The 113,690-nt window shown below is 68.1% G+C and carries 105 protein-coding genes and 1 pseudogene (1 of these 106 only partly in view); 50 read left to right on the top strand and 56 right to left on the bottom strand.

Annotated features, from left to right (window positions below; all coding sequences use genetic code 11):
• A protein-coding gene (locus ACRWNM_RS10515; protein WP_431966016.1) for a PucR family transcriptional regulator crosses the window boundary here: on the top strand, positions 1–963 show its 3' portion. Its footprint begins 537 nt before the window's first position; the window shows 963 of its 1,500 coding nt (coding positions 538–1,500); its start codon lies off the left edge, out of view; the stop codon is at positions 961–963.
• Positions 964–1,124: 161 nt separating this feature from the next.
• Here ACRWNM_RS10515 and ACRWNM_RS10510 read toward each other — a convergent pair whose 3' ends face one another.
• A complete protein-coding gene (locus ACRWNM_RS10510; RefSeq protein ID WP_431966014.1) occupies positions 1,125–1,814 on the bottom strand; it encodes a GntR family transcriptional regulator in 690 nt (229 codons plus the stop codon).
• Positions 1,815–1,856: 42 nt separating this feature from the next.
• Positions 1,857–2,984, bottom strand: coding sequence for a CaiB/BaiF CoA transferase family protein (locus ACRWNM_RS10505; protein WP_431966012.1), 1,128 nt, complete (start codon positions 2,982–2,984; stop codon positions 1,857–1,859).
• Between the two features lie 83 nt (positions 2,985–3,067).
• On the opposite strand from ACRWNM_RS10505, the gene ACRWNM_RS10500 reads away from it, so the two are divergent.
• From ACRWNM_RS10500 to ACRWNM_RS10485, 4 genes are all read left to right on the top strand, one after another.
• Positions 3,068–4,237: an acyl-CoA dehydrogenase family protein gene (locus ACRWNM_RS10500; protein ID WP_431966010.1), complete on the top strand. Its 1,170-nt coding sequence runs from the start codon at positions 3,068–3,070 to the stop codon at positions 4,235–4,237.
• 177 nt (positions 4,238–4,414) lie between these two features.
• Positions 4,415–5,479: a magnesium and cobalt transport protein CorA gene (locus tag ACRWNM_RS10495; RefSeq protein WP_431966177.1), complete on the top strand. Its 1,065-nt coding sequence runs from the start codon at positions 4,415–4,417 to the stop codon at positions 5,477–5,479.
• A 307-nt stretch (positions 5,480–5,786) separates the two neighbouring features.
• Positions 5,787–6,683, top strand: coding sequence for an SGNH/GDSL hydrolase family protein (locus ACRWNM_RS10490; RefSeq protein ID WP_431966008.1), 897 nt, complete (start codon positions 5,787–5,789; stop codon positions 6,681–6,683).
• A 206-nt stretch (positions 6,684–6,889) separates the two neighbouring features.
• On the top strand, positions 6,890–7,492 hold the full coding sequence (locus tag ACRWNM_RS10485) for a hypothetical protein (RefSeq protein ID WP_431966006.1): 603 nt from the start codon (positions 6,890–6,892) through the stop codon (positions 7,490–7,492).
• A 463-nt stretch (positions 7,493–7,955) separates the two neighbouring features.
• On the opposite strand, the gene ACRWNM_RS10480 is transcribed toward ACRWNM_RS10485, so the two are convergent.
• Positions 7,956–8,333, bottom strand: coding sequence for a nuclear transport factor 2 family protein (locus ACRWNM_RS10480; protein ID WP_431966004.1), 378 nt, complete (start codon positions 8,331–8,333; stop codon positions 7,956–7,958).
• Positions 8,334–8,520: 187 nt separating this feature from the next.
• Between ACRWNM_RS10480 and ACRWNM_RS10475 the strand changes: the two genes are divergently transcribed.
• The 3 genes from ACRWNM_RS10475 to ACRWNM_RS10465 all read left to right on the top strand — a co-directional run bounded on the left by ACRWNM_RS10475 (position 8,521) and on the right by ACRWNM_RS10465 (position 11,971).
• Positions 8,521–9,642 carry a PucR family transcriptional regulator gene (locus tag ACRWNM_RS10475; RefSeq protein ID WP_431966002.1) on the top strand — a complete coding sequence of 374 codons (1,122 nt, stop codon included), beginning with the start codon at positions 8,521–8,523 and terminating at the stop codon, positions 9,640–9,642.
• 324 nt (positions 9,643–9,966) lie between these two features.
• The gene (locus ACRWNM_RS10470) at positions 9,967–10,428 is read left to right on the top strand and encodes a DoxX family protein (protein ID WP_431966175.1); all 462 of its coding nucleotides are present in this window, start codon (positions 9,967–9,969) and stop codon (positions 10,426–10,428) included.
• A 397-nt stretch (positions 10,429–10,825) separates the two neighbouring features.
• A complete protein-coding gene (locus ACRWNM_RS10465) occupies positions 10,826–11,971 on the top strand; it encodes a PIN domain-containing protein (protein ID WP_431966000.1) in 1,146 nt (381 codons plus the stop codon).
• A gap of 179 nt (positions 11,972–12,150) precedes the next feature.
• Here ACRWNM_RS10465 and ACRWNM_RS10460 read toward each other — a convergent pair whose 3' ends face one another.
• Positions 12,151–13,122, bottom strand: a complete 972-nt coding sequence (locus ACRWNM_RS10460; RefSeq protein WP_431966189.1) for a hypothetical protein — start codon at positions 13,120–13,122, stop codon at positions 12,151–12,153.
• Between ACRWNM_RS10460 and ACRWNM_RS10455 the strand changes: the two genes are divergently transcribed.
• Together ACRWNM_RS10455 and ACRWNM_RS10450 are read left to right on the top strand one after the other, a co-directional pair.
• On the top strand, positions 13,038–13,355 hold the full coding sequence (locus ACRWNM_RS10455) for a pentapeptide repeat-containing protein (RefSeq protein WP_431965998.1): 318 nt from the start codon (positions 13,038–13,040) through the stop codon (positions 13,353–13,355). The two genes, ACRWNM_RS10460 and ACRWNM_RS10455, sit on opposite strands and share 85 nt — an antisense overlap.
• Positions 13,356–13,461: 106 nt before the next feature.
• The gene (locus ACRWNM_RS10450) at positions 13,462–15,039 is read left to right on the top strand and encodes a serine/threonine-protein kinase (protein ID WP_431965996.1); all 1,578 of its coding nucleotides are present in this window, start codon (positions 13,462–13,464) and stop codon (positions 15,037–15,039) included.
• Here ACRWNM_RS10450 and ACRWNM_RS10445 read toward each other — a convergent pair.
• Positions 15,036–15,920 (bottom strand): SDR family NAD(P)-dependent oxidoreductase, encoded by an 885-nt coding sequence (locus ACRWNM_RS10445; protein WP_431965994.1) that lies wholly within the window; start codon positions 15,918–15,920, stop codon positions 15,036–15,038. The genes ACRWNM_RS10450 and ACRWNM_RS10445 overlap by 4 nt on opposite strands.
• Positions 15,921–15,982: 62 nt before the next feature.
• On the opposite strand from ACRWNM_RS10445, the gene ACRWNM_RS10440 reads away from it, so the two are divergent.
• The 4 genes from ACRWNM_RS10440 (at position 15,983) to ACRWNM_RS10425 (ending at position 26,492) form a co-directional block, all read left to right on the top strand.
• Positions 15,983–16,600, top strand: coding sequence for a TetR/AcrR family transcriptional regulator (locus tag ACRWNM_RS10440; protein WP_431965992.1), 618 nt, complete (start codon positions 15,983–15,985; stop codon positions 16,598–16,600).
• A 1,068-nt stretch (positions 16,601–17,668) separates the two neighbouring features.
• A complete protein-coding gene (locus ACRWNM_RS10435) occupies positions 17,669–20,908 on the top strand; it encodes a hypothetical protein (protein ID WP_431965990.1) in 3,240 nt (1,079 codons plus the stop codon).
• A gap of 3 nt (positions 20,909–20,911) precedes the next feature.
• Positions 20,912–25,411, top strand: coding sequence for a hypothetical protein (locus ACRWNM_RS10430; protein ID WP_431965988.1), 4,500 nt, complete (start codon positions 20,912–20,914; stop codon positions 25,409–25,411).
• Positions 25,412–25,421: 10 nt separating this feature from the next.
• Positions 25,422–26,492, top strand: a complete 1,071-nt coding sequence (locus ACRWNM_RS10425) for a hypothetical protein (protein WP_431965986.1) — start codon at positions 25,422–25,424, stop codon at positions 26,490–26,492.
• Between the two features lie 262 nt (positions 26,493–26,754).
• On the opposite strand, the gene ACRWNM_RS10420 is transcribed toward ACRWNM_RS10425, so the two are convergent.
• The 12 genes from ACRWNM_RS10420 to ACRWNM_RS10365 all read right to left on the bottom strand — a co-directional run bounded on the left by ACRWNM_RS10420 (position 26,755) and on the right by ACRWNM_RS10365 (position 33,961).
• Positions 26,755–27,267, bottom strand: a complete 513-nt coding sequence (locus ACRWNM_RS10420) for a methyltransferase (protein ID WP_431965984.1) — start codon at positions 27,265–27,267, stop codon at positions 26,755–26,757.
• Positions 27,268–27,561, bottom strand: a complete 294-nt coding sequence (locus tag ACRWNM_RS10415; RefSeq protein WP_431965982.1) for a gas vesicle protein K — start codon at positions 27,559–27,561, stop codon at positions 27,268–27,270.
• Positions 27,554–27,769: a gas vesicle protein gene (locus tag ACRWNM_RS10410; protein WP_431965980.1), complete on the bottom strand. Its 216-nt coding sequence runs from the start codon at positions 27,767–27,769 to the stop codon at positions 27,554–27,556. The genes ACRWNM_RS10415 and ACRWNM_RS10410 overlap by 8 nt, the downstream gene beginning before the upstream one ends.
• Positions 27,766–28,557 carry a GvpL/GvpF family gas vesicle protein gene (locus ACRWNM_RS10405; RefSeq protein WP_431965978.1) on the bottom strand — a complete coding sequence of 264 codons (792 nt, stop codon included), beginning with the start codon at positions 28,555–28,557 and terminating at the stop codon, positions 27,766–27,768. Before ACRWNM_RS10405 ends, ACRWNM_RS10410 begins: the two co-directional genes overlap by 4 nt.
• On the bottom strand, positions 28,550–28,942 hold the full coding sequence (gene gvpJ / locus ACRWNM_RS10400; protein WP_431965976.1) for a gas vesicle protein GvpJ: 393 nt from the start codon (positions 28,940–28,942) through the stop codon (positions 28,550–28,552). Before gvpJ (ACRWNM_RS10400) ends, ACRWNM_RS10405 begins: the two co-directional genes overlap by 8 nt.
• Positions 28,939–29,274, bottom strand: a complete 336-nt coding sequence (gene gvpO, locus ACRWNM_RS10395; RefSeq protein WP_431965974.1) for a gas vesicle protein GvpO — start codon at positions 29,272–29,274, stop codon at positions 28,939–28,941. The genes gvpJ (ACRWNM_RS10400) and gvpO overlap by 4 nt, the downstream gene beginning before the upstream one ends.
• 5 nt (positions 29,275–29,279) lie before the next feature.
• Positions 29,280–29,537 carry a gas vesicle protein GvpG gene (locus ACRWNM_RS10390; protein ID WP_431965972.1) on the bottom strand — a complete coding sequence of 86 codons (258 nt, stop codon included), beginning with the start codon at positions 29,535–29,537 and terminating at the stop codon, positions 29,280–29,282.
• A 3-nt stretch (positions 29,538–29,540) separates the two neighbouring features.
• A complete protein-coding gene (locus tag ACRWNM_RS10385; protein WP_431965970.1) occupies positions 29,541–30,332 on the bottom strand; it encodes a GvpL/GvpF family gas vesicle protein in 792 nt (263 codons plus the stop codon).
• On the bottom strand, positions 30,332–30,730 hold the full coding sequence (gene gvpJ / locus ACRWNM_RS10380) for a gas vesicle protein GvpJ (RefSeq protein ID WP_431965968.1): 399 nt from the start codon (positions 30,728–30,730) through the stop codon (positions 30,332–30,334). Before gvpJ (ACRWNM_RS10380) ends, ACRWNM_RS10385 begins: the two co-directional genes overlap by 1 nt.
• Positions 30,727–31,929: an SRPBCC family protein gene (locus ACRWNM_RS10375; RefSeq protein WP_431965966.1), complete on the bottom strand. Its 1,203-nt coding sequence runs from the start codon at positions 31,927–31,929 to the stop codon at positions 30,727–30,729. The genes gvpJ (ACRWNM_RS10380) and ACRWNM_RS10375 overlap by 4 nt, the downstream gene beginning before the upstream one ends.
• Positions 31,930–31,934: 5 nt before the next feature.
• Entirely contained in the window at positions 31,935–32,438 is a 504-nt protein-coding gene (locus ACRWNM_RS10370; RefSeq protein ID WP_431965964.1) for a hypothetical protein, read from the bottom strand.
• Positions 32,439–32,992: 554 nt separating this feature from the next.
• Positions 32,993–33,961 carry an NADP-dependent oxidoreductase gene (locus ACRWNM_RS10365; protein ID WP_431965962.1) on the bottom strand — a complete coding sequence of 323 codons (969 nt, stop codon included), beginning with the start codon at positions 33,959–33,961 and terminating at the stop codon, positions 32,993–32,995.
• Positions 33,962–34,038: 77 nt separating this feature from the next.
• Here ACRWNM_RS10365 and ACRWNM_RS10360 point away from each other — a divergent pair, with 77 nt between their 5' ends.
• Entirely contained in the window at positions 34,039–34,428 is a 390-nt protein-coding gene (locus ACRWNM_RS10360; protein ID WP_431965960.1) for a winged helix-turn-helix transcriptional regulator, read from the top strand.
• Between the two features lie 619 nt (positions 34,429–35,047).
• Here ACRWNM_RS10360 and ACRWNM_RS10355 read toward each other — a convergent pair.
• A complete protein-coding gene (locus ACRWNM_RS10355) occupies positions 35,048–36,610 on the bottom strand; it encodes an FAD-dependent monooxygenase (protein WP_431965958.1) in 1,563 nt (520 codons plus the stop codon).
• 40 nt (positions 36,611–36,650) lie between these two features.
• Positions 36,651–37,274 (bottom strand): TetR/AcrR family transcriptional regulator, encoded by a 624-nt coding sequence (locus ACRWNM_RS10350; protein ID WP_431965956.1) that lies wholly within the window; start codon positions 37,272–37,274, stop codon positions 36,651–36,653.
• A 125-nt stretch (positions 37,275–37,399) separates the two neighbouring features.
• Between ACRWNM_RS10350 and ACRWNM_RS10345 the strand changes: the two genes are divergently transcribed.
• The 3 genes from ACRWNM_RS10345 to ACRWNM_RS10335 all read left to right on the top strand — a co-directional run bounded on the left by ACRWNM_RS10345 (position 37,400) and on the right by ACRWNM_RS10335 (position 39,254).
• Positions 37,400–37,831, top strand: a complete 432-nt coding sequence (locus ACRWNM_RS10345) for a T6SS immunity protein Tdi1 domain-containing protein (RefSeq protein WP_431965954.1) — start codon at positions 37,400–37,402, stop codon at positions 37,829–37,831.
• A gap of 206 nt (positions 37,832–38,037) precedes the next feature.
• A complete protein-coding gene (locus ACRWNM_RS10340; protein ID WP_431965952.1) occupies positions 38,038–38,349 on the top strand; it encodes a DUF3303 domain-containing protein in 312 nt (103 codons plus the stop codon).
• Between the two features lie 572 nt (positions 38,350–38,921).
• The gene (locus tag ACRWNM_RS10335; RefSeq protein WP_431965950.1) at positions 38,922–39,254 is read left to right on the top strand and encodes a hypothetical protein; all 333 of its coding nucleotides are present in this window, start codon (positions 38,922–38,924) and stop codon (positions 39,252–39,254) included.
• A 3-nt stretch (positions 39,255–39,257) separates the two neighbouring features.
• On the opposite strand, the gene ACRWNM_RS10330 is transcribed toward ACRWNM_RS10335, so the two are convergent.
• Positions 39,258–39,584: a helix-turn-helix domain-containing protein gene (locus ACRWNM_RS10330; protein WP_431965948.1), complete on the bottom strand. Its 327-nt coding sequence runs from the start codon at positions 39,582–39,584 to the stop codon at positions 39,258–39,260.
• Between ACRWNM_RS10330 and ACRWNM_RS10325 the strand changes: the two genes are divergently transcribed.
• On the top strand, positions 39,507–39,887 hold the full coding sequence (locus ACRWNM_RS10325; protein ID WP_431966187.1) for a hypothetical protein: 381 nt from the start codon (positions 39,507–39,509) through the stop codon (positions 39,885–39,887). The genes ACRWNM_RS10330 and ACRWNM_RS10325 overlap by 78 nt on opposite strands.
• Before the next feature lie 2 nt (positions 39,888–39,889).
• Here the strand turns inward: ACRWNM_RS10325 and ACRWNM_RS10320 are convergent, their stop codons facing one another.
• From ACRWNM_RS10320 to ACRWNM_RS10310, 3 genes are read right to left on the bottom strand one after another with little or no spacing between them, the layout of a single operon-like run.
• Complete coding sequence (locus tag ACRWNM_RS10320; protein ID WP_431965946.1) at positions 39,890–41,308, bottom strand: aminotransferase class I/II-fold pyridoxal phosphate-dependent enzyme; 1,419 nt, start codon at positions 41,306–41,308, stop codon at positions 39,890–39,892.
• On the bottom strand, positions 41,305–48,051 hold the full coding sequence (locus ACRWNM_RS10315) for an SDR family NAD(P)-dependent oxidoreductase (RefSeq protein WP_431965944.1): 6,747 nt from the start codon (positions 48,049–48,051) through the stop codon (positions 41,305–41,307). Before ACRWNM_RS10315 ends, ACRWNM_RS10320 begins: the two co-directional genes overlap by 4 nt.
• A gap of 13 nt (positions 48,052–48,064) precedes the next feature.
• Positions 48,065–48,694: an N-acetyltransferase family protein gene (locus ACRWNM_RS10310; protein WP_431965942.1), complete on the bottom strand. Its 630-nt coding sequence runs from the start codon at positions 48,692–48,694 to the stop codon at positions 48,065–48,067.
• A 265-nt stretch (positions 48,695–48,959) separates the two neighbouring features.
• Between ACRWNM_RS10310 and ACRWNM_RS10305 the strand changes: the two genes are divergently transcribed.
• Positions 48,960–50,486 (top strand): cytochrome P450, encoded by a 1,527-nt coding sequence (locus ACRWNM_RS10305; RefSeq protein ID WP_431965940.1) that lies wholly within the window; start codon positions 48,960–48,962, stop codon positions 50,484–50,486.
• A 2-nt stretch (positions 50,487–50,488) separates the two neighbouring features.
• Here ACRWNM_RS10305 and ACRWNM_RS10300 read toward each other — a convergent pair whose 3' ends face one another.
• A complete protein-coding gene (locus ACRWNM_RS10300) occupies positions 50,489–50,911 on the bottom strand; it encodes a DUF2752 domain-containing protein (RefSeq protein WP_431965938.1) in 423 nt (140 codons plus the stop codon).
• A complete protein-coding gene (locus tag ACRWNM_RS10295) occupies positions 50,908–51,417 on the bottom strand; it encodes a CD225/dispanin family protein (protein ID WP_431965936.1) in 510 nt (169 codons plus the stop codon). Before ACRWNM_RS10295 ends, ACRWNM_RS10300 begins: the two co-directional genes overlap by 4 nt.
• Before the next feature lie 322 nt (positions 51,418–51,739).
• On the opposite strand from ACRWNM_RS10295, the gene ACRWNM_RS10290 reads away from it, so the two are divergent.
• The gene (locus ACRWNM_RS10290; protein WP_431965934.1) at positions 51,740–53,101 is read left to right on the top strand and encodes a M20/M25/M40 family metallo-hydrolase; all 1,362 of its coding nucleotides are present in this window, start codon (positions 51,740–51,742) and stop codon (positions 53,099–53,101) included.
• Between the two features lie 46 nt (positions 53,102–53,147).
• Positions 53,148–53,672, top strand: a complete 525-nt coding sequence (locus ACRWNM_RS10285; RefSeq protein WP_431965932.1) for a YbhB/YbcL family Raf kinase inhibitor-like protein — start codon at positions 53,148–53,150, stop codon at positions 53,670–53,672.
• Positions 53,673–53,738: 66 nt separating this feature from the next.
• Here the strand turns inward: ACRWNM_RS10285 and ACRWNM_RS10280 are convergent, their stop codons facing one another.
• From ACRWNM_RS10280 to ACRWNM_RS10265, 4 genes are all read right to left on the bottom strand, one after another.
• Positions 53,739–55,571: an AMP-dependent synthetase/ligase gene (locus tag ACRWNM_RS10280; RefSeq protein WP_431965930.1), complete on the bottom strand. Its 1,833-nt coding sequence runs from the start codon at positions 55,569–55,571 to the stop codon at positions 53,739–53,741.
• Between the two features lie 162 nt (positions 55,572–55,733).
• Positions 55,734–56,351, bottom strand: coding sequence for a GTP cyclohydrolase II (locus tag ACRWNM_RS10275; protein WP_431965928.1), 618 nt, complete (start codon positions 56,349–56,351; stop codon positions 55,734–55,736).
• Between the two features lie 174 nt (positions 56,352–56,525).
• On the bottom strand, positions 56,526–57,161 hold the full coding sequence (locus tag ACRWNM_RS10270) for a GTP cyclohydrolase II (RefSeq protein WP_431965926.1): 636 nt from the start codon (positions 57,159–57,161) through the stop codon (positions 56,526–56,528).
• A 209-nt stretch (positions 57,162–57,370) separates the two neighbouring features.
• Positions 57,371–58,855 carry a PfkB family carbohydrate kinase gene (locus ACRWNM_RS10265; RefSeq protein ID WP_431965924.1) on the bottom strand — a complete coding sequence of 495 codons (1,485 nt, stop codon included), beginning with the start codon at positions 58,853–58,855 and terminating at the stop codon, positions 57,371–57,373.
• Positions 58,856–59,314: 459 nt separating this feature from the next.
• Between ACRWNM_RS10265 and ACRWNM_RS10260 the strand changes: the two genes are divergently transcribed.
• Together ACRWNM_RS10260 and ACRWNM_RS10255 are read left to right on the top strand one after the other, a co-directional pair.
• Positions 59,315–59,581: a hypothetical protein gene (locus tag ACRWNM_RS10260; protein ID WP_357457543.1), complete on the top strand. Its 267-nt coding sequence runs from the start codon at positions 59,315–59,317 to the stop codon at positions 59,579–59,581.
• A 14-nt stretch (positions 59,582–59,595) separates the two neighbouring features.
• On the top strand, positions 59,596–59,994 hold the full coding sequence (locus ACRWNM_RS10255; protein ID WP_431965921.1) for a hypothetical protein: 399 nt from the start codon (positions 59,596–59,598) through the stop codon (positions 59,992–59,994).
• Between the two features lie 13 nt (positions 59,995–60,007).
• Here ACRWNM_RS10255 and ACRWNM_RS10250 read toward each other — a convergent pair whose 3' ends face one another.
• From ACRWNM_RS10250 to ACRWNM_RS10240, 3 genes are read right to left on the bottom strand one after another with little or no spacing between them, the layout of a single operon-like run.
• Positions 60,008–61,084, bottom strand: a complete 1,077-nt coding sequence (locus tag ACRWNM_RS10250) for a quinone-dependent dihydroorotate dehydrogenase (RefSeq protein ID WP_431965919.1) — start codon at positions 61,082–61,084, stop codon at positions 60,008–60,010.
• A 5-nt stretch (positions 61,085–61,089) separates the two neighbouring features.
• Positions 61,090–61,338, bottom strand: coding sequence for a DUF5703 family protein (locus ACRWNM_RS10245; RefSeq protein WP_067783446.1), 249 nt, complete (start codon positions 61,336–61,338; stop codon positions 61,090–61,092).
• Positions 61,338–62,375 (bottom strand): YncE family protein, encoded by a 1,038-nt coding sequence (locus ACRWNM_RS10240; protein WP_431965917.1) that lies wholly within the window; start codon positions 62,373–62,375, stop codon positions 61,338–61,340. The genes ACRWNM_RS10245 and ACRWNM_RS10240 overlap by 1 nt, the downstream gene beginning before the upstream one ends.
• 148 nt (positions 62,376–62,523) lie before the next feature.
• Between ACRWNM_RS10240 and ACRWNM_RS10235 the strand changes: the two genes are divergently transcribed.
• From ACRWNM_RS10235 to ACRWNM_RS10225, 3 genes are read left to right on the top strand one after another with little or no spacing between them, the layout of a single operon-like run.
• On the top strand, positions 62,524–62,880 hold the full coding sequence (locus tag ACRWNM_RS10235; RefSeq protein ID WP_431965915.1) for a hypothetical protein: 357 nt from the start codon (positions 62,524–62,526) through the stop codon (positions 62,878–62,880).
• A 6-nt stretch (positions 62,881–62,886) separates the two neighbouring features.
• Entirely contained in the window at positions 62,887–63,423 is a 537-nt protein-coding gene (locus ACRWNM_RS10230; protein WP_431965913.1) for a hypothetical protein, read from the top strand.
• 16 nt (positions 63,424–63,439) lie between these two features.
• Positions 63,440–65,533, top strand: coding sequence for an MMPL family transporter (locus ACRWNM_RS10225; protein ID WP_431965911.1), 2,094 nt, complete (start codon positions 63,440–63,442; stop codon positions 65,531–65,533).
• 28 nt (positions 65,534–65,561) lie between these two features.
• Here the strand turns inward: ACRWNM_RS10225 and ACRWNM_RS10220 are convergent, their stop codons facing one another.
• The 4 genes from ACRWNM_RS10220 to ACRWNM_RS10205 form a co-directional block, all read right to left on the bottom strand.
• Positions 65,562–66,425, bottom strand: coding sequence for a heme ABC transporter ATP-binding protein (locus ACRWNM_RS10220; RefSeq protein ID WP_431965909.1), 864 nt, complete (start codon positions 66,423–66,425; stop codon positions 65,562–65,564).
• A gap of 289 nt (positions 66,426–66,714) precedes the next feature.
• Positions 66,715–67,878, bottom strand: coding sequence for a FecCD family ABC transporter permease (locus ACRWNM_RS10215; protein ID WP_431965907.1), 1,164 nt, complete (start codon positions 67,876–67,878; stop codon positions 66,715–66,717).
• Between the two features lie 150 nt (positions 67,879–68,028).
• The gene (locus ACRWNM_RS10210; RefSeq protein ID WP_431965905.1) at positions 68,029–69,069 is read right to left on the bottom strand and encodes a heme/hemin ABC transporter substrate-binding protein; all 1,041 of its coding nucleotides are present in this window, start codon (positions 69,067–69,069) and stop codon (positions 68,029–68,031) included.
• Positions 69,070–69,155: 86 nt separating this feature from the next.
• Positions 69,156–70,121 carry an aldo/keto reductase gene (locus tag ACRWNM_RS10205; protein WP_431965903.1) on the bottom strand — a complete coding sequence of 322 codons (966 nt, stop codon included), beginning with the start codon at positions 70,119–70,121 and terminating at the stop codon, positions 69,156–69,158.
• 128 nt (positions 70,122–70,249) lie between these two features.
• On the opposite strand from ACRWNM_RS10205, the gene ACRWNM_RS10200 reads away from it, so the two are divergent.
• The 4 genes from ACRWNM_RS10200 (at position 70,250) to ACRWNM_RS10185 (ending at position 73,633) form a co-directional block, all read left to right on the top strand.
• Positions 70,250–71,305: an undecaprenyl-diphosphate phosphatase gene (locus ACRWNM_RS10200; RefSeq protein WP_431965901.1), complete on the top strand. Its 1,056-nt coding sequence runs from the start codon at positions 70,250–70,252 to the stop codon at positions 71,303–71,305.
• 103 nt (positions 71,306–71,408) lie between these two features.
• Positions 71,409–72,155, top strand: a complete 747-nt coding sequence (locus ACRWNM_RS10195; RefSeq protein ID WP_431965899.1) for a histidine phosphatase family protein — start codon at positions 71,409–71,411, stop codon at positions 72,153–72,155.
• An 83-nt stretch (positions 72,156–72,238) separates the two neighbouring features.
• On the top strand, positions 72,239–72,823 hold the full coding sequence (locus ACRWNM_RS10190) for a DUF3090 domain-containing protein (RefSeq protein ID WP_067783416.1): 585 nt from the start codon (positions 72,239–72,241) through the stop codon (positions 72,821–72,823).
• A gap of 3 nt (positions 72,824–72,826) precedes the next feature.
• Entirely contained in the window at positions 72,827–73,633 is an 807-nt protein-coding gene (locus ACRWNM_RS10185) for an SCO1664 family protein (protein WP_431965896.1), read from the top strand.
• A 144-nt stretch (positions 73,634–73,777) separates the two neighbouring features.
• On the opposite strand, the gene ACRWNM_RS10180 is transcribed toward ACRWNM_RS10185, so the two are convergent.
• Positions 73,778–74,644, bottom strand: coding sequence for an LLM class flavin-dependent oxidoreductase (locus ACRWNM_RS10180; RefSeq protein ID WP_431965894.1), 867 nt, complete (start codon positions 74,642–74,644; stop codon positions 73,778–73,780).
• A gap of 69 nt (positions 74,645–74,713) precedes the next feature.
• Between ACRWNM_RS10180 and ACRWNM_RS10175 the strand changes: the two genes are divergently transcribed.
• From ACRWNM_RS10175 to ACRWNM_RS10160, 4 genes and pseudogenes are all read left to right on the top strand, one after another.
• Positions 74,714–75,733 (top strand): aldo/keto reductase, encoded by a 1,020-nt coding sequence (locus ACRWNM_RS10175; protein ID WP_431965892.1) that lies wholly within the window; start codon positions 74,714–74,716, stop codon positions 75,731–75,733.
• 250 nt (positions 75,734–75,983) lie between these two features.
• On the top strand, positions 75,984–77,222 hold the full coding sequence (gene mshC, locus ACRWNM_RS10170; RefSeq protein ID WP_431965889.1) for a cysteine--1-D-myo-inosityl 2-amino-2-deoxy-alpha-D-glucopyranoside ligase: 1,239 nt from the start codon (positions 75,984–75,986) through the stop codon (positions 77,220–77,222).
• Between the two features lie 96 nt (positions 77,223–77,318).
• Positions 77,319–77,414 (top strand): annotated as a pseudogene (locus ACRWNM_RS10165) (hypothetical protein); the annotation flags it as partial.
• A gap of 134 nt (positions 77,415–77,548) precedes the next feature.
• A complete protein-coding gene (locus ACRWNM_RS10160; protein WP_431965887.1) occupies positions 77,549–78,622 on the top strand; it encodes an MBL fold metallo-hydrolase in 1,074 nt (357 codons plus the stop codon).
• Positions 78,623–78,750: 128 nt separating this feature from the next.
• Here ACRWNM_RS10160 and ACRWNM_RS10155 read toward each other — a convergent pair whose 3' ends face one another.
• From ACRWNM_RS10155 to fadD11, 3 genes are all read right to left on the bottom strand, one after another.
• On the bottom strand, positions 78,751–80,022 hold the full coding sequence (locus tag ACRWNM_RS10155; protein ID WP_431965885.1) for a ZIP family metal transporter: 1,272 nt from the start codon (positions 80,020–80,022) through the stop codon (positions 78,751–78,753).
• Positions 80,023–80,095: 73 nt separating this feature from the next.
• Positions 80,096–81,151 (bottom strand): multicopper oxidase domain-containing protein, encoded by a 1,056-nt coding sequence (locus ACRWNM_RS10150; protein ID WP_431965883.1) that lies wholly within the window; start codon positions 81,149–81,151, stop codon positions 80,096–80,098.
• 130 nt (positions 81,152–81,281) lie between these two features.
• Entirely contained in the window at positions 81,282–83,099 is a 1,818-nt protein-coding gene (gene fadD11 / locus ACRWNM_RS10145) for a fatty acid--CoA ligase FadD11 (protein ID WP_431966173.1), read from the bottom strand.
• A gap of 146 nt (positions 83,100–83,245) precedes the next feature.
• On the opposite strand from fadD11, the gene ACRWNM_RS10140 reads away from it, so the two are divergent.
• Complete coding sequence (locus ACRWNM_RS10140; protein WP_431965881.1) at positions 83,246–83,743, top strand: DUF1992 domain-containing protein; 498 nt, start codon at positions 83,246–83,248, stop codon at positions 83,741–83,743.
• Between the two features lie 271 nt (positions 83,744–84,014).
• Here the strand turns inward: ACRWNM_RS10140 and ACRWNM_RS10135 are convergent, their stop codons facing one another.
• On the bottom strand, positions 84,015–84,866 hold the full coding sequence (locus ACRWNM_RS10135; RefSeq protein ID WP_431965879.1) for an SDR family NAD(P)-dependent oxidoreductase: 852 nt from the start codon (positions 84,864–84,866) through the stop codon (positions 84,015–84,017).
• Positions 84,867–84,925: 59 nt separating this feature from the next.
• Positions 84,926–85,894, bottom strand: a complete 969-nt coding sequence (ligD, locus tag ACRWNM_RS10130) for a non-homologous end-joining DNA ligase (RefSeq protein WP_431965877.1) — start codon at positions 85,892–85,894, stop codon at positions 84,926–84,928.
• 148 nt (positions 85,895–86,042) lie between these two features.
• Here ligD and ACRWNM_RS10125 point away from each other — a divergent pair, with 148 nt between their 5' ends.
• Entirely contained in the window at positions 86,043–87,767 is a 1,725-nt protein-coding gene (locus ACRWNM_RS10125; protein ID WP_431965875.1) for an aminotransferase class V-fold PLP-dependent enzyme, read from the top strand.
• A gap of 23 nt (positions 87,768–87,790) precedes the next feature.
• Here ACRWNM_RS10125 and ACRWNM_RS10120 read toward each other — a convergent pair whose 3' ends face one another.
• Positions 87,791–88,630, bottom strand: coding sequence for an SDR family NAD(P)-dependent oxidoreductase (locus ACRWNM_RS10120; RefSeq protein ID WP_431965873.1), 840 nt, complete (start codon positions 88,628–88,630; stop codon positions 87,791–87,793).
• A 202-nt stretch (positions 88,631–88,832) separates the two neighbouring features.
• Here ACRWNM_RS10120 and ACRWNM_RS10115 point away from each other — a divergent pair, with 202 nt between their 5' ends.
• Both ACRWNM_RS10115 and ACRWNM_RS10110 read left to right on the top strand, forming a co-directional pair.
• Complete coding sequence (locus ACRWNM_RS10115) at positions 88,833–89,507, top strand: histidine phosphatase family protein (protein WP_431965871.1); 675 nt, start codon at positions 88,833–88,835, stop codon at positions 89,505–89,507.
• A gap of 151 nt (positions 89,508–89,658) precedes the next feature.
• Positions 89,659–90,387, top strand: a complete 729-nt coding sequence (locus tag ACRWNM_RS10110) for a dienelactone hydrolase family protein (RefSeq protein WP_431965869.1) — start codon at positions 89,659–89,661, stop codon at positions 90,385–90,387.
• Positions 90,388–90,539: 152 nt separating this feature from the next.
• On the opposite strand, the gene ACRWNM_RS10105 is transcribed toward ACRWNM_RS10110, so the two are convergent.
• The 4 genes from ACRWNM_RS10105 to ACRWNM_RS10090 all read right to left on the bottom strand — a co-directional run bounded on the left by ACRWNM_RS10105 (position 90,540) and on the right by ACRWNM_RS10090 (position 93,740).
• Positions 90,540–91,391, bottom strand: a complete 852-nt coding sequence (locus ACRWNM_RS10105) for an MBL fold metallo-hydrolase (protein WP_431965867.1) — start codon at positions 91,389–91,391, stop codon at positions 90,540–90,542.
• 48 nt (positions 91,392–91,439) lie between these two features.
• On the bottom strand, positions 91,440–92,168 hold the full coding sequence (locus tag ACRWNM_RS10100) for an alpha/beta fold hydrolase (RefSeq protein WP_431965865.1): 729 nt from the start codon (positions 92,166–92,168) through the stop codon (positions 91,440–91,442).
• Positions 92,169–92,272: 104 nt separating this feature from the next.
• Positions 92,273–93,178, bottom strand: coding sequence for an alpha/beta hydrolase (locus tag ACRWNM_RS10095; protein ID WP_431965863.1), 906 nt, complete (start codon positions 93,176–93,178; stop codon positions 92,273–92,275).
• Positions 93,171–93,740, bottom strand: coding sequence for a DUF6841 family protein (locus ACRWNM_RS10090; RefSeq protein WP_431965861.1), 570 nt, complete (start codon positions 93,738–93,740; stop codon positions 93,171–93,173). The genes ACRWNM_RS10095 and ACRWNM_RS10090 overlap by 8 nt, the downstream gene beginning before the upstream one ends.
• 156 nt (positions 93,741–93,896) lie before the next feature.
• Between ACRWNM_RS10090 and ACRWNM_RS10085 the strand changes: the two genes are divergently transcribed.
• Entirely contained in the window at positions 93,897–94,583 is a 687-nt protein-coding gene (locus tag ACRWNM_RS10085) for a TetR/AcrR family transcriptional regulator (protein ID WP_431965859.1), read from the top strand.
• Between the two features lie 260 nt (positions 94,584–94,843).
• On the opposite strand, the gene ACRWNM_RS10080 is transcribed toward ACRWNM_RS10085, so the two are convergent.
• Both ACRWNM_RS10080 and ACRWNM_RS10075 read right to left on the bottom strand, forming a co-directional pair.
• Entirely contained in the window at positions 94,844–95,497 is a 654-nt protein-coding gene (locus ACRWNM_RS10080; RefSeq protein WP_431965857.1) for an enoyl-CoA hydratase-related protein, read from the bottom strand.
• A 31-nt stretch (positions 95,498–95,528) separates the two neighbouring features.
• Positions 95,529–96,167: a helix-turn-helix domain-containing protein gene (locus ACRWNM_RS10075; protein ID WP_431965855.1), complete on the bottom strand. Its 639-nt coding sequence runs from the start codon at positions 96,165–96,167 to the stop codon at positions 95,529–95,531.
• A 202-nt stretch (positions 96,168–96,369) separates the two neighbouring features.
• Here ACRWNM_RS10075 and ACRWNM_RS10070 point away from each other — a divergent pair, with 202 nt between their 5' ends.
• A complete protein-coding gene (locus ACRWNM_RS10070; RefSeq protein ID WP_431965853.1) occupies positions 96,370–96,957 on the top strand; it encodes a TetR/AcrR family transcriptional regulator in 588 nt (195 codons plus the stop codon).
• Here ACRWNM_RS10070 and ACRWNM_RS10065 read toward each other — a convergent pair.
• Entirely contained in the window at positions 96,933–98,786 is a 1,854-nt protein-coding gene (locus ACRWNM_RS10065; protein WP_431965851.1) for a Na+/H+ antiporter, read from the bottom strand. The genes ACRWNM_RS10070 and ACRWNM_RS10065 overlap by 25 nt on opposite strands.
• A gap of 117 nt (positions 98,787–98,903) precedes the next feature.
• Here ACRWNM_RS10065 and ACRWNM_RS10060 point away from each other — a divergent pair, with 117 nt between their 5' ends.
• The 3 genes from ACRWNM_RS10060 to ACRWNM_RS10050 all read left to right on the top strand — a co-directional run bounded on the left by ACRWNM_RS10060 (position 98,904) and on the right by ACRWNM_RS10050 (position 101,385).
• Positions 98,904–99,794, top strand: a complete 891-nt coding sequence (locus ACRWNM_RS10060) for an alpha/beta fold hydrolase (RefSeq protein ID WP_431965849.1) — start codon at positions 98,904–98,906, stop codon at positions 99,792–99,794.
• 56 nt (positions 99,795–99,850) lie between these two features.
• Positions 99,851–100,456, top strand: coding sequence for a TetR/AcrR family transcriptional regulator (locus tag ACRWNM_RS10055; protein WP_431965847.1), 606 nt, complete (start codon positions 99,851–99,853; stop codon positions 100,454–100,456).
• A gap of 137 nt (positions 100,457–100,593) precedes the next feature.
• Complete coding sequence (locus ACRWNM_RS10050) at positions 100,594–101,385, top strand: SDR family NAD(P)-dependent oxidoreductase (RefSeq protein WP_431965845.1); 792 nt, start codon at positions 100,594–100,596, stop codon at positions 101,383–101,385.
• A gap of 129 nt (positions 101,386–101,514) precedes the next feature.
• Here ACRWNM_RS10050 and ACRWNM_RS10045 read toward each other — a convergent pair whose 3' ends face one another.
• Positions 101,515–102,018 (bottom strand): N-acetyltransferase family protein, encoded by a 504-nt coding sequence (locus ACRWNM_RS10045; protein WP_431965843.1) that lies wholly within the window; start codon positions 102,016–102,018, stop codon positions 101,515–101,517.
• Between the two features lie 200 nt (positions 102,019–102,218).
• Between ACRWNM_RS10045 and ACRWNM_RS10040 the strand changes: the two genes are divergently transcribed.
• Positions 102,219–103,193 (top strand): enoyl-CoA hydratase/isomerase family protein, encoded by a 975-nt coding sequence (locus ACRWNM_RS10040; protein ID WP_431965841.1) that lies wholly within the window; start codon positions 102,219–102,221, stop codon positions 103,191–103,193.
• A gap of 35 nt (positions 103,194–103,228) precedes the next feature.
• The gene (locus ACRWNM_RS10035) at positions 103,229–105,463 is read left to right on the top strand and encodes a molybdopterin-dependent oxidoreductase (protein WP_431966171.1); all 2,235 of its coding nucleotides are present in this window, start codon (positions 103,229–103,231) and stop codon (positions 105,461–105,463) included.
• A 49-nt stretch (positions 105,464–105,512) separates the two neighbouring features.
• Here ACRWNM_RS10035 and ACRWNM_RS10030 read toward each other — a convergent pair whose 3' ends face one another.
• A complete protein-coding gene (locus ACRWNM_RS10030) occupies positions 105,513–106,307 on the bottom strand; it encodes a GTP-binding protein (protein ID WP_431965839.1) in 795 nt (264 codons plus the stop codon).
• Between the two features lie 130 nt (positions 106,308–106,437).
• Between ACRWNM_RS10030 and ACRWNM_RS10025 the strand changes: the two genes are divergently transcribed.
• Both ACRWNM_RS10025 and ACRWNM_RS10020 read left to right on the top strand, forming a co-directional pair.
• Positions 106,438–106,884, top strand: a complete 447-nt coding sequence (locus ACRWNM_RS10025; RefSeq protein ID WP_431965837.1) for a Zn-ribbon domain-containing OB-fold protein — start codon at positions 106,438–106,440, stop codon at positions 106,882–106,884.
• Positions 106,877–108,079, top strand: a complete 1,203-nt coding sequence (locus ACRWNM_RS10020; RefSeq protein ID WP_431965835.1) for a lipid-transfer protein — start codon at positions 106,877–106,879, stop codon at positions 108,077–108,079. Before ACRWNM_RS10025 ends, ACRWNM_RS10020 begins: the two co-directional genes overlap by 8 nt.
• Positions 108,080–108,202: 123 nt before the next feature.
• Here the strand turns inward: ACRWNM_RS10020 and ACRWNM_RS10015 are convergent, their stop codons facing one another.
• From ACRWNM_RS10015 to ACRWNM_RS10005, 3 genes are all read right to left on the bottom strand, one after another.
• A complete protein-coding gene (locus ACRWNM_RS10015; RefSeq protein WP_431965833.1) occupies positions 108,203–110,419 on the bottom strand; it encodes a molybdopterin oxidoreductase family protein in 2,217 nt (738 codons plus the stop codon).
• Positions 110,420–110,640: 221 nt separating this feature from the next.
• On the bottom strand, positions 110,641–110,820 hold the full coding sequence (locus ACRWNM_RS10010; RefSeq protein ID WP_431965831.1) for a hypothetical protein: 180 nt from the start codon (positions 110,818–110,820) through the stop codon (positions 110,641–110,643).
• A gap of 131 nt (positions 110,821–110,951) precedes the next feature.
• Entirely contained in the window at positions 110,952–111,425 is a 474-nt protein-coding gene (locus ACRWNM_RS10005; protein ID WP_431965829.1) for a nuclear transport factor 2 family protein, read from the bottom strand.
• A gap of 256 nt (positions 111,426–111,681) precedes the next feature.
• On the opposite strand from ACRWNM_RS10005, the gene ACRWNM_RS10000 reads away from it, so the two are divergent.
• Together ACRWNM_RS10000 and ACRWNM_RS09995 are read left to right on the top strand one after the other, a co-directional pair.
• Positions 111,682–112,128, top strand: coding sequence for a sigma 54 modulation/S30EA ribosomal C-terminal domain-containing protein (locus ACRWNM_RS10000; protein WP_431965827.1), 447 nt, complete (start codon positions 111,682–111,684; stop codon positions 112,126–112,128).
• Positions 112,129–112,137: 9 nt separating this feature from the next.
• The gene (locus tag ACRWNM_RS09995) at positions 112,138–113,097 is read left to right on the top strand and encodes an acyl-ACP desaturase (protein WP_431965825.1); all 960 of its coding nucleotides are present in this window, start codon (positions 112,138–112,140) and stop codon (positions 113,095–113,097) included.
• Positions 113,098–113,161: 64 nt separating this feature from the next.
• On the opposite strand, the gene ACRWNM_RS09990 is transcribed toward ACRWNM_RS09995, so the two are convergent.
• Positions 113,162–113,590: a pyridoxamine 5'-phosphate oxidase family protein gene (locus ACRWNM_RS09990; RefSeq protein ID WP_431965823.1), complete on the bottom strand. Its 429-nt coding sequence runs from the start codon at positions 113,588–113,590 to the stop codon at positions 113,162–113,164.
• Between the last annotated feature and the right edge of the window lie 100 nt (positions 113,591–113,690).

Below are 113,690 nucleotides of genomic sequence, written 5' to 3'. Positions count from 1 at the left end.
AGCACCCATCGCGGTGCGCGACGGGCGGTCGAACAGACCGCACGGGCTCGACGGTCCCGACCTGGTGAGATCGTGTTCTCGACCGAAGGTGGCGAGGATGTCATCTCGCATCCACTCACCGCCGCGGACGGCCGCGTGCTTGGCTATTTGCTGGCCGGACGCGAGGGTGTCGTCGGTTCTCTCGACCACGGTGTCGTCACCATCGCCGCGTCGCTGTTGACCCTGTTCGTCCGTCGAACCGAGCAGTCACGAGATGCGCTCGCTCGTGCGCGAGAGGCAGCGATGAAGATGCTGATCGCCGGACAGATCTCCACGGTGGAGGCGATGGCCGACGAGTTGTGGGGAGGTCTGCCAACCGAACCGATCGTGGTGTTCACCGCGCAAGGAGATCCGCGACGCCTCTCGGCAGCATGCGAGCTGTTCGAGGTGCACCCGCACGGAGCGATCGCCTTCGCTCTCATCGACGATCACCTGTCGGTGATCGCTTCGCACGCCTCGGCGAACTCCGCACTCGCGCGCCTGACATCGGTTTCGGGCCTCTTCCCGGGCATTTCCGGCGAGGCGAGTTGGGGCGAGCTCGCGCGCGCGATCCGGGAAAGTCGCCAGGCGGCCGACGATGCCGCGCGACGCCAGGAGACAACGAAGTTCACGGCAGTGATCAGTGAGGGGCTCAGTGCCTGCTTCGATCGTGATCGTGCACGCGCCTACGCCGAAGCTCATCTGGCGCCGCTGCTCGACAGCGATCGCGGTGGTTCGGAAGCACTCCGCTCCACACTCGAGGTGTGGCTTGCTCACAATGGGCAGATCGATCCGGCGGCAAAGACATTGGGCATACACCGGCATACGCTGCGTCGCCGACTGGACCGCATCGAACGCTTGCTCGGGATCAGTCTCGAGTCGCCGACGAGTCGGTCGGAGCTGTGGCTCGAGCTCCAGCTGATCGACTCCGACGTGGACCGTTAACGGCTGTGGCTGAATTCCTATGCGGCCCAGTCGCATTCATGTAGCGGATGGAGTTATGGTCCTGCGATTCGAAACAGCCTGTGAGGTAGTCGATCACCCGGGCGCGGCGATCGGCGAGACCATGCGCGCACCGGCATCGGCGTTCGCGCGCCGCGCTGCGATCACCGTCCGTCCGCAGCCGGGTCGTCGAGGATCGTCGTCAGCACGCGCAACGCCCGGTCCCGGTGCTCGTCGAGTGCGACGATCACCTCGCCGACCGCGTGGCGGCGTGCCAGCTCGAGAATCGCCTCATGGTCTGCGACGGTCCGCGAACGTTCGACGGGCGAGTTGTAATACATTGCGCGATAGGCCTCGGTGGAGTCCCACAGCAGCCGGATGACCCGCATGGTGTGCACCATTTCGGGCGATTCCAGCAGGCCGAAATGGAACCGGCGATTCGCCTCCAGCTCGGCCGCCACATCACCGCGCTCGGCCGCTTCGGCGCAGTCGCGGGCAGCCAGCGCGACACGGTCGAGGGAGTCGGCGTCGAGGAGCGGCACCGTGTGCAGTGCGGCCCGCGTCTCGAGCAACGTCCGCAGTTCGTAGATCTCACGCAGATCCGCGACCCGGAGCTCGGTGAGGAAGTAACCACGCCGAGGCCGATAGACGACCTGGCCTTCCTGTTCGAGCGCGCGAAGAGCCTCGCGTACCGGCGCGAGGCTGACGCCGAGATCGGCGGCGATCCGCTCCTGCCGCACCTGCTGACCCGGGCGGTACCGACCCGACACGATCGCCCGCCGGAGCTCTTCGAGCGCATGTTCGCCCGCAGTACCAGGACCCTTACGACCTGCGGAGGCGGCTGGGAGACTCACCTGGCGAGCTTACCCATAGTCACCCACCCGATCGGTAATCCTCTACCGCTCAGAAGTGGTGGTGGGCAGGTCCGGTGGCGCTGACCGATAGACCGGCGGCGTCACCGAGAGGTTGAGGGGGCTTCGGCAGAGCGAGACGGTGCTGCCGTCGGCGCGCGGCACTTCGACGGTCGGCTGGAGGCCAAGTTTCTCGGCGAGGGCGAAGGCTGCGGCGATGTCGTTGACGACTCCGGCCGGGACACGGGCTTCGGCCAGTTGGTCGGTCCATTCGGCGGCGGTCCGGGCGGCGAGCAGCCGCTCGAGGTCGGCACGCAATTCCACCCGGTTCCGAACGCGAGAGGTGTTGGTCGAGAACCTTTGGGAGGTCGCGAGTTCAGGTTCGCCGAGCACCTCGCACAGCGAGGAGAACTGGCGGTCGTTTCCGACGGCCAGGACGAGTTCACCGTCGGCGCACGTGAGCAGTTCATAGGGCGCGATGCTGGGGTGCTGGTTTCCCATCCGAGTCGGTACGACACCCGCCGAGGTGTAGGCACTGGCTTGATTGACCAGTCCGGCGAGCAGGCAGGACAGCAGGTCGATGTCGAGGCGCTGCCCCTCGCCCGTCGCTGTGCGGTGGTGCAGCGCGGCCAAGATGCCGGTCGTGGCGAAGAGTCCTGCAAGCACGTCGACGAGGGCGACACCGACCTTCTGCGGCTCTGCGTCGGGGGCCCCGGTGACGCTCATCAGGCCGCCGAGGGCTTGGATCAACAGGTCGTAACCGGGCAGTCCGGCGCCGGGGCCGCGTCCGAAACCGGTGATGGAGCAATAGATCAGGCCCGGATTCTCCGGTTGGAGCTGGTCGTAGTCGAGCCCGAAGTCCGCCATCAGTCCCGGGCGGAAATTCTCGACGACGACGTCGGCGGTCACCGCCATCTCCCGGGCTCGAGCGCGATCGGCCGGGTCGGACAGGTCCAGGACGATCGTGCTCTTGTTGCGGTTGACGGCCTGGAAGTAGGTCGCCTGTCCTCGGTCGTCGTGCGGCGGTTTCCAGGTGCGCGTGTCGTCCCCGGTGCCCGGTCGTTCGACCTTGGTGACGGTGGCGCCCAGGTCGGCCAGCTGCATCGTCGCGAAGGGGCCGGCGAGGATGCGGGAGAAGTCCAGGACGCGGAGGTTGGCAAGCGCGGGGACCATATGTGAGGATCCAATCATCGATTTTCGAAAATCGAAGATTAGGCTAGGTATCGCGGCCTGTCAGGTCAAGGAGATCCGCAAGCATGTCCACCGCAGTGGCCCCACTCGACTTTCTCGCCATCGACTCTGTCCTCACCGACGAGGAACGAGACATACGCAATACCGTTCGCGCGTTCGTGCGCGAGCGCATCCTGCCGTGGGTGGGGGATTGGTTCGACGAGGGCCGCGTCCCTCGCGAACTGTTCACCGAACTGGGCAAACTCGGGGTGCTCGGGATGCACCTCGAGGGCTATGGCTGCGCCGGAACCAGCGCCACGGCATACGGGCTCGCCTGTCTCGAACTGGAGGCAGGCGACAGCGGCATCCGCAGTCTGGTGTCCGTGCAGGGCTCGCTGGCCATGTTCGCCATCCACCACTGGGGGTCCGAGGATCAGAAGCAAGAGTGGCTGCCGCGCATGGCCGCGGGTGACGCCGTCGGATGCTTCGGCCTGACCGAGCCGGACTCGGGTTCCGATCCCGGCTCGATGCGGACCTACGCTCGCCGCGACGGTGACGATTGGGTGCTCCGCGGTGCGAAGATGTGGATCACCAATGGCTCGCTCGCGGATGTGGCCGTGGTGTGGGCGCGGACCGACGAGGGCATTCGAGGCTTCTTGGTTCCCAAGGGCGCCAAGGGATTCACCACCCGCGACATTCGGAAGAAGGTGTCGCTACGCGCGTCGACCACCTCCGAATTGATCTTCGACGAGGTTCGGCTGCCCGCCTCGGCGATGCTGCCGGGCGCGACATCCTTGCGTGGTCCGCTGACCTGCCTGAGCGAAGCCCGTTTCGGCATCGTGTGGGGCGCGGCAGGCGCTGCCCGCGCCTGTCTGGAATCCGCGATCGACTACAGCACCACGCGCGTCCAGTTCGGCAAGCCGATCGCGTCGTTCCAGATCCAGCAGCACAAGCTCGCCACGATGGCCCTCGAGGTCAACCGCGCCACCTTGCTGGCGCTGCACCTCGGTCGATTGAAGGATGCCGGGACGCTGCGGCCCGAACAGGTGAGCATGGGCAAGCTGGGCAACGTCAACGCCGCACTGGATGTGGCTCGAACCGCGCGACAGGTGCTCGGTGCGAATGGGATCACCCTCGAATACCCCGTCATGCGGCACCTGACCAATCTCGAAACCGTCGTCACCTACGAAGGCACCGCCGATGTGCACGCACTCGTCCTCGGTGGGGCGTTGACCGGGATTGACGCCTTCCGCTGATCCGCACAAGCCGCTTTCCGGCGGTGACGCCTCCGATGCGCCCTGCCTCGCGTCCGAATCTGTCACCGTCGGCAAGTGGTCGGCAATCGCTCTGATCGCGCTCAACTCGCTGGTAGATGCTGCGACTGAGAGAGCGCGGAAGAATGTGCAACCGACTAGCATCGTTAGGTGTCGCATATTCCGCATCTCCCGTCGTTCCGCCGGTCCGACCGGCAGGTTCCGGTGGTGCCGAAGGTCCCGATCCCCACCGCGCGGGCGATCGTCGATTGTGCGGTGTACGTCGACGGGCAGCGGCTCCCCGGCAAATTCACCCACGCCGCCGCGCTGGCCGAGGTCCGCGCCCGCGGTACCGGGTTCGTATGGGTAGGGCTGCACGAACCCGATGAGACGCAGATGGGCGACATCGCGCGGACCTTCGGGCTGCATTCACTGGCGGTCGAAGACGCGGTGAAAGCACATCAACGGCCGAAACTGGAACGCTACGACGACATTCTCGTGACGGTGATGCGCACCGTCGCCTACGTCGAGCACGAACTCCACAGCGTCAGCGAAATCGTGCAGACCGGCGAAATCCTCATTTTCACCGCACCCGACTTCGTCGTCGCGGTCCGCCACGGCGAGCACTCCGGCCTCGCCGGAGTACGGCGCGACCTCGAGGCCGACCCGCAGCGACTCCAGCTGGGCCCCGGCGCCGTGCTGCACGCGATCGCCGATTTCGTCGTCGACTCGTACATCGAGGTCACCCGAGCGGTCGAGCTCGACGTCGACGCCATGGAAGAGGAGATTTTCACCCCGCGCCGCCGGATCGCCATCGAACCCATCTATCAGCTCAAACGCGAAATCGTCGAACTGCGGCGCGCGGTCAAGCCACTCGCCGCCCCGCTCCACCAGCTCAGCGAACCGGAAACACCGCTGCCCAAGGAAGTTCGCCGCTATCTGCGCGACGTCGCCGATCACCACACCACCGTCGCCGAACGCATCAACGACTTCGACGACTCCCTCAGCGCCCTCATCGGCGCCGCGTTGGCGAAAACCGCGATGCAGCAGAACACCGACGTGCGCAAGATCTCGGCCTGGGTCGCGATCCTCGCCGTCCCGACCATGATCGCCGGGATCTACGGCATGAACTTCGAGCACATGGCCGAGCTGCGGCAAGTCTGGGGATACCCGGCCGTGCTCGCGCTCATGGCGACGCTCTGCGGCACGCTGTATGTCGTCTTCCGCCGCATCGAATGGCTCTGAAGCCGGCGGCGTACGTTCCTACCCGGCGCCCGCTGGGGGTACCTGGCGGGAATCCGCGTACGCAAAGACTTTTCAGTGATAACCGGACGTCAACTCGAAGGCTTCGCGATCAGCACCGGGCCCCGAGGCGCTCGAGCGTGGTTGCGGCTGGCGGGGGGAGAGGGAGAGAGACCGGCAGATTTCGCGGGCTCGGGCCGTCGGGATGGCTGGTTGCGATTCCGGTCGGTCGATGCCCGACGGCCGTGTTAGATTTCCGCTGGACGTTAGTCCAATTCGCACCGGGTCGGGCAGTTCGAGCGGAGAAACAGTGCTTGGGACCACGCGTACATTGCTGGCGGCCGCCGCGGTGGCGATACTGCCACTGACGGCAGTGACGGGACTGGCCACGGAGTCGGCGGCCGCCGATCGCACCTATTCGGAGTATGTGGCGCTGGGGGATTCGTGGGCAGCCGATGTCACCGGCAGCCAGATCACGACGCAGTTCACGCCGGTGCATTGCCTGCAAAGCGCGCGCAACTACCCGAAGCAAGTGGCGGCCGCGCTGTCGACACCGGTCTTTCGTGACGCCACCTGCGGCGGTGCGGAGACCAAACATATGACGAGCCCGGAGACCACGGCGCTGGGCAGCAATCCGCCGCAGTTCGACAGCCTCACCTCTACCACGGATTTGGTGACCCTGGGCATCGGCGGCAACGACGCCGCCCTGGCCAAGTCCGTATTTACCTGCCTGACAACCGATCCCGCCGCCACGCCCTGCCTGGACACCATGATCACCGGTGACACCGACGTCATGACCGAAGCCATCGATGTCACCGCCACCCGGGTGACCGCGACCATCGTGGGCATCCGGGCACGCGCCCCGCACGCCCGCATCCTGCTGCTGGACTACTTCGAAGCCGTCGGCACCACCGGCGGCTGTTTCCCGGAGATCCCCATCTCCGACGCCGACGCGATCTGGCTGGGCAACAAGCTCATCGAGCTCAATGACATGCTCACCCGCATCGCCGCGGCCACCGGCGTGGAATTCGTCGACACCTACACCGGCAGCACCGGCCACGACGCCTGCCAACCCCCAGGCGTGCGCTGGGTGGAAGGGCTGGTCCCGTTCTCCAGCACCCCGGTCGGCCCCGCCGCGCCGTTCCATCCCAATCAGCTCGGGGCGGACTACCAGGCGCGGCGGGTTCTGGAGACGCTCGGCGCGTAGCGTTCCCGAGGACGCTACGCGCCGGGTTCAGGGCGCTCAGGGGACATGCGGTCGGCTCTGTCACCAAGGGTACGCGCGTCCCGCGGCATCATCGGACGGTCTGCGCCGCAGTCGATCTCACTGCTCAGATCACCCGCGCAGTGGCATGTCAGTGCGTTTCGGTCAGCTGGTACTTTCGACATGGATTGCGCCGACGGGGAGGGACGATGACCGGCGAACTTGTGACAACGCTGTATGACTTCCAATTGTCGATGCTTCACGCGATGTGCACGAGTGCTCCTGCTCAGGCGGCGGATCTGCTCGATCGGATCGGTGCGACCCGCGCCGACGCTGCGGTCGCCGAGCATCGGTGGTGGTTCGCTGATGCGACGAACGACTTCAGGTCAATCGCTGAGTACATAACAGCTTGGGGTGCACCGGCTTCGGAGCGGATCGAACACCACGGCGACCGCGAGGGTCGGTATGCGGTGTGGGATTTGCCGTTCTGGCCCGGTCTGCAGATTGAATGGATGGAGATTCCGCCTCACCCCCGGCTGTTCAGGCAGCTTCTTCGGCACCCCGACTGCCCACGGCCGCGGTTGGAATCTGTTGCCGACTTGACCCCCTGGTCGTGCACGCGGAACGAGTTCCACGATGGAACCTTGGGACCGACTGACGTCGTCGACGGATTCGGCGGGGTCGGAGACGTGGCAGCCTTCAGAGCAATCGACCCCGACTCCGGGCGTAATCGTGTCTACTGGGCACATTTCGATTGGGGTCTGTTGCAGTATGTCGAACCAGCTCCCAACACCTACGTGTGGAAGCTCTGAGGCACTGCGAAAGCTGCCCGATGGCCGATGGCCGATGGCCGATCGAACTGAACACCCTCGACTCGCCATGTGCGGATGGTTGAGATGTCATGTGGCTGAGGCCATGTAGGCGGACAGGATCTAGTTCAGGTGGCCCACCGAGCCGATCCAGAGATGCGATTCTGTCGTCCACGCGACCTCATGCGCCGGACGCGGTGCGACCTACCGGAACGCCGAGACGTTTTGGGCGACCCACCCCTCGAACGTCCGAGCTGGAGAACCGGTCACCACGTGTTCGAGTTGCCCCCACCCTTGCGGGCGGGGGCAACTCTCACCTACGCGAATCTGTCGAGGGGCAGAGCATCCGAACGCGCGCACACGAGCCGGCCGATCCGCTCGCCAAACGCGACGAGAGGACCGTCAGCGGCCGGGCTTCGTTATTCGATGACATGGTCAACGGGGTTGCGATGTGACCGAGGCGCTTTCACTTCAGCGCGGCCTGCATCGCGACTCCGTCGACGTAGGAATGCTTCTCCTTGACTGCGCCGTCCTCGACCAGAACGTAGTCCGCGAGGTCGACGCACACGCGATTGCCGGTCGCCGAGGTCCCGGTCAGCTGCCATTGGACCACCCAGAAATCGTCTCCGACACGCAACGAGATCAGGTGGAAGGTCAGGTCGGGAACCAGGGCGAATGTCCCCGCCGCGGCCTCGCGGATGGCGGCGCGACCTCGGGCAGGTTCTTGGCCCGAGTGCAGGTGGAACACCGAGTCGGTGGTGTGGAGTTCGATGATTCGGTCTGGGTCGCGGTCCGCCCAGTAAGCGTGGTAGCGCTCGAACAGTTCGCGGGTGGCAGTGGACATGATGGGCGACTCCGATCGTAGTTGTGTCGATGTGACCTGAGAGGCGTTCTGCGAGAAGCACTCTGGATGCTGTGACTCATCAGGGAATTCAGTGTCGCCGGGAGCGGTCCGTCGTGGCGACGGGCGCACGCCTCCACTTCGAACACTTCCGTTGTGCGCACGCACAATGCACGCTAGGTTGGCGGCAGTGACCCAGGACACACACGCCGAGCGCCCGCGCCTCGTTCGCGAGCTGCGCGCGGACCTGGCTGCGATCTCCGAAATGGTGACTGCCAGAATCGAACAGGACGACGGCGACTACGACGACGCCGCACTCGATCACCACGAATTGGCCACCCTGGTGGCCGACAGCCTCGCGGCATTGCTGGATTCCCTTGCCGGGGATCCATATTCGCTCGAGCCTGCTCGCCGAGCCGGACGCCTCAAGGCCGAGCGCGGGATCCCGCTGGACAGTTTGCTGCACGCCTTCCGCCTCGCGGGCATGGCGTTCTGGGCGGTGATCGTCGAACGCGCTGATCATGACGACCGTTCCGCTCTGCCTCAGCTGTCCACGCTGATGTGGGCCACCGTCGACGAGTACTCCGTCGCGGCGGCCGACGCCTACCGGCGCGTAGTCGTCGTCGGGACCGAACAACCCGATCAACGATTGCTGCGGGCGCTGCTCGATCCCGCCTTCCCGCCGACGCAGCGCGAGGATTTGGGCAGAAGGATGCGCCTGCCAGCCCGAGCCATCTTTGTCGTCCTGGTCGGCGACGTTCGCCTTGCCGCGACCGGAGTCACCACCGTCCGCACCCTTCTCTCCGACGATCGAGTGACCCTTGCCGCCGCAGTCTCGCCCGCCACGCTCGACCGCGCGCTAGGTACCGTGCAGGCGCGAGCCGGTGCGAGCAAACCGTTCACCGACCTCGTATCGACGCCTGCCGCGCTGGACCAAGCACGGCTCGCATTCCGGTGCCTGGGCCCGGCGGACACCGGAATCCACACCTATTCTTCGTCACCGGCCCGCGCTTTGATCGCGGCTAACCCCGGACTCGCCGCGGACGTCCTCTCGGACACGCTCGCCGCATTCGATCGACTCCATCCCGACGACGCCGACGCTCTCGTCCAAACCGCCCTGGCCTGGTACGAACTCGGCGGCTCCACGTCGGCGGTAGGAGAGCGCCTTCACCTGCACCGCAACACGGTCCTACACCGTCTCAAGCGAATAGAAGGGCTCACCGGTGCAGCGTTCGCAGTGCCTGCCGACGCGGTGCGACTGTATCTGGCGCTGCAGACACGGCTGCTTCGAACACCCGGCGACAAGTCCTGACCGCTCTGCGGCACGTGAATCTCTGTGTTCAAGGCGTGTACCGACGCCAGTGCAAATCTGCCCCGGCAACGCCGCGGTCGTATATCGAGGTGGAGGTCTGCTTTGTCGGACCGCGTACCCGCGGCGAGGACGGCTGGAATGTCTTGGGCGCTGTTCATCGTGGTGACGAGGGCATTGCCGAGGTCTGTCGTGCGGCCCGCCGGTCCGAGCGAGGAGACCCTACGTGCGTAGTGCTCGTCTGTAGGCTCTCGTGCCGTATCGGGTGACGACAACGGGAGGCGAGTGCCGATGGCGGGAACGGATCGGTGGTCGTGGACGCACATCCTGCGCGCGGACGGTCCGGCTGCGGTGATCTGCATCCGTGTGGCGGTGGGGCTGGTGTTCCTCAGCGAGGGGATCCAGAAGTTCCTTTACCCGGACAAGCTGGGGCCGGGTCGGTTCGACAGGATCGGGATACCGGCGCCGACGTTCTTCGCCAATCTCGACGGTGTCGTCGAAATCGCCTGCGGCGCCTTGATAGTCATAGGTCTGCTGACCCGTCTGGCGGCGGTGCCGCTGCTGATCGATATCAGCTTGGCGATCGTGCTGACCAAGCTGCGTGAGCTACAGCCCGGTGGATTCCAAGGTGTGGAAGGCTTCTGGGGGATGGCGCACGACGCCCGAACGGATTTCGCGATGTTGCTCGGGCTGATCTTCCTGTTGTGGGCCGGGCCCGGCCGCTGGTCGCTGGATGCCTGGCTCACTCACCGCGTTGAGGTGGTGCGGAGTAGCGCCATGAATCCGTAGTCCATGTGTGGTTGCCGGTGGTAGCGGCAGTGATAGGCCCGGCAGGTCTCGGCAGACGGGCCGCGTATCTTCACCGACCCGCTCGCCGGGCGCATCCTCGGCGTCACCGACGGTGAGCTGGCCGAATTGGATACGGCCGAAATGGATCATCCCGGCCATGCCGGTGCGAGCAACCGCCCGCGCCGGCTGTTCCTCGCCGCGCGCCCGCTTCGCCGAGGATGCCGTGCAGCGAGCCGACCCGACCTCGCCGACCGGCCAAGGCTCAGAATGGCATTGGCGGTCGGTGGCTAGGAGGGCGGCTGTAGATCGGTCGATGATCGTCAGCGCCGAGCCGATCGGAAGGCGCCGGATCGAGAGGGCATGAGGGGATATGACAACTGAATTCGATGATGTCGACATGCCGAGACCGCTGCTGGTCATCGACACCAACATCATCAGGTCGGACCCGAACTTCGGCAGCGCGCAATGGCAGGGGCTCGTAGCGGCGGTGGAGGCCGAAGAGGTCGACGTCGCGGTGCCGGAGGTGGTCGTGCGTGAATCGGCACGCCATATGGAGCAGAGGATCAAGAGTGCCCGCCGGGAGCTCAATACCGCGGTACGCGCCATCCACGATCAGCTGCGCAGCTCGCGCCTCGACGCGCCTGCGTTGACCTATCTGCCGTCGGTCGCTGAACTCCGCAAACTGCCGGAGATCACGACCGAGGAACTGCGGTCCGAGCTCCGTAACCGGTTCAAGGAGCTCGGGTTCACGGTTGCTCCGATCCCCGAGGCGGCTCACGATCAGCTCGTGGACTGGTCGCTGGCGTCGCATCGGCCGTTCGACGCCACCGACAAGGGATATCGAGATGCCCTGATCTGGCACACCTTCTGCGATCTGGCAGCCGCCGACAGCGCCGGGTTCGTGGTGCTGGTCTCCGACGACAACGATTACTGTGCGCGTGGAAAGACCACGCCGCACGAGGATCTCGCCGGCCACCTGGCGAGTATCGGCCGAACGGAATCCGTCGGCTTCGCTCGCACCGTCCTCGAAGGGCTGGAAGTGGCCCGGGCCGCGATGACGAACACCTCCTGGTGGCCGAGGGTGCCTTCGCCACGTGTCACAGACCTGCTGATGGCGGCGATCCGGGACGCCTATACGGACATGATCGGCGCCCCGCTGACGCGCGACGTCTACGACGATTCGACCGAATCCCTGCTGCCCGGCGTGGAACTGCCGGAAGAGCTCGAAGCCGCATCCATCTCCACGGCGAGGTTCGAGGGGGAATCCGCAGTGGTGTCGGTCGTCGAAACGTATCGCGGCCGTACCTCGGTCGGGACCGTCGAGGTCAGGACGTCGTTCGGCTACGAGGCCCTCATGGACAAGGGCGAGTTCTACAGCACGCTGGACAACGATGCGGTCTGGACGCTGGTCGACCCGGACTACAACAGGAATTACGTCGCCATCGAGGGGGAGTTCGGGGCGGTCGTCGAGTTCGCGTTCGTCATCGACCATCAGCACGAGAATGTGATGGCTCTCGATATCGAGCACGTTCAGTTGCTTTAGCAGCCCAGTGGGCACCGAGCCGAACGCCTTGATCGGCCATCACTGTCTGGATGAAAACCCTTACGACGAGGACGGTGAACCCGCATGACCCTCAGCGGGACGGCGCTCGCCGATCGTCATCGAGCCGGGACGCTGGAGTTCCTGCGTTCTGCTCCCTTGCGCGCCGCACGGAGGGGAGATCAGTTGAGGCTGCGCAGGTGGCGGACGAACGCCGCCGCCTCGGTGGCGTATTTCGAGCGTCGGCGGGCGATGTCGTCGTGGTCGAGGATGTCGCCGGTACAGGTGGCGAGCGCCGCGATCAGGTCGGTCTCCGTGGTCGCGGCGCGAAATGTCAGCACGCGGTCGGCGATTTCGCGGGCGCGCAGGATGTCCAGCCGCAATGTCTTGTAGAGCAGGGCGTCCGACGAGAAGTGTAGGGCGTGCGGAAAGGTTTTCGTCTGCGAGTCCGGCCCCCGGTACCAAGCGATGAAGACGCCGTTGTCGCAGATCTCGTGGCGGGTCACCGCGCTCTCTTCGGCGAACACGACGTCGATCGGACAGATGTCGCGGCAGTCGAACAGTGCGACCAGAGCGGTCAGCAGCGAATCGCGATAGTCGCGGATCATCTCTTCCATCGGTACGCCGCGCAGGCGGGGTAGCAGCCGCCGGTCGGCGACTCGTCGCCGAACCGCCTTGTCGAAGGCCGGTGAGATCATCCGCACCACAACCTGATCGGGCGGATTGTCGCTCTCCCGCAGCCTGGCTGGGACGTACCACGGGTTCGGGCCACTGCACGCGTAGAAGGTGGAACCCGCCATGGCTTGCTGCATATCACGGTTGAAGACCGGATCGAATCCTGTTGTGGCCGGGTAGGTGCGCTGTGGTAGGTAGGTCGAGTTGGCCTGAAAGGCGCGATCGATGACCTGATCGGACATCGCCGCGAACGATTCCCGCAGCGTCGCCTGCACGGTTTGGTCCTGGGAGCGTGTCGCGATGAGCGCGAAGAAGGTCGCGAAGATCGCCGAGGCAACCAGGTTCAAGCCGATAGCGGAAGCGATCTCGCGACCGGTGAGACTCTCGTCCAGCAGTGCCAGGAAGATGCCCACCGCGAACGTCACCACGTAGGCCAGGGCGATCGCGTAGAGCATCACTTTCTTCTGGAGTGCACTCACCCCTCGATCCTGCACGAGAACACGACGCGCTGCCGACAGTTCGGTCGCGGAATGGGGCGGCGTTGCTGCGCGCGGTGCTCGATGTCCCTGGCGGGGTAGTGATCGGACCGGGTGCCGATCCCGCGCGCGCGAGGTTGGCCGGGGTCGAGCTCGCGGGGGCGGATCTCACCTCAGTCGATCTGATGTCGGCCGACATGGTCGGAAGCGACGCGCTGGGGCTGGTACCTCGATGACGTCCGCGCCCGCTCACGCCCCATCGGCGGCGGCCGGTATCGGCTCAACCCTCGGGCGCTCTGTCACGGTCGTGCGTCGGTGTGTTCCGGACGATATGGTCGGGGTATGTCCGGGCAGCGCGGCGGCGGCTCGTTCGGGAACTACCACCTCGAACGGTTGCTGGGGCGTGGCGGTATGGGCGAGGTGTGGTTGGCGCGCGACCGCAGCGGTGCCAACGTCGCACTGAAGGTGTTGTCCACGACGTATTCGGCGGATCCGGCCTATCAGCGTCGCTTCGAGCGAGAGGCACGGCTGGGAGTGCAGTTGCGCAATCCGCACATCGTGCCCATTCGCAACTTCGGTGCGGTCGAGGGGCACCTGTTCCTGGAGATGGCCTATATCGAGGGCGTCGATCTGGCCACGCGGCTGCGGTCGGGCGCGCTCGCACCGGACCGGGCTGTAGAGGTCATCGCCCAGGCCGCTGAGGCACTGGATGCCGCGCACGCTGCCGGGCTCGTTCATCGGGATGTGAAGCCGGCCAACATTCTCGAGCACACCAGCGGTTTCGTCTATTTGATCGACTTCGGCATCGCCCGGGGCGCCGATGGCACCGCGATCACCGGCACCGGCCAGGTCGTCGGCACGTTGCAGTACATGGCGCCGGAACGGTTCGACGGCACGCTCGACGCCCGCTCCGATATCTATTCGCTGGCCTGCGTGCTCTACGAAACCCTCACCGGACGCCTGCCCTACGGCGACGGAAATCCGGCACAGCAGATGCGCGCGCACCTGGTCTCCACACCACCGCAGGCCTCGCGTGCCGCCGCTGGCGTCCCCGCCGCACTCGACGCCGTGATCGCCCGCGGCATGGCCAAGGATCCGCGCGACCGCTACGCCACTGCGGGGGAATTCGCCGCCGCGGCACGCGAGGCCCTCGGCCTGCCTGCGCCGGCCCGACCACCCCCACCGGTGCTGCACCAGGCCGCGTCGAATACGCGCCCCGCGACTCTCGTCATGACCGCCGTGGGCCCGACAGCGACCGAGAAAGTGGCGACCGAGAAACGCGAGTCCCCGCCATTCCCGCCCGCGCCACAGCCCGATCATCGGCGAAGCCCTTCGAGGTGGATTGCCTTCGCCGCCGGGGCAGCCGCCGTCGTCGTGGTGGCACTGTGGCTGCTGGCCGGCGGCATCGACATCGGGTCCGCCCCGGGTCCGAACACGACGACCCCCGAAGCCGCCGCTCCGGCGACGACCGCTCCGCTGCCCTCTCCGGCCGAGGCACCGCCCCTCGACACAGCAGGCACCGTGCGAGACGGAAATTTCGCGTTCACCGTGACCGACACGGTTTCCGGCGTGCCCATCAGCGGCTCGGCTGCCGCGGGCGGTTCGTACACCATCGTGACGTTGACGGTCACCAATGTGTCCGATCACCAGCAGGCTTTCACCGTCGCTGATCAGCGCCTGGTCACCGCCGGTGGCCGCTCGGTCGCACCCGAGGTCGCCGCGACCGCCGAACTCAACCCTTCCGGCACCGACCCGATCGCGCTCGATCCCGGCCGCACCGCCACGATCCGGCTGGCCTTCGACCTTCCGGGCAAAGACAAAAAGAACGACAAGAAGAACGACAAGAAACAGGACGCTCCGAGCCACCTGGAGCTGCACGGCGGCCCGACGACCTCGGGCGTGATCGTGCCCATCCGCTAGCCGCCCAGGAAGCGCTGGGTGGCGTCGTAGACGTCGCGTTGGTAGGCACGATCGCGGGAGCGGGCCGAGGACAGCTCGACACGTCCGGTGTCCACGGCGCGGACCGCACGGATATAGCTGCCGCTGGGGTGTGCGGCGGGGCGGGTGGCCGTGGCGACCACCGTGCGCGCGGGCCGCTCGGGGGAGGACATCAACGGTGCGCCGACGAGGCCGATCAGGTGCAGCGGACCGCCCGCACTGCGCTGGAATCCGGTGCGCACGACCCCCGGATCCACCGCGTACACCGCGATCCGGTCACGCCACCGTTCGGCCAGCGCGTAGGTGTAGGCGAGGTTGGCGAGTTTGCTCGACGCGTACGCGCGCATCTGCGTCCACTCTCCCGGAAGCGCCCAGTCCTGGATCGGGCGGGCCCGCGCTTCCAGGTACGAGGTCATCATGATCACCCGCGCTGGTGAATTCCCCTGTTCACCAATCGGTTTCAGGAGCGATTCGAGGCCGCGAGTAAGTCCGGCGACCGCCAGGTGATTGACGGCAACGGTCCGTTCGACGCCGTCCACGGTGAGGCCGTGCCGATCGAACGCGGCGCCCGCGTTGTTGACCAGGACGCTGAGGCCGTCCGGCGCGGCGCGGTGCACCTGATCGACCAGTCGCCGCACCCCCGAACGTGTTTCGAGGTCGGCATCGACGGGAATCAGGCCGCCCGGCACGTCGCCCATGCGCGCTGCCGCGTCTTGCGCACGCTCCGCGCTGCGCCCGTGCACCAGGACGGTCCAGCCGAGCCGCGCCAGCGTGCGACCAACCGAAAATCCGATACCGCCGGTCGCTCCGGTCACCAGTGCGGTCGAAGCCGAGGGGACCCTCAATGGATTCGTTGTGTCCATTGCTCTTATTCTCGGAGCACAGAATGGAATGACAATACCAAAATCGAGTCCGGAGAAGTCCGATGCCCGCGTCCCCCGACACCCTGACCGCCAAAGGACTACGTAGCCGCGCCAGGATCGTCGACGCCGCCACGCGCCTGATGCTCGCGAACGGTGCGCACGACACCACGATGGAGGCGATCCAGCACGAGGCGGGCGTCAGCGCATCGCAGCTCTATCACTACTTCGACAACAAACGGGACCTGCTCGCGGCGGTCATCCAAGCGAGCACCGAGGTCGTGATCGCCAACAAGTGGCTGCTCGATATGCGCTCGCTACACGATCTGCGCGCGTGGCGGGATGCGGTGGTCGCCGCGGCGCGCGCGACCGGCTGTCGCACCGGGTGTCCGCTGGCCTCCTTCGCCGAGGACATCCCCGATACCGACCCGGAACTCCTCGAACTGGTGGCCGCCGGATTACGCCGCCTCACCGCCGCCGTCGCCGACGGCCTCACCGCCATGCGCGATGCGGGAGAACTGCGCCCGGACGCCGATATCGACCGCCTGGCGCTCGTCGTCGTCACCGCCTACGAGGGTGGCATGCTCGTCTCCCGGGCCCAGCGCGAACCCGCTCCGCTGGAGGCGGCGCTCGACGCCGCCGTCGCCTGTGTCGAGACACAGGCCGTTCGCACGGATCGGTGACGTCGAACGGATCGCGGCCCCAACGACAGCCCACACCGACCCCACGACCACCTACTTCGCAAGACGACCTAGGCCGTCAGTCGTGTCATCCGCGGCAGGCAACGCCGCCTGACCGCACCTCACCACAGGTGCAGGAAGCTCCGGACGTCGTCATAGCCGTCGAGGGCCCGACCGTCCACGTCCGACGGGTCGGCCTCGGCACGCGCCGTCAGTGACTTCATCAGTGCAAGGGGCTTCCTCGCTGAGATGCCCGAAACGCCGAGCGGTGTGTCCGAGGCACAGGCCGGCCAGGCCGAGCAACGGACTACCCGGCACAGCCCGTGTCCCGACCTGCACGCACCAGTGCTCGACGAACTCCACATCGTTACGTCGCCGAAATCGAGTAGCGCACTACTCAAGTCAAACGTGTTCCGTCGCGCGTAGCTTCGCCATCGGCGAGGACCGGCAGGGCAGGAGGGGCCGATGGACAGCTTCTATACCGTCATCCGTGGCGACACATTGTTCGGCATCGCGCAGCGGTTCTACGGCGACGGCAACAAGTTTCCGATCATTGCCCGAGCGAACGGCATCGCCGATCCCGGCCGGATCTTCCCGGGGCAGGTGCTGCGGATTCCGGACCTCACGCCGCCGGATCCTGGGCCGGGTCCCGACCCGCAAGAACCGCCCGACCCGGTCGAGTTCCGGTTGCTGCGGCCGGCGGACCTGTTGAACGTGCAGTGCGTCGCGATCGGGTGCCGGGTCGTCGCCGACGGGGCCGCTCCCACGGAGCCGTTGGCGCGGCACACTGTCGTCCACGGCGACAACCTCTGGAATCTGGCCGTCCACTACTACGGCGACGGCCGGTTGTATCGGCTGATCGCGGAGGCCAACCATATCCCGAACCCGAGCCTCATCCGCCCTGGCCAGGTCCTGATCATTCCGCGGCGGCCAGGCCCGCCACCGCCTCCTCCGCCGGTGACGCACGTCGTAGTCGCAGGGGACACGCTGTGGGATCTGGCTCAGCGCTTCTACGGAAACCCGTTCCGGTATCGCGAGATCGCCGCCGCCAACCACATCGCCAACCCGTCGTTGATCTTCCCCGGCCAGGTCCTTGTCATCCCCGGCATCGGCGGCCCCCCGCCGCCGCCAACGGTTACCCGTCTGGTCGCCGTTACCGACAACGCACATCTGATCGTCACCTTCGGCCCGCAGAACGTCTATGAAGAGGCAACGCTCGACGATCCGCTGCACCAGCCACCCAATACCCCTGATGTTGCTCGGGCACGCGCCGCCACCGATTCGCGCGTGGTGTTCGAACTCCACAAGAAAACAGAGATTCCGTTCACCGTGTCCGGGGTGTTGAAGGCGTTGAGCACGCTCGGTCTGCGGGTGCCGCCGCTGGCGGTGCCCCGACTGGAGGCCAACCAACAGCGACCACCCGAGGCGCTGGTGCCGCCCGCGGCACCCAAAGACGACCAGACGGCGATCGAGGCGCCGTATCGGCTGATCGTCTCGCCGGACGTGAACGGCGGTTTCACCCACGCGGCCGATGCCGCAACGGCGCCAAGCGATTCCAACCGGGTCGAGCTGTGGCACTCTCGGTTGGGAGTGCGCCGGATTGTCGACGGCAAGTTCGTCGGTGTCGACGAGAACGACGACAAGCTTCGAACGGTCCGTGCCGTGTGGACGCGGGACGACGACGACACCCAGGACGCCGACCCCGACTACGGCTCGCTGACGCCGGCCGACAGAAGGGCCATTGTCCGGCAGACCGCGAATCCGAAGCCGAACGACGGCCAGACGGTCATCGAGCCCGAACCACTCACGGTCGAGAAGCTGTTCCTTTCCGCGCTGGGCGCGTGGGTCGACTGGCGGGTGGCGTGGCCGCGGTCGGCCGAGTACACCGGGTTTCACTTGTCGGCGTACCGCCATCTGGCGCCGATGGGCCGCGACAGCTACGTCCGCGTCGAAACACCGATCTACCTCTTCCCGTTCGGACACCGCGGCACGCTGGTCAAGCTCACCGAGCGCAGGATCAAGGCGGCCGACGGTGATCAGGCGGCGCACCTGTTCAAGCGTTATTTCATTGTGCTGCGCGAGCACACGAGGAGTTACGAGAACGAGCGACTGAACCGGCTGCCGTTCAAGAGGGTATCGATCGACCCGCTGGTGTCTCCGGACATCAACCAACCGCCCGACCCGGCGACGACGTCTTTCGTGCCCGAAGTGGGGGCCGACCAGTATCTGTGGAAGATCACCGCCGTCGACTGGGCGGACCGCGTGATCACCATGGCGACAGCGCTTGTGGCCGTGCCGGAGGGTGCCCCAGGGGGCGCGCTGACAACGTGGAATGACGAAATCGCCAAACACAAGTCGATTGACGTGGGCGGTGTCGAGGTCGCTTTCGCCAAGGCGAAGACCCCCGGCGACACCACGGCTCGGCTACAGTTCCTCGACCTCACCGGCGACCCCTTCCCGCTCACCAGCACGCCGTGGATGGTGAAGGCGCACATCACGATTCCCGCTCTGGCGACCGTGAATCGGGGCGGTGGTCCTGTGGCCGTCAAGTACGAGGACGCGTACACGGCCGCCGGCTTCGAGAACGACGATCCGGCGCAGATCTTCTTGGTCCTCGACCAGGAGAACAAGCTGAACTTCTCCGGTGGCAGCGACCGCGGCGGCGGATTCGTCGAGCCGAACGTGGCGATCAACGCGATCTCGCGTACACAGGGTGCGGTCGGTGACAAGGGCGCACCCAACGGCATCAAGGACAACAAATTCAATCCCGGCGCCTTCCTGGGCCAAGCGCTGCCGAAGTTGTTCGGTCTGTTCGACCTGAAAGACATCCTGCTCGAGGGCCGTCCGCTCAGCGAGGCCCCGAAGCTCATCGCAGACCAACTCGACTTCATCGGCTCCGTCGGCGCCGATTACGCAAACCTGGTCGCCGGGCTCCAGAAGGCGCGCGCGACGCTGGACGTCGACATCGCGGCGGCCACCACCGCAGGCGCCGAACAGCGGCTGCAGGCCCTGCGCAACCAGACGCAGCTCGCCATCGACAAGCTGGCCGCCAAACCCGTTCAACCGTTGGTCGATTCGCTGATCAAGATCGCCAAGGGCGAAGCGAACTCCGCCGGAAACCTGCCGTCTGAGCTTCAGCAAGCGTTGGGTGAGGTGAAGGCACTGACGGCCAACCAGTTCCTGCCTGCCTATCTGCGCGCGCTGATCGAGCGGCCGTACAAGGCGTTGGACAGCGCGTTGACACTCGCGCAGGGCAACAAATTGATCGAGGCGCTGAAGAATCCGCTGGAGGGGTCGACGGTCCGGTACGAGTGGACGCCGACGATCAAGGGTTGGGGACCGGCGCCGGGCGACGACAACCTCGTGTTCATTCCCGCAAGGCCGGACCAGGCCCTGACGATCGCCGTCGAGGTCCGCGTCCCGAAGGAGGGTGACCCGCAGTCCGACGTCAGTGCGCAGCTGCGAAACTTCCGGCTGCAGCTGCTGCCCGGCGCACCGCTGATGTCGATGACGTTCAGCCGCATCGGTTTCCGTGTCGCCACCGGGGGCAAACCCGAGGTCGACGTTCAGTTCGACAAGCTGGAGTTCCTCGGAGCGCTTGGCTTCATCGAGAAACTGCGCCGACTCATCCCGTTCGACGGCTTCGCCGACCCGCCGTACGTCGACATCTCCCCGGCGGGCGCCACCGCGGGGTTCGAGCTCGCGCTGCCCAGCGTCGCGGTCGGTGTGTTCACGCTGGAAAACATCGCGCTGTCGGCTGACTGCCGGGTGCCGTTCCTCGGCGAGGCCGTCACCGTTGGCTTCGGCTTCTGCAGCAAGGAATCCCCGTTCCGGCTGACGGTCATGGCGATCGGAGGCGGCGGATGGGTCGCTATCCGCTTGGCGCCCAAGGGCTTGGTGATGCTCGAGATGGGGCTGGAGGCCGGCGCGTCGCTGAGCGTCGACCTCGGCGTGGCCTCGGGTTCGGTGTCTGTGATGATCGGCGTGTTTTTGCGGCTCGAAGGCGAAAAGGGCCAGCTGACCGGATACTTCCGCATCCGCGGTGAGGTCGAGGTGCTCGGCATCGCGTCGGCGTCGATCACCCTCGAGCTGTCACTGACGTATGACTTTGCCTCGGGCAAGCTCGTCGGCCGGGCCAGCCTTCGGGTCGAGATCGAGATCGCGTTCTTTTCCGCGTCCGTCGAAATCACCTGCGAACGAAAACTGGCCGGCTCCAAGGGAGATCCGACGCTGGCCATGATCATGCCGCCGACCGAGGGTGGTCAAGCGATGTGGGATCAATACTTCTCAACCTTTGCGATCGGAGCGTAGGTTATGGCAACCACCCGGGTGATGACGACCGTCCTGCCGTACTCGGTCGACCCGAACGACCCATTCCACATTTCGCTGTACTTCACTCATCGGCTGGAGGGCGGCGGCACGCTCGCCGACTACGCCGTGATGGTCAACTGGGTGAAGTCGTTGCGTGAGGCGACGTTCCGGCTGCACACGGATTCGAGCCCGTCGGCCATCAGTTGCACGCCGCTGCTGAATCCGGATCCCGATCCACGCATCGTGCCGCCCAGTGAATCCGCCTGGGCAACAGCGTTTCCCGCGAGCACCAAGGTCCGCGATTTCCCGAAGCCGGTCGTGACCGAGACCCCATGGCGTTCGTACCCGGCGAACAGAATGCGCGACCACGCCCTCGACGCGCACTACACGTCGGCATGCTCGTGCCCGGTCAACCGTCCCAGCGTCGCCGGCAATCGATTGGCCGAAGCGACACTCGACGTGTTCAGAGAAGCCAGGCCCGGCAACGGTCTGATCGACGCGTTGAGCCGCTATCCGGAGGCCGTCGCCGGCCACCGGAACGACCTGACCGTCGGCCAGGACAACGCCTCCCGTGCGGCGATCGATCCGCCCCGTCCGACACCGGCGATCTTCGACCCCGACGCCGGTCCCGATCTTCACGTTTTCGATGTCGTGACGCCGCAACCCTGGCGTTCCCCCATCGAACTTCTGCTCGCCGATCGAACGCTCGATGCAGACATCACCGCGTTCCTGGACCGCCTGCTAGCCGAACCGCAACTGATCAACAGTCCCATGAAGCGAATGCTGGCCGACGTGCACGCCGCGCAGAAATACTACAACCGGCCGGAAGAGGCCAAGGAGTACAAGGACAAGCCCGTCGCAGGCCAGCCAGAACCGCCGCGCACACCGCACGACACCCCGGATTTCCACGAACGGGCGTCGTCGACGGCCAACGTTCCCACCCTCGCCCGCAAGCTGGGCTTCGTCGTCGACGTGCGGGTGCAGGATCTGGATGCCCTGCGCAACGCCACCCTGATCCGGTGCGATGTGATCGTCGACGGTGCCGAGGAGTACCTGTCGCCCGAAACGCATTGCATGACAGTGGGTTCACGCTTCCTGGCCAAGCCGGCCAGCGACCGGTGGCGCGTCGGGCGTCTCGGGCTGGGTGACCCAGAGCGGTATCGGGTGATGGATCTGGATCCCGATGCGGCCGGGCTGTCCCTCGAGCAACTGCTGCGCGACGTGGTGCGGGCGCTGGCGACCGAGGCCAACGGGGATCCGGCAACATTCGCCCCGGCAGCACTGCGGGCGACGGGATTCTGCCTCGCCGAGCTGAGTCGGCCCGACGACCTTCGGGTCCGGCTGCAACAGGCCCAAGATCTCGACCCGGTCGTGGAGGTGCCCGGCACCGCGCAGACGCGGCATCAATTCCACTTCGAGGGGCTGCATCGCGGCAACCGCGTCGAGGTGTGGGACGACGTCACCAAGATGTGGCATAGCCTGCACGAGCGGCGAGTGCGCGCGTCGTTCGACGACAAGTCCATCCTCGACGGCGTCCGCGACGTCGGCTACCTGCAGAACCCGCCGATGAATCGGGTGCCCGGCAACGCCAACAACCCGTACTACATCCACGAGGTGCTCGCAGGGTGGGATGGCTGGAGCCTCTCGGCGCCGCGGCCGGGGAAGATGATCATCCACCGCAACGGCAGGGAAGAGGTCACCGCGAAGCCGGAGGACGTCACCGACCAATCCGGCCAGCCACCCGGCATCGAGGTGCGGTCGACCGCCGAGACGAAATCGCTTCCGGCGCTGCGCTATGGGCGGAAGTATTCGTTCCGCATCTCGGGAGTCGACCTGGCGGGCAACAGCGTTCCCATGGATCCTCTCTCCACCGGTGAGCCGGCGGACGGGATGGTTGCGGCCGCGTCTGCCCATCTCGACGTGCTGCGCGCCGATGCCAGGCAACGGGAAGAGGCCGGCGTGTTCGTAACGCTGCGTACCGATCTCGCGCAGACTCGGGCGCCGCATCCCGAAGGCGTGCCCGGCGAGATCGAACGCGCGACGGCGTCGGCGGTCGAGCACGCGTTGTCGGGGCGGATGAACCCGCAGTTGGACATCGAACCCGAGAAGCTGGCCGGGCTCTTCAGCGACTCGGGTGATCCGGACACGGTGAGCACACCGCGACCGTTCTTCCGGTGGGACCCGATCCCGGCGCCGACGCTGGTTCCGCGGGTCGCGTACACGCCGGGTGAATCGTTGCAGCGCATGGTCATCCGCACCGGGCTGGTCGGCAGTCCCGGCCTGTGTCAGCGTCACGTGGTGCCGCCGAAGGGCAGCCAGATGGAGGCCGAACTCGACGGACGCTTCGACGCGTTGATGCGGGCCGGGAATCACACCCGCGCATATGCCGTCGCGCTCAAGGAGCGAGGCAACCTCTTCAATACCCGGATTCAGGACCTGAACTCCCCCACCGGAACCATCACGCAGCCGGGGATGGCGCTGCTGGCCACTCCGGGCGCGACCGATCTGGTGACGCTCGACGACCTTCAGGTTCCGAATGGACCGAACAGCCAGCCGGCCGAGGGCCAGTACGTCGTGCACGACGTCGACAATCTCGTGCTGCCATATCTGCCGGACCCGATGGCCGACGGTGTGGCGCTGGTGTTCTATGAGTCCGGCGCGGACCACCGCATGGCCAATCCCCGTGTGCTGCAGTCGGTCGTCATCCAGTACTCCGGCCAGTGGCCGGAGCTGCAACCTCTGCGTCTGGTGCTGCACAACGCTCCGCGGCTGGACGCCAAGCAGGACGGCAACGTGATCAACGTCGGCCTACCCCCGGGTGAGCAGGTGGCGGTGGCGTTCTCCACGACACTGGATGCCGAGCACCTGGAGAAGATGGCGCTGTGGAAGCTACATCCGGTGCAGGATCCGAATGTACCTGAGGCGGACCGGAAAACGCTCGAACAGGCCGCCCGGGACGGCTGGTTGTGGTGGCTGACCCCCGACGAGAAGCTTCGCCTGGTGCACGCCACCGCGCGGCCGGCGCGGCCGCCGGTGATCACGCGGCTGGTCGCAGAACCGCGCTCGGCGAACATCCCGACCGCCAATCTCGACGGTGTGATCGACGTTCACGGGGCCAGCACCGAGAAGGTCGAACTGCGTGCCCGGTGGGACGATCTGATCGACGATCCGGCCAGCGAGCAGCCCAAGGTCTCCACGTCGAAGGAGATCGTCGTCGACCATCGGATCGAGGAGCACGAGCGGTACTCGATGCTCACTTTGCAGCCGGATGCCGAAAACGTGGGGAAGCGGCGCAGCGAGGTCAACATACGGACCGCCATCCACAAGCTGCCGGACACCAAGGCACGCACGGTCAATTATCGGTTGTTCGGCACGTCGCGCTATCGGGAGTTCTTCCTGCCCAACGAACTTCCGCCGGCCGACGACGAAGCATCGGGCGGCAACGAGGTCGCGGTGAACATCCCAAGTAGCGCACGGCCCAGTCTTCCGGTCGTGCATTCGGTGATCCCGATGTTCATGTGGGAGCAGACGACCGAGCCCGAGCATCCGTTCGCGATCCGGCGGATCCGTCGCAGCGGAGTCCGCATTTGGCTCGAGCGCGGGTGGTATTCGAGCGGCGACGGTGAGCTGTTGGCCGTGCTCACCACCGGTGAGCCGGGACTCACGCCGGACGAGAAGGTCAGCCTGTGGGCGCGAGATCCGATCATCGCCGGACCCAAGATGACGAACACCTATGAGGTACCCGTTCTTCCGGCATGGCAGCAACGTGCCGCACAGCTGGCGTTGACACCGTTGGGCGAGCCGGGCCGGCCCGTGATGCATGTCGTCAGGCAACGCAAGTCGGACAAGTTCGCGGATCGGGACAAGGTCGTCAACGCGTACATGTTCCGGCCGGAGTTCCACGACGGGCGCAAACTGTGGTTCGTCGATGTGATCCTCGATTCGGGGAATGCGGTCTGGCCGTTCCTGCGGCTGTCGATGGCTCGGTATCAACCCAATTCGATTGTCGGGATGGAGTTCTCGGAGATCGTTGCGACGGACTTCGTGCAGCTTGCGCCCGAGCGGATCGCGACGCTGAGCCGGCCGGAGTCCGACGAAGTCCGAGTCACGGTCACGGGTGTGACCGCCGTGACGGCCGAGCCGGGCGCCGAGAAGCCGGTGAAGCCCACCGACACCGCGTCGCTGCGGACAGGGCTGACGAAGTCGCGGCGAGTGACGGCGACCCTGCAGGCGCGAGCCGCGGGCGCCAAGTCCGACCTCGATTGGACCGACGTCCGTTCCGTGGACTGCGAATTGGCCGGTGTCGACGCGACGTCGTTCAAGACTTCTTGGACAGGCGTGCTGAAACTGGAGCCCGCCGAGCAGCTGCTCACCCCGGGCACCTCGGACGACCTGCGTGTGCTGGTCGAGGAGTTCGAGAAGCTGGCCGCCGACCCGAAGCCCGGTGAGCAGACGCTGTCTACCACCGAGCGGCTGGTCTATGCGGATCACATCGCACTGTAAGGAGAAAGCCGTGGCAGAACCATTTCCCACACCGTTCGAGACATTGCTTGCCGACGACCCGGTGATGACGGTGTCGTTGCAAACCGCGATCGAAAAGGCACTTGTAGAATTCCCCAGCCTCGAGCGGCCGTTCCGAACCGCGATCTCGTTGGTTGCAGTGGATGAAACGACGTCGCCGACGAGCTTCCAGCACGGCGGGGTGGCGTTCGGGCGCACCTTCTTCTCCGCCAGCCTGCTCAAGGTCGCCGCGATGTACGCAGCCTTTCAGCTTCGCAAGCAGGTGAACGATTTCTCGGCAGAGCAGTCTCCCGGGACAGCGGCGGAATTGTTCAACGGTGTGAAGGCCAGTTTCGACGACACGATCGCGGATGCAGTACCTCAGGTGAACAGCACGCCGGGTATCACCCGAGACATGAAGGTGCCCAAGTACACCCAGATTTTCACGGCCGGCGATACGGGTGCCGGCCTCGTTGCCGATTTCACGAACACCTTCCGCACCAACATGCGCCGGATGATCGTCAATAGCGACAACGCAGCAGCCGCGGAGTGTGTGAAGGCGCTCGGGTACAGCTGGATCAACGGCACGTTGCAGGCCGGCGGATTCTTCTTCCCACCTGCGCGAGACGGAATCTGGCTGGGCGGCACCTTCACCGGAGCCTTTCCACCGGTGCGGATTCCGTGCGTGAACGACGTCGACACGGCCCAGGGGGCGAGCACCTTCGATGTCGCGAACATGTACGCGCACATCTTGAACGGCACCTTGGTCGATGCGGCCAGCTCCGACGACTTCAGCGCGCACCTGCAGGTGTCCGCGTCGGCCGGCGCGGACCCCTCGTTCATGGACAAGACTCGGCGACCGCAACTGCCCTTCCGCAACTTCTCCGTCACCCACACCAAGATCGGCAGCGGCCCCCTCAAGGACGGAAGGACCGTGCTGTCGGAGGGGACGGTGGTCGAGCACATGGGGACCGACCGCAGGTTCATCGCGGTGTGGCAGAACACCTTCAAGGACGACGATTCCGTGTTCGCCATGGGTTTCATCGTCGAGCGCGCCATCGAATTGTTCCTCGCCGGCCCCTGACCAGCCCGTCGACGGCAATCTCCCGTCAGCCCGGTAAGGCGATTCAGTCTCTGCTTTTCCCACCAGCAACCACGTCTCAGCAAAATACAGTCGCCCCGGGGTGACGAATGCTGTCCCGACGGCCGGACCGTGGTCTACTGCGGTGCGTGGTCTGGCTCGAGGACCTGGCCCGCAATATGGCTGACATCTCCGCCGGTGCGTGGACCGCGCTTGCGGCCTGGCTGTCCGTCATCGCCGCCCTGGTGTATGCGTGGCGTCAGCATCAGCGGGCCGAGCAGCAGACCGACACCAGCATCTCCATGTCGAGCAGCTTGCCGAAGTGTGGTGAATCGTCCTCGGGAAGCACGATTTCGATGAGCAGCACTCGGCCTTCCGGTGCGATCCGGCTGCGAACGTTGCGCAGGATCTGCACTGCTTCGGCGTCGTCGAAACTCTCCACGACGTGCTTGAGGACGTAGGCATCGCCGCCCGCGGGGACGGTGTCGAAGAAAGATCCCGATTCGATGGTGACGCGGTCGGCGACGCCGTGCTCGTTCAGCAGCGCCGGTGCGCCTTCGGTCACCGAGGGTAGATCGAACAGGATTCCGTCGGCTTGCGGCGCCTGGTGCAGGATCGCGGCCGGCAGGCGACCGTGACCACCGCCCACGTCGACGATCGTGCGAAACGCGTGGAAGTCGTACACGGCGAGAATCGCGGGGATCGACATGTTCGTGACGGTGGTCATGGCGTCGTCGAAGATGTCGCCGAGCTCGCGTGTCCACAGAATTGGACACATTCACCGTTCGGGGAGCAGCGTTCCCAGCGGTCCGAGGTCGATGTTCAGATCCTCGGGGGTGAGTCCGAAATGGTCGCGCAGTTCGGCCATGCGCTGCTCGAGCAGCATCAGGGTGGTGCCGATGCGCTCGATCTGCTCCTCGCTGAGGTCGCCGTCGTCCACGCGACGCAACGCCTGGCGCTCCATCAACTGGCGCAACAGTTCCACGAGGGTGAGCACGAGCGTGACGAGTCCGCGTTCGACGGATTCGGGATCGGTGTCGATACGCGGTGAAAGACCGTCGAACTCAGTCATCCGGGGGTGGCTCCAGTGCGCTGTGCGAGGCGGACTCGAGCGGGGACAAGGCGCTGACCGAGGAGATCAGCGCACGCAGCGAGATCTGGACCATGTCGACGTCCGCGATGGAGAGCTTGATGTCGCCGGTGATGACGACGCCGCCCGCCAGCACCCGATCCAGCAGGTCGACGAGCGCGACGCGGCGCTCGCTGTCGGTGCGCGTCATGGCGTCTCCCGTTCCGCGCCGGCGAACGAATACGGCGGCCACGGTCCGGTGAGCTCGAGCCGGATACCCGGAAATTGGTTCCCGAGATCCTCGACCGCCGAGGCGAATTCGTCCGCGCGGTCGTCGTCGACCAGGTAGGTGCCGTTGAGCACCATCCAGTCCCGGCGGCCGTTCAGTACGGGATCCGTCACCGGCTGACGCCGACCCGCCGCCGCCTGCCGGACCAACAGTTCGTGGATTCGATCGGCGCGCTCGGCCGCGTCGCGTTCGACGGTTTCCTGCGCCGACAACTGCGCGCGCCTCCGCAGCAGATAAGCCGTTCCCGCGCCGCCTCTTTCGGTCCGGGCCAGATCGGCCTCGGCCACCGCGGCGGTGAGCGCGGCGCGGTCGCCGTAGGCTTTGACGCCCCACTCGGTCCGTCCGCGAATCAGGTCCAGAGCCGACTCGAATGCCGCGTGGCGTTCGTCGAGCATGCCGCGCACTCGATCGTCGTCCAGGAAGACGACGGCCAATCGCAACGGCACGGCCGTGCCGCGTCGCGCCAGCGCGGAGACGACGGCGTCGTGGGCCCGAGCCGTCGCCTCCAGCCATGCCAGATCTTCCAGATTCCGGCGCAGCGGCTCGTCGCCGAAGACCGCCAGCGGCACCGACCCCACGACCGCCGCGAGATCGCCGGATACCACCGTGCGCACCGCCTCCCCGGCCACGCCGGTCAGGTCGCCCACGTCATCCCCGAGGTCCTCGGCGCTGGTCACCGCGTACAGCCACACTCCGGAGCCGTCAGTCACGGTCCCGCTCTTCCTGCGGTTCGCGTGCGCGCTCGATGGGCTTGCGGGTGACATCGCGCTGCTCCAGTTCCGCGATCCGATCGCGCAGCTTTTGGTTCTCGAGTTCGAGATCGTGATCCTGCCGCTCGAGGCTACGAGCCTTGCTGTTGAGCCAGGGATCGGTCTCCCACCAGTCGATGCCCACCGCCTTCGCTGTCTCCAGCGACGCGATCACCAATCGCAGCTTGATCGTGAGGAGCTCGATGTCGAGCAGATTGACCTGAATGTCGCCCGCGATGACCAGCCCTTTGTCGAGGACCCGCTCGAGGATGTCGCCGAGATTCGTCGACCGGTGGCCTGCGCCGTACGGCTCTGGCACCGACGATCCGCTGTTCACGACAGTCATGGCGTACCCCTGACTCCGATGTCGGTGCTGCCGCGGCTGTAACGCCGGGTTCTGCGATACGCCAACAGGTTCCCGTCCAGGTCGAGCTCCACCTCGTAGAGCGCGAGCATGTCCGCCGACGAGGGGATGCGGCGGTCCTCCAGCACCTCGACCTCCACCAGCCAGCCCTCCTCGAGGGGCTCGGCCGAGGTCGCCCCCTCGGCGTCCTTCGAGGTCAGCTCGGCCAGCTGCGCGATCGCTGCCGCGGCGGCCTGTGCGGCCGTCCGGGATCCCGATCGATCCGATCGGCCGCCGCCGTCCTCGGTGTCGTCGTCCGCTTTCCTGGCGCTCACTCGGATCATCCCTTCCCGTCAGGTGGTGCCGTGCCGCCGCTCGGGCGCATCATCCGGTCGAGGACGGCCTGCTGGGCCTGCGCGTGCTCTTCCTCGGACAGCTGCCCGGCCGCCGCGGCCTCGTCGATCGCCTCGAGCTCACGCCGGATGGTCGCCGGATCGTGCAGCTGTCGTTCGACTTCGTCCTGGATGATCTGACCGACCCAGATCACGCCGCGGACCGGGGCGAGCGGCAACGTCAAGATCGACGACAGCAAACCCACGGGTCAGCCCTCCGGTGCGCGCTTCATCACGAAGTCGTAGGCTGCCATCGGGCCGAGCAAAGATAGGTCGACGCGGTCGTCCCATTCGTCGGCGAGCCCGGCCAACACATCCTCGAGGTCGCCCTGCTTGGACAGCTCGATGAGGGCCGCCACGTGTACGGCGTCCTGCTCATGGGTCGGCGTCCGCTCGTTGACGAGGGGTTCCAGCGGTTCGAGCGCATCGAGCACCCGACGGGTGTCCTGGGCGCGTTTCGACTCGATGCCCTGGTTGATGATCTCGCCGAGTGCCATCCGGGCGTCCCGGGTGGCGTCCGCCGACTTGTCTCGGATTTCGTCGCGTAACCGAGCCGCTTCGGGGGTTTCGCCAAGCAGTTCCCGCAGGATCGTCTTTTCGACGTAGCGACCCTTGATCACGAACTGCGCGCGGCCCTCCAATTCCTCCAGCGCTGTGCGGAACTCGTCGTGATTGGCTTCCAGCAGCTCCTTCTCCACCGCCTCCGCGTCGGACATGACGGCGCCGAACCGCAGCGGCAGTACCGGCGTCACCGCGGCCGAGCCGTCCAGCAGCTCCGCGTGCGCGGTCATGTCGGCAGGGGTGCCGAGCGGGCGGTCGGTCGAGATCTCGCTGACCAACGCGGCGATCTCCCCGTGTCGCACCACGCTGACGCCGTGGTCGCCGACACCGGAGGCATGCTCTTCGGGCTCCACGTCCGAGGGCACGATGCCGTAGACGTACACCGCGGTACGCCCAGCGCTTTCTTTTCCTCGCGCTTCGGTCGCTTGTTCGGTGGACATCAATCCTCCTTGCGTCTCGACGACCGGCTCTGCTTCTGGCGCCTCGCCTCGACGTCGTCCATGAAGTTCAGGACTTTCTCGCCCGCGGCCTCGAGTGCGCCCTGGGTCTTGTGCTTGGCTCCGCCGCTGGCGACCTCCCCGACCAGGTCAGGCAGTCCCTTCGGCTCGGTGTCGGAGATTTCCAGTCGATTGACGGCCTCGGCGAATCGCAGATAAGTGTCGACGCTGGCCACCACGACTCTGGCGTCGATGGTCACCAGTTCGATACCGACCAGCGACACGCGCACGAACGCGTCGATGACCAGTCCCTTGTCCAGAATGGTGTCGATGACGTCGGCCAAGCCCGAAGCGTTCGGGCGGGTGGCCACGCCACCGCCACCGGCAGGTTCGATAGTCATGCCTCTTGCCTCCTCCGCGCGGTCGATCGGCGTGCCGGTGTGGCGCGCCTGCTCGCCGACGTGGTGCGACGACTCGTCGACGCGGTCCGACGGCGCGCCGCGGGCCGACGGGCAGGGCGCTCGTCTTCCTCGTCTTCGTCGAATTCGTCGCGTTCCTCGTCTTCGTCGCGCACTTCGTCTTCGTCTTCGTCGCGTTCTTCGTCTTCGTCGGTCTCCTCGTCCTCGTCTTCGTCGCGTTCTTCGTCTCCGGCGGCTTCGTCGCGTTCTTCGTCCTCGGTCTCTTCCTGCTCCTCGCGACGAGCGGTCTCGTCGTCCTTGACCACTTTCTTGTCGCGGATCTCGCCGTGCCAGCCCATGATGTCGTCTTGGTGCAGCACGCTCTCGGTCATGACGTGACGCTGAAAATGCTTGAGCTCGAGTCGAACCCGGCGGCCTGCCGCCCGCCACAGGTTGGCGGTCTTTTCGAAGAGCCCAGCCGGGTGGTACTCGAGTACCACCATGATCCGCGTCAGATCGGGGGTGAGTTCGTGGAAGGTCACCGCGCCGTCGATGTAGCCCTTGTGGCCCTTCGAACGCCACACGATCCGCTCGAACGGCACCTGCTCGATGATGGTGGAATTCCAGGTCCGCTTGGACCAGAACACCTTGCCGGACCATTCGAGCTTCTCGTCGGAGACCTGCTCGACTTGCTGGACCTTTTTCATGAACTTCGGGAAGTCCGCGAACTGGGTCCACTGGTCGTAGGCGAGCTCGATCGGCACACCGACATCGATGTGCTCGACGATATTGGTCAACTTGAGCTTCTTGCCGCCGCTGCCCTTACCTTTGCCTCCAGTCAAGGATTCCTTGACGTCCTGGAACTTCTCCGTGGCGGTGTGCTTGAGCTTGTCCATGCCCGCGCTCATCGCCGCGCCCATCGGTGATTTGCCTTCGGCGAGCTTCTCGACGCCGGTCAACGCCGACAACAGGCTGCCACCGCCGCCTTCAGCCACCTGGGTGAGGCGATCGGCCGTCCCGGCTACCCGGCCGGCAACCCTCATGAGAGCGCGTTCGGCAATGGTTTCCGTGAGATTCCGTAACGAGTCCTGCAACTGCCCCTGCGGTGTGGCAGGCGCGGCCGCCTTCTTGGCTCGGCCTGCGGCTCCGGTCGCGGTCTTGCCGACCGTGCGGGTGACGTCTCCTAGAGCTTTCGCGGCCATCACCATCACCTCCTCGTGCGTCGTACCGGCGCGCTGTCCGCGGTACCGGCACGGGCGCGACGCTGTCGGGCGCCCGTCGGCTTACGCTCCCCGGAGCCGGACTTCTTGACCGGTGTCCGGGAGCTGGATGCCGCCGCTCGACGGCGGGTGGACGGCCGCGCGCGGGTCGACGACGACCTCTTGGCCTTCTCGGGCTCGGTGTCGTCCTCGTCCTCCCGGTCCTCGTCCGCGGATTCGTAGTCCTCTTCGGCATAGTCCTCCGCGCCTTCGGGGCGCTCGTCCTCGTCCGCCTCAGAGATCTCGCCCTGCTCCTGGAGGCGAGCGTTCAAGGCATCGATACGGTTGCTCGCGGCGGTGACCGCCGCGGCCCGCGCCGCATCCATCAGCTCGCCGCGAATCGTGTCGGTGATCTTGGTCAGTTCAGTCGACGACCCGAGCACCGAGGCACCGCGTTGCAGCAGCGCCTGCGGGCCCCCCGCCTGCCTGCTCAATCCCGCGCCCACCAACATCAGCGCAAATCGCATTTTGTGCGTGCGTCCCAGCAAGTATCCGATCCCCACCCCCGCCGCCATCCTCACTCCACACTTCATTGGTCACTCCTGGTTTGCCATCTACTCCGTCTCTCATCGAGCGCGCGAAATAGAGTCGAGTTATAGCCTCGCGTATACAAAAGTGGGTCAGATCACACAACGGCCCCAAACTTGCACGCTACGCCCTATACGAGTGGGGTGTAACCGCGTTCTTGCTGGGAAAACCTGAAATGACCCGATGTGAGGCCCTGAATGTCATTCGCCGCGTCGCAACAGGCGGCGAGGTCGATGCTGCCGCAGCCCTGCTGCGAGCCGCGCGATAGCCAGATGGTTTCTCGCGCAACCTCTCGCGCTACGGTCCGGCAGGCGGACCGAGTGTCCGCCCGGAGTGAATCTCGTTTCCCGAGAGCGATCTTCGACTGCACCGCCGCCGGGAACGAACCGGGCGCAGTCGCGTCGGCGGCGGAAAGCGCTGCGGGTCAGCGGAACTCGTCATCCGCGCCGTGGGGGCTCGGCGACTGTCTATCGCCGGTTCATGGCACCAGCACGAGACGGCCGCGCAGCTTCCCCTCGGTCAGTCGGTGGTGAGCCTTCACCGCGTGGGCCAGCGGGAAGGTCTCGGCCACGCGGATCGTCAATCGACGATTCTCCGCCAGCACGGCGATCCGGGCGAGCGCCGCCCCGTCGGCGGCGACCCACTGCTCGCGGACGGTGATGCCGCGCAGGGGAGTGGGCGCGGCGCCTGCGACCACCGAGACGAAGGTGCCGCGGTTCCGTACTGCCCCGAGAACAGGCAGACCGAGCACGGCCGCGTCCACCGCGGCGCCCACACCGCCGGGGACGAGTCGCCGCACGGCGTCGGCGAGATCGTCGGTGCGCGGGACGAACCACTCGGCACCCGCCGCGCGGAGGAATTCCTCGTCGGATGCGTCCGCGTTCGCGACGACCCGCCACCCGCGGTGCGCGGCCAGTTCGACGGCGAAGCCGCCCAGCGCGCCCGCCGCGCCGGTGACGAGGACGGCGCCGCCCGGTGGCAGGTCGAGCAGATCCAGGGCTTGCGAAGCGGTGAGTGCGTTCAACGGCAGGGTCGCCGCTTCAACTGCCGACAGCCCGTGCGGCGCGGGTGCGAGCGCGGCCGCGTCGAGCACCAGGTAGTCGGCATAGGCGCCGATCGAGAGGTCGAGCCTGTCGCGCAGGCCGATGACCCGATCGCCGACGGCGAACTCGGTGACACCTTCGCCGACGCCGTCGACTCGACCGGCGACATCCCAGCCGATGCCGATGACTGGCCGCGGCGACATGAGCCCGGCATCGATGAGCATTCCGGTCCGTGTCGCGACGTCGACCGGGTTGACCGCGGCGGCCTCGACGCGCACCAGCACCTGACCCGCGCCCGGCGCCGGAATCGGGACCTCGGTCACCGTCAACGCTTCCGGTCCGCCGGGCGTCCGCACCACCACGGCGCGCATCGTGGCTTCTTTGTCGTTCTGCAAGCTCGTCATGACGGCGATCGTATGGAGAGTTACTCTCTGATGGGAAGAACGCACTTCGAAGTGCGGTAGGCACGCGAAGGAGAGTTGTGCGGACACGGGACGAGGCGCGCGCCGCCTACGACGCCTATCTCGCGGGGTGTCCCGCACGGCAACTGCTGGATCGGATCAGCGACAAGTGGGTGAGTCTGCTCGTCAACGCGCTGGCGGAGGGCCCGCAACGCTACAGCGACCTGTCGCGCACGCTGGTGAGCGTCAGTCAGAAGATGCTCACCCAGACGCTGCGCAATCTGGAGCGCGATGGTCTGCTCACCCGCACCATCACCCCTTCGGTGCCGGTGCGCGTCGATTACCCGTTGACCCCGCTCGGGGAGAGTCTGGTGCCGCTGATGCGGGAGATCAAAGCATGGGCGGAGGAGCACATGGACGCGGTGACGACGGCGCGCGCGGCATACGACACCGCGACAGCCCCGGGATAGCGGCGGTCTCGTGAAAAGCCGCGCGGGTACACCGGCCGTGACCGCGACGAATTCCGGCGGCGCGCTGCGGTTTCGGGTCGGCCGAGACGCTGCGGGAAGCCTTCGTGCAGCGGTTTCGTGCACTATCGCGCGCTCGCGTGCGGAGGGAGTGGGCGGCCGTCATCGATTCGAGGTGCGGCGGCGGCGAGTTGGCGTCCGGCGCAGCATATTTCGGTTTCCCGCCACGCGCCGCGACAGCTCCGTTCGTGAATCACGGTTTGATCACGAGCCGTGCTGGGTAATACCGAAATATGACCCCACGGAACGACCGAGCCGGCCGAATCATCGGCATGGAGCGCGGTACGGCCGTGCTGTGCGCTCTTATCGCCACGGCTCTGGCCTGCGGCGTAGCACTATTGACGGGCTCGCTGACCTGGGCATTCGCGGCGAGTGCCGCGGTATGCGCGGGAATGGCGATCAGTTTGCCGACGATTTCTCGAAAACCGCCACCGCCGCGCACAATTCGTGATATATGACCGAGATCCGACGCATTCCCTTCATCAATTCGCACAACACTGCATGACATCCCGGCCGATACGTCCGGCCGCGAACGGAAAATGATCTTCCGAAACCGACGCCGCTACGGTCGTGAGCCGACCGGCTCACCGAACCAGCGCCGCACGGCGGCACGAAGCGCATCCAGTTCCGCGGCGGTCGGTTTCGCCGACGAGGACGCCCAGGCGATGTAGCTGTCGGGTCGGAGCAGCACTGCCGTCACATCGGTGGATTCCGTTCCACCGGTGACGATTTCGATGCGGTCGTCGGCACGGACTTCGGCGAGCGCTTTCGCGGCGGAAGCGTCGACCGTCAGGTCGAGCAGCAGCGGGCGGGCGGATCTGACCAGCTCGGCGAGGCGCACTGTTCCGGCGGCGGTGCGCACATCCATGTCGGGGGCGAACCTGCCGACCAGCGGGTGCGCATCGGGGGCGCCCATGTCGTAGTGGACGTCCGCGCCCGCGATGAGATCCGCGAGGCGTCGCACGGTGTTCCGGTCGCGCAGGAGTTCGGTGAACAGGTCGCGCAGCCCGCCGACGTCGGGGCCGGAAGCGATGAGCGCCGATTGCGCCCGCGCGTTCATCACCATGCGGTGGGCGGCGTGCCCGCGCTCGGTCTCGTAGCTGTCCAGCAGTCCGGGCGGCGCGTGGCCGACGATCTCGGCGGCGAGTTTCCAGCCGAGGTTGACCGCGTCCTGGAGGCCTAGATTGAGGCCGGGACCGCCGCCCGATGCGTAGACGTGGGCGGCGTCGCCGATCAGGAATACCCTGCCGTGCCCGAATCGCTCCGCGACGCGGGTGTTTCCGCCGAACAACCGGCGCAGCACATGCGGGCCTGCGCCTTCCGGTGCGGCCAGCGGCACATCGGCGCCGAGTACGCGGCCGATACTGGCTCGCATTTCGTCGAGGGTCATCGGCGCGTCGGTGCGCGGCTGGTCCCATTCCGTGGTGCTCACCAGCGGTGGATGACCGGGCAGTGGCGCGTAGGAGAATCCGCCGCGCTCGGTGCGGTGCGGCGCGAAAGGCCGGACGGTGCCGTAGCCGGGCACGCGGAGTGCGCCAGTGTCGGGGTCGACCGACGTCGCCGGGAGTGTGACGTGAGCCGATCGCGTCGTGGTCCGATCGTAGGTGACACCGGGAAACTCGATGCCGGACAGCTTGCGCGTGACGCTGTGCGCACCGTCCGCGCCGACGAGATAGCGTGCGCGCAGCCGATACGTTCCGTCCGGGCCCGCGACGTCGACGTCGACCTCGTCGTCTTGCCGCACACCGAGAACTTCGTTACCCCAGCGGATTTCGGCTCCGAGCTCGGAGGCTCGATCGGCGAGCACTTCCACGAGGCGACGCTGCGGCACAGGCAGGGCGTAGATCGGGCTGTCGTCGAGCAGGGTCAGGTCCAGATCCATGGCCGCGAACATGAAGTACGCGGAGTTCGGCTGCGGCGGAACGGAACCGCCGCCCAAGCGCTCGAAAAGGCCGCGGCGATCGACCATGCGCACGACCTGGCCGAGCAGCCCGTTCGCTTTCGGCTCGACGCTCGGCTCCGGCAGGCGCTCGAGCACGATCGGCCGGATGCCGGCCAGACTCAGTTCGCACGCCAGCATCAGCCCGGCCGGGCCGCCGCCGACGATGACGACATCGGTGTTCATCGGATCTACTCCTCGGCTGAGAACGGATCGTTCGAAAGCGTTACGGGACAGGGAGTCCGGCGCGGATTCGGTCGAAAACCTCACGCAGCGCCCGCGCGAGCGGAATCGGTTCGTCGGCGCGCAAACAATGCTCCACGGCCACGGCAGTGCCCGCGCCGATCACCGCGGCGACCAGTTGCGGGTACACGTCCCGCGCCGGGTCGGTGCCGGTGCGCTCCGCGACCGCCGCCGCCAGCGCGTTCTGCGCGACCGCGTTGGCCTTGACCACCTCACCGTGCAATGCGGGCTCGGCCAGCATCAGCCGCAACGCGTCACGCCACCGTCGGTCGTCCTCGGCCTCGGCGCCGGAACGCTTGCCCGCCGCGTATTGAGCCTGCACCGCGTCGGCGATCGAATCCCACAGCGGCTCGTCACGCGGTCGCGTTCGAAGCTCGTCGGCGATGCGCAGCGCTCGCTCGACGTGGCTGGCGGCGATCGCTTCTGCCTTGTTGGCGAAGTAGTTGCGAAAAGTGCGCACGGAGACATTCGCTTCCGCCGCAATGGCTTCCACGGTCACGTTGTCCCAGCCGCGCTCGATCGACAGCCGAATCGCCGCGCGGCTCAACGCGAGTCGCGTCTCCCGCTTCTTGCGCTCCCGGAGACCGGGAGCTTCCTCCACCGCCATGTCAGCAACCGTAGCAATAGTTGCCGATTGTGCAAGTTTGCGCTTTGGGCAGATTTGTTGCCGCAAGAGTGCGGAACCGTCTGGGCCGTCGAGACAACTCGCACCTTGGCTGATTGGATCGACGCGTGACAATCGAGGGTTTTCAGTTGATCGCGCAGCGGCCGATGCTCGAGGCGATGCCCGCGTGGGCGCCGCACTTTCCCCAGTTCGACCTCGTGTTCGGATACTCCGACCTGGGGCACGCGTTCCTGGTGAACAGCCAGTCCGGGGAGTGTGCGGTGCTGCATCCGTACCGCGCCGCCGCGAAGGGGTACGGCGCGTTCGCCGATCCCGCCGATTTCGCCGACCAGGTCCTGCGCGAGCCGGGGTTCGCCACGTTCGTGCTGCGCACCGATCACGTCTCCCGGATTCGCGACCGGCTCGGGCCGCTCGATCCGGAGCAGGTGTACATCGCCACGCCATACCCGTTCCTCGGCGGCAGCGAGGAGCCCGAGTCCTACGACACGGGCGAACTGTGGACGTTCCTGGAACTCGTCGCGCAAGCGCAGCAACTTTAGTTGCCAGCCGGTCGCAGCGTATTTCGCGCAGCTTCAGGTTGCGCACAAGCGACCGGTCACGATCCGGTCCTACGGCAACGATCCGCCGCGGTGGTGCCGTGCCGCCCGACGGGGCCACAGCGCGACGAGAACGTGCGGGTATGTCTTGCTCCGCTGTGGGTATCCGCGCCAGACCAGCAACTTCGATGCATCCCTAGGAGGATGGAATGAAGTACGTGGTTTCCTGGACCTACCGTTGGAACGGCTCCGCGGCCGAGAATGAAGCCGGCATGCAGCGCGCGTTGGACGTGTTCGCGAATTGGAAGCCGTCCCCCACCACGAAGTACCACCAATTCGTCGGTCGGCTGGACGGCAGAGGCGGATTCGCAGTGGTCGAGACCGATAATCCGATCGACCTGGCCGACGGTCCGTCCAAGTTCGGCTTCTTCGCGGAGTACGAGATCTACCCTGTCGTCGAGATCGCGGAGGGCGCGCAAGCCTTCCAGCAAGGCGCGGACTTCAGGGCATCGATCGGCTGAACCTCGCCGATCAGCTCCGATACCCGTTGAGCGCGGGCGCGCTCGAGCGAAAACGCTGTCGCGATCAGCCGAATCCTGATCGCGACGCAGCGGCGTGCCGATACTCGCTCCACGCCGCTTCTGCGGATTTGTGAGCACCGTATGTTTCATGCTTCCGAACCCGTACCTGAGCAGTCGCGAACCGGGCCCGTCACCGACACCGTGATGATGTGTTCGGCCAACCGAGACTGTCGGGCCAGATGTTCGTAGTCGATCGAAGACGCAGTCTCGGCTGCCGCCGAAGCCACGCGAGCCGCCGAGGACGCCGCCAAAGCCGCCAACGACTGCAAAGGCGCTGACCGCAGGAAGTGATCCTCGACCCGCTCAGCGATTGTCCAGCCCGCGCCTGCGTCGAGAGAAACCCGCTCTCGAGGCAGGCGCGGGTGGCCGCGGCGGCTACGGCGACGCGTTTCTGGAGCTCGTCGCACAAGCGCAGCAACTTTAGTAGCGGGTGCCATTCCGACCGGTTCGTAGACGTGTCATGATGGGAACATGTGTTCGAATTGCGGCGCGGTCGGGTCGGGTGGTCGACGGTGAGCGAGGATGCCTTTTCGGCGGTCCGGCGCCTGCCGCGCCCGCGCCCGGTGCTGGTCGATCCCAAGCGGATCTGGCTGCTGCCGAACAAACCGGGACCCCAGCGGCCGTCGCTGGGTGTCGCGTCGAACAGCCTGGATCCGAGGTTCCAGGAGCCGTGGGTGCAGGCGACCCAGTACGGCTGGGTCCGGCTGCACCTCGGGCACTACGTCGCGTGGTACGCCGAGGTCGCGGTCGACTACCGGACCCGCAACAAGCTCACCGAGACGACGCTGCGGCACTGGGTGCCGTGGGATGCGGTGCGATTGCCGTCAGCGGGCAAGAGCTCGTGACGCTCAGCGCAACGAGGCGGGGCTACGTCCCAGCATTCGCTGCGCGGTTCTGGTCAGGTGGGCTTGATCGGCGAAGGCGGCGTGTGCGGCGACCTCGCTGATCCGGTGGTGTGGCAATGCGGCGATCGCGGTCCGCAACCGCTGCCACTGCCGGACTCGGACGAGGGGGACGCCGATCGTTTCGCGAGCCAAGGTCCGCAGCCGAGGCGCGGAGAGTCCCGCTTCCGTGGCGGCGTCGCCGAGGCTCGTCCGATGGCAGCGCCGCAGAACGTGGGCCCCCTCGCTTCCGTTCTGCTGGCGATCTATTCGACCATCACCGGCCTGAGTCATTTCGTCGCGGTGAACTACTACCGCTCGCTCGTGCCGCCGTGGCTGCCCGCGCCCGGCCTCGTCGTGGTCGCGAGTGGTCTGGCCGAACTCGTGGTCGCGAGCCTGCTGTATCTGCCGCAGACACGGGCGCTCGGCGGGTGGGCTGCGGCCGCGCTGATCACTGCATTCCTGGCGGTCTGGCTCGACGCACTCCGGCGTGCCCGCGCCGATCACCCGCCTTTGCGAACCGGGCGAGCGCTGACGAGCCTGCTGGTGAACATCGGCTATATCGCCTGGGCCGTGTACGTCGCCCTCGCGCAGTGATCTCAGCGGCCGGGGATGGGGAAGGAGCCCAGTTGATCCGGGGTTTCGGGGGCTCCGATGGTGAGGTCGGGGATATGGTGCACGATGTCGAGGATGTCGCCGAGTTGGTCGACGGTGTCGAGCAATTGGCGTTCGGTGTGTTCGCTGGTGAGGAAGAAGCGCAGGCGTTCGGTGCCCGCGGGCACGACGGGAGACAGGATGGCGCCCGCGTTGTAGCCGCGTTGCAGCAGCGCCGCCGCGGCGTATCCGGCGCGGATCTCGCCGGGCACGATGACCGGCACGATCGGAGTCGATTGGGAGTCCGCGAGATTCATGCCTCGCGCGCGCAGCGCGTCGGTGAACAGGCCAGCATTCGACCACAGGCGAGCCAGCCGGTCGGGTTCGTCCGCGAGGACGTCGAGTCCGGCCAGGACGGCGGCGACGTTGGACGGGGACGGTCCGGCGGTGTAGAGCGCCATGCCCGGCGCGGCGTACTTGACGGCCCGCACCAGGTCGGCGTCGCCCGCGATGAATCCTCCGGTGCTGCCGAGCGCCTTCGACAGGCTGCCCGCCCAGATGTCGACCAGGTCGCCGGGCAGAGCGAAGTGTTCCCTGCTGCCGAGGCCGGTGGGTCCGAGGACACCGATGGCGTGCGCCTCGTCGACGAGCACGGCGCAATCGTATGCCCTTGCCACGGAGGATATTTCGGCGATCGCACCGAGATCGCCGTCCATGCTGTAGTGGCCTTCGATGATCACCAGCGCCCGATCGAACTGGTGACGGCACGACCGCAGCAACGCAGCCAGCGACTCGGGATCGTTGTGCCGGAAGGTGACCCGCCTGCACCCCGCCCACTGGGTGCCCGCGACCAGGCTGGCGTGCGCGAGCGAATCGCACACGGCGACATCGCCTTCGCCGAGCAGGAACCCGATCACGGCGGCGTTGGTGAGGAACCCGCTCGAGGTCACCAGTGCCGCACCCGCGCGGTAGATGTCGGCGAGGCGGCGTTCGAGGACGCCGTAGAGCGGGATCTCCCCGGTGACGATGCGGGTGGCCGATGCGGAGGTGCCGTACCGCTCGGCGGCCTCGTTGGCGGCGCGGATAACCCGGGGGTGCGCGGCCAGTGCCAGATAGTTGTAGGAGCTGTAGTTCACCAATTCGTTTCCGCCGGAACGAATCACCGCGCCGTTGTGGCCTTCCGGTGACAAGAACAGCGGATGCGGCAGCCCGGTGGCGTCGATCAGGCGCTGGATCGCCGCCTGTTTCTCCAGCGCCGCCACTACCGCCGGATGGTCGGCGAACTGGCGTCCCGGCCCGCGCCGCACTGTCGTGCGGGCGCCCGTCTGCGCGGCCGCGGGCCGATCGGTTCCGGTCGACGTCGTGGTGTTGCGTTCACGCGCACCGGCCAGCAGCCGTCGCGCGATAGCCCGCTCGTCGGTCATGCCGCGACCTCTTGGGCGCCCGCGGATCCCACGATGATGTCGGCGATCCTGGCCCCGGCCTGCGCCAGACTGAACGAACGACCGAGCTGAATGCTGTTCATCTCCACACCGAGCGTCTTGCCGACCAGCGCGCCGAACTCGACCGCCATCAGCGAATCCAGGCCGAGCTCGGGCAGTGGAACCGACAGGTCGATGGAATCCGGCGCCACACCCATCACCTCGGCGAGCTGTTCGGCGAGAACGTAACCGACGACGGCCGCGCGCGGCGCCTCGTCCAGCGCGATGATCTCGCCGCGCAGCCGCGCCGCCGCCGAATTGTCCTCGGAGGCCGAGGCGATCAGGTCGGCGACCCGCGCGGTGTCGGCCAGCTGCGGCGCCGCGAGCACCACCTTGCTCCAGTCGACCGGAATGATCGCGGCCTGCCGCACACCGAGACGCAGTGCCTCGCCGAGGTATTCGGTGCCATCGTCCATGTCGATCGCGTCGAAGCCCGCGATCCGCAGGTAGCGCTGCACGTTCTCGTCGGCGTCGACCATGCCGCCACCGGACATCGCGCCCCATCCGATGCACAGCACCCGCTCGCCGCGGCGCGCCAACCGGTCCGCGAACGATTGGAGCGCGAGATTGGCCGCGGTGTAGGAGTATTGGCCGATTCCGCCCATGATGGCGCTGCCGGAGGAGAACAGCACGATCAGGTCGGGTCGCACATCGGCGGCGGTCAGGGCTGCGTGCAAGGCCAGCGCTCCGTCGAGCTTCGGGCGGAAGACGGCGGTCAGACTGGCTCGGTCCATCGTCGCGATGCGCTGATCGTCGAGAACGCCCGCGGCGTGGAAGATGCCGCGCAGCGGATGCGCTTCGGTGTGGACGCGCGCCACGACCTCGCGAATGGCGTCGGCGTCGGTGACGTCAGCCCGCTCGACGAGCACTTGCACCCCTTGGGCGCGCCAGGCGTCCAGGTGCGCACGGGCGGCGTCGGTGCCCGCGCCGCTTCGACCGATCAGCACCAAGTGCCGCGCGCCGCGGCGGACAAGCCAGCGGCCGGTGGCCAGGCCGAAAGCGCCGAAGCCGCCGGTGATCAGATAGCGGCCCGCCGGGTCGATGGTCACGTCGGCGGATTGCGGTCGCACCGACGGTGTTTCGCCGGTGAGGTCGAGGGCGATGCGCCCGAGGCGGGTCGAGCGCAGGGCCTCCTCGAACGCGGCCCCGACCTCGTCGACACCGAAACGGTGGTACGGCAGCGGGCGGTAGGTGCCGTCGGCGAGTTTCTCGTTCACCGCCTGCACCCTGGCCACCACCTCGGCGCGACGCAGTTTCAGCATGCGGTCCAGATCGAAGGAGAAATACGCGACGTTCTTGTCGAAGTTGCGCAGATCGAGCACGCCGCCGGAGTAGATGTCGGCCTTGCCGACCTCCACGATGCGACCGAACTCGGCGACGGCCTTGAAGTTCTGGTGCACGATCTCGCCGGGCGCGGTGCTGATGACGATGTCGGCGCCGCGGCCACCGGTCAGGCCGAGGACATCGTCGACGAAGTTCAGCGACCGCGAGTTCACCACCTCGTCCGCGCCCTGCTCCAGCGCGTAGGCGCGGCGTTCGTCGGTGCTCGCGGTGCCGATCACCCTGGCGCCGTGCCGTTTGGCGACCTGAATCGCGCAGGCGCCGACGCCGCCCGCAGCGCCGTGGACCAGCACCGTCTCCCCGGACCGCAACCGGGCCAGGTCGAGCAGCGAGTACTCGGCGGTGACGAGGGAGACCGTCGAGGTGCACAGTTCCGGGCGGATGCTCTCCGCCGCCGGACCCACCACCTCGGTATCGGCGACGTGGAAGCGTTCGATCATGCCCGCCGAGGCCAGTCCGACACGATCGCCGACGCGCAACCGGGTGACATCGTGGCCGACCCGCACCACCGTGCCCGCGCCCTCCATGCCCGGCGCGACGCCGAAATGGGTGTCGGCCAAGTCGTCCGCGCCGAGCACACCGAGAACCTTGAGCGGATCTTTGAAGCCGAGTCCGATCGCGGCCATCCGCACCTCGACCTCGCCGGGACCTGGCGCCCGGCGCGCGGCACGGCGCCACCCGAGCTGGGACAGCACGCGCGAGCGCGGGATGTCGAGGACGAAGTTGGCCTCGGGGTCGTTCAGCGGCTCCGGCTCGTCGAGGGCGGCGAGCCGGTCGGGCAGCGCGCGCGTCACGACGGTGCACCACCGTAATCCGTTGCGCAGGAACACCTCGTCGGTGCCGTCGGCGCTGAACGCACCCGGCACGCAGAGTTCGGCGAGCAGCTCGGCTTCGGAGGTCTCCGGTTCGATATCGACCAGACGCCAGCGCAGCGACGGCTGCTCGTTGAGCAGCACCCGGCGTGCGCCCGCGAGGGCGGCGTGGGCGGGGTTGGGCAGGGTCGCGTCCTCCGGGTGCGCGAAGGCGCGTTCGGTCACCAGGGTCACGTGCAAGGAGCCGTCTCCGGTCAACGGCAGCGGTTCGGGGTGCACGGCATCGGCGACGTCGGCGAGGACCAGTGCCAGCCTGCTCAGCAGCCACAGGTCGGCGACCGGGTCCGCGCCCGTCCCGGCGACCACACAGACGTGCACGCGGTCGATGCCGCGACTGGCGTGCGCGGCGTGCAGCCGATCGGCCAGCGTCTCCTCGAAATCGGTTGCGGGATCGATGATCTCGGCCGACTCGGTCGAGCGCGTGAGCTGCTCGACGCGGGCGCGTGCGGCACCCGTCAGCGGGACCACGAGGGTGTACCCGGTGGCGGTCCGGTCGAGCGCGGCGCGGTCGAGCGGGTCGCGCAGGGTCCAGCGTTCCTCGTAGTAGAGGTCTTCGAGCCCGCGCAGTAGCCCGCCGCCGAACGGCACCGCCTGGAACTTCGCGCCGACGATCTGCAGGATCGGATTGTGCTCGGCGTCCAGCACCGCGACGTCGGCGCGCAACGGTTCGGTGAGCCGGGCGACCACCACCGCGCGCGACGGTAGCGGCGCGAACATCCGCACGGTGGCCGCGCCGATCGGGATGACCGCGCCCGCAAGCTCGGGGCCGCCCGCGTCGCCGAGTGAGACGATCTGCCAGGCCGCGTCCAGCACACACGGGTGCGCCAGATGCCCGCTTCGCCCGGCGATGCCCGCATCCAGCGTCGCGACCACGGTGTCGCCGTCCACCCACGCTTCGCTGACCAGCCGGAAGGCCGGGCCGTGCGCGACGCCGGTCGCGGTCAGGTCGTCGTAGAGGGTCTCGGGTGCGACGGGGGTCATGGAGGCCGTGTCGGGGACCGCGATCTTGACCGGTTCGAACGCGCCCTCGACCAGTCGGCCGGTGGCGTGCACTGTCCATGCCGTCCCCACCGCGGTTCGGGAGCGGATGGTGAAGCGGCGGGTCGACTCCTCGACGCGCAACTGCATCACCGGGACGTCGCCGGGTTCGACGACCAGCGGCGCGATGAACCGCACCTGCTCCACCGCGGCGATGCCGTGCTCGGCGCTCGCGCCGTATTCGACGGCGGCCGCGCTCAATGCCGCGTCCAGATACGCGGCGCCGGGGAGGATTCGGGCGCCGTCGACGACGTGGTCGTCGATCCAGGGCAGCACCTCGGCAGCGATCTGGACGGTCCAGTGCCGCTCCTCGTCCAGGCCAGGATCGCCGAGCATGGTGTACAGGCCGGGAGTGCCGTAGCGCTGCTGCGACGATTCCGGCAGGTCGGAGCGCAGACGCTTGCGCTGCCACGGGTAGCGGGGGAGCGGCAGGTGTGCGACCGGTGCCGGACCGACCAGGGCGGGGATGTCGAGAGCGCCCGCGGCGTACAGCCCGGCGACTGTTTCGCGCACACTGACCGCGTCGGACTGCTTGCGCCGCAGCGTCGCGATGGTGGCGCCCCTCTCGCCCACGTGCAGCAACAGCTCACGGAGGTTGGCGGCCAGCACCGGATGTGGGCCCACCTCGAGGAAGACACGCTCGCCCGAGGTGATCAGGCCGCGGATCGCCGCGGCGAAGCGCACCGGCCGACGTACGTTCGCACACCAGTAGTCGGCGTCCCAGTCCGCCTCGTTCACCCGGTCACCGGTCACGGTGGAGTAGAGCGGGATCGACGGAGGTCGCGGGGTGAGCGTTGCGAGGGCGGCGCGCAGTGGTTCGAGGATCGGATCCATGAGCGCGCTGTGGTAAGGGACCTCGACCTGTAGGCGCTTCGCGAAAACACCCTGGCCGGTGTGTGTTTCGGCGATCGCATCCAGCCGGTCGACCGCGCCCGAGAGGGTGACGGCGGTGGGGCTGTTGATCGCGGCGATGTCGACGCCCGCACCGAGCAGGTCGGCCGCCTGCTCGGCGGGCAGTCCGACGGCGAGCATGCCCCCGGTGCCCGCGGTCGTGGCTTGCAGGCGGGCGCGGTGATAGGCCACCGCGACCGCGTCGGTCAGCGAGAGCATGCCGGTGACGTACGCGGCCGACACCTCGCCGACACTGTGCCCGACCACGGCGGACGGCCGGACCCCCAGCGCCGCAAGGGTTTCGAAGAGCGCTACCTGGACGAGGAAGTTCGCGGGCTGGGCGATCTCGGTCGCGGTCATCCGGGACTCGGTCTCGGGACGAGCCAATTCCGCGCGGATGGACCAACCGGCCAGCGCGGTGAACGCCGCATCGACGCGCTCGGCAGCGGCGGCGAAGACCGGGTCGGTGGCGAGCAGCTCGCGTCCCATGCCCCACCATTGCGGACCCATCCCCGTGAACACGAAAACCGGTCCGGTAGTGGCATTTCCGACGGTACGCACTGGGGCGCGCCCCTCGCCCGCCGCGAAACCGCGCAGGGCGTGGATCAATTCGGCCGTGTCGGCGAATGGCACGCCGATGCGAAACGGGTGGTGGTGCCGTCTAGTCCAGGCGGCGACGGCCACGTGGTCAGGGTCTGCGCCTGCGGCGAGCAGGTCGGTGAAATCGGCCGCGAGATGCCGCACGGCCTGCTCGTTGCGCGCCGAAATGGGCAGCACGCCGCGGTGACGCCGGGTGGTGTCTGCGCGCGGTGGCGCTATGGTGGCGGCGGCTGGGGGAGCTACATCGCCCGGCGCGCGTGTTGCGTCGGTCGATGTGGCTGCCATGTCGGCCGATGCGGGAGCTGTATCGAACGCGGCCGGAGCGTGGGCGACCAAGGTGAGCGCCCGGCCGACCGACGCCGGGGTTGTCTCGACCGCAGCGAGCACCCGGCCAACCGCTGTGGACGATGAGTCAGCTGCTGCGGGCGTGGTCTCGACCGCTACGGAGGCTGGGTTAGCGGCTGCGGGTGTGGTTGCTGCGGGGGCTGGGTTAGCGGCTGCGGGTGTGGTTTCGGCTGCTGCGGGGGCTGGGGCAGCCGCTGCGGGTGCGATCTCGACCGCTGCGAGCACTGGGCGAACCGACGCGGGCGCGTGGCCGATCGGCTCGGTGGCTGCGCTCGAGCGCGCAGCCGTTGCACCACGACCCCGGGCGGGGCGGTGTTCTTGCAGGATGGCGTGGGCATTGGTGCCGCCGTAGCCGAATCCGTTGACCGCCACCGTCATCCGCTCGTCGGGCCTGACCGGTTCGGCCTCGGTCTGAATGGTCAATCGCAGCTCGTCGAGCGCGAGGTCGGGATTTAGCTCGTCGTCGAGCCAGCCCTGCGGCGGTAGCGTGCGATGGGAGATGGCCAATGCCGACTTGATGACGCTCGCGATGCCCGCGGCGGCCTCGGTGTGACCGAGGGTCGCCTTCACCGACCCCACACCCAACGGCGCGGCGCGTCCTTCGACGGCGCCGTAAGCTCGCCCGATCGCCCGCAGCTCCAGCGGGTCGCCGACCGGTGTTCCGGTGCCGTGGGCCTCCACGTAGGTCACCTCGTGCGGTGCGATGCCCGCCCGCTCGCACACCGATTTCGCCAGCGCCTCTTGGGCTTCGGCGTTGGGCACCGTGATGGCGGTGGTACGGCCGTCCTGGTTGGAGCCGGTCGCCTTGATCACCGCGTAGACGCGGTCGCCGTCGGCTTCGGCATCGGCGAGCGGCTTGAGCACGACCATGCCCGCGCCCTCGCCGCGCCCGTAGCCGTCGGCGGTGGCGCCGAAGGACTTGCTTCGTCCGTCCCCGGCGAGGAAACCGCCCTTGCACATGGAGATGAACGTGCCCGGTTGCAGCATCAGGTTCACTCCGCCCGCCAGCGCGGTGCGGCAGTCGCCGTCGCGCAGCGCCTGGCAGGCCAGGTGCAGCGCGACCAGCGACGACGAGCACGCCGTGTCGACGGTGACGCTGGGCCCGCCGAGGTCGAGCGCGTAGGAGATTCGATTGGACAGCATCGTGTAGGACGCGCCCGCCGAGGAGTGCATATCGATGTGCGGCACCGCCTCACCGGTGAAACCGACCGCGAGCTGGTCCAGGGTGAAGGCGCCCATGTAGACACCGACCGGAGCCTCGCCCGTGCGGCCTGCGATGCCCGCGTCGTCGAGCGCCTCCCACGCGACCTCGAGCACCAACCGCTGCTGCGGGTCCATCGCGGTGGCCTCGCGCGGGGAGATGCCGAAGAAATCGGGGTCGAAGGCCCACGGGTCGGTGGTGAGGAACGCGGCGCGCTTGGTGTACATCCGGCCGGGCGCGCGGCGGTCGGTGTCGTAGTAGCGGCGGTAGTCCCAGCGGTCGGCCGGGATGTCGGTGACCGCGTCGCGCTTGTTCACCACGAAATCCCAGAACGCTTCCGGCGAGTCGATGCCACCGGCGTAGCGGCAGCCGACGCCGACGATCGCGATGTCCGTCACGGAACGTGCTCCTTCACTCGGCCAGGCTGCGCGGCAGCCACATCATCACGTTGACCAGCGGGCCGGTGCGGCCGATCCGCACCCGGCCCACCCGCAGCGCACCCAGCGCCCGGTAGTAGGCGACATTGCCGTCCTTGCACACCCCGAACATCGGCGCGCCCACCCGCTCGATCTCCGCGATCGCGTAGGCGAGCACCGCCCGGCCCACCCCGCCGCGCTGGTGCACGGGATCGACGCCGAGGGTCACCCCGAAGAAGTGCGGCAGGCCCTTGACCAGATCGGTGATCGTGGCATCCATCGCGAGGGCGCGCGGACCGCCGGAACCCATGGCCCACACGAATTCCGGGATCGAGGCGAGGTAGCGCAGCGGACCGAAACGGTAGTCCGGCGTCTGCCACAGCGCCCCTCCGACGATTCGCCCGTCGGCGGTCGCGACCAGCGCCCCGCCCGCGGGCAGGTACTGGCGGCGGATCATCGCCCTGGTCAGCCGGGGCTGGTTGCGGCGGCGCTGCGCCGCGTCGGGAAACATGTACTCGCCGAACGGGTCGTCGGTGGCGAACGCCCGATCCAGCACCGAGACCAGCTCGGGCACATCCTGTTTCGTCGCCGGACGAACCACAATGTCGTCGAATGTCTCGGTCACAAGCAAACTTTCGTGACGTGCTGCGTGAAAACCCCACCCCAGCAGCAGATTTCTATCTACAAACAGCAACGTACACCAATCGACCGCGGCGCGCAGCGACAAACTGCCGGCCGGTAATCGAGGAAAAAAGTTCCCGCAAGCCGGTACTTTCGGCGGGCCGCGAGGGGCGTTCCCACACCGGACACGTCGTCTACTCTTCGACCGAGCCCGCACGGGCCGAACGCCTTTCGGCGCAGACGCATTCACACACGATGAGGACTGCCGTATGACGACATCGGCAACCGAGCACCCCACCGATCACCCAGGTGACAGCACCCTGCACCCGCCGCGCTGGCAGCCCGCGCCCATGCGCTGGCATCGCACCGAGGTCGGCTGGGCGCAGTCCTGGCGCTACGCCGCCGCGCTGATCCCACGCTGGCGTGACCGCACGCTGGTGCATTACTTGACCGTCGAGTTGCCCGGCGCCGACGACGTGCTCGTCGCCCGCATCCCGCTGCTGCGCTACGCCGTCGTGCGCAATCCCGCGCTGGCCCGGCGCATCCTGGTCTCGAACCAGGAGAACTATTGCAAGAGTGCGGAATACGACATGATGGCGGTGACCTTCGGTCAGGGTCTGGTCACCGATATGGACGACCGGCGCTACCAGCGCAACCGCCGCCTCGTGCAGCCGATCTTCGCGCGCGGCAACATCGAGCAGTTCGCCGGACCGATCACCGAGGCGGCCGGGGACGCCGCCGACCGCATCCTGCGAGCCTGCGCCGCGAACGGCCCCGTGGACATCGGCACGGAAATGAACCGGCTGACCCTGGACATCGTGGCGCGCACCATGTTCGGCACCGATCTGTCCGGCCCGATCTCCCAGATCCGGCTGACGAATCTGCTGAAGTTCTTCGGCATCGGCTTCGCCACCAATATCAGCAGACCGCTGCGCGCGCTGTCGACGTTCGTCGTCCGGTGCACGACACCCGAAGAGCGGCGGGCCGGTTCACGCATCCCCCTCCGCGCCATGCGCTGGCTGACCTGGCTCACCGCACCGCACATCATGCTCGAGCTGCGCCGCATCGAGCGGGCCGTGGACATCCTCGTCGCCGATCATCGCAGCGGCCGCATCGCGCGCAAGGACAACCTGCTCGGCCTGCTGATGGACGCCAGGGACCCGGAAACCGGCCACGCCTACAGCGACACCGAGATCCACGACGAACTGATGACCTTCATCGGCGCCGGGATGGAGACCTCGGCCACCGCCTTGACCTGGACCTGGACACTGCTCGCCGAGCATCCCGGGGCACGCGCCAGGATGCACGAGGAACTGCGTGACGTGCTGGGCGATCGCACCCCCGTGGCCGCCGACGTGGACAAGCTGGTGTGGACGAAAGCCGTTCTCGCCGAATCGATGCGACTGTATCCACCGATCATCGGACTGACCAGGGTGGCGAAGGGCCCCGACGTCCTGGCCGGCTACCGGATCGAGCCGGGGACGACGGTGGTGATCAGCCTGCACGGCGTGCACCACAACGCGTCGGTATGGGAGGACCCCGAGCGCTTCGACCCGTCGCGGCATCTGCCGGAGAACCTGACCACCGAACGCCGACACGGCTCGCTGGCGTTCAGCGCGGGCAAACGCATCTGCATCGCGCAGAACTTCGCGATCATGGAAATGACGCTGTCGTTGGCGGTCCTGGCGCAGCGCATGGAGCTGGATCTGGCGACCGAGGAGCCGATTCGGCGGGCGCTTTCGTTCACCGGCGGGCCCGATGGGCCGGTGCCGATGGCGGCGACACCGCGCACCTGAGCTCAGACGCGCAGACCGGTGAAAGGCGCGATCGGAATGTTGCGCAGCACCAGCCAGCCGAGCACCAGGGCGAGCACGAGGTGCGGCGCGTTCCGGTACTGATACCAGCGCACCGAATCACGGCCGCGGACGCGGTCGCGGGTCCAGAAGACGAACGTGCCGATCAGCGCGATCAGCGCGAGCAGGCCGAGGGCGTTGTAGTGCAGCGCGGCGGGAAGATCCCCGTGCAGTAGCGAATACAGCATGCGGGAACTGCCGCAGCCGGGGCAGTTGATGCCGAGCAGTGCCTTCGACGGGCAGACCGGGATGACGCCGCCCGGCGTGGTGGGATCGGCCCACAGCACGGCCGCGCAGACCAGCGCGCCCGCACCGGCGACCGCGACGGGCGCGGCCAGCCGGTGCGAGACGGAGACGGGGGTGCTCACACCCCGGAGGCTCCGATGAGCGCGATATTGAGGACGAGGGCGATCACGAAGCCGATCACGCCGCACACCGCGGCGATCATCGTCCACTTCTTGGCGTCCTCGGCCGCACGATAGGCCTCGGCGGCCTGACCCTGCGCCCACAGGCTGTTGACGTTGGCCGCCTTCATGATCGCGACGATGCCGAACGGAAGGCAGCAGAACACCGTCGCGAGGATCGCCCAGACCATGTTGTTGTCCGGCGGGGTGCCGGGGTTGTAGCCGGGACCGTAACCGGGGGCGGCGGGGTAGCCGGGGGCCGGGGGATAGCCGCCCGCGGCCGGGTAGCCCGGCGCCGCGGGGTAGCCGGGCGCGGCCGGATATCCCGGCGCCGCGGGATATCCCGGCGCGGCCGGGTAGCCGGGCTGCTGCTGCGCGTAGGGGTCGCTCGCCGGCTGCGGCTGCTGTTGCGCGTACGGGTCGGACTGCTTGTACGGATCGAAGCCGGGCTGGGGCGGGGGGTACGTCATCAATTCCTCACTTGTCGTCGACGCTCGGCGAGCGCGAATGTGGGCTTCGGTGGAACTCCGAGTGCGCGCGCCCCCCGAACGACCCTGACAGTCTGTTGACCAGGTCTCCGGCAGTGTAGTGGGTCGCGGCCACCCTCTCCCGTCGACCGCCCGCCGACGTGCTTGCGGCCGCGACAGCGTGTTTCGGCTCGGCGGGCACGGGTTCGGCTCACGCTGATCGCGATCGGCCGCACGCGCGATCACGCACGCCAGACCGCGCCGCGCGGGGACTCGCGGCGCGGCCGCGACGCGCCGTACCGGCGACGAGTGGTAGGAAAGGGACGTGTCCGTCAACGGCGAAGACTCCAGTCCGAACAGCAGATCTCGTGCGGTGAACGAGGTCGTCGAGTTGGTCAGTCACCTGATCAGATTCGACACTTCGAACACGGGTGACCTGGCCACCACCAAAGGTGAGCGGGAATGCGCCCAGTGGGTGGCCGACCAACTGCAACAGGCCGGATACACCACCGAATACGTGGAATCCGGTGCGCCGTGCCGCGGCAACGTGTTCGCGCGCCTGAAAGGCGCCGATCCCAGCCGTGGCGCGCTGCTGATGCACGGGCACCTGGACGTGGTGCCCGCCGAGGCGTCGGAGTGGAGCGTGCATCCGTTCTCCGGCGCGGTCCGCGACGGCTACGTGTGGGGCCGCGGGGCCGTCGACATGAAGGACATGGTCGGCATGATGCTGGCGGTGGCGCGCCAGTTCGCGATCGAGGGCACGGTGCCGCCGCGCGACATCGTTTTCGCGTTCCTGGCCGACGAGGAAAACGGCGGCAAGTGGGGCTCGCACTGGTTGGTGGACAATCGGCCCGACCTGTTCCACGGAGTCACCGAAGCGGTGGGTGAGGTCGGCGGCTTCTCGCTGACGGTGCCGCGCCGCGACGGTGGTGAACGCAGGTTCTACCTGGTGGAGACGGCCGAGAAGGGCCTGGGCTGGATGCGCTTGCGCGCCAAGGCCCGCGCCGGACACGGCTCGTTCCTGCACGAGGACAACGCGGTGACCATCCTGGCCGACGCGGTGGCGCGGCTGGGCAAACACACCTTCCCGCTGGTGCTCTCGGATTCGGTGGCCGAGTTCCTCGCCGCCGTGTCGGAGGAGACCGGTTTCCCCTTCGATCCGGACAGCCCGGACATCGAGGGACAGCTGGCCAAGCTCGGCACCATCGCCCGCATCATCGGCGCCACCCTGCGCGACACCGCCAATCCCACCATGCTGCAGGCCGGTTACAAGGCCAACGTCATTCCGCAGACCGCGGAGGCGGTGGTGGACTGCCGGGTGCTGCCCGGCCGCCAAGCCGCCTTCGAACGCGAGGTGGACGAGTTGATCGGCCCCGATGTCGAACGCGAGTGGGTCACCAAGCTCGACTCCTACGAGACGACTTTCGACGGGCACCTGGTCGACGCCATGAACGACGCGATCCTGGCCCACGACCCGCAGGGCCGCACGGTGCCCTACATGCTCTCCGCAGGCACGGACGCGAAAGCCTTCGCCCGCTTGGGAATTCGCTGCTTCGGCTTCGCACCGCTGCGGCTGCCCCCCGACCTGGACTTCAGTGCCCTGTTCCACGGTGTGGACGAACGCGTTCCGGTGGACGCCCTCGAGTTCGGCACCCAGGTGCTGGAACACTTCCTGTTGCACAGCTGATCCGAATACCACGGCTCCGACATACAACGCTCCGAAAAGAGGAACGATGACCTACGACCCCTACGACGCACTCCCGAAGGTACCCGGCTTCACCCTCACCTCCGGGGACGTCACCGACCGCGCCCCGCTCGGCAACGATCAGGTCAGCGGCGTGTTCGGCGCCGGAGGCAAGGACATCTCCCCGCAGTTGTCCTGGTCCGGATTCCCCGCCGAGACCAAGAGTTTCGCCGTCACCGTCTACGACCCCGACGCCCCGACCGCCTCCGGCTTCTGGCACTGGGCCGTCGCCGACATCCCGGTGTCGGTCACCTCCCTGCCCAGCGGCGCGGGAAGCGAGGGCGGGTCGCTGCCCGCGGGCGCCGTCACCCTGCGCAACGACGGCGGCTTCGCCGGATTCGTCGGCGCCGCACCGCCGCCCGGGCATGGCCCGCACCGCTACTTCGTCGTGGTGCACGCGGTGGACGTGGAGAGCCTCGGCATCGCGCCCGACGCGTCGCCCGCCTACTTGGGCTTCAACCTGTTCTCCCACACCCTGGCCCGCGCCACCCTGATCGGCACCTACGAGCAGTAGTCCTGCGCGAAAAAAAGACCGTGGCCCCGAGCTTTTGGCTCGGGGCCACGGTCATCTGGTCGCGGCTCAGGAGACGTTGACGACCGTCTCGGGCAGCGGGTTGGCGTACAGCGCCCCGATTTCCTCGGCGTACTTCGCGGCGATCGGGTTGCGCTTGAGCTTCATGGTCGGGGTCAGCTCGTCGCCGCCCGGCTCCCAGGGCGTGCCGACGATCGTGAAGCGCTTGATCTGCTCGACCCGCGACAGTTTGCGGTTACCGGTCTCGACCGCCGCGAGCACCTCGTCGACGATCTCCTTGCGGGTGGCCAGCGCGGCCAGATCCTCGGCGGGAGCGCCGATCTCCTTGGCGCGGATCGCTACCGTGTCGGGGTCGAGCACGATCAGCGCGGAGATGTAGGGCTTGGCCTCGCCGATCGCCACCACCTGGCCGACCAGCGAGGACACCGCCTTCACGGCGTTCTCGATATTGGTGGGCGAGATGTTCTTGCCCGCCTCGTTGATGATGAGCTCCTTCTTGCGGTCCACGATCCGCACGTAGCCGTCGGCGTCGATGGTCGCCACGTCGCCGGTGGACAGCCAGCCGTCGGAATCGAGCGCCTCCTTGGTCTTGTCGGGCTGCTTGCGGTAGCCCGGCGTGATGATCGGGCCGCGCACCAGCAACTCGCCGTCCTCGCCGAGGCGCACCTCCAGCCCGTCGACCGCGCGGCCGACCGAGCCGGGCCGCGGCTTGTCCAGTTCGGTATAGGTGGCCACGCCGCTGGTCTCCGACATGCCCCACACCTCGGTGACGGTGAAGCCGAGGCCGAGGAAGTACTCGAGGGTCTCCGGCGGAATAGCGGCCGCACCGGAGGCGGCGACCTTGAGATTGTCCAGGCCGAGCGCGTGGCGCAGCTTCGACAGCACGAGCGCGTCGGCGACCTTGTACTGCAAGCCGAGCACCGGACCGCGACCGTTGCCCGCGAGATCGGCGCGCGCGGCGGCGATCCCGGTGCCGATGGCCCAGGCCGCGAGCGACTTCTTGACCGGGCTCGGCTCGGTGGCCAGCTTGCCGTCGATGCCCGCCTTGATCTTCTGCCACACCCGCGGCACACCGAAGAACACGGTCGGCCGCGCGTCGGGCAGCGCCGCGGCGATCTCGCGCGGATCCGGAACGCAGGTGATGAGAATGCCGGTGAGCAGGCTGATGGCATGTCCCGAGATGCGGTCGGCGACATGCGCGGCGGGCAGGTAGGAGATCGCGCGGTCGTCGTAGCCGACCCGCAGCGGCCCCGACACCAGCGCGATGATCTGGGCGAGCACGTTGCGGTGGGTGATCTCCACGCCCTTGGACGGGCCGGTGGTGCCCGAGGTGTAGATCAGCGTGGCCAGATCGCCGGGCTCGACGGCCTGCCAGGCGGCGGCGAAATCGAAGTCGGCGGCCGGGTTGGCCTCCACCTCCTCCAGGGTGATCGCGCCGGTGGCCGGGCCGTCCACCACGACGGTGTGCGCGAGTTCGACACCCGCGCCGGTGATCACGTCGAGGAACGCGCGCTCGGTGATCACCACTGTGTTCTCGGCATTGGTGAACAGGTGGGTGATCTGTTCGGGGGAGCTGGTGTTGTAGATCGAGAACGGTGTCGCGCCCAAGTGCAGTGCGGCCGTGTCGACGAGGTTGAACTCGGGCCGGTTGGTGAGCATGATCCCGACGGAGTCGCCGCGGCCGATGCCGAGCGCGGCGAGTCCTGCCGCGATCGATTCGACCCGCTTGCCGTACTCCCGCCAGGTGATCTCCGTCGTGCCGCCGACCGTGCGCAGCGCGACCCCGTCCGGCCGCAGCTTGACGGTCTCCTGGAACGCCTCGGGAACGGTGTAGACCGTCTTGCCTGATTCGTGCGCGAAACCGATTTCTGTAGTGCTCATATTCCCTGTTCCCGATGATCCTGTCGGTGAACCGACTCGATACGCTCGGCGCCAACCGCTGACGCAATGCGCCAGACTCTATGTCATCTTCTCACTGATTTAGGTGTCAACGAGTGGCGCGGCTCACTTATCGTAGCCAGAGCGGGCCGAATGTGACGGTCTTTACAGCGCGAGCAGCCGACGCCACCAGCACCCCGGCGTGGACCGCCGGGACGACAACCGCCAGCCTGAACGTCCCAGCGCCGACCATGTCTCGTCCTCGGCCGGAATCGTGTGCCCGCGCCGGCGCCGCTTGGCCTCCAGGTATCGGCGGGCGCGCTCGCTGCGCGGCCGGGTCACCAAAGGCACTACGGTGACGGCGATGCCGAGGTCGGTCAGGGCGCGCACCTTGTCCGGGTTGTTCGTCAGCAGGCGCACCGAACCGAGACCGAGGTGCAGCAGCGCGCGGGCCGCGTGTTCGTAAGAGCGCGTGTCGACGCACAGCCCGAGTCGCTCGTAGCTGTCGAAGGTGTCCAGCCCGAACACCTCGCTGGTGCGCAAACCCCTTGCCTTGTCGACCAATCCGGCGCCGCGGCCCTCCTGTTCGAGGTAGACCAGCACGCCGCACCCGGCGTCCTGGATCATGTCCATCGACAGGTCGAGCTCGGGCCCGCAATCACAGTCGTCGGAGCGCAGTGCATCGCCGTACAGGCAGCGCGAGTGGATACGCACCAGGCAGCCATCGACCATCGGGCCGAAGACGAGGGCGTGCCCGCCGTCCTCGGCGCCAGGGATCGCCAAGACTCGAACGCGGAGTTCTCGCCCCTTGCGAGTCAGACGATGCCCGGTCTCACGGAGATCGGATGCCGCTCGGTCCATGCCCCTCCGATGCACAGTGCAGCGGTCGGCGAACTGCGGAATCCCCAGTCGCACAATCCATCTATGGTAGCGGGAGGCCGGGCATCGCAGCAGGGGCTACACCAGAACGGGCGGTGCGCTTTCGTGGGCGGATCCGTCCGGCAGCGCGCCGCCGGAATTCGCCCGCGGCAGAATCGTCTGCTCCAACGACCACGGCGATTCGCCGTTGGGGATCCAGTGCCGGCGTCTCCGGCGTTTGGCGTCGAGATACTCGACGGCGCGCTGACTCAACGCCTCGGTGACCAGCGGAACCACTTCCACCACAAGGCCTACCTCGCGCAGCGCGTGCATCTTGGCCGGATTGTTGGTCAGCAGTTGCACCGTCCGTAGGTTCAGCACGTCGAACAGCGCGCGGGCCGCCTGCTCGTAGGAGCGTCCGTCCGGCGGATAGCCGAGTCGCTCGTAGCTGGTGAAGGTGTCCTCGCCTGTCTGTTCGCTCTCCAGGTACCCGCGCGCCTTGGCGAGCAGACCCGCACCGCGGCCCTCCTGCTCGAGATAGACCAGCACGCCGGACCCCGCTTCCTGAATCATGTCGAGGGACTTGTCCAGTTCCGGACCGCAGTCGCAGTCGTCCGATCGCAGCGCCTCACCGTAGAGACAACGCGAATGAACTCGAACCAGACATCCGTCGACGATGTCTCCGAAGACGAGAATGTGGCCGCCTCCGTCGCCGCGATCGGGTAGTTCGATCACGCGAACGCGAGTGTCACGCCCCTTGCGCGTGAACCGATGACCGGCTTCGGCAAGATCCGACGCAACCGTCGTCAACCGCTCCTCCGACTCAACAGGTGCAGCAGCTGCCGCACATCCGAGATGACCTCGCAACCGTACCCTGCGTGTGACGTAACACGCATGTTACTACCAGGTCTTTTGTGTTAAAATACGCTGCCGCGCCGCGCGGATCATCGTTCGTTGCCCTGCCGGACCACCTGGTCGATACGGTCCTTGTCCGGCATCGCGCGCGGCACCGCACCCAGCTGCTGGGTGGGAATCATCGCCGCTGTGGCCCAGACGAAGTCCTTCGCGGCCAGCTCGCCGCCGGTTTCGACGACACGGCATGCCAGCGCGGCGGAGAATGCGGCGGCGGCGCCCACCGAATTCTTCAGCGCCCCTTGGAACCGGCTGACATCGAACTTCAACTGTTCCGAGAGCACCGAGCAGCGGAATTTGTCGATCGCGCACACCGCGCGCACCCCGAGCCCGAGCAAGATCTCCGCACTGTCCCCGGCCGAGTCGGTCGACACGGCAGGCAGCATCGCCTTCAGTTCCGACGGCGATCCCACCAAGTAGTCCACCACCTCGAGGTGCTGGTAAAGATCTTGCGGCACAGCCGGACTCGGCGTGGCGCAGACGATGACCTGCGGCCGCGGCCGCATCTCGCGCACCATCGCGAGGACGTTCTCGGCGATGCCCTTGGGGTGTTCGAACGTCAGCAACACCACCTCCGAGCTCGCCAGCGCCGCCTGCACGGCGCCGGTATGCAGGTCCGCCACATCGAGTTTGACCCTGTCGTCCTTGCATCCGATGAGTCTCGTCTCGCCGCTGGAATCCATGATCACGGCCGTCACCGGGGACCGGCCGCCGTCGACGATCTTCACCAGATCGCAGCGGACGTTCTCGTTGGTCAGGAAGCTCAGAATCTCCGCGCCGTCCTTGTCGTTGCCGACCGCGGAAACGAGCGCGACGTCCAAGCCGAGGCGCGCGGCGGCCACCGCGCGATTCAACCCCTTTCCACCCGGTGGCCTGGTGAAGGTGCCGCGTGCCGCGCGGTCCGCGGCGGGGAAACCGTCGACGCGGTAGAGGTGATCGATGACCGCGTCGCCGACCACTGTCACCGATTTCGGCCGCCGAACCGAATCGGGCAGTGCGACAAGAATTTTCCCGCTCGGCATGGCCTGGGGGATGACGTAACCCGTGTCGGCGGTGAGCAGGTCGGCCAGCGCGGTGAAGGTGTCGCCCTCCGACGACGTGCGCAGCCGCTTCACCGTCGGCGCCTCGGGAACGCGGTCGACCCCGAGCGCTTGGTGCAGCCGCCGCCAGTGCTCGACGAGGTATTCGCGCCGGGGGCCGAGCTTGTCCGCGTACAGGCGGGCGAGATCGACGCCGTCAGGGGGGTTGTCACGAAAAAGGCCGAGCGCCAACGCCGAATCGGCGATGAGGCGATCGGTCGGCGACAGCCGGCGCGCCGTCTCGCGCACGACCGGTAACAGGGATTCGCCCGCGGGCAGGCCGGTGCGCTGCGCGTGCTGGCGCACGATCGGCAGCTCGAGCAGGCTGGTGACGTCGATCTCGGTGTTGCCCAAGCGTTCCGGCCGCAGACCGTAATAGGTGCACAAGCGGGTGAGGATGTCGCGAATCGCGATCGTGCGGGGATTCTGCGGAGCCATCGGCGAGTCCGCCCTCCATCACGTCGTTGTCGTTTCGTTGTGCTTTGCGGAGATTGCCCTCATTCCCGGGTTTAACGGGCGATGAGTCCGGCAATTCCCAAGATACTCCGGCAATTGACCGGGGGAAAGGCAAATGCCACACTGATTTTGGGCGATCTGGTCGTCCCCACCAGCGGACTCGGGAGGGCCTTGGTGATGAAAGAGATTCTGCTGATACGCCGTGACAGGCGGCGCAGGCGCCGCAAGCCCGGCGCGGCCGACACCGAACTCGGACCGAACCGTCCGGCCGTATAGTACCCGGCCGAACGCCGCACCGTCCGAACTGCTTTCACCGCCGGTTCCGCTTCGCCGTCCAGCGAGCCCCGGCCCGTGCGCCTCTCGCGCACTTCGCCGGGGCTCGCCGCTCTCCGAAAACTTCGGTGACCCCCTTCGACCTCGGATGCTCGACAGGAGGCATTCGTGACCATCTATGTCACCGACTGGTCGATGACCAGCGATTGCACCAACGAATCGGCGCAGCGCGTCGCCGACAAATGGCCCAAGTCGTGGCGGCTGAGCTGGCTGCCCGACCGCCTGCTCACTCGCGAGCAGGCACTGGCGGGGATGGATCTCGCCGAGATCGTCAGCACCCAGACCTACCGGCATGATCGGCTCGCCCACCTGCGGGCGGTGCACTACGCCGGACAACTCGGAATTCCCCTGGAGCAGATTCTGCTCGGGCTGTAGTACCGGAGGCAGCCATGACCATTCACACCACCGAGTGGACCATGATCAGCGACCTGACCCCCGAATCGGCCTACCGCGACGGCGAACCCAGCGCCGATGCGTGGCGGCTGAGCTGGTTGCCAGGTCGCACACTCTCCCGCGAGCAGGCGTTCGCCGGCATGGAGCTGGACGAATTGCTCAGCGACCCGGACATGGTGCACGACCGCATGACCCACGCCCGCGCCGCCGAGCGCGCCGACCGGTTGGGCATCTTGCTCGATCACGCGATCATCTTGTTGCACAAGCGGATCGTCGCGCGACTGCGCGACCGGCCAGACGAGTCGGCTCCGGGCCCGGTCGGCGCATGCGGCAGTGGTTCTCGCGCGCACGGCCTTCCGCGGCGCGCGGGCGGTCCACCGCGCGTGTTCGGGTGAGAGAAAGCCGGATTCAGGTCCTCGCCACGTTGTCCGCACCGACCGCCTCGGCGATCGAGCGATATCCGTGGTCGCGCAGACGCGCGGCGAGGCCGCGGTGGATCTTGCGAGTCCAGAACGGGCCGCCGTAGATGAAGCCGGTGAAACCCTGCAGCAGGCTGGCGCCCGCGAGGATGCGCTCGAAAGCCTGGTCGGGGGTTTCGATCCCGCCGACGGAGATCAGCACGAGGCGATCACCGACGCGCCGATACAGGCGGCGCAGCACCTCGAGCGAGCGTTCGGCCACGGGCGCGCCGGACAGGCCGCCCGCACCCATGGCCGCGACCTCGGCGGCGTCGGTGCGCAGGCCGTCGCGGCGAATGGTGGTGTTGGTGGCGACGATGCCCGCGAGACCGAGCTCGAGGGCGAGGTCGGCGACCGCGTCGATGTCGTCGTCGGACAGATCGGGGGCGATCTTGACCAGGACCGGCACCTGGACGGTGTCGAGCACGGCCCGCAGCAGCGGGCGCAGCGATTCCACGGCCTGCAGGTCGCGCAGGCCGGGGGTGTTGGGGGAGCTGACGTTGACCACGACGAAGTCGGCCAGCGGGCCGAGCAGGGCGGCGCTGATCGCGTAATCGGCGGCGGCGTCGGCCGCTTCGACGATCTTGGTCTTGCCGATGTTGGCGCCGATCGGGACGGTGGCGGTCCTGGTGCGCAGCTGGTCGGCGGCGCGGGCGGCGCCGTGGTTGTTGAAGCCCATCCGGTTGATCAGGGCGCGGTCGGCCGGCAGCCGGAACATCCGCGGTGTGGGGTTGCCGGGCTGAGCCTGGGCGGTGACGGTGCCGACTTCGGCGAAGCCCCAGCCGAACGGACCCCAGATGTCGGCGCCCTCCGCGTTCTTGTCGAAACCGGCCGCCAGACCGAGCGGGGCGCGGAACTCGACGCCGAAGACGGTGTTGCGCAGGATCGGGTCGTCGACGACCGCGAGCCGCTTCAGCAGCAGCCGGGTCGGCGCGAACCGGGCGGCCACGCGCATGGCCGCGAAGGCGAGGTGGTGGATGCGTTCCGGCGGAACCAGGAACATCAGTCGAAGCAGCAGTGCGTACATCCGTGTCACATCCCCGGCTCGGGCTGGGGTAGTAGCGAGGTCTTGCGACGGCGCAGCAGAACCTTGCGGCTGCCGTCGGTGTAGGCGCGCACGCGCGAGAGCTCCCATCCGCCGAATTCGGCCTGAATCGCCAGGCGCATCGAGGCGGTCACCCTGGTCACGTCTTTCGGTAAGCGCAGCGGGACGTATTCGTAGTCGTCGCTGCTGGTCTCCCAGTTCGCCGGTAATGCTGCGCGGGAGCTTTTCGGCGCCATCACTGCCCTCTCTTCAGCTGGTCCGCGCGGATCCGCTGGACACCGTCACCGGTGGCGGATCCGACGAACAGATCACCGGTGCGGTCGTCGACGGTCACCGAGTCGGGCTGCCGGACGGTCGGATAGCGTCCCACTTCCTTCGGTATACCCGTCGACAGATCGAATCCGACGACTTCGTTGCTCTGCGTGCACGTCACCCACACGGTCTCGGACCGTCGATCGTAGGCGAGCGCGTAAGGCGACGATCCTACCGGGAAACGCTGGCGCAGGACGAGCGGTCCGGTGGTGTAGACGAGCAGTTCCTCGCCCGCGGTGTCGGTGACGATCACCCTGCCGAAGTGGTCGGAGATCATGTTGGTGGCGCCGTCGCCCGCGCGCAGGGCGAGGCCGAGGTGGTCCTTGGCCGGGTCGATCTCGGTGACGGAGGTCTGGCGGCGGTCGAGCACCGCGATGCGGTCGGCGGTCAGCGCGACGACGTCGGCCGAGGCCAGGCCGGAGACGGAGTCGAGCACGTCGCCGCCGGAGCCGAGGATGCGGACCGCGCCGTCGGCGGTGCCGACGACCAGCGTGCCGTCCTCACGCTGCCGGACCGAGCGGACGTCGCCCTCGACGGGCGTCTCGGTGACCGCGTCGCTCGCGGCGTCGACGCGGATGATCCGGCCGGGCGCGGTGACCAGGATTTCACCGGGCTTGCCCTGGGCCAGGCTGGTCCCGTGCGCGGGCAGGGTGACGGTGCGCTGCCCTGCGCCCGCGGGGGCGGCGGGGTCGATGAGGAAGAGCAGGGTGGAGCTGTCGCTGCTCGCGTCGAGCGCGGCGAGCAGGCCGGTGCCGGATTCGGCGAAGAGGCTGCGGATCGGCGCGCTCAGGCCGATCACCTGGCCCGTGGGCGGGGTCTGCGGTGCGGGCGCGATCGCGGCGGTCGCGGGTTCTCGGGTCGGACCTTCGGGTTCGCCCTTGTCGGAAGAGCATCCGGCCAGCAGGGCGAGCACCGCAAGGACGACGAGCGCTGAGGGGACCGAGCCGCGAGGGCGCACCACCGAACTCCTCCTACCGACGAATCAACCCGACGTCACCATCTGACCATGATGGCGCAACACCGCCACCGACCGGGGTGGCGGCGGCACCGAATTACCAGTGATGGGGGTTACCGTGTAACCAAACAGCGTCCAACTCAGGGAGATCCGGTTGAAAGCCGACCATCCATCGGGATTTGCCATCGATGACATAACCGTTGGTCCGTTTGCTCACGGGTTCGGCACCACCGCCGACGGCAGGCCGTACGCGTTCCGCACGGTGCGGCAGATCCTGACGCTCGAGATCTACCGCGCCGACTTGGACAGCGACGTGCCGGGTCCGGAGGACGTGGTCGCGGTGGCGGAGGTGCGGGTCACCGACGTCGATGTGGACGACGAGCGCAGCGTGGTCGCGCTGGTGCGCGACATGATCCCCGACGCCGTTCCGGTCGAGGCGGCGGCGGACCGGGACGTCACGACCGTGCGCGCCCTGCTCGGACGGATCAGTTCCGTCATCGATGGTATGTAGGTAGTGATGCACTCCACACGAATCGCCCGAATCGCGCTGGCCGCGCTCGCCTGTGTCACGGTGGCCGCGACCGCCGCATGCAATTCGGGTCCGGACGAGGCCTCGGTCGAGGTGGCCCGCTCCAAGGCCATCGCCGAGCTGTCCTCCTCCGCCGCTGCCACGTCCAGCGCCATCGCCAACCGGCCGCTGCCGACCGCCGCCGAACTCGACGCCCAGATCAAGCGGGCGCTCGACCCGGCGCTGCCCGACAGCGAGCGCACCGCGCTGATCGAGGACGGCGATGCCTTCCGCGACGCCATCCCCGATATGTACCGGGCGCTCCAGGACAACCCGCGCGCCATCTACGGCGTCACCGATCCGGTGTTCGACAACCGCGACGGCACCCTGACCGCCACCATGCGACTGGACAGGGACGGCACCGGCACCGCCGTGCGCACCACCGTGGTGCACTTCGTCTACCTCGACGGCCGCTGGAAGATCTCCCGCACCGACCTGTGCGGAATTCTGCGCTCGGCCGACTATCGCACCGCGGCGTGCGGCTAGCGGCGCGGCCCTCTCGATGCTGCATTCCGGTTTCCTGGGGTGGGGTCGGCTGGTCCACCGCTACCGCTATCTCGTGCTGGCCGGGGTCGCGCTGGCCGTGCTGCTGTCCGGCTGGTACGGGCGCGACCTGGTCGAGCGGCTCAACCAGGAGGGCTGGTTCGATGAGAGCAGCGAATCGGTGGCCGCGTCCGAACTGGCCGACGCCACCTTCGGCCGTGACACCGACAGCGACCTGATCCTGCTCTACACCGCGCCCGAGGGCAGCACCGTCGACTCTCCTGAGGTGCGCGCCGCGGTCACCGCCCAGCTGCGCGGCCTGCTCGAACGCTATCCGGACCGGATACTCAAGATCGACAGCTACTGGGACAGCCCGTTCACGGCCAACGCCAGCGACGCCACGAAAACCCACGCGTTCGCCAGCGTCGGACTCCGCGGCGAAGGCACCGCCACCATTCAGAACTATCTCGCGATCAAGAGCGCGCTCGGCGCGGGCAGCGAAGGCGGCGGACCGGGCGGCACCACGGTGCAACTGGCGGGACTGCAACCGGTCGTCGAAGGCATCAACACCGGGATGCAGAACGACATCCACCGCGCGGAGCTGATCGCGTTGCCGATCGTGGCGATCATGCTGTATTTCGTGTTCGGCGGGGTGATCGGGGCGCTGCTGCCGGTGATCATCGGCGGCATGACCATCCTGGGCACCCAGGGCATGTTGCGTGTACTCACCGATCACATCGAGGTCAACGTCTTCGCCAATGCGGTGATGACGCTGGTCAGCCTCGGCTTGGCCATCGACTACGGCCTGTTCACCGTCACCCGATTCCGCGAGGAACTGGCGGCCGGGCGCAGCGTGGAGGAGGCGACCGCACGCACCGTCGCCACGGCGGGTCGCACGGTGATGTTCTCCGCCGCGATCATCGCGATCAGCCTCGCGGCGCTGTTCATCTTCCCCATCGGAGTACTGCGCTCGGTGCCCTACGGCGGCATCAGCTCGGTGCTGCTCGCGGCGCTGCTCTCGGTGACGGTGCTGCCCGCCACGCTGAGCATCGTCGGCCGCCGCATCGACTTCCTCGGCTGGAAACGCTTCTCCCGCACCAAGACCGAAGCCCAGATCGACGCCGGATTCTTCTCCCGGCTCGCGCTGTTCGCCATGCGGCGGCCGTGGGCGGTGGCGGTGCCGATCGTGCTGGTGCTGCTCGCGTTGAGCATCCCGTTCCGCAATATCGAATTCGGTGGAATCAGCGAACGCTATCTCGCCGAGGACAATCCGGCCCGCGTCGCCCAGGAGAGCTTCGACGAGCTGTTTCCCAGCTTCCGTACCGAGCCGTTGAAACTCGTGGTGGTCGGCGCGAATCCGCAGCAGCTCAGCGACATCCGCTACGAAGCCAACCAGATTCCCGGCCTCACCGGGCGCTTCGAACCGGCGGCGACGACCAAGGACGGCGTCAACGTCCTCGGCGCCGGGCTGACCGACAAACGCGACGCCGACGCCGTGATCGCCGCGCTGCGTGCCATCCCCGAACCACCGGGCGTGCAGGTGATGGTGGCCGGTGTGCCCGCGCTGGAGCGCGACAGCATCAACGGATTGCTCGAGGGTCTGCCCGCACTGGTCGCGATCCTCGCCTGTACCGCGCTGGTGGTGATGTTCGTGGCGTTCCGTTCGATCGTGCTGGCGCTCAAGGCCGTCGCCATGAGCGCGTTGAGTCTCGCCTCGACGCTGGGCATCCTCACCTGGATCTTCGTGGAAGGGCACGGGGCCGAGGTCTTCCTGTTCACGCCGGGGCCGCTGATGTTCGCGGTGCTGGCGTTGATCGTGACGGTGGTGTTCGGGTTGTCCACCGACTACGAGGTCTTCCTGCTGTCCCGGGTCGCCGAGGCGCGGCAGGCGGGAGCCGGCGCACCGGAGGCCATCCGCTACGGCATCGCCCACACCGGCGGCGTGATCACCTCGGCCGCCGCGATTCTCATCGTGGTGACCGGCGCGTTCGGCTTCTCCGATCTGGTGCTGATGAAATACATCGCCTACGGCATGATCGCGGCGCTGATCATCGACGCGACCGTCATCCGGATGTTGCTGACCCCCGCGGTGTTGAAGCTGATCTGGCGGTGACCGGGTAGGCGAGGGGAGCAGACCTCGGTCAACGGCGGACCGGAAGAACCAGTTGCGCACCGGTGACCGGGTGGTCGAGTACTTCGACCGGATGCTGGTAGACCCGGCTCAGCAGTTCGGTGGTGAGCACCTCGCGCGGCGGGCCGTCGGCGGCGACGCGGCCGGAGTCCAGCACGGCGACGCGGTCGGCGTAGGCGGCGGCGATACCGAGGTCGTGCAGGACGACGACCACCGCGGCGCCCGCCGCTGCCCGCTCGGTGGCCAGCCGCAGCACCGCTTCCTGGTGGCCGAGATCCAGTGCGGCAGTGGGTTCGTCGAGCAGCAGGGTGGCGGTGTCCTGGGCGAGGACCCTGGCCAGGGCGACGCGCGCGCGTTCACCGCCGGACAGCGTCGGGAACGATCGCGCGGCAAGGTGCGCGACGTCGGCCGATGTCATGGCCGCCGCGACGAACTCGTCGTCGCGTTCGCCACGCGCGGTGCGCACCCACGGCGCCCGGCCCATGGCCACGACTTCGCGGGCGGTGAACGGGAATCCCACGGTGTGGCTCTGCGGCAGCACCGCCCGCCTGCGCGCCATGTCCAGCGGCGTCCAATGCTCCAGCGCGCGGCCGTCCAGTTCGACGGCCCCTTCGCTCAGCGCCAGCTCCCCGGCCAATGCGGCCAGCAGCGTGGACTTGCCCGCCCCGTTCGGCCCCACCAGCGCGACGACCTCACCCGCGGCCACCGCGAAATCGACCGCGTCGAGCACCCGCCGCGCGTGCCCGCTCGCGCCACCGCGCCGGTCGACGCTCACCCCGCGCGCCCGCAAGGTCACCGTCCCGCGCTCGGGCCGCCGCGGCTCCTCGTGCGCCCGCCCGAGCATCGCGCCCAACCCTTGCCGCATCCCGCTCATCGGCGACCTCCGATCCTCGGATCGTCCGCGGCGGCAGGCCCGAGCGCCGGATCCGCGGCCGCGACCTGCCGAACATGACGCTGGTCCAGGGCGACACGGGCGTCATCGTGATCGACCCGCTGATCTCGGTCGAGACCGGTGCGATCGATCGACGCGTCTGTGTGCCGTACGACACCGCGCCGTGCACGGGCGATGACAGCAGGCTGCGCTCGACGATCCCACTCGAACGGCGCATGGTGCACCCGCGCAGCGACTGCCGAGCCGTGCGAGAGGTCCGGGCGGGCCGCGCTCATCCCCACCCTCCAGCGCGGGCGCGGGTGCGGCGCAGCAACCAGAAGAAGAAGGGACCGCCGATGAGCGAGGTGAGCATGCCGAGGGGGAGATCGGCGTTGTCGACGAGGGACCGGGCGGCGACGTCGGCGGCCAGCAGGACCACCGCGCCGACGATGGCGCTGAGCGGGATCAGCACGCGGTGGCCGGGACCGACGATCATCCGCACCAGATGCGGGACGATCAGGCCGACGAACAGGATGATGCCGGTGAACGCGACGCCCGCGGTGGCGAGCACCGCCACGATGACGATGACATTGCGACGCAGCCGTTCCACGTCGACGCCGAGGTGACGGGCGGCCGATTCACCGAGGGCAAGCAGATCCAGACGAGGCGCCACGACGATCGCCGCGAGCACGCCCAGCGCGGCGAGCGGCGCGACCACCGCCACCGACTCCCAGCGTGCGCCGTTGAGGCTGCCCAGCTGCCAGAACACGATCTGATCGCGGGCCGCGGGGGAGGCGACGAACAACAGGAACGCGATCAGACCGCCCGCGAAGGCGTTGATCGCCACCCCGGTGAGCACCAAGGTCACCACTTCGGTGCGGCCATTGGAACGCGCGAGCAGATACACCAGCAGCGTGGTGAACAGTCCGGCGACGAACGCCGCGGCGGCGACCGACCATGCCGCGACGAACGCGCCGCCCACCACGATCACGGTGCCCGCGCCGACCGCCGCGCCCGCCGAAACGCCGATCACGCCGGGCTCGGCCAGCGGGTTGGCGAACACACCCTGCAACAACGCACCCGCTGTCGCCAGCGCAGCGCCCACCAGCATCGCCAGCACCACCCGGGGGAAACGCACCTCCCACAGCGTCACGTCACCGGCCGGATGAGCGGGCATAGGCCCCCAGTCCAGACCGATCCGGTGAAAGACGCTGCCCGCGACCTCTGCGGGCGAAGTCGGCACCTGACCGATCGCGGCCGACGCCAAGGCCAGCACCACCAACGCGGCGATCGCCACCGCGAACGCGACGGTGATCCGCGAGACCGAACGGGTGCCGGCGGGAACCGGCGCGGCAGGCGGCCGCGCTCCTGGCTGCGATTCGAGCGTGCCGTTCTCCCGCACGGGCCCGGTGCCGTTGGCCGACGATACGGACGACGTGCCCGCCGTATCACTCATGCCTTCGCTCCGCTGGCGCTCGGCCCCGGCATGCGCGAAGCGCGCTGGCACATGATCAGCTCACTTCGTTCGCTCACGTCTGCACCTCGCCGGCGTTCAGCTCCGGCACGCGCGAAGCGCGCTGGCACACGATTCGCTCACTCCGTTCGCTCATGCCTGCGCACGGCCGTACACGGCCTCGTCGAGCGCGGCGACCACGCGCCCGGTGTTCGGGCCGAAGCTGAGCACCACCCCATCGGCCATGTCGACCACGCGGCGGTTCTTCCCGGCCGGTGTCTGCGCGATGCCGGGCACCTTCAGCAGCCCGTCCACGCCGCCGACCGAGCTCAGGCCGTCGGTCATGACGAGCAGCACATCGGGAGCGGAGCTGATCATCGCCTCGCTGGTGATGGCGGTGAACGGCTCGGTCAATCCGGCCGCGGTGCCCGCATCCTCGCCGCCGATGGCGGTGATCAGCTCGTCGGCGCCGGAGCCGGGCCCGGCGATCATCGTGATGGCGGTGCTGCGCAGATAGAGGAACGCGATGCGCAACGGCTTGTCCTTGGCGGGAACCCCGGCCGAGGCGGCGGCGATCTCGTCACGGGTGCGGTCGGCGAGAGTGCGACCGCGGTCCGGGACGCCGAGCGCGGCGGCGACGGCCTCGATCTGCGGCACCACACCGTCCATGGTTCGCTGCGGGTCGAAGTAGACGACCGTCACCCCGGCCGCGCGAAGCTGCTCCCGCACCGCGGGCGTCGCGCTGGTGGTGTCGGTCAGGAACACCGTGGGGCGCAGTGCCAGAACGGATTCCACGTTCAGCGAGCCGCTGCCGCCGATCACGATCGGCAGGTTCTCGATCGCGGGGAACACCCCCGACGTGCTGCGTCCCACGAGATTGGCGCCGAGACCGAGCGCCCAGACGGTCTGGACGAGGGTGCCGTGACGGTCGGCGGCGATGATGCGGCCGGCCGAGGTGACGGTGACCTCGGTGCCGTCGAAGGAACGCACCGTCGCGGGCAGCGCCGGGGTCGGGGCCGGGCCGATCGGCACCGGCTCCTGGTTCGCGATCGTCGCGGTGCTCGGCCCACGCTGTCCGGAACCCGCCGCGCCGCTGTCGCTGCCGCATGCCGCGGTTCCGGCGAACAGCGTCAGGGCGAGGGCGACGAGAAGGTAGCGAACCACCCCGGGACGGACACGGTCGAGGAACGTCATGTAGGCAAGCCTAATATGCGCCGTCGAACCGAGTCCGCCCGCGAACCCGCGCACGGCCGCAGCGACGGTGGAGGTACGGGTCCGCCTCATTCGGCGCGCGCGCTGACGTCGTCCAGCGCGGCCGCGATCGCGCGCGGCAATTCCAGGGTCTCGGCCGCCAGCACGCCGGTCAGCTGCCCGATGTCGCGGGCGCCGACGATCATGCTGGCGATGCCGGGCCGGTCCCGGATCCACGCCAGCGCGACCGCGAGCGGCGAGGTGCCGAGCCCGTCGGCGGCGGTGACCAGCGCGTCGACCACCCGGGTGGCGCGCTCGTCGAGGCGGTGGCGGATCTCGGCCGCGGTCGCCTCGTCGGCTCCGCGCGAGTCCGCGGGCACGCCGTCGCGGTACTTGCCGGTCAGGATGCCGCCCGCCAGCGGCGCCGAGGCGATCACACCGACGCCGTGATGCCGTGCGGCGGGCACGAATTCGCTTTCGGCGCTGCGCGCGAGCAACGAATACGGCGTATGGGCGACGGAGATCGGCGCGATGGCGGCGAGGCTGGCCAGCTGCCACGGATTGAAGCCGCGCACGCCCGCGTAGCGGACCTTCCCGGAACGCACCGCGTGGTCGAGGGTGCCCGCGATCTCGTCGAGCGGAGTGTGCGGATCCCAGGCCGCGACATGCCAGATATCGAGGTAGTCGGTGCCCAGTTCGAGCAGCGTCCGGTCCAGCTGGCGCAGCAGTCCACGGCGGGACGCGTCGATCTCGGCGCGTGGCGCGGGACCGGGAACGGTGGTCTGTGCCGGTTCGGTGCGGGGCAGCACACCGGCGCAGCCGCTCAGCACCAGGTCGTCGCGCGACACCAGGTCGCCGAGTAGATCGGCGAGGATTCGCTGCGCCGCGCCGCCCGCGTAGGCGGGGGAGGTGTCGACCAGCGTGCCGCCCGCCTCCGTGAACGCCACCAACTGCACCGCGGCGTCGTCGACGTCCGTCTGCGCGCCCCAGGTGTGTGTCGCCAGCCCTATCCGGGACACCCGTAGGCCGCTGCGTCCCACCGTCCGCTGTTCCATCACCGGATCCGCGCATTCATCACGGCGCCAAGCCTAAAGGTTGAGCCCGCCGGAAGCCGTCATCAACGGCGCGCACCGCCGTAGCGGAGGGCACGGCAGCGGCCGGAATCACGCGTTCACCGGGCGACATGTACTGTCGCTGCCGTATTGCGGCGCCGCTTTTTTCCGGCGAGCGGGGTCGTCGCTGGACCAATTGCCCAGTCGGAATGGATTTTTCGGGCAGTGGAAGAGGAGGTTGCGTGGGCGAGTCGATGACCTGGTTGCAGGCACTGGTACTCGGACTGGTGCAAGGTCTGACGGAATTCCTACCGGTTTCCTCCTCGGCGCACCTGCGGATCGTGTCCTCCGTGTTCTTCGGCGACGACGCGGGCGCCTCGTTCACCGCGGTCACCCAGCTGGGCACCGAGGCGGCTGTGCTGGTGTATTTCGCCAAGGACATCTGGCGCATCGTCGTCGCCTGGTTCACCACCTTGACCGAGAAGGTCAGCGCCAGGTCCAGGGAGATGGTGCCGATCACCGACCAAGTCACCACGAAACTGCCCATCGTCACCGCAGGCGGCGTTCCGTACGGACTGGACGAGGACCGGCAGCGCGATCTCGACTACCGCATCGGCTGGTATGTGATCATCGCCACCATCCCGATCGGCGTCATCGGCTTCGTGCTGAAGGACCAGATCCGCACCGGCGCGCGCAACCTGTGGCTGGTCTCGTTCATGCTGATCGCCTTCGCGCTGGTGATCGCCGCCGCCGAGTACTACGGCACCAAGCGGCGACCGATCGAGCAGCTGACCAACCGAGACGGGCTGGTGATGGGTTTCGCCCAGTGCCTGGCGCTGATCCCCGGCGTGTCGCGCTCCGGCGCCACCTCCTCGGCGGGCCTGTTCCTCGGATTGGAACGCGAGGCCGCGGTGCGCTTCTCGTTCCTGCTTGCCATCCCAGCGGTGACCGCATCCGGCCTGTTCAGCCTGCCCGACGCGTTCGCGCCCGCCGGTGAGGGACTCAACGCGTCCGGCCCGCAGCTGCTGGTCGCCACGCTCGTGTCCTTCGTCGTCGGCTACGCCTCGGTGGCGTGGCTGCTGAAGTTCGTGTCGAAGCACTCGTTCAACTGGTTCGTCGGCTACCGCATCGTGCTCGGCTTGGTGATCATGGGTCTGCTCGCGGGCGGGGTGGTGCAGGCGACATGAGCCGCTTCGCTCCGGCAGCGCCCACTGGACATACCACTTTCGCTCCGGCCGTGCGCAGGTCTGTGGGCGGACTTCGCCCGGCAGCGCCCACTAAGCTGGCCGCATGACGGTGATCCTGTTGCGACACGGCGTGTCGACCTCGAACACCGCCCGCACACTCGCCGGCCGCAGCGCCGGAGTCGATCTCACCGAGCACGGCGCCGATCAGGCGCGCGCGGTCGCCGAACGACTCGGCGCACTCCCGATCCAGCACATCGTGCACTCGCCGCTGCTGCGCTGCCAGCGCACGGTCGGTCCGCTGGCCGACAAGCTCGGGCTGGAACCGGAGTACGACGACCGGCTCATCGAGGTCGACTACGGCGAGTGGACCGGCAAGCCGATCGCCGACCTGCTCACCGAACCGTTGTGGAAGGTCGTACAGCGGCACGCCTCGGGCGCGGTGTTCCCCGGCGGCGAAGGTCTCGCCCAGGTGCAGGCCCGCGCGGTGGCCGCGATCCGCGAACACGATCGCGTCTTCGCCGAGCGGCAGGGCCACGACGTGCTATGGGTCGCGTGCACGCACGGTGACGTGATCAAATCCGTGCTCGCCGACGCACTGGGCCTGCACCTGGACGGATTTCAGCGCATCGTGGTGGAACCGGCGTCGATCAGCGTCGTCCGCTACACCCCGCACGCTCCCTACGTGTGGCGGCTCAACGACACCGGTTCGGATCTGAGCGCGCTGGAGGCGATCAGACCCCGACCGCAAGCGAACGACGTGGAGGCGAATCGATCCGATACGTCCGGCCCCGTTCCCGGCGGCGAGCTAGGTGGTACCCCAAGTGCGGATAATGGGAATGCGGAGCGCTGAGATTCCTTGTAAACGAGTAGTCGGTGTTTCGGGAGTCCGGGCGCCGCGGAGAGTCGATCAGGGTCACGCATCAGGAGGTGCAGATGGCACGAGCAATCCATGTATTTCGCACCCCCGATCGTTTCGTCGCCGGGACCGTCGGTGAGCCGGGCGATCGCGCCTTCTATCTGCAGGCGGTGCAGCAGCCGCGCGTGGTGAGCGTGCTGCTGGAGAAGCAGCAGGTGAAGGTGCTCGCCGACCGCATGGGACTGCTGCTGGACGAGGTGGCGCGCCGCTTCGGCGCGCAGGTGCCGCCGCAGGCCGACGACGTGACCGACACCGATCCGCTGGTGACGCCGATCGACGCCGAATTCCGGGTCGGCACCATGGGTCTGGGCTGGGACGCCGACGCGGGCGCCGTCGTGGTGGAGCTGCTGGCGATCACCGAGACCGAGGTGGACGAGTCGGTGGTGCTGGACGACACCGAGGAAGGCCCCGACGCGGTCCGGGTGTTCCTCACTCCGATCCAGGCTCGCGAGTTCGCGCTGCGTTCGGCGCGGGTGATCGCGGCGGGCCGTCCGCCGTGTCCGCTGTGCGGGGAACCGCTTTCGTCGCGCGGGCACATGTGCGTGCGGACGAACGGCTACAAGCGCGGAGACATCTTCGGCGCGGCCGAGCTAGAGGAGTGATGCGTGGCGCGGGTCGACGAGGGGTTCTCCACCGGTGAGCTGAGCGTGATCGGGCGGGTGAGCACCGCGAGCAACGTGACGCTCGTCTGCGATGTGGACCAGGATGTCGACGGGGATCCACTGCGTGTGGTGTACAAGCCGGTGCGCGGGGAGCGGCCGCTGTGGGATTTCCCGGACGGCACCCTCGCCGGGCGCGAGGTGGCGTCGTATCTGATCTCCGATGCGCTCGGCTGGGGCGTGATTCCCGAGACGATTCTGCGTGACGGCCCGTACGGTCCCGGCATGGTGCAGCGCTGGGTGGAGTCGGTCGACAATCACACCGACCGGGGCAACCGGCTCGATCTGGTCGACCTCTGCCCGCCCGGCGCGGTCCCCGAGGGCTTCTGCGAGGTGCTGCGCGCGCTGGACGGTGCGGGCAACGAGGTCTCCCTGATCCACGCCGACGACCCGCGCCTGCGGCGCATGGCGGTGCTGGACGTGCTGCTCAACAACGCCGATCGCAAGGGCGGGCACGCGTTGGAAGGCGTCGACGGTCAGGTGTACGGCGTCGACCACGGCATCTGCCTGCACAGTGAACACAAGTTGCGCACCGTGCTGTGGGGTTGGGCGGGCAGACCGATCGGCGAGGATGTGGTCGCCGACATCGCCGCCTTCGCCGCCGCGCTGCCCGGCGAACTCGCCGACGCGCTGGCCGCGCACATCACCGACGCGGAAATCGACGCGCTCGCGGGCCGCACGAAGGAACTGCTGGACCAGCCGGTGATGCCGCTGCCGCGAACGTCGCGGCCTATCCCGTGGCCTGCGTTCTGAGCCCACTGTTCGTTCCCGGCGGTGGGAAACCGAAGGGCGGGAAGTGCACTCGGTGCCGGGATGCGGTGAGTGCGGGTTTGCGGCCGATCAACTAGGGACCCTGTACGCCGGGCTCAGGTTCGCGCCGATCACCCGATGTCGCCATCATTCGACCAGGGGGCGCACCTGTTCGCCTGCGAAGCGGACGAAGGCGAGGGGATCCGGCTCGTCGGGGAGGGGTTCGAGGACGACGGTGTCGGCCCCCGCCGCCGACCAACGGTGGACCGCGTCGGCGATGGCGTGGGCATCGCCCGCGACGCCGACGGTGTCGGGCAGACCTGTGCGTCGGCGGGCGGCGGCGAGGCGTTCGGTCGCGTTCGGCCCGCTGGCGCTGAGCAGGTAGACGATGATGTCGTGCGGTTCGGTGCGCCCGGCTTTCGCGCGGCCTTCGTCGACGAGTCGGCGGGCGGCGCGAATACCGTCCGGGGTCGTCGCGCTGGTGAGGACGGTGCCGTCGGCCAGTTCGCCGGACAGCCGCAGGGTCTTGGGTCCGCTCGCACCCGCGACGAGGGGCGGCGGTGTGCCGGGCGGCCAGTCGAGGGCGACCCGATCCAGATGGACGTATCTGCCGGACATGTCGACCGTTGCGCCGTGCAGCAGTGCGCGCAGCGCCGTGAGTTGTTCGCGCAGCAGACCCAGCGGGGAGTCGACGCGCGCGCCGACCTGCCCCATCCAGTCCTGCACACCGTGTCCGAGGCCGGGGATGACCCGTCCGGGGTGCATCCGCAGCAGCGCCGCGACCTCCATCGCGGTCAACGCGACGTTGCGCAGCGGCGCTGGCAGCACGCCGATTCCGACACGCAGACGTTCGGTGTGGGCGAGCACCGTGGCCGCGCACGCGCTGCCCGCGGCCCAGAAACAGTCCTCCCACAGCCACAATTCGGCCAGCTCGCTCTGTTCGGCCGCCGCCGCGACCTCGGGCAGCCGTTCGGGCGGGATCTGGGGCAGCGCGATCGCGCCGAGTACCGTCACTCGACCCAAGGTAGCGGTCGGCGCCGACAAGTTCGTCCGGTCAGAGGGTGACCCTCTCAGGGCCTCCCTATGGCGCGTCCCCTCCGCGAGACTCGATCCATGCTGCGCTACCGACCGTTCGGCACCACTGGCCTCCGCGTATCCGAAATCGTTCTCGGCACAATGGGATTCGATGATCCTTCGCGAGCGCGCGAGATCGTCGACGCCTATGCCGACGCGGGCGGCAATGTGCTCGACACGGCGTCCGCCTACGGCGACGGCGAGGACATTCTCGGCGAGATCCTCGGCGCCCGGCGCGACCGTTTCGTTCTCGGCACCAAGTACACCCTCAGCCGCGATCCCGACGATGTGAACGCCGCGGGCAACCACCGCAAGAACTTGACGCTCTCGCTGGAGCGCAGCCTGCGCCGGTTGCGCACCGACTATGTCGACATCCTCTGGGTGCACGTCTGGGATCGACACACTCCCTTGGAGGAGACCGTGCGCGCTCTCGACGACGCGGTGTCGGCAGGCAAGGTGCTGTACCTGGGGATCTCCGACGCGCCCGCGTGGATCGTCGCGCGCGCCAACACCCTGGCGCAGTGGCGGGATCGGACGCCGTTCGCCGGGCTCCAGGTGCCGTACAACCTGTTGCACCGCGACGTCGAACGCGAACTGTTGCCGATGGCCGAAGCGTTCGGGATGAGCGTCACCGCGTGGGCGCCGCTCGCCGCGGGAAAGCTGTCCGGCGCGACCGGCAGACGGGTCGATCCGGCCGCGCTCACCGCGCGCGAGCGTGCGGCCGCCGAGGCGGTGGCCGAGGTGGCCGCCGAGCTCGGCGCCCGGCCCGCACAGGTGGCGTTGGCCTGGACCAAGCACAAGTCGCCCGCGGTGCTGCCACTGGTCGGGGTGAGCAGTGTCGGACAACTCACCGAGAACCTGGCCGCCGCCGAGCTGACGCTGCCGGAGGACGCGGTGCGCTGTCTGGAGGCCGCCGCACCGTTCGAGCGCGGATTTCCCGGCGATTTCCTGGCCGAGTGCGAACCGCATCCGTTCGTGTTCGGCACCGCCGCGACCAGGGTGGACAGGCGGCGCGGCGCTTCGCTGTAGATTGCCACGCCGCCGAGCGGCGACCGGGCGCCACGCTCCGGTTTGGATGGCTTCCGCGACCCGGGGTAGTTTGCTGGGCGAACCGTGGACTCCCGGATTCATCGGATGTTCCCGTCCACGTGAGCAAAACCATTGACTTCTGGTAGCCGTCTCGTTTTGGCTGGTCCCGACAGGGGTGCGCGGGTACCGCGGTGGCCCGGGGAGCCGGGTCGAGCGGTGATGAGCTCGGCCACACCTTTACCCTCGAACCATGCAGTCCTGGTCCGATATCGCCCTACCAACCATCCCCGGAGCAGGGCCACCGTTGCGGTTGTACGACACCGCCGACGCACGGGTGCGGCCGGTCACCCCGGGCGCCACCGCCACCATGTACGTCTGCGGGATCACCCCCTACGACGCCACCCACCTCGGGCACGCCGCGACCTACCTGACCTTCGACCTGGTCAACCGGCTGTGGCGCGACGCGGGCCACGACGTGCATTACGTGCAGAACGTCACCGACGTCGACGATCCGCTGTTCGAGCGTGCCGCCCGCGACGGCATCGACTGGCGTGACCTGGGCACCCGTGAGATCGATCTGTTCCGTTCGGACATGCGGGCGCTGCGCATCGTGCCGCCGCGCGAATACGTGGGCGCCATCGAGTCGGTGGACGAAGTGATCGAGTTCGTGCAGAAACTGCTCGCCTCGGGCGCGGCCTACGTCGTCGACGACGCGGAGTACCCCGACATCTACTTCCGCGCCGACGCCAACGATCAGTTCGGGTACGAATCCGGCTACGACCGCGCGACCATGGAACGGTTCTTCGCCGAGCGCGGCGGCGACCCGGACCGCCCTGGCAAGCGCGACACCATCGACGCGCTGCTGTGGCGCGCCGCCCGCCCCGGCGAGCCGTCCTGGCCCGCTCCGTTCGGTGCGGGTCGTCCCGGCTGGCACATCGAGTGTTCGGCGATCGCGCTCAACCGCCTCGGCCCGGAGTTCGACATCCAGGGCGGCGGCAGTGATCTGATCTACCCGCACCACGAGTACTCCGCCGCGCACGCCGAATCCCTCGTCGCGGGCCGCCGCTTCGCCCGCCACTACGTGCACGCCGGTCTGATCGGCCTCGACGGCGAGAAGATGTCGAAGTCCAGGGGCAACCTGGTGCTCGTCTCGAAGCTGCGCGAGTCCGGCGTCGACCCGGCCGCCATCCGCCTCGGCCTGCTCGCCGGGCACTACCGCCAGGACCGCATGTGGACCGACCAGGTCCTGACCGAGGCCGTGGCGCGTCTGGACCGGTGGCGCAGCGCCACCACCCTGGCCTCCGGCCCCGCCGCCGAGGACACCGTCGCCCGCCTGCGCCAACACCTGGCCGACGATCTCGACACCCCGAAAGCCCTTGCCGCCGTGGACAACTGGGTCGCCCAGGCGCTCGATTACGGCGGCCCCGACGCCGCAGCGCCCGGTTCGATCGCGACGGCCCTCGACGCGCTGCTCGGCGTCGAGCTCTAGGGGTTCGACCCGCACGCTGCCCCGTCCGAGGCCATGAGAGCCCGCGAACCGGGCACGGGAGCCGGTCTGGGCCGGTCGTCGATTGTGTCGACGCGGGCCGCGGATCAGCTCGCGCGCGGGTTCGTGCTCGGAGCGACCGCCGGGCGAACCACGCTGACGGGTGAGGGTCTGCGGCACAACGACGGACACGCAACCGCGTCGTCACCCACCGCATTCTCGGCGCGAAGCTTTCCGTCGAGGCGACGGGTTGTGCCGACGGGGACTCGCCCGCGGGCGACCGGTTCCGAAGGCTTGCCGAACGTCGCGTTCCGTGATCTGGTTCACGAATGTGCAATCTGCATCCTGGTTCTCTGATCGCCGGTCTCCGTGGCGCACTGGGCGGGCCGCTGCGGCTGGACCCGGTGGGTGAGCCGGGGGACGCGCGGACGGTGGCGGCGCGACGGCGATTCTTCGGCGACGCGGCGGATCCCGAGACCGGTGCGGTGCAGGCCGATCGGGCGGTGCTGTCGTGGGTCGGGTGCACGACGTACGCGCTCGCGCTAGGCGGTTCGGTGTTCCTGCTCGACGCGTGGGTGCCGCGGGTGACCAGCTCCGGTTACGTGCCCGCGACCCCGCAGGAGTTGGCGGACCTGCGTCCCGCCGCGATCTTCATCGGCCACGGCCATTTCGATCACGCCGGTGACGCGGGCGCGATCGCCGAGGCGAGCGGCGCGACCGTCTACGGCACGGCCGAACACTGCGCCGCCATCCGTGGCCAAGTCCCCGAGGCGACGTTCCCGACGGCGGCGCTCGGCGACGCGCACACCCCCATCGGGCAGCGCCACGAGGTCACCGTGGCCGGGGTCGAGATCACCGCGGTGCGGCACCTGCACTCGGCGCGCACCCCGGAGGACCCGGCCGACGAGGCGCGGCGGTTCTTCCCGCGTCCCGAACTGGGCCCGATCCGGCGCCATCGTCCGACGCTCACCGATCTGCGCCAGACGCTGCCGCGCCTGCTCGATCCGGAGGGCGGTGTCCTGCTGTACCAATTCCGCGTGCCCGGTTTCACGCTGACCTGGCACGATTCGGCGGGCCCGCTGACGGAGAAGGCGCCCGACGTCTTCGACGTGCTGGCGGGATTGCCGAGCACCGACGTGCACATCGGCGCGGTGCAGGGCTACAACCAGATCACCAACGGACTGCGCGACCCGCGTAAGTACATCGAGGCACTGGGCTCCTCGCTCTTCGTCCCGGCCCACCACGACAACTGGTTGCCCGGCCTGACGGCGAGCGCCGCCACCTACGACGCACCGCTACGTACCGAACTCGCGCGCCTGGCCCCCGGGCGACGCCCGGAACTGCGCACGATGCACGACCCCACCGACTACCTCAGCCCAGCCCGCCTCACCTTCACACTCTGAACCGGCAGAACACTTTCACCCACCAACCGCGACAACGAACTGCCGCGATCCCACCCACCGCACGCACGCCTCACACAGACGCTGTCTATGTGAGGCGTGCGAAACCTGTGGTCCAGCCACAATTCAGGTCAGGCCAGCACCAAGAGGCCGGTCGCGTACATCGCCGCTACGCCGACAGCGACGCCCAGGATGGCGGTGGCGTCCATCGCGGCCACGGTTCCGGTCGCTCGATCGTCGGTGGTGCGCAACGCGGGCGCGATCTGCACGACGACCTGCGCGATCGCACCGATGCCCAAACCGAGCAACAGCAGCGACAGTTCGGCATTGTTGACGCCCGCCCCGAGCACCGCACCGAGGATCGCGGGCGCGCCCGCGATGAGCCCGAGCCCGAGCAGTCGCGGCACGCCGGGGCGCTGCGCCGCGAGCAGCGGGCTCACGATCGCCAGCCCTTCGGTGGTGTTGTGCAGCGCGAAGCCGATCACCAGCGCCGCGCCGAGCGCGAGTTCGCCCAGCGCGTAGGCGGATCCGATGGCCAGCCCCTCACCGAGGTTGTGCAGGCCGATGCCGATGGCGATCATCAGCGCCAGCCGTCCGCCGCCGCGTCCGCCCGCGCCGTCGGTGCGGTGGTGCAGCCAGCGGTCGACGAAGGTGAGCGCGAGGAAGGCGAGGATCGCCCCGAGCGCGAGCAGGCTGATCCCGCCGAACGCGCCAGCCGACCGGTCACCGAGTTCGAACCCTTCGAAGACCGCGTCGACGGCAAGGAATATCAGCAGTCCGACGGTCACCGCGAGCAGGAAACGGATGCCGCCCTTGCCGATTCGCCGCAGCACCGGAAGCAGCAGCATGCCGAGCACGACGGGGACGATGCCCACGTAGGTGCCGAGCAGCGCCATCACCGCGAACAGGTCGCGACCGCCGGTGGGCGTTTCGACGGCCGCGCCGATCTCGTGTTCGACGACCAGCCCGGTGGAGGTCAGCATGGACACCAGATACGGCTGGCCCTCCTGCCACGGGTAGTCCAGGGTGAGCACGGTGCTGCGACGCGGCCCGATCGGTTCCTCGCCGCCGCGCACGTCGACGAAGGCGTCGTTGACGAACACCTGCGCCACCTGCACCGGATCGGGTCCGGCATTGCGGACGGTGAGATCGATACGGCCCGGCGACATTCGAACTTGTTCGACCGCGATCTCTTCGACGGGCGGGCCGATCCGCTCGGGCAGCGAACGCCCGCCGACGACGGCCAGCGCCGCCAACGCCAACCCGAGCAACAGCACCACCGCGACGGTCGACGCCCAGCCGCGCCACCCGCTCGCCGGTTCCCGCTTCGCCTCGGCCTCGATCTCGGGTGCGGTGACCGGCTCGCGCTCGGTCTCGATCTCGATCTCGGTTCGCTCACTCATGCCTGCGCCTCGCTGACGCTCGGCTCCGGCATGCGTGAGGCGCGCCGGCACATGATTCGCTCACTGCGTTCGCTCATTCGGTCACCTCGAAGAATCCCATCCACCCCAGTTCGGCGAACTCGGACTTGTGCGCGTGGAACATGTACTTGCCCGGATACGGGAACCGCAGTTCGCAGATGCCGCGCTGGCCTTGGCCCTGGACGATGGTGTCGGTGTATTCCGTTGGCTGCAGGCGAGTTCCGGTGGGGTAGTAGTCGAAGAAGTTGCCGTGCACGTGGAAGCTGTTGATCGGGTCGTACTCGAGCACGTTGACCAGGTAGATGCGCACCAGCTCGTTGCGTTTCACCCGCACCGGTTCGTGCATGTAGTGGAACGGGATGCCGTTGACGGCGTAGAGCTGATTGCCTTCGGCGTCGAAGGTGGTGTTGTAGCCGTGCTGCACCATGACCAGTTCGTCGGCCGCGGGCCGCGGCTGCGGCGGGTCGACGATGAACGTCCCGTACATGCCGCGCGCGATGTGCTCGGCGAGCGGCCCGACGTGGCAGTGGTAGAGGTGCAGCCCGAAGGGAGTCGCGTCGAATTCGTAGACGGTGGTCTGCCCGGGTTCGATGAGCCCGGCGCCGAGACCCGGGGTGCCGTCCATCGCCGCGGGGTGGATCCCGTGGAAATGCATGGTGTGCGGGTGCTGGGAGCCGTTGGTGAAGGTGACGCGCAGCAGGTCGCCTTCGGTGCAGCGCAGAGTGGGACCGGGGATGCGCCCGTCGAACACCCAGGCCGGGAACTTCACGCCCGGCGCGACCTCGAGTTCCTTGTCGCTGGAGGCGATCTCCCACTCCCGCAGAGTGCGCCCGTCACGGGTTTTCGAGACGGTGCCGTAGTCGAAGTCGCGCAGGATGTCGGTGGGGTTGAATCCGTTGGCGTCGTGGTCGACCGTCGAGCCGATGCGGAACGTCGGCCCGCTGGCGCCGCCGCCGTGGGCGACCGCGCCGTGCATGCCGTGTCCGCCGCCGGTCTGTTCCGTGCGCGGCTGTGCCTCCGACAGGCCCGCCCGCGCCGCCACCGCCGCGCCGCCGAGGCCGAGTAGCGCGCTGCCGCCCGCCAGAAAACCCCGCCGCGAAGCTCCCCTCATCGAGTCCCGCTGCACTGCTCACGCCTTTCCGCAAAGTTTCGTACTACCTAAATTAGATCTGCGGGAACACTAATACAACTATGCGGGGTACCGTTCAGGCCGGTCGGTTCGGTGTGCGGGCGGTCGCCGCCTAGCTCACCGCGATGTCCAGCGCTTCGATCGGCTCGTGCACCGAACCGTCCGGCCGATCCGCGTAGAGCGCCTCGATCTCGACCGCGTACTTCTCGGCGATGGGCTTGCGGCGCAGTTTCATGGTCAGGGTGATCTCGTCGCCGCCCGGCTCCCAGAAGACGGGCAGGATCGTGAACCGCTTGACCTGCTCGACCCGCGACAGCGTCGCGTTGCCCGCCGCGACGCCGCGCGCGATCGCCGCGATCACGCCCGGGTCGGCGGCCAGCGCGGCGGCCGAAGAATCCGGCAGTCCGTGCTGTGCGGCATAGGGTGCCGCGGATTCGGCGTCGAGCACGATGAGCGCGGTGGTGAACGGCCGCCGGTCCCCGATCACGGCCAGCGATCCGACCAGCGGCGTGGCCGCCTTGACGGCGTTCTCGATATTGGCGGGAGACATGTTCTTGCCCGCCGAATTGATGATCAATTCCTTCTTGCGGTCGACCACCTTCAGGTAGCCGTCCGCGTCGACGGTGATGATGTCACCGGTGTGCAGCCAGCCCTCGTCGTCGACCGCGTCGGCGGTCTTGTCCGGTTCCTTGCGGTAACCGCGCATCACCAGCGGTCCCCGCACCAGGAATTCACCGTCCTCGGCGACGGCGCCCTCGAGCCCGGGCAGTAGTTTGCCGACGGTGCCGAGGCGCGCCTGCTGCGGCGGGCTGACGCTGGCCACGCAGGTCAGCTCGGACATGCCCCACACCTCGGAGATCGGGATACCGAGCCCGAAGAAGAAGCCGAGCGTCTCCGGCGGCACCGGCGCGGCGCCCGACATCGCCCACTTCACCTGGTCCAGGCCGAGTTTCGCGCGCAGCTTCGACAGCACAGCGGCATCGGCGCGCGCCCATTCCTCGGCGAGGGCGGGATCGAGCGACTCGCCGCGCAGCCGGGCCTCGGCCTTGCGGCGGGCCGTGTCGAGGGCCCACTGCAGGGCGGCTTTGGTAGTGGGATCGGCCTCGTTCGCGACAGAGAACTCGATCGCCGCCTTGAACTTCTCCCACACCCGCGGCACGGCGCCCCAGATGGTGGGGCGCACGTCGAGCAGCGCGGCGGGCAACTGGGCGCGATCGGGGACGGCGGTGATCTGCGTGCCGAACACCTCCTGCAGATACAGCGCGGTGAATCGGTCGGCCATGTGCGCGGTCGGCAGGTACGAGGTCTGGCGGTCGCCGAATTCGACCGGCAGCACCGAGGCGAACGCGCGCGCCTCGAACAGCAGATTCTCGTGGGTGATCTCCACGCCCTTGGGGTTGCCGGTGGTGCCGGAGGTGTAGCAGAGGGTGACGATGTCGTCCGGGCGCACGGCCCGCCAGGTCGCCTCGAAATCGAAATCGGCGGCAGCCGAGGCCATGAGTTCGGTGACGCCGAGTGTTCCGGCGGGCGCGCCGTCGACGCAGACGATGGTTTCGATCGGCGCACCGCAGCTGCGAACCCGCTCGACGTACTGTTCCTCGCAGATCACCACCCGGTTGCCCGCATTGGTGAACACGTACCGCAACTGGTCGGGGGAGAGCGTGTTGTACACCGAGAACGAGGTGGCGCCGGTGTGCTGCGCGCCGACCTCGAGCGGATAGAACTCGACGCGGTTGCCCATCATCAACGCCACGGTGTCGCCGCGCCCGACGCCGAGCGCGCTGAGTCCGCCGGCGACGGCACGGACCTGGTCGGCGTACTCGCGCCATGTCAGGCTTTGTTTCCCTCCGATCGATCGGACGGCCACGGCGTCCGGATCGATCGCGGCCACGCGCTGAAAAGCGGCACAGGAGGTGTTCGGTTCGGTCATTTCGGTCTCACTCACGACGCCCGGCACTGTGCCTCGACGGTAGGTCGCGCCAGCGGTCACGCGCGGACTTTCCCCGAATCCTGTTCTCGGACAATCCCATTCCGACGTCGCGAAGCCGCCACACCCGCCTCGGTACGCTGGATGACGTGACCGAGCGCAAACCGCCGGATCTGACCTTCGAATCGTGGATCGACAAACAGGTCCGCGAGGCTACCGAGCGCGGCGAGTTCGACAATCTGCGCGGCGCGGGCCGCCCGATTCCCGGGGCGGGCACCCCCGTGGACGAGAACTGGTGGTTGCGCGACTACCTGCGGCGCGAAGGGGTGCGCGCCGACGGCATGCTGCCGGACTCGCTCGTTCTGCGCCGCGATGTGGAGCGCATTGAGGAGACGGTGGCCGAATTCGATGCCGAGCGTCAGGTTCGCGCCGCGATCGCCGAACTCAATCGGCGCGTGGTCCGCTATCTGCGGGCGCCGACGCCGCCGCACGTGCCGGTCGGGCCGGTGGACGCCGACGCGGTGGTGGCTCACTGGCGTGCCGACCACACACTCGCGCCCGGGACGTCGTCGTCTGCTGCTCCGCGGCGTGCGCCGGAGGCCGCGAGTCCGCCGCCGCGCCGGTGGTGGCAGCGTTTCCGCCGCTGACGTCCGCCACCCGCCTCGAGATCGACAGTTTTCACACCGGTTGCGCGTGTGCCGATCCGCAGCGCGGCACCGATGGCATCGAGCGCGGTGAGGTCGGCAAACCCCGCACCGGTCGCGTCTGTGGCGATTGCAGCGCGGCATCGTCGTCGCGGACGGAACACTGTCCGGCGTCGTCGATTTCGGCGAACTCTGCCCGGGCGATCCGGCCACCGGGGTATCGCGGCAACCCGTCGGCGCCCGGGTGGTACGGGATGCGCCGACCGCGCCCGGGTCAGCGTTTCGCTTCGGATTCGAGACGCTGAATGTGTGTGGCCATGGTGGTGTCCCGGTCGAGCCAGGCGTCGGTTGCGGTGGCGAAAAGGCCGCGGAGCAGTGAGAACGGTACCCAGCGTCGGGGTTCGACGATGCGGGCCGCTCGTCGTTCGATACCGGCCGCGACCGCGCGTGCGATCTGTTCGGGCTGTACCGGTTTTCCCAGCGGGCCTTTGAAGGCGCGTTCGGCCATGGTGGTCGCGGTCCGGTTGCCGCCGAGCGCGGGGCGGGCGAGGGGTGTGACGACCCAGCCGGGAAGCAGGACGCCTGCGCGAGCGCCGGTGTGCACGAGCTCGGCTCGCAGCGAGCGGCCGAACATTTCGACCCCGGCCTTGGACGTGGCGTAGGCGGAGTTGGCGAGTCCGTTCATGAACGCGTAGATCGACGCGTTCACCAGGACGTAGCCGTCGTTGCGGACGACCTCGTCCAGGCAGGCTTTGACGGTGCGCCACACGCCGAGCAGGTTCACCTCGATGACCTTTTCGTAGGCCGCCACGTCGGCGGTGGCGACGGTGACCGGCGGATCGACGGCGATACCGGCGTTGGCGAACACGACGTCGATGCGGCCGAAGCGGGCGACCGCCTGATCGGCGGCCCAGCGCATCCGCGCGAGGGAGGTCACGTCGGCGGTGACCGCGAGCACCGCGTCGCGCCCCAGCTCGGCGGCGAGAGCGTCGAGGGCGGCCTGGTCCAGGTCGACGAGGACCAGCCGAGCTCCACGGTCGAGCAGTTCACGGGCACAGGCGGCTCCGATGCCGCCGGTGGCGCCGGTGATCAGGACGACTTTGTCTCGCAGGCTGTAGCGGCTCATGATTCGTTCTCCGGGTGAGGTCAGCGGTGAGAGGCGCTGAGCGTGAGCGTTCGTTGCTTCTACTCTGGTGCTTCCCAAGTGATCTCGGCGGGAGTCTTGTCGATGCGCAGCCCCCGCCAGCTGGGATGACGCAATCCCTCGGATGTGGCCTCGCGATATTCGATATCGGCGACCAATTCGGGCTCGACCCAGTGCGCCGCCGCTGCCACCGCGCGCGGCGGCGGCACATCGAAAGGCGTATCGGGACGGGCGATTTCGTCGAGGCGGGCGCGCAGGCTGCGGCGTTCGACGAGTGTCCATCCGGTGCCGACGTTCCCGATCGGCACCAGCCGCCCCGCCGAATTGTGTGCTCCCAGTATCAAAGAGCCGAATGTCTTGGCGAACGGGCCATTTCCCGGCAACCATCCGGCGATGACGGCTTCGGCGGTCTTCCGGAACGGCGTCTTGATCCAGTTGCGCGTCCGCTCGCCGGGTTGATACGTGGAGTCGAGGCGTTTGGCGACCAGGCCCTCTAGCCCGTTCTCCGCCGCGGCCGCCGCCAGCGTCTCGGGATCGACGTCGGTCCAATAGGGCGACAACTGGATCGGCGGGCGGGCGAGGTCGAGCCGCGCCAGCAGTTCTCGCCGCTGCGAGTACGGCACGGCGACGGTGGCGTGCCCGTCGAGGGCGAGCAGGTCGAAGATCATGTAGAGCACGGGAACGTCGTGGATCAGCTGCGCGGACGGCGTCTGCACGTGCATGCGTCGCTGAAGCCGGGAGAACGACGGTGCGCCGCTCGCTCGCTCCGGCGCGACGATCTCTCCGTCGATGGTCACCCGGTGATCGCCTGCCGCGGCGGCGACGGCGGCGGCGATCTCGGGGAACGAGCCGGTGACCTGTTTGCGGTTGCGGCTGTAGAGCTGACACGTCCCTTCGGCCGCCGCGGCGATGGCGCGCATGCCGTCCCATTTCATCTCGAAAGCCCAACCGTCCGGGTCAGCGGGCGGTCGTCCGGAACGGGCCAGCATCGGCGGCGGCGCGGACACCACCGATACAGCATATCTTCAGCAAATAGTTGCTCGAATAATTCAGCAGGCGGACCAATGGCCCTGGCGCGGCGCGTGGCTCCGGGGCACGGTGGTTGGTAGCCGGGTATCGGTGCTCCACGGTGAAAAGAGGGACGGCATGGACATGACAATGGGAAGTGTGGATGTCTCGGCCGCGCCGGTCCCCACCTCACCGTTGCTCGAGCGAGTTCGGCAGGGGGTTATCGGTGAAGGCGCGGTCTTGGACGGACCCTATGGTCGGCGCCGGATCACCTACGCCGACTACACCGCCTCGGGCCGGTCGCTGGATTTCCTCGAAGACTTCATCCGCGGGCAGGTGTTGCCGCGCTACGCCAACACCCACACCGAGAGCTCCGGCACCGGATTGCAGACTTCACTGCTGCGGCAGGACGCACGCCGGATCATCCACGACGCCGTCGGCGGCACCGAGAACGATCTGGTGATCTTTTGCGGGTCCGGGGCCACGGCGGCGGTAAACAAGCTGGTGGGCATTCTCGAGCTCCGCGTTCCGTCCGGGCTGGTCGAGCGTTACCGGTGGGACGGGAAGATTCCCGATGCGCAGCGACCGGTGGTCTTCATCGGTCCCTACGAACACCACTCCAACGAGTTGCCATGGCGGGAATCCATCGCCGACCTGGTGGTGATCGACGAAGACGCCGACGGTCAGATCGATCAGCGACAACTCGAGCAGCGGCTGATCCACTACGCGGACCGGCCGTTGCGCATAGGTAGCTTCTCGGCCGCCTCGAATGTCACCGGCGTCTTATCGGATACCGACCGGATCGCCGCCCTGCTTCACGAGCACGGCGCGTTGTCCTTCTGGGACTTCGCTGCTGCCGGTCCCTACGTGCCGATCCGGGTGCGGGAGAGCGCTCCCGGTCGTGGCGACCACAAGGACGCGATCTTCCTCTCGCCGCACAAGTTCGTCGGCGGACCGCAGACTCCTGGCGTTCTGGTGGTCCGTCGTGAGTTGGTGCGCAACGCCGTGCCCACCGTGCCGGGCGGCGGCACGGTGGCGTTCGTGGACCCGATCGGGCACCGCTACCTGGATGATCCCGTTGCCAGGGAAGAGGGCGGAACCCCGGCGATCATCGAGTCGATCCGTGCCGGTCTGGTCTTCGCGCTCAAAGACGCGGTCGGTACCGACCTCATCGAGCAACGGGAACAGCGGCTGTGGCGTCATGCCTTCGGCCGGTGGCGCGATCACCCGAACATCGATATCCTCGGCCACCCTCGTGCCCGACGACTGTCCATCGTGTCCTTCCGCGTCCGGTCCGGTGTGGATCGCTACCTGCACCACAACTACGTCGTCGCGCTGCTCAACGATTTGTTCGGCATCCAAGCTCGCGGCGGCTGCTCCTGCGCTGGCCCGTACGGGCACCGGCTCCTGGCGATCGATGCGCAGAATTCGGCCGCCTACCGAGACGAGATCGCCCTGGGTTGCGAAGGCATCAAACCCGGCTGGACACGTGTCAACTTCAACTACTTCATTTCCGACACCGTGCGCGACTATCTGATCGAGGCCGTGGAACTGCTGGCCTCGTTCGGCCACCGTCTCCTCACCGACTACGTCTTCAGTCCGGACACCGGCCTGTGGCGCCACCGCGAGGGGACCCACCAGCCCCCGCTGCGTCTGGCGGACCTCTGGTACGACAGCGCGGGCGCGCTGCACTATTCGACAGACCGCGAGACCCTCGACGAGGACGCGTTGGCCGAACACCTCCGTACGGCCCGCGCCCTGTTCGAGGCACGCCCCGATGAGGTCCCCGACGGTTACACCGGCCTCCCATCGCATTTCGAAGCGCTGCGCTGGTTCCCGCTGCCGCCGCAATGCCTGGCGCCCGATTCTCGGTGAAGGCTGGTGCGCACCCGGGTGGATCAGTTCGCCACCATCGGCGGCATCGTCGGGTTCTCCTGCTCGACGATCTGTTCGGCGCGGTGCCGGATGTGCTCGAGGTATCCGGTGCCGGTGAGGACGTAGAAGCGTTCCTCGCGGATCGCCTCCACCACCAGGTCGCCGACGCCGCGCGGATCGAGGCCCTGCTGGAACGCCTGCCTGGCCGCGTCGATCGACCAACCACTCGGGCGCGGGCCGACCCGTGGATATCGCGCCGGGCGATTGCGTTCGGACATGTAGATACCGGTGTCGACCAGTCCGGGGCACAGCACCGAGACGCGCGGCCGGTATCCGCCGTCGACGAGTTCGAACTGGACGGTTTCCGAGAGCGCGACCACAGCGGTTTTCGACGCCCCGTACACCGAGCCGCCCGCGATCAATCCGGCGATCGACGCGGTGTTGACGATGTGCGCCTGCTCGCCCTGCTCGATCATCACGGGCAGAAACGCGCGGATGCCGTGCACCACGCCCATCAGATTGACGCCGAGCACCCACGCCCAGTCGTCGAGCGTGCTCTCCCAGCTGGGCTTGCTGCCCGCGAAGACGCCCGCGTTGTTGCACAGCACGTGCACGGCGCCGTAGGCGCGCAACGCGGATTCGGCCAGGCCGGCGACGTCGCCGGGTACCGACACGTCGGTGACCACGGGGTGCACGTCGGCGCCCGCGTCGCGCAGCTCGGCTGCGGTGGCGCCGAGCGCGGCTTCCTCGATGTCGGCGAGCACCACACGCATACCCGCCGCGACGAACGCTTCGGCCATCCCGCGCCCGATACCACTGCCGGCGCCGGTGACCACGGCGACCTTGTCGTCCAGATTGTCCACTGTTCCTCCGTATCGATCGATCCGGGTAGAGGTCACCAGGCTAGGGAAGTGCCTCCCATCGAACATCGCCCTGCGGGCCGATGTTTTTCCTTGTCCGAGCCGTTACTGTGAAAGTGGGTGGGAGTCCCTTTCAGCGCGGTCGGCGATCGGCCGTGCGCGCCACCCGAACTGCTCCGGGCAGCCCGCGCGAGAAGGAGATTCGGTGCGCAAGATCTACGTCGTCACGCACCCGGAGGCGACCCATCACGTCGACCGGGTGGTCGGCGGTTGGTACGACTCGCAGCTCACCGCGGCGGGCCTGTGCGCCGCGGCGGCTATCGGCGAGGCACTGCGGGCGCGGATACCCGAGGACGCCGATGTGCGGGTGTACTCCTCGGATCTGCTGCGCACCGCGCAGACGGCCGAAGCGATCGGCGAGGCGTTGGGCGTGGCGCCGATTCTCGACGCGAGACTGCGCGAGAAGTCCTACGGCGAGGCGGGCGGACGGCCGCAGGCGTGGCTGGATCGGCGATTCGTTCCGCCGCCCGCGGTCGGCGAACGTCTGCGCCACGGCGAGGGCATCGCGGGTGCGGAGACCAAAATGTCTCTGGCGCAGCGCATCTACGCCGCGATGGGAGAGATCCTGGACAGCCCCGGCGAGCACCAAGTGATCGTGACGCACGGCGGCGCAATGACATTCGTGGTGGCGGCGTGGATCGGGATGCCGATCGATTCGGCGGGTTACGTCGCCTTCCGAGCGGCGTCGGGCAGTATCACCGTGCTCACCGAGGACGACTTCTTTCACAACCGCGAGGTATCGAGCCTCGGTGACACTCACCATCTCGAGGTAGCGGCGTCGCGACCTTCTCCGGCGCCGGTTTCGACGACATCCTGCTGAAGGCGATGACGAACCCGCCGCACCAGCGCCGGATCGGTCGGTGGTCCAGTTTCGGTCGGGCCCGCATCCTCCGGGCAACCGCCGAGGCCCGGCGAATCGCGCTTCCGTCAACGCGGCCCGCCCTCGACCCGCACGGCGTACATTTCCGATCATGGACACGGTCGAGCTGAGCGCACCGGACGGCCCCCTGCCCGCGCTGATCGCCCGGCCTTCGGGTGCGGGTCCGTGGCCGGGCGTCGTCGTTGTGCACGACGTGCTGGGGTTCGGCCCGGATCTCGAGGGGCACGTGGCGATGCTCGCCGAGCACGGCTACCTGGCGATCGCCCCCGATCTGTTCTCGCGCGGCCGCGCACGCTGTATGCGGGCGGTGATGCGCGCATTGTGGTTCACCGGCGGCAAATCCGACGCCGACGCGGTCCCGCTGCGCGACATCCTCGCGGCACGCGATCGCCTGGTGGCCGATCCGGCGTGCACCGGCCGCACCGCCGTGATCGGTTTCTGCATGGGCGGCGGGTTCGCGCTACTGACCGCACCCCGCGGCTTCGACGCGGCGGCCCCCTTCTATCCGGGCCTCTACGGCGACTACCGGACCTTGCTCGACGGCATCTGCCCGGTGGTCGCCAGCTACGGCCGCCTCGACCCGTCCCTGGTCGGCGCACCCGCCAAACTGGAGCGCACGCTCACCGAATTCGGTGTCGCCCACGACATCAAGACGTACCCGGGCGTCACCCACGGCTTCGCCAACACCTTCCCCGGCGACCGGCTGCTGCGCGTCACCGGGCTCGGCTACAACGCCGACGCGACCGCCGACGCCTGGCGTCGCATCTTCGCCTTCTTCGAGACCCACTTGGCGGATCAGGAGAACCCGCCGTCGCGGTAACCGCCGAGATCGAGCCCGCACGATCACCGCTTGCCTCGCACACCTTTCACACGCCTCGCAAAGCTTGTGGCCTGTGCGAGGCGTGCGGAAGGTCTGCGGTAGCGCACTGGTTCGCGCCACGGCTTGCGGACAACTCCGTGGTCTCGCCGCGATCAGTGCGGCAGAGGAACCCCCAGTAGGCCGTGCGCGCCGTACCAGACGGGGCCGAGGTTGAGCCGCTCCGGATAGCGGGCGACCATGTCGTCGAAGAACTGCTGTGGCGTCGGCTTGTCCGCGAGCAGCTGTTGTGCGTCGCGCAGGTATCGGCGAGTCTGGTCGATGATGCTGGGATCGTCGGGCAGATCGCGGTTCTTGTGTCCGGCCACCACCGCGCGGGGTTCGAGCGACTCCACGATATCGAGTGCGGCAAGCCATGATTCGAATCCGCCACCACCCGTTTCCAGCAGCATCTGGTGCACTCCGTTGTAGACCACGTCGCCTCCGACGACCAGGCCGATCGAAGGAACGTGCAGAACGGTGGTGTCGTCGGTGTCGGTGTGGCCGACTTCGACGGCGGTGATCCGATGACCTTCCAGCTCCAATCCCTCGGCCGGGATCGGCTGGTAGACCAGGGGAGTGTCGGGAATCAGGCCCGGGAAGTCGGAATCCCAGAAATACTCCCGAAGCTCGACATTCTTGCGCATTATTTCGATGGTTCCTTCGGTGGCATACGGAATCGCGCCGGGGAATCGTTCGAGCAGTTCGCCGGTGCCGAACCAGTGGTCACCGTGCCCATGGGTCGCGTAGATATAGGTCAGCTGTTTTCCGAAGCTCGCCACCCATTCGCCGACCTGCCGGGTCTGCTCGCGGGTGAACGGCGGGTCGACCAGCACGGCCGTCTTTTCGCCCATGATCAGCGTCGAGGCCAACGGGGACGACACGATGGGCCCGCCGTCGGGCAGGCGTTCCGGCCGGTTGCGGGTAACCCCGTCGCTCACCAGCACTTCGTAGCGCAATTCCGTCATGATTTGTTTGCTCCTTTCAGTGCAGCTCGCACAGGCTGCTGCGTAAAGTCACCGTGGGTTCAGTCCGGTCAGGAACTGTTCGATGAGTTTCGAGACCGCGAGGGCTGATTCGCGCGGCGCGAGATGGCCGGTGCGGGGGAGTATTTCGAGTTGTGCGCCAGGTATGCGTTTCGCCAATTCCGCGGAGTGGCCACGGGTGAACGCGGGATCGTCGGCGCCGTCGATCACCAGGGTGGGGGCGGTGATCCGCGCCAGGGCGTCGACCACGCTGGTGCGTTCGGCCAGCACCGAGCGCATGGCTCTGGACAGGCCGACGTTGTCGAGGCGATCGATGGAATCGGCAAGTTCGGCGGCGAATTGGGGGTCGTGCCTTCGGGTGTACTCGCCCAGCAACTGAGCCACCACCGATTTGCCTGGGCGGCTGGGAATTCCGATCCGCACGAGCAGCGACAGCACACGATCGCGCTGACGTTCGAGCGGGGACATTCGGCGCGCGCTGGAATTCGACAGCACCAGCGCGACGACACGCTCGGGTGCGGCGAGCGCGACCCGCAATCCGACGAAGCCGCCCCAGGAAAGCCCGAGGATGGCGGCGCGGTCGACACCGGCGGCGTCCAGTGCCTGTACCGCTGCGTCGGCGCATTCCTCCATCGTGAACAGCCGTGGCGGCGAGGGGCTTTCGCCGGTGCCGTAGGGGTCGACCAGCAGCGTTCTCCACCCGAGCTTGTGCAGAACGGAGAGTTGTGTCCCCCAGCCGGTCTGTCCGTCGGTGAACAAACTTGGCCAAAGTAATACTGCGGGACTGTGTTCCGGCCCGGCGTCGTGCACATGAAGCCCGCCGAGTGCGGTCGGCACCACGAGACCGCGGGCCCGTGACGGTGTCATAGGTAGCGCTCGAACCAGTCGAGTGCGGCCCGGCTGCCGGGCTCGTAGCCGTCGAAATAGATGCCGTAGTGGGTGATGCCGGGGATGACCTGGTAGTCGACCACGACGACGCCCGCGTCCTCGAGGATCTCGGCGGCGCGGCGCCCGTTGTCGGGAGTGGGAAACAACTCCTCCTCGCCGGCATCGATGATCAAGGTCGGCACCTGCAACCGCTCGACTTGGGTGAGTGGATCGAAGTGCGCCATGGTGGCCAGGAACGGGGTGCCCTCCGCGGTCGGAAATCGGTCGATGCCCTTGGGGATGGCGTCGGCATTGCCGCGGGCGGTGTCGATCGCGTATTTGCGGGCGAATTCGAAGAGCGGTCCCTGCCCGAGCGAGATGGCGGGCACCTGAACGGTCAAGGCTTTGACGCGGGTGTCGTGGGCGGCGGTGTAGACGGCGATGCCGCCGCCGTAGCTGGTTCCCCAGACTCCGATACGAGCGGTGTCGACGTTGGGCTCGCCTTCGAGGTAGTCGAGGGCGGCAAGGAGATTCGCGGTCCACGCGAACGGGTCGACCAGATCTCGGACGAACCGCACTCGGGCCAGAGCCTCGTCGTTGTCGTCACGTTCGGGGGCGTCGCCGACCAGATGCAGTGGCGATCCGGAGCCGAACCAGCTGCTCTGCGTGAAAGTGAGAGTGATCATGCCCGCGGAGGCGAACAGCGCGGCATAGCGTTCGGCGGTGTGCTTGCTACCGCCCCAGCCGTGACACAACACCACCGCGGGTAGCGCGGCCTCGGAAGGGATGGTCGCCGGGCGGTACACGTCCGCGTCGAGCGGGATGCCGTTGCTCCAGATCGTGGACTTCTCGCGGAGGACACCCTCGGGCATGACCAGCGGTGGATACTTCTGCTCAGCCATGGCTGGCCACCTCGGTCGACGATTCCCAGGACCAGATCTCCCCGAGCACGCTCGTGGCGGTGTCGATGGCTTGGACAGCGATCACCCGCCACCCGGCGGCGGACTTGGCGACTTCGAAATGAACGGCCCAGCGCTGGATTTCGCTTTCGTCCGCGCGGCGACGAGACCAGATCACCTCGATCGCGGCGCCGACGGCGTTGTAGACGGTGACGCGGCGATCGGGCACCACGGTGTGGCTGTAGCCCGACTCGCGCAACGGCGCGAGGTTGAGCTCCAGAAATGCGAGAACGCTGGCGTGATCGAGGCACCAGAACGACTGGTCCGATACGGTCACGTGCATGGGTGTGCCCCAGTAGTCGAGGATGCACTCGGGTCCGTCCGAGGAGGTCCCGGCGGCAACGCCGACCCATCGCGGCAGATAGTCCTCGAAAAACCAACTCGTCACTTCGGCGCGTGTCGCCGAAATCTGGTCGATGGGCATTGCAGCGTCCTTCCACACGGTCGGCGAACGACCGATCAGCTCGATATCCGGGGAAATGTTCGAGGCGTCGCGCGCAGTCATGGAGTCATGCGGCGGGTCCTGGCCTCTCCGCGGCGACTCCGTACTGGCCGCGCATTAACGGAACCAACGGGTTCCTTTGTAGTATAGGAACTCGTGAGTTCCATTTGTCAAGGGTTGGTTGGCCGAAATGCGGGCGGGTGTGCGATGGTCGAGAACGTGACAGCAGGAAGGAGCGCATCGTCGGAGCAATCCCGGCCGCGGACAGTGAGCCCCGGTCGGCCGCCTGCGTCCACGCTGGCCGCGCGATGGCGTCACATCATCGCGGTCGCGTCGGCGGAGTTCGTGACCCATGGATACGCCGAGGCGAACCTCGCTCGCATCGCGCGCGAGGCTGGGGTGTCGAAGAAGACGATCTACGCCCGATATCCGAGCAAAGACGAGTTGCTCTTGGCGGCGGCAGGCGATCTGGCCGCCCGCTCACACGAGGCGATCACCGCCGCGATGGCGACCTCCGACGGCGACCCCGAGCACGTGCTGACTCTCTTCGGGACACAGATAGCTCGCGCCTGGACCTCTCCCGCCGAAGTCGGGCTCTATCGGCTCGTCGCCGCCGAGGCGATTCGCTTTCCGCAATTGGCGGCGGTCTACCGCGACGTCATGGAACGTTTCGGCGCCACCCTCGCCTCGTACCTGCGCGAACAGTGCGCGCTGGGCACCCTGAGCGTTCCGGATCCCGAGGCCGCCGCCCGCCAGTTCGGAATGCTGGCTTACGGCGGGCTCCGTGAGAAGGCACTGCTCGGGGAGGCCGTCACCGATGACGAGATCGACGCCGTGGTGCGGCGGGCGGTGCGGGTCTTCCTCGTCGGCTACTCGCCCTGGACGGCGAGCTCGTCGATCGACTGAACCCACCCACACGAACGCGCCACCGACCCGATCTCGCGATCGGCACCAACGCTCGAGTGACACCAGCACTCGCGAAATCCTCAGGCCTCGCAGGTCTTTCATACGCCTCGCACAACTTGCCACCTGTGCGAGGCGTATGAGAGGTCTGCGACAGCATGCCTCGACCGAGACGGTGCGCCGACGACGTGGGGCGGACGCGTCCGGCGACCGGGCATCGGGGTGGAAGCCTGGTCGCCGGAGGTGTCCGAGACTCGAGGGTCCTACGGCGTGGCCAACGCCGCGACGGCCGGCGCGAACATGGTGTTCTTGATCGCACCGAGCGTGCCGGAGTCCTTGCCGCCCAACGGAATCAGCATTTCCAGCGCCCCCGCGAGCACCTGTCCTTCGGCGGCGGCCGCATCGACGATATCGAGCTCGGCGGCGGCCTCGCCACCGTAGCGGCGGCCGGTGGTCATGGCGTCGACCGCGGCCTTCGGAGACAGCTTGGCCTGGATGAGGGCGGCCATACCGGGGGTGAAGGGGATGCGGATGTCGACTTCGGGGAAGCAGAAGTAGCCGCGGTCGGCGCGCATCACGCGGTAGTCGTGGGCGATGGCGAGCATGGCGCCCGCACCGAAGGCGTGGCCGGGCAGCGCGGCCGCGGTCGGCACCGGCAGGGTGAGCACCCGCGCCAACAGGGCCTGTACGCGTCCGACGTACCACTGGCCGCGGTCCATGTTCGCGCTGAGCCAATCCAGGTCGAGGCCGTTGGAGTAGAACTTGCCACTGGCGGTGGTGATCAACCCCTGCGCGCCTTCGGTCAGGACAGTGTCCAGGTGGGCGTTCACTTCGTCGAGAAAGCCAGGGGAGAAGCGGTTCTCGTCACCGCCGAGGTCGAGGACGGCGATCTTGTCGTGGTATTCCAGGGTGGGCATGATGGTTCCTTCGGTAGGGGACTGTCGAGGGTCACGGGGGCGGTCCGACCGCGAGCACGGCGCGCACGGCGGCCCGAAGTTGTTCGCGGGCAAAGGGTTCGGCGATCCGGTCGCGGTGGATCAGGATGGCGGTCGGCAGGTCGACCAGGCAGGTGGTGAGCACCTCGACCGCACGGCGATCGCGGCGGCCCCATCGCCGCTGCGCGAGGCGCGCCATCAGATCGATCAGCGCACGTTCGGCGGTGCGCACGTCGGCGGCCACGTCCTCGGGTAGGTCCTCGCCGAGCAGCTGCTCGCGGGAGACGGTGAGCAGCAGCCGAGAGGAGTCGGGGAAGCGTTCGGCGAACACGCTCGGCGCCTCCGCGGCGGCCACGATCGCCTCGGTCGCCGCGTCGAGCCCGGCCGCATCATCCTCGGCCGCACTGTCTTCGGCGTCCGATCGCGCGTCGACCAGCTCGTTCTGCACGGCGACGAATCGCCGCGCGGCCCGCAACCACGCACGCCCCAGCACGCCGGACCGCGATCCGAAACTGTGGTACAGCGCGCCGTTCGACATGCCGGTGGCCGCGGCGACGGCGCGGATGGTGACCGCGGCGGGACCGCCACGAACCGCCAGCGATTCCGCGGCGTCGAGCGCGGTATCGGGGTCGTGTATGCGGGGGCGCGGCATGCGACGACTATAACAGAGCAAGTGCTCTGTTATGCAAGGTGCCGGGAAGGGGTGCGGGTTCCATACGCGCACTGCGTATTTCGCCAGGTAACAGCTACTTCGAGTCACCTAGCGGATTCGCTTGTGCCCGCACGCGCGACCGAACCGATGCGGTACTGTTCTGGCCCTCCCCCCTTGCCCGCACGAGCAGAACGGCTTCCGCATGTCACGAGTGGTCACCAAGGAGCAGTACTTCGACAGCGCTTTGGAGGTGCTGGCCGAACTCGGTTTCAAGGGCCTCAACATCGGGCTGCTGTGCCGCCGGCTGGGGGTCACCAGCGGCTCGTTCTATCACCACTTCGGCAGCTGGCAGGGTTTCGTCGACGCGCTGCTCGAGCACTGGGAGAACCGGCAGGTGCTGATCCTGCGCACGTTGAAGTTCAATCAGGGCGATCCCGACGACGACGTGCGCGCCATGTCCGATCTCGCGGCGGGCCTGCATCACGAGGCCGAGGCGGCGATCCGGGCCTGGGCCGCCAACGACGAATCGGTGAATCTCGCGGTCAAGCGGGTCGACGAGTCGCGTCGCCGCACCGTCCACAAGGTGATCAACGGCGTGGTCGGCGACGACGAGACCGCCACCGTGGTCACCTCGCTCGGCATGGCGATGCTGATCGGTTACCAGCAGATCAGCGCGTGCGGGGGCGAGGTGTCACTGCAGCGGCTGCTCAACGAGTACGCCCGGCTGATCTACTCGCATGCCCGCCGCTCGGTGGCGGTCGGCGCTCAGCCCAGCAGCTCGTCCACGTAGCACCAGCGCCACGCCTCGCCCGGTTCCACGCTGCGCATCACCGGATGGGCAGTCGCGGCGTGGTGTTTGGTGGCGTGATTGCCGGGCGAGGAGTCGCAGCAGGCGATGTGCCCGCAGGACAGGCACATTCGCAGGTGCACCCAGGTCAGGCCCTCGGCGACGCATTCGGCGCACCGGTCGGGCTCGGTGGGTTCGAGCACCAGCGGCGCGGCCCGCAGGTGCTCGCAGTCCGCGGTCGAGACGGGCGCGGCGAGGGGTTCGCGGCGTTCTTCCTCGGTCTCGTCGAAACGGTCGATCATGGATTCCTCGAGATCCAGCCTGGCCAGCACGTGCTGCAGGATCTCGTAGTCCATGCCGCCCGAATCCCGCACCCGCAGCACGGTTTCGCGTTCGGCGCGCAGCATCTCCAGCCGCAGCCTGCGGTATTCGGCGGTCGGGGTGCGCTGTTCGGATTCCGCGCGGCCCAGCCGTTCCCAGGCGGCGTTGGTCCGCCAGGTCAGCCGATCCCGTAGCGATTGCACGACCTGTGGTGGGGTGTCGGGTCCGACGGCCGCGTCCAGCGCCGCCATCCCCGCGGTACTCGCCTGGGTGAGCAGATTGGCCTTTTGCAGCGCGTCCTCGGACCGGCTCGGACCGCGCAGCTGCAGGAGGCTCACCAGCCAGGGCAGCGAGGTGCCTTGCAGCAGTAGCGTTCCCGCCACCACGACCAGCGCGAGCAGCTTCAGCACCGGCAGCTGCGGGGTGTCCTCGGGCAACAGCAGCACGGCCGCCAGCGTCACCACGCCGCGCATGCCCGCCCACGACACCACCGTCGGGTAGCTCAGCGGCGTCGTCGAACGCCCGAGCCGCTGGAACAGCAACGACCACGGGAAGATCCACAGCGGCCGCGCCACCATCACCGTGAGCAGCACCGTGATCGCCGACACGATGAGGGTGGTGTGGTCGAGGCCGCTGCCCCACGCGCCTTCCAGGATCGCCCGCACCTGCAGGCCGATGATGAGGAACACCGAGCTCTCCAGGATGAACTGGATGGTGCGCCAGTTGGTGCGTTCGGCGATGCGCGAGGCCGCCGACTGCCATACCGGCGCGCCGTGCCCGAGGATCATGCCGCAGGTCACCACCGCGATCACGCCGGAGGCGTGGATACCTTCCGCAGGCAGATACGCGGCAAAAGGCGCGAGGAACGACAGCGTGGTGTCCAGCACGGGGTCGGTGATCCGTCTGCGCAGCAGCGCGAGCAGCGCGGCCACGGCGAGACCGACCAGCGCGCCGCCGCCGGCGGCGAGCAGGAAATCGCCGCCCGCCTGCCACACCGACACCGCACCCGCCGAGGCCGCGATCGCGGTCCGCAACGCCACCAGCGCGGTCGCGTCGTTGAACAGCGATTCGTCCTCGAGGATGGTGACGATCCGCCGGGGCATCCCGATCCGGCGCGCCACCGCAGTCGCCGCGACCGCGTCCGGTGGCGCGACCACCGCGCCGAGGGCCACCGCCACCGCGAACGGCACCGGCAGCAGCCACCACACCACCGCGGCCACCGCGAAGGTGCTGAACAGCACCAAACCCACCGACAGCGACGCGATGGTGCCGATGTTGGCGCGGAAGTCCACCAGCGAGGTCCTGATCGCCGCGGTGTACAGCAGCGGCGGCAGCAAGCCGAGCAGCACCACTTCCGGCTCGAGGTGCACCGCGGGCACGAACGGCAGATAGGAGGCGGCCACCCCGGCCAGGGTCAGTATCAAGGGTTCGGAGACGCCGAACCGGCGCGCCAGGGCCGCCAGCGCGGCCGCCGACGCGACGAGAACCACCAGGCCAATCGCGACATGCACGAAAGCATTCTCGCAAAAGGCGACCGCGGGGTCGGCCCTGCGGTGGACGACACCCTCGCCACGCCGATTCCCGCGAATCCCTGCCGTGCCGCCCCGCACACGCAATGCTTATTCGATATGGAGGAGTTTGCGAATTGGCGTGCGAACGGACATAGGTTCACCCATCGCGGGCACCAGATCTTCTGGACCGAGGGCGGCGGCGGACCCGAAGGGGTCCTGTTGTGCGTCCACGGGTTCCCGACCGCGTCCTGGGACTGGCATGCCGTGTGGCCCGGCCTGTGTCAACGATTCGCGCGGGTCCTGGCCGCCGACATGATCGGCTTCGGCTGGTCGGCCAAACCACGCACCTACGACTACAGCATCGCCGACCAAGCCGACCTGCAGGAACAACTGCTGCGCGAACAAGGCGTCCAGCGTTTTCACCTGCTGGCCCACGACTACGGCGACACCGTCGCCCAGGAGATGCTCGCCCGCGCCGCCGAACGCCGCGCGTCCGGAGACGACTCGCTGACCATCGAATCGGTGTGCCTGCTCAACGGGGGACTGTTCCCCGAGACCCACCATCCGCGCCCGGTGCAGCGGCTGCTGGCGGGGCCGCTGGGACCGCTGGTCGGAATCCTCGGCGGCGAGGAAACGTTCAGCCGCAGCCTGTCCGCGATCTTCGGGCCCGACACCAGGCCAAGCGCCACCGAGCTGCACCAGTTCTGGTTGCTGTGGGCAAGCAAGCACGGTAAACGCAACGGGCACAAGCTGATCCGCTACATGGCCGAGCGTCGCAAGAACCGGGAACGCTGGGTCGGCGCATTGCAACGGGCCGAGATGCCGGTGCGGTTGATCGACGGGCTGCGCGACCCGGTCTCCGGCGCGCACATGGTGAAGCGTTATCGCGAGCTGATCGAGCGACCCGACGTGGTGGAGCTGCCGGACATCGGCCACTACCCGCAGATCGAGGCGCCGCAGCGGACCCTGGACGCGTTCCTCGAATTCCACCGCACGAGGGTCAGGTGATCGCCGACCGCACCGGCGAACACCGCGCACTATGGGCAGCCCCATAGAATAGACGCGTGGTACGCCGATCCAATACCGACGGTTCTCGCACCCGCCTGCCCGACGCGCGACGGCGGATGATCGAGGGCGCCATCGACTCGCTGCGGGTGCACGGCGCCAGCGGGACCAGCGTCGACCGGGTGCTCGCCAGCACCGGCGCGCCGCGCGGCTCGGTGTACCACCATTTCCCCGGCGGCCGCACCCAGCTCATCAACGACGCGGTCACCACCGCGGGCGACATCATGTCCACTTATATCGAACGGCTCACCCGCGACAGCGACCCGGTCGAGGCGCTGGAGAAGTTCGCCGACATGTGGCGCACCACGCTGCGCGACAGCCAGTTCCGCGCGGGCTGCCCGATCTTCGCGGTCGCCGTCGAGACCAACGACGACGCACCGGAATTCGCACGCGCCGCCGCGGCGGTCTTCGACCGGTGGCACGCCGCGCTCATCGACGTCCTCACCCGGCACGAGGTCCCCGCCGACCGGGCCCGGCGCCTGGCGATCCTCACCGTCGCCTCTTTCGAGGGTGCGATCGCGCTGTGCCGGGTGCAGCAGAGCATCGAGCCCCTCGACGACGCCGTGGCGGAACTGCGGACCCTCTACGCGGCCACCCCGCGCTGATCCCGCCCCCCTACCGTGGGCGGAGCCGCGGATCCGACCGCACGCGGATGTGCGGGCGGCGTCGGCTCGCTACCGTGCATCCCAGAGCGGGACAGACCCGCTTTCCAGTACCGCGGCGACAGGGGACGGTAGAGCGGATGAAGATCGAAAATTCACGAGTCCTGATCACGGGCGCCACCGGCGGCATCGGGCACGCCATCGCCCACGCGTTCGCCGACCGCGGAGCCGAACTGGTGCTCACCGGTCGCCGCGTCGACGTGCTCGGCCCGCTGGCCGAGCAGACCGGCGCCCGCGCCGTGCCCGCCGACCTGGCCGACCGCGAGGGCGTCGCGGCGCTGCTCGCGGCCGCGGGACCGGTCGACATCGTCGTCGCCAACGCGGCTCTGCCCGCCAGCGGGCTGCTCACCGACTATTCGATCGAGGAGATCGACCGCGCGCTCGACGTGAACCTGCGCGCCCCGATCGTGACCGCCCGCCTGCTCGCCGAACCCCTCATCGCCCAGGGACACGGCCACCTGGTGTTCATCTCCTCCATCTCGGGCAAACTCGCCTCGCCACGCGCCTCCCTCTACAACGCCACCAAGTTCGGGCTGCGCGGCTTCGCCCAGGCGCTGCGGCAGGATCTCGCCCCGCACGGCGTCGGCGTGTCGACGATCTTCCCTGGCTTCGTCCGCGACGCGGGCATGTTCGCCGACGCCGGCGTCCCCGCCGCCCCCGGCATGGGCACCTCGAGCCCCGAGCAGGTGGCCGCCGCGGTGCGCCGCGCCGTCGAACGCGATATCGGCGAGATCGACGTGGCCTCGCTCCAGGTGCGCGTCGGCGTGCTGCTGGCGGGCATCGCGCCGGGCCTGGCCGCGCGGGTGCAGCGGCTCGGGGGCGCGGACAAGATCGCGGCGACACTGGCCGACGCGCAGCGCGCCAAACGGTGAAGCGCGACATCGACATCGCGCCAGAAACTGTCCCGCGCCGCTGTTGAGTGCTCTGCTGCTCTGCGGGCCGCTCGAGGAGCCGATCGATCCCAGCGCAGCTGCCAAAACATCAGCGCAGCTGCCAAAACATCAGCGCAGCGGCAACACCATGGTGATGCTGGTCGTGCCCGCCCGGTTGACGATCTGCGAAAGAGGCACCTCGACGAAGCCCAAGCGCTGGTACAGGCGGCGCGCCGGATTATCCTCGCGCACACTGAGACTCATCGCCGGGAAGGGTCCGGCGGCGTCGGCGATCAACCGTTCGAGCATGGCCGTGCCGAGTCCGGTACCGCGCGCCCGCGGTGCGACGGCGATCGCGAGTTCCGGGGTGGCGTCGTCGACGTAGCCGTAGGCGGCGTCCGCGCCGGTGAGCAGCCGCACCCAGGCCGCCCCGCAGGGGGATTCGGCCGGGCCGCCGACGACACCGAGATCGCCCTCGGCGCCCCAGCCGTCGACGTAGCGCGAGAGCGCGGGGATCGTCCTGAGGTCGGCGACCGCGAGTCCTTGGTCGGCGGCATGCGATGCCTCGTACAGCATTTCCCACAGGAAGGGTTCGTCGGCGGTCAGGGCCGGTCGCAGCAGAGCGGTGGTCACGGACGCGACGATAGGACAGCCGCACCCAGCGCGGCCACACCATTTCCCGTCGCGCGACGGCGGCGCGGTACGGACCTGCGCGAGCGGTGACTCTTGACAGGAGGACTATGGTGTATGCCATAGTTGCCGACGTGGCCGACCCCCGTGGGCCGAGGCCGCATTCCGCACCGCCCGCCGTCGCGCGCCGTTAGGAGCCGCCGATGTCCCGCGCAGCCGACCTCCGGTTGGACACCATCGACCTCACCCAGGACGGGCGGGTGCTCACCGCCCGCGCCGTCGCGCCGCCGCTGAACTTCGTGACCACCGAGTTCGTCCGCGACCTCGACCGCTTCACCGCCACCGTCGACACCGACGACACGGTCGGCGCGGTCGTGCTCACCGGCGGACTGCCGGGACGGTTCCTCACCCACGCCGACCCCAGCGCACTGACCGGCATGATCGAACTGCCGCACCCGTTCGTACCCGCCCGCGTCGCCGCACCGCTGCTGCGCGCCGCCAGCGCTGCGCTGCGTATTCCCGGAGCGACCTCGGCGGTGGAGCGATTCGGCGGCGGTCTCGGCGTCGGCCTGGTGTGGGGACACCGCTGGAAACGAACCACCTTGCGCATGAATCGCTCTCACGCGGTGTACCTGGCGGCCATCAACGGGCCCGCGCTCGGCGGCGGTCACGAGATCGCGCTGGCCTGCGACCTGCGCTACGCCGCCGACGCCGAGCACGTCAAGCTCGGTCAGATCGAGACCATGGCCAACCTCATCCCCGGCGGCGGCGGAACCCAGCGCCTCACCAGACTGCTCGGCGCGGCCGCCGCCCTCGAGGTCACCCTGGAGGGCGCGCCGCTGTCGGTGCAGGAAGCCCACCGCCTCGGACTGCTGCACCGCGTCGTCCCCGAGGACCAGTTGTTGGCCGAAACCCAGGCCACCGCAGCCCGATTGGCCGCACGCAACCCGGTCGTGGTCGCCGAACTCAAACGCGCCGTCTACTTCGGCACCGATACTCGCCTGGCCCGTGGCCTCGACCGCGAACAGGCGGGATTCGTCTCCGTCGGCACCACCGCGGCCGCGGCGCGCACCACCCGCGCCTTCTTCGACGATCTCGCCCGCCTGGGCGACACCCCGTTCCTTGCCGACCCGAAACCGTGGCTGGACGGCACCCGCGTCGACCAGGTGAGCCGATGAACGCCCGCGCCGCCGACACGGCTCCCGCCCGCGACATGGCTCCCGCCGAAAACCCAGCCCAGTGGCACAAGACCGCCTGCATCCTGTGCGAGAACAACTGCGGTCTGCTCATCCAGCTCGACGGCCGCCGTTTCGCCAAGATCCGCGGCGACAAAGACCACGTGGCCTCCGCAGGCTACACCTGCAACAAGGCGCTGCGCCTCGACCACTACCAGAACGGCGGCGCCCGCCTGACCAGCCCGCTGCGCCGCGAACCCGACGGCTCCTTCACCGAAATCGACTGGGACACCGCCATTTCCGAGGTCGCCTCGCGTCTGGCGCAGGTGCGTGACCTGCACGGCGGCGACAAGATCTTCTATTACGGCGGCGGCGGGCAAGGTAATCACCTCGGCGGCGCCTACAGCGGAGCCCTGCGCCGCGCTCTCGGCAGCCGCTATCGCTCCACCGCGCTCGCTCAGGAGAAGACCGGCGAAGGCTGGGTCGACGCCCACCTGACCGGCGGCCACACGACCGGCGACTTCGAACACGCGGAAGTGTCGGTGTTCCTCGGCAAGAACCCCTGGCAGTCCCACGGCGTGCCCCGCGCCCGCACCATCCTGCAGCAGATCGCCAAGGATCCGGCCCGGACCATGATCGTCATCGACCCGGTGCGCACCGAGACCGCCGATCTCGCCGACATCCACTTGCAGGTTCGCCCGGGCACCGACGCCTGGTGCCTGGCCGCGCTGCTGGCGATCCTGGTCCGCGACGATCTGCTCGACCACGCCTTCCTCGCCGCCCACACCGCCCAGGGCGAGCAGGTCACCGCCGCGCTGCGCGATATCGACATCGCCGACTACGCCGACCGCTGCGGCGTGCCCGTCGACCTGCTGCGCACCGCCGCCCATCGCATCGGCACGGCTGCCAGTGTCGCCACCTACGAAGACCTCGGCGTTCAGCAAAGCCCCAACAGCACTCTGATCTCCTATCTGAACAAGCTGCTGTGGCTGCTCACCGGCAATTTCGCCGCGCCCGGCGCCATGCAGCCGCACTCCTGGATGGTCCCGCTCGCGGGCTACAGCCGCGACATCCGCCGCAGCCCGGTCACCAGCGCACCCGTCCTCGGCGGCATGCTGCCTTGCAACTCCATCGCCGAGGAAATCCTCACCGATCACCCCGATCGGTTTCGCGCGATGATCGTCGAATCCGCCAATCCCGCGCACTCCCTTGCCGATTCGACCTCCTTCCGCGCCGCGCTCGACGCACTGGACTTGGTGGTCGTCATCGACGTCGCGTTCACCGAAACCGCCCGCCACGCCGACTACGTCCTGCCCGCCGCCAGCCAGTTCGAGAAGTGGGAAGCCACCTTCTTCACCCTCGAATTCCCGCACAACACTTTCCATTTGCGCGCGCCGCTGCTCGATCCGCTGCCGGGCACCCTGCCCGAACCCGAGATCTACGCCCGTCTGTTGCGGGAACTCGGCGCGGTCTCCCGCACCCGGCTGGCGCTACTGCGCACTGCCGCGCGTCTCGGGCGCCGCCCGTACGCACTGGCTTTCGCGGCACTGCTGGCCGCCGACAAGAACACAGCAGGCCTGGCGCCCTATCTGCTCTACGAAACCCTCGGCCCGACTCTGCCCGGCAACGCTCGCGCCGCCGCCGTGCTCTGGGCGCTGGCGCAACGCGTCGCCCGCACCCATCGCGCCGCCATGCGCCGCGCCGGGCACCGTGACGCCGACGCCTTGTTCGATGCCATCCTCGCGGGACGCTCCGGCGTCACCTTCACCGTCGACGACTACGCCGACGCCTGGGACTACATCCCGCACCCCGGCAAACGCATCCCGCTGGCTATTCCGGAACTGTTGCACGCCTTGGGCGAACTCGACACCACGCCGACCACGCACACCAGCGCCGAGTACCCGTTCGTGCTGGCCGCGGGGGAGCGGCGCTCGTTCACCGCCAACACCATCTTCCGCGACGACAGCTGGCGCCGCCGCGACACGGACGGCGCGCTGCGCATGAACCCCGACGACGCCGCGCGGCTCGGCCTCGCCGCAGGCGACCATGCCCGCGTCACCACCCGCCGCGGCAGTGCGGTCACCACCGTCGAACTCACCGACCGCATGCAGCCCGGCCACGCGTCCCTGCCCAACGGTTTCGGCCTCGACCTGCCCGGCCACGCCCGTACCGGCGTCGCACTCAACGAACTCACCGACGCCACCCTCCGCGACGCCATCGCGGGCACGCCCTGGCACAAACACGTCCCCGCCCGCATCGAACCCGCCGGCTGACCCCGGCTCACGGAGTTACTCGCAGACGCTGCGCCCGCCTCGCAGGGCCTCAATAGTCGAGGGCGTGTTCCGGTTGGCAGACATCCATGGGGGAGGGCAGATAGCGGGCGATGGCGTCCAGGAGCGTGGCGATGTCATCGCTCGTGGGGGCTGCACCGCATAGGACGGGCACGACGTCACCGATGCGGGTGAGGTAGCGGATGCGCTGATGCAACTGGTCGAGCGAGATGTCGCACAGGGCGGGGGAGGCGTTCGGATCCGAGGGGGATTGTTCCATGACCGTTTTCACGAGTTCGCCGTACCACCGCTCGGCGACTTCCCAATGGCTGCCGTAGAGTTCGGCGGCCAGCGGTTCGAGTGCCCACAGCGGGAGCAGGTCGATGACGCCTTCGAACGTGGGGTCTGCGCCGAGGGGGATCTGTAGCGTCAGTGGGACAGCGCCGCGAGTGTCGGCGATCGTGCGGACGCAGCGGTCGAAATCCGCGGCGGGGTGGTCGAGTCCGTTGATCAGGCACAGGCGGGCGACCTGGTAGTCGTCGGCGACCCGGAACATCGTCTCGAGGCGCGGGGTGGGGTTCGCGGCGGCGTTCATGACCGCGATCACACCGTCGGCTACGCGGATGGACCGCTCCAGGTCCGCGATGGGCGCGTGGCTCGTCAGCACGGCGATACGAATCGTGTGCTCTACGCGGCCCGTCGTCCAATCGACCGTGGCCCGGGTGCCGGAGCCGGGCTGACCGGAGCGGCGGCGGCAGAGGAGGTGAGCCACTCGGGTCGTCTCGTCGGGGTCGCCGATGATGGTGACGTTGCGGATTGTCTGTGGATCAATGGCTTTGGCGCCCATTGCGTCGTGGTACTCCAGATTGATTCGAGGTGTCGGGACGTCCTCGATCCAGACTCACCGTACCTCCGCCCGCGGATTGCTGGAGCGAAATTCGGCCCCAAAGTAGAACGTGTTCCTATACCGTCGGGCTGTGCAGAAAGAACAACGGCCCGCTGTGGCAGACTGGTTCACTGCGGACGACGGTGTGGTGCGTCTGAAGGGAAGTCGCTGCAAGGATTGCGCCACACCGTATTTCCCGCGAAACACTTTGGCCTGTCGGAATCCGCAGTGTTCCGGTCCGAGGGATGGCTCCGAGCTCGTCGAGCATCTGTTTTCCAGACGTGGGCGGATCTGGTCGTATGCGGACGCCCGGTACAAACCTCCGGCGCCCTATGTGTCGCCCGATCCGTTCGAGCCGTATGTCGTTGCGGCAGTGGAGCTCGAGGTCGAGCAGATGGTGATTCTCGGGCAGGTCGTGCGCGGCCTCACGGTGGACGACCTGGCCGTCGGCATGCCGGTCGAATTGACTCTCGGCACGTTGTACGCCGACGAGGAAGCGGAGCACACGGTGTGGATGTGGAGGCCGGTCAATGACTGACACGAACGACCGCGACATCGCCGTCCTCGGTGCGGGCATGCACCAGTGGGGCAAATGGGGGCGCAATTTCGTCGAATACGGGCTGGTCGCCGCCCGCGCGGCGCTGGCCGATGCAGGGGTGAACCACCTCGACGTCGGTTATATCGCGGGCGCGGACACCATCCGCAACGGATACCCCGGTTTCGTCTCGGGCGCGACTTTCGCTCAGGCGCTGGGTTGGTCGGGTGCGCGGATCTCGAGCAGCTATGCCGCCTGCGCCTCCGGTGCGCAGGCCATCGCCAACGCACGCGCCCAGATCCTGGCGGGGTTGTGCGACGTGGCGCTGGTGGTGGGCGCGGATGCCGCCCCGAAGGGCTTCTTCCAGCCGGTCGGCGGTGAGCGACGCGATGATCCGGACTGGTTGCGTTTCCATCTGCTCGGCGCTACCAATCCCATCTACTTCGCGCTGTATGCCCGCCGCCGGATGGCGCTGCACGGTGCCACGCTCGACGATTTCGCCGCGGTCAAGGTGAAGAACGCCAGGCACGGCCTGAACAACCCGTATGCCCGCTATCGTAAGGAGGTTTCGGTCGAGGAGGTCGCCGCCTCGGCGATCGTCTCGGACCCGTTGCGGCTGCTCGACATCTGCGCGACCAGCGACGGCGGGGCCGCACTGGTGTTGACGTCGATGGAGTACGCGCGTCGGCACGGCGTCGCCGATCCGGTCCGCATCCGGGCACTGTCCACGGTCACGCCGACGTTCCCGAAAACCGTTCTCGACCTGCCGGATTTCGCGACGGACTCCACTGTGGCCGTCGAGGCCCCGCCCCGCGCGTTTCGTTCCGCCCTCGCGCACGCCGCGTACGAGGAGGCTGGGCTCGGTCCCGCCGACCTGTCTCTCGCGGAGGTCTACGACCTGTCCACCGCGCTGGAGCTGGACTGGTACGAGGACATCGGGCTCTGCCAGACGGGCGGCGCGGAGGAACTGTTGCGCAGCGGCGCAACAACGTTGGGCGGGCGCGTGCCGGTGAACCCCAGCGGCGGACTGGCCTGTTTCGGTGAGGCGATCCCCGCACAGGCCATCGCCCAGATCTGCGAGCTCACGTGGCAGCTGCGCGGTCAGGCCGACGGCCGCCAGGTGGACAACGCTCGCGCGGGTATCGCGGTGAACCAAGGCCTCTTCGGCCATGGCTCGGCCATCATCGCCACCCGCTGACATCGCGGGTCTTCCGGGTCGCTTTCCGAGAACCCGGGCCATGCCCGGGTTTCGTGGTCCAGGTCGATCGAGGGTGCTCTGGTTGATGCGTCCGTGGCGCCGAGCGTCTTCGGGATCAGCGGCTCAGGCGCTGGGCGTGGACTCCGCGAGAGCCTCGGACTCCGGGTCGTCGGATGGCACGACCGGGCTGGGTGTCACGCGGACCCAGGTGTTGTTGACCGCCGCGGCGCCGGAGAACGGGTCGATCGCGGCAGGGTCGTGGAGCAGGTTCACATTCGCCCCGGGCAGCGATGCGGCCAGTGTCCAGCCGACGCCCGGCTCGCGGTGTCCCCATCCGTGCGGGATCGCGACGACGCCGCGCCGGATTTCGTCGCTCACCTCCAGCGCGACGGTGATCGCGCCGGTCGCCGAGGTGACCGTCACCGGGGCGCCGTCGAGCAGCCCGCGCTCTGCGGCGTCGTCCGGGTGCATGAGGGCCGTGCAGCGGTCCTTGCCTTTCACCATGGACGGCACATTGTGCAACCACGAGTTGTTGCTGCGCAGGTGCCTTCGCCCGATCAGCTTCAGGTCGAAATCTTCCGACGGCGCCGTCAACGACCGGCCTCGGCTCGCGTTCTGTACCAGTTCGCGGGCCGCCGCCAGGAAGTCCGGCGGCGCCAAGCGCGCCCGCTTGTCCCACGTCCCGATCAATTCGCGCAACCGCGGACGCAGCGGACCCAGATCGATGCCACCCGCCGACTCGCGCACCTTGGCCACGGTCAACCCCGCCAGCCCCTTCCGCAACACACCGTAGGGGCCCGCGGCCATCGCCGCCGACGCCAGCCGCACCGGGCTCAGCCGCTGGAACACCGCGTTCGCCACGCGCCCGGTGACCCCGCGCACCGGCAACGGCAATATCTCGGTCACCAGCCGCGCCAGAATCTGCCAATCCTCCAACCCGTCGGCGGGCGGCTCGAACACTCGCGCGTCGTAGCGCACGTTGTTGCGCACGCTGAACACCGGGAACAGGACGTTCAGATCCTCCCGCTCCAGCGGCGAGACCGGCGGCAGGACGATGTCGGCGTGCCTTGTGGTCTCGGTGACGTACATGTCCACGGCCACATGGAAATCCAGCGTTTCCAGCGCCGCACCCAACCGACCGCGCTGCGGTGTCGACAACACCGGATTGCCCGCGTAGGTGATCATGGCCCGGATCCGGCCCGGCCCCTCGGTCAGGATCTCCTCCGCCAGCGCCGCCACCGGCAGTTCGGAGCGGAAGGACTTGTAGGCGCCCGAGCTGTCGGTCCACGCCCCGTATCCCATCGGCAGATACTTGGCATACCGGGCCGCGTCGATCGGCGGGGTCGCGAACATCTGCCCGCCCGGCCGATCCAGGTTCCCGGTGACGGCGTTGATGGTGTTCACCAACCAATGCGTCAGCGTGCCGGTCACCTGCTGGCACACCCCGATCCGCGCGTACAGCACCGCCGACGGCGCCGCCGCGTGCTCACGCGCCAGCCTGCGGATCGTCTCGGCAGCCACGCCCGCGTGCGGGGCCATCGCCTCCGGCGTCACCCCGGCCACCAGCGCACGCAACTCCGGCCACCCCGAACACTGCGCACGGATCGACTGCTGGTCGCACAGTTCCTCGGTCACCAGCACGTGCAGCATGCCGAGCAGCAGATATACGTCACCACCCGGCGCCACGGCCACGTGCTCGTCGGCCAGGCGCGCGGTCTCGGTGCGGCGCGGGTCGATCACCACGACCGTGCCGCCGCGTTTGCGCACCTGCCTGATACGCAGCTTCGCACCGGGCATCGTGGTGATCGACCCGTTCGACACCGCGGGATTCGCACCGAGGATCACCAGCCGATCCGTCCGATCGATGTCGGTCACCGGCATCAGCACGTTCGACCCGAACATCCGCCACGCCGCGAACTCCTGCGGGAACTGATCGATCGAGGACGCGGTGTAGAAGTTGCGAGTCAAGAGCACCGCGCGCAGCAGCGCGCCGTAGAGCACCGACGAGCTGTGCGCCGCCGGATTGCCGAGATACATCCCGATCGCGCTCGATCCGTGCTCGGCGCGCACCGCCCGCAGCCGTCGCCCGATCTCGGCGAACGCCTCGTCCCAGCCGATCGGCTCGAAGGTCTCGCCCACTCGCCGCACCGGCGTCCGCAACCGGTCCGGGTCGTGGTGCAATCCGCCCATCGCCGTCGCCTTCGGGCAGATGTACCCCCTCGACAGCACGTCTTCGGGATTGCCTTCGATGCGCGTGACGCGCTCGTCCTCGACGGTCACAAGAATCCCGCAGTGCGCCTCGCACAACGTGCATTGCCGGGCGATTGTGGTAGCGCTCATGGGTTTTCGACACCTTCCGCCGGTCGCTGGCCCCAGGCTACCGCGCACGCCCGCCGCCGTAGATCCACTTACGGTCGGAATTTTCAGCCGACAGGGCATGCGGCAGGGGAGTTCTCGGCCTCCGGCGCTCGGTGGCGTCCGAACCTCGCGGCCCGGCAACGGACTTGCACACAAATCGGGACCTGGCCGTAGAGAAGGCCAGGTCCCAGGTTGTCGGGGTCTCAGAGGCAGAAGCTGACGGACACCGACCCGAGCGGAATGTTCAGGCAGATCGCCACCGGCCCGAGGAACGCGGGGGTCGTCTCGGGTGCCGGCGCGGCCGAGGCGGTGGGAGCGGCGAGGGTACAGACGGACAAGGGGATCACAATCGCGGCGAGGGCCGCGGCAGCCTTGGCGAGCATTTCCATAATCCTTTGCTGAGAGCGACTACAACAAACCCGACTCCCTTAGATCGTGCGCCGCTTCCATGGCGGGGACAAGGCTTGCCGCCACATCGCAAGGCCACCGGTGGGATATTGAGCCCGCACCCGTTTCACCGTCGATCGTGTTGTGTCGACTCGATCACCCCGCCCGGCGGAGGGCCGATCGGCTCGAGTACTCGCTCCACCAACGCGGTGTTGCAGTACTCGACGACCCCGGCGAGCCGCCCCTCGGCGACACGGAAGATCATGCAGTACGTCTGCTCGTAAGCCTCGCCGCGCGTGGTGACGCCGTGGCCGCGAGCCTGCACGACGACGCGATCACCGTCGCCGAGAACACTGTCCGCCTCCAGGCGATAGCTGACGAACTGCGCCATCAGCGGCCCCAGCAAACCGTGCAGGACTACGGATTTCGGTGCCCACGTGCCCGACCAGGACCAGTCGCCGGGAAAGGTCCACGCGAAGTCCTCGGCCATGGCTTCACCGAGCGCGCGCATATCGCCGCGGGCCATTCGATCGAAGACGGCACGCACGAGTTCCACGTTCACGTTCTCCGGGTGCGCGCTCTCCACAGTCGACATGATCATCACCACATTATGTCGAGCAGAACCGGTGACGAACAGACCGATTCCGGCTCTCGGACAAGCGTTTCCAGCCGGGACCACAATAGCCGACTGCTCCTCTGGAGCTGACCGGCTCGCACGTCGCACTGCGGGCAAACACACGATTCGTGCAGGTGCAGGTCCTCGGTCCCCGCCCGCGATGACCTTCGACCCTGGGTTCGCGGGCGGCTCGCTGGTGGCATGGGGACGGCGCATTGCCAGAGCGAGGAGGCAGGATTCGGTGGGTTCCGACATAGCGATCAGCGAGATCGAGGATGCGGCAGGGACCGCGAGGCCGGTGGTTCGACGCGAACACCGTGTGCTGCTGGTGGGTTCGGTCGCCGAGGCCGCGGCCGAACTGGTCGCCCGCGGCCGGGAGGCGTTGCTGTTCACCGACATCGAGACCGGTATGGACGCGGTGCTGTATCGGGGCGGGCCCTACGGCGTGCGCTTGGCGCGCCAGCACCGCCGAGGCTTGCCCGGCGACTCGGAGGCGCCCGCGTTGACCGTCGACGCGCGCCCGACGCCGTATCTGGAGGAATCCGAGGCCGTGGAGCGGCTGTGCCGGTTCGGGTTGTCGTTCGTGTTCTTCAACGACCCGGGCGACGGGCGGGGCAGGTTGCTCTACCGAGGCCACGACGGCGATCTGATCGTCGTGGCGCCGCGATCCACCGAAACGGGAAGGTGAATCACCACGATGACACGCGATCTGACGCAGCGCGAGATTCTCACCGAGCTGGAGCATGTCGCCGAGACCTGCGTGAACCGGCACCTGTCGCTGGCGAAGGACTGGCAGCCACACGACTACGTGCCGTGGGACCAGGGCCGCAATTTCGCCGCACTCGGCGGATCGGATTGGGAGCCTGGCCAATCCGCGCTCAGCGAGGTCGCCAAGGCAGCGATGGTGACCAACCTGCTGACCGAGGACAACCTGCCCTCCTACCACCGCGAGATCGCCGAGAACTTCTCCCGCGACGGCGCCTGGGGCACCTGGGTGGGTCGCTGGACCGCCGAGGAGATGCGCCACAGCACGGTGATTCGCGACTACCTGGTGGTGACTCGGGGCGTGGATCCGGTCGCGCTGGAACAGGCCAGGATGGCGCACATGACCCACGGTTTCGACCCCGGCATCGGGCGCACCGAGGTCGACAGCGGCGCTGGTTTCCTGCATTCGGTCGCCTACGTCAGTTTCCAGGAGCTCGCCACTCGCATCACCCACCGCAACACCGGCAGGGTCTGCCACGATCCGGTCGCCGACCGCATGCTGCAACGCATCGCCGCCGACGAGAACCTGCACATGATCTTCTACCGCACCATCTGCGCGGCCGCGCTGGATCTGGTGCCCGACCAGGCCATCGACGCCATCGACGCCATCGTGGAGAACTTCCGCATGCCGGGGGCGGGCATGCCGGATTTCCGGCGCAACGGCGTACTCATGGCCAAGCACGGTGTCTACGATCTGCGCCAGCATCTGGAGGAGGTACTCGAACCGGTGCTGCGGCAGTGGAACATCTTCGAGCGCACCGACTTCGGGCCTCGCGGTGAGATCGTCAGGGAACGTTTGGCGGCGTTCCTCGACGACTTGGAGCGCGTGCGGATCCCACGGTTCGAGGAACAGCGTGAGCGAGCCCTCGCGCGGGAGCGGGCCAGGGCCTGAACCATGATCTACGGCGGGTAGGTGGCCGCGCTCGACACGCGTGGAGCGCGAGCCCGCTGCCCGATCACAATTCGTCGACGAGCTCGATTCCGGAGACGATCGTGGTCTCGATCTCGATCACGCCGTCCATCGGTGCGTCGATCCAGGGCCGGAGCACCTGCTGGTAGCGGGCGATTCGGGTGGCGTCGGTGATCGGGCGCGCGATTCCGGTGACCACGACCGACCATCCGGTGCGGCGGTCGATGTCGAGGTCGTCGGCTTCGTAGGCCACCACGATGCCCGCTCGTTTCTGCACGGCGGTGGAGAACTGCGAGGCGATCCGGGTGCGCACGATGACCCGCCCGTCCTCGAGCAGATGGTTGACCGGCCGAATCGCGGGCAGTGCGTCGCGGGTGTAGACGACTCGCCCGAACGGGGCTTGGGCGAGCAGCGACAGCGCCTGCTCGCGATCCAGCTCGACGACGGTGCGGCCCGCGGCGGGTAGGCCGGTCATCTGTGCGCGCCTCGTCCGACGCGGCCGACCGGGCGAGAACGCCGTTGGCAGCGGGCGAATCCCACCGTGACGGCCGGTTCGGAAGGTCTCACGTGATGCC

It is taken from the genome of Nocardia sp. bgisy134, assembly GCF_965341865.1.
GTDB lineage: Bacteria > Actinomycetota > Actinomycetes > Mycobacteriales > Mycobacteriaceae > Nocardia.
The sequence above is the reverse complement of the archived record's forward strand: the minus strand, read 5'-3'. Positions and strand labels throughout refer to the sequence as shown.

Excerpts from the sequence above, each read along its gene's own strand:
- ACRWNM_RS10505 (WP_431966012.1), bottom strand. The coding sequence starts at position 2,984 with ATGGTCCCCGCGCTTGCCAACCTCCGCGTCCTGGACTTCTCCCGCATC.
- ACRWNM_RS10500 (WP_431966010.1), top strand. The coding sequence starts at position 3,068 with ATGTCCACCGCAGTGGCCCCACTCGACTTTCTCGCCATCGACTCTGTC.
- ACRWNM_RS10485 (WP_431966006.1), top strand. The coding sequence starts at position 6,890 with ATGACCGGCGAACTTGTGACAACGCTGTATGACTTCCAATTGTCGATG.
- ACRWNM_RS10480 (WP_431966004.1), bottom strand. The coding sequence starts at position 8,333 with ATGTCCACTGCCACCCGCGAACTGTTCGAGCGCTACCACGCTTACTGG.
- ACRWNM_RS10465 (WP_431966000.1), top strand. The coding sequence starts at position 10,826 with ATGCCGAGACCGCTGCTGGTCATCGACACCAACATCATCAGGTCGGAC.
- ACRWNM_RS10450 (WP_431965996.1), top strand. The coding sequence starts at position 13,462 with ATGTCCGGGCAGCGCGGCGGCGGCTCGTTCGGGAACTACCACCTCGAA.
- ACRWNM_RS10445 (WP_431965994.1), bottom strand. The coding sequence starts at position 15,920 with ATGGACACAACGAATCCATTGAGGGTCCCCTCGGCTTCGACCGCACTG.
- ACRWNM_RS10440 (WP_431965992.1), top strand. The coding sequence starts at position 15,983 with ATGCCCGCGTCCCCCGACACCCTGACCGCCAAAGGACTACGTAGCCGC.
- ACRWNM_RS10430 (WP_431965988.1), top strand. The coding sequence starts at position 20,912 with ATGGCAACCACCCGGGTGATGACGACCGTCCTGCCGTACTCGGTCGAC.
- ACRWNM_RS10420 (WP_431965984.1), bottom strand. The coding sequence starts at position 27,267 with ATGTGTCCAATTCTGTGGACACGCGAGCTCGGCGACATCTTCGACGAC.
- ACRWNM_RS10415 (WP_431965982.1), bottom strand. The coding sequence starts at position 27,561 with ATGACTGAGTTCGACGGTCTTTCACCGCGTATCGACACCGATCCCGAA.
- ACRWNM_RS10410 (WP_431965980.1), bottom strand. The coding sequence starts at position 27,769 with ATGACGCGCACCGACAGCGAGCGCCGCGTCGCGCTCGTCGACCTGCTG.
- gvpJ (WP_431965976.1), bottom strand. The coding sequence starts at position 28,942 with ATGACTGTCGTGAACAGCGGATCGTCGGTGCCAGAGCCGTACGGCGCA.
- ACRWNM_RS10385 (WP_431965970.1), bottom strand. The coding sequence starts at position 30,332 with ATGTCCACCGAACAAGCGACCGAAGCGCGAGGAAAAGAAAGCGCTGGG.
- gvpJ (WP_431965968.1), bottom strand. The coding sequence starts at position 30,730 with ATGACTATCGAACCTGCCGGTGGCGGTGGCGTGGCCACCCGCCCGAAC.
- ACRWNM_RS10375 (WP_431965966.1), bottom strand. The coding sequence starts at position 31,929 with ATGGCCGCGAAAGCTCTAGGAGACGTCACCCGCACGGTCGGCAAGACC.
- ACRWNM_RS10370 (WP_431965964.1), bottom strand. The coding sequence starts at position 32,438 with ATGTTGGTGGGCGCGGGATTGAGCAGGCAGGCGGGGGGCCCGCAGGCG.
- ACRWNM_RS10365 (WP_431965962.1), bottom strand. The coding sequence starts at position 33,961 with ATGACGAGCTTGCAGAACGACAAAGAAGCCACGATGCGCGCCGTGGTG.
- ACRWNM_RS10355 (WP_431965958.1), bottom strand. The coding sequence starts at position 36,610 with ATGAACACCGATGTCGTCATCGTCGGCGGCGGCCCGGCCGGGCTGATG.
- ACRWNM_RS10350 (WP_431965956.1), bottom strand. The coding sequence starts at position 37,274 with ATGGCGGTGGAGGAAGCTCCCGGTCTCCGGGAGCGCAAGAAGCGGGAG.
- ACRWNM_RS10340 (WP_431965952.1), top strand. The coding sequence starts at position 38,038 with ATGAAGTACGTGGTTTCCTGGACCTACCGTTGGAACGGCTCCGCGGCC.
- ACRWNM_RS10325 (WP_431966187.1), top strand. The coding sequence starts at position 39,507 with ATGGCAGCGCCGCAGAACGTGGGCCCCCTCGCTTCCGTTCTGCTGGCG.
- ACRWNM_RS10330 (WP_431965948.1), bottom strand. The coding sequence starts at position 39,584 with ATGACTCAGGCCGGTGATGGTCGAATAGATCGCCAGCAGAACGGAAGC.
- ACRWNM_RS10320 (WP_431965946.1), bottom strand. The coding sequence starts at position 41,308 with ATGACCGACGAGCGGGCTATCGCGCGACGGCTGCTGGCCGGTGCGCGT.
- ACRWNM_RS10305 (WP_431965940.1), top strand. The coding sequence starts at position 48,960 with ATGACGACATCGGCAACCGAGCACCCCACCGATCACCCAGGTGACAGC.
- ACRWNM_RS10295 (WP_431965936.1), bottom strand. The coding sequence starts at position 51,417 with ATGACGTACCCCCCGCCCCAGCCCGGCTTCGATCCGTACAAGCAGTCC.
- ACRWNM_RS10285 (WP_431965932.1), top strand. The coding sequence starts at position 53,148 with ATGACCTACGACCCCTACGACGCACTCCCGAAGGTACCCGGCTTCACC.
- ACRWNM_RS10280 (WP_431965930.1), bottom strand. The coding sequence starts at position 55,571 with ATGAGCACTACAGAAATCGGTTTCGCGCACGAATCAGGCAAGACGGTC.
- ACRWNM_RS10265 (WP_431965924.1), bottom strand. The coding sequence starts at position 58,855 with ATGGCTCCGCAGAATCCCCGCACGATCGCGATTCGCGACATCCTCACC.
- ACRWNM_RS10255 (WP_431965921.1), top strand. The coding sequence starts at position 59,596 with ATGACCATTCACACCACCGAGTGGACCATGATCAGCGACCTGACCCCC.
- ACRWNM_RS10250 (WP_431965919.1), bottom strand. The coding sequence starts at position 61,084 with ATGTACGCACTGCTGCTTCGACTGATGTTCCTGGTTCCGCCGGAACGC.
- ACRWNM_RS10245 (WP_067783446.1), bottom strand. The coding sequence starts at position 61,338 with ATGGCGCCGAAAAGCTCCCGCGCAGCATTACCGGCGAACTGGGAGACC.
- ACRWNM_RS10230 (WP_431965913.1), top strand. The coding sequence starts at position 62,887 with ATGCACTCCACACGAATCGCCCGAATCGCGCTGGCCGCGCTCGCCTGT.
- ACRWNM_RS10225 (WP_431965911.1), top strand. The coding sequence starts at position 63,440 with ATGCTGCATTCCGGTTTCCTGGGGTGGGGTCGGCTGGTCCACCGCTAC.
- ACRWNM_RS10220 (WP_431965909.1), bottom strand. The coding sequence starts at position 66,425 with ATGAGCGGGATGCGGCAAGGGTTGGGCGCGATGCTCGGGCGGGCGCAC.
- ACRWNM_RS10215 (WP_431965907.1), bottom strand. The coding sequence starts at position 67,878 with ATGAGTGATACGGCGGGCACGTCGTCCGTATCGTCGGCCAACGGCACC.
- ACRWNM_RS10210 (WP_431965905.1), bottom strand. The coding sequence starts at position 69,069 with ATGACGTTCCTCGACCGTGTCCGTCCCGGGGTGGTTCGCTACCTTCTC.
- ACRWNM_RS10205 (WP_431965903.1), bottom strand. The coding sequence starts at position 70,121 with ATGGAACAGCGGACGGTGGGACGCAGCGGCCTACGGGTGTCCCGGATA.
- ACRWNM_RS10200 (WP_431965901.1), top strand. The coding sequence starts at position 70,250 with ATGTACTGTCGCTGCCGTATTGCGGCGCCGCTTTTTTCCGGCGAGCGG.
- ACRWNM_RS10195 (WP_431965899.1), top strand. The coding sequence starts at position 71,409 with ATGACGGTGATCCTGTTGCGACACGGCGTGTCGACCTCGAACACCGCC.
- ACRWNM_RS10190 (WP_067783416.1), top strand. The coding sequence starts at position 72,239 with ATGGCACGAGCAATCCATGTATTTCGCACCCCCGATCGTTTCGTCGCC.
- ACRWNM_RS10175 (WP_431965892.1), top strand. The coding sequence starts at position 74,714 with ATGGCGCGTCCCCTCCGCGAGACTCGATCCATGCTGCGCTACCGACCG.
- mshC (WP_431965889.1), top strand. The coding sequence starts at position 75,984 with ATGCAGTCCTGGTCCGATATCGCCCTACCAACCATCCCCGGAGCAGGG.
- ACRWNM_RS10160 (WP_431965887.1), top strand. The coding sequence starts at position 77,549 with ATGTGCAATCTGCATCCTGGTTCTCTGATCGCCGGTCTCCGTGGCGCA.
- ACRWNM_RS10155 (WP_431965885.1), bottom strand. The coding sequence starts at position 80,022 with ATGAGTGAGCGAACCGAGATCGAGATCGAGACCGAGCGCGAGCCGGTC.
- ACRWNM_RS10150 (WP_431965883.1), bottom strand. The coding sequence starts at position 81,151 with ATGAGGGGAGCTTCGCGGCGGGGTTTTCTGGCGGGCGGCAGCGCGCTA.
- fadD11 (WP_431966173.1), bottom strand. The coding sequence starts at position 83,099 with ATGACCGAACCGAACACCTCCTGTGCCGCTTTTCAGCGCGTGGCCGCG.
- ACRWNM_RS10135 (WP_431965879.1), bottom strand. The coding sequence starts at position 84,866 with ATGAGCCGCTACAGCCTGCGAGACAAAGTCGTCCTGATCACCGGCGCC.
- ACRWNM_RS10125 (WP_431965875.1), top strand. The coding sequence starts at position 86,043 with ATGGGAAGTGTGGATGTCTCGGCCGCGCCGGTCCCCACCTCACCGTTG.
- ACRWNM_RS10110 (WP_431965869.1), top strand. The coding sequence starts at position 89,659 with ATGGACACGGTCGAGCTGAGCGCACCGGACGGCCCCCTGCCCGCGCTG.
- ACRWNM_RS10105 (WP_431965867.1), bottom strand. The coding sequence starts at position 91,391 with ATGACGGAATTGCGCTACGAAGTGCTGGTGAGCGACGGGGTTACCCGC.
- ACRWNM_RS10095 (WP_431965863.1), bottom strand. The coding sequence starts at position 93,178 with ATGGCTGAGCAGAAGTATCCACCGCTGGTCATGCCCGAGGGTGTCCTC.
- ACRWNM_RS10090 (WP_431965861.1), bottom strand. The coding sequence starts at position 93,740 with ATGACTGCGCGCGACGCCTCGAACATTTCCCCGGATATCGAGCTGATC.
- ACRWNM_RS10080 (WP_431965857.1), bottom strand. The coding sequence starts at position 95,497 with ATGCCCACCCTGGAATACCACGACAAGATCGCCGTCCTCGACCTCGGC.
- ACRWNM_RS10075 (WP_431965855.1), bottom strand. The coding sequence starts at position 96,167 with ATGCCGCGCCCCCGCATACACGACCCCGATACCGCGCTCGACGCCGCG.
- ACRWNM_RS10070 (WP_431965853.1), top strand. The coding sequence starts at position 96,370 with ATGTCACGAGTGGTCACCAAGGAGCAGTACTTCGACAGCGCTTTGGAG.
- ACRWNM_RS10060 (WP_431965849.1), top strand. The coding sequence starts at position 98,904 with ATGGAGGAGTTTGCGAATTGGCGTGCGAACGGACATAGGTTCACCCAT.
- ACRWNM_RS10050 (WP_431965845.1), top strand. The coding sequence starts at position 100,594 with ATGAAGATCGAAAATTCACGAGTCCTGATCACGGGCGCCACCGGCGGC.
- ACRWNM_RS10040 (WP_431965841.1), top strand. The coding sequence starts at position 102,219 with ATGTCCCGCGCAGCCGACCTCCGGTTGGACACCATCGACCTCACCCAG.
- ACRWNM_RS10035 (WP_431966171.1), top strand. The coding sequence starts at position 103,229 with ATGGCTCCCGCCGAAAACCCAGCCCAGTGGCACAAGACCGCCTGCATC.
- ACRWNM_RS10030 (WP_431965839.1), bottom strand. The coding sequence starts at position 106,307 with ATGGGCGCCAAAGCCATTGATCCACAGACAATCCGCAACGTCACCATC.
- ACRWNM_RS10020 (WP_431965835.1), top strand. The coding sequence starts at position 106,877 with ATGACTGACACGAACGACCGCGACATCGCCGTCCTCGGTGCGGGCATG.
- ACRWNM_RS10015 (WP_431965833.1), bottom strand. The coding sequence starts at position 110,419 with ATGAGCGCTACCACAATCGCCCGGCAATGCACGTTGTGCGAGGCGCAC.
- ACRWNM_RS10010 (WP_431965831.1), bottom strand. The coding sequence starts at position 110,820 with ATGCTCGCCAAGGCTGCCGCGGCCCTCGCCGCGATTGTGATCCCCTTG.
- ACRWNM_RS10005 (WP_431965829.1), bottom strand. The coding sequence starts at position 111,425 with ATGATCATGTCGACTGTGGAGAGCGCGCACCCGGAGAACGTGAACGTG.
- ACRWNM_RS09995 (WP_431965825.1), top strand. The coding sequence starts at position 112,138 with ATGACACGCGATCTGACGCAGCGCGAGATTCTCACCGAGCTGGAGCAT.
- ACRWNM_RS09990 (WP_431965823.1), bottom strand. The coding sequence starts at position 113,590 with ATGACCGGCCTACCCGCCGCGGGCCGCACCGTCGTCGAGCTGGATCGC.